This is a genomic window from Variovorax sp. SRS16, assembly GCF_901827165.1.
GTDB lineage: Bacteria > Pseudomonadota > Gammaproteobacteria > Burkholderiales > Burkholderiaceae_C > Variovorax.
The window spans coordinates 2,461,805-2,574,891 of sequence record NZ_LR594666.1; the positions used below are offsets into that span (position 1 = coordinate 2,461,805).

Below are 113,087 nucleotides of genomic sequence, written 5' to 3' on the forward strand. Positions count from 1 at the left end.
GGCAAGGCCGAGGACTTCCAATTCATCATCGGCGAAGGCCAGATGCTCAAGGAATTCGAGGACGCGGTGCGCGGTCTCAAGGCCGGCGACAGTCGCACCTTCCCGCTCTCGTTCCCGGCCGACTACCACGGCAAGGACGTGGCCGGCAAGCAGGCCGACTTCATGGTCACCGTGAAGAAGATCGAGTCCACCCACCTGCCCGAAGTCAACGAGCAGCTCGCCAAGTCGCTCGGCATCGCCGAAGCCACGGTCGAGGGCTTGCGCGCCGACATCAAGCGCAACCTGGAGCGCGAAGTCAAGTTCCGCTTGCTGGCCCGCAACAAGAACGCGGTGATGGACACGCTGATCGCCAACGCCGAACTCGACCTGCCGAAGTCGAGCGTGCAGGCCGAGGTCGACCGCATGGTCGAGGGCGCGCGCGCCGAACTCAAGCAGCGCGGCATCAAGGATGCCGACAAGGCGCCGATCCCCGACGACGTGTTCCGCCCGCAGGCCGAGCGCCGCGTGCGCCTGGGCCTGGTGGTGGCCGAGCTGGTGCGCGCCAACAACCTGCAGGCCAAGCCGGAGCAGATCAAGGCCCACATCGACGAACTCGCGGCCAGCTATGAGAAGCCGGCCGACGTGGTGCGCTGGTATTTCAGCGACAACCGCCGACTGGCCGAGGTCGAGGCGGTCGTGATCGAGAACAACGTGACGGATTTCGTGCTCGGCAGGGCCAAGGTCAATGCCAAGTCGGTGTCCTTCGACGAGTTGATGGCGCAACAGGGCTGAGCACGCCGGCCCGCCTGCGATCCATGGGGCTTGTGCTTTGCAGCACGAGCCCCATGTCGTCTGGGTACAGTACCAACCCCTCTGGAGAGCAAACATGAGCGCACAGGAAATTCAGGGCCTCGGCATGGTTCCGATGGTCATCGAGCAATCGGGTCGCGGCGAGCGGTCCTATGACATCTATTCGCGCCTGCTCAAGGAGCGTGTGATCTTCCTGGTCGGCGAAGTCAACGACCAGACCGCCAACCTCGTGGTCGCGCAGCTGCTGTTTCTGGAAAGCGAGAACCCCGACAAGGACATCTCGTTCTACATCAACTCCCCCGGCGGCAGCGTGAGCGCCGGCATGGCGATCTACGACACCATGCAGTTCATCAAGCCCGACGTGTCGACGCTGTGCATCGGCTTCGCGGCCAGCATGGGCGCCTTCCTGCTGGCGGCCGGCGAGAAGGGCAAGCGTTTTTCGCTGCCCAATTCGAAGGTCATGATCCACCAGGTGCTCGGCGGCGCCCGCGGGCAGGCCACCGACATCGAGATCCACGCACGCGACATCCTCAAGACGCGCGAGCAGATGAACCGCATCCTGGCCGAGCGCACCGGCCAGTCGCTGGAGAAGATCGCGCGCGACACCGAGCGCGATTACTTCCTGACCGCGGACGAATCCAAGGAATACGGCCTGATCGACCAAGTGATCGCCAAGCGCAGTTGAGTTCCAAGGCGCTGCGGCGTCCCGGCAACAGCGGCGTTTTCCACACGGAGAACGCCGTTTTTGTTTCGCTATCATTGCTACACCCCTGTTACGAGGCATTTGCCCATGGCCGAGAAAAAAGGCTCCTCCAGCGAAAAAACGCTTTACTGCTCGTTCTGCGGGAAGAGTCAGCACGAGGTCAAGAAGCTCATCGCGGGACCTTCGGTCTTCATCTGTGATGAATGCATCGACCTGTGCAACGAGATCATCCGCGACGAGCTTCCCGCCGGTGAAGAGACGCGGGAGGCGCGCAGCGACCTGCCCACGCCGCTCGAGATCAAGTCCAACCTCGACAGCTATGTGATCGGCCAGGAGCCCGCCAAGCGCATGCTGGCGGTCGCGGTCTACAACCATTACAAACGTCTGCGCCACAAGGAAAAGGCCAAGAGCGACGATGTCGAACTCAGCAAGAGCAACATCCTGCTGATCGGACCGACCGGCTCTGGCAAGACGCTGCTCGCCCAGACCTTGGCGCGCATGCTCGACGTGCCCTTCGTGATGGCGGACGCCACCACGCTGACCGAGGCCGGCTACGTCGGCGAGGACGTCGAGAACATCATCCAGAAGCTGCTGCAGAGCTGCAACTACGAAGTCGAGCGCGCGCAGCGCGGCATCGTCTACATCGACGAGATCGACAAGATCTCGCGCAAGTCCGATAACCCGTCGATCACGCGTGACGTGTCGGGCGAGGGCGTGCAGCAGGCCTTGCTCAAGCTGATCGAAGGCACCATGGCCAGCGTGCCGCCGCAGGGCGGGCGCAAGCACCCCAACCAGGACTTCCTGCAGATCGACACCACCAACATCCTGTTCATCTGCGGCGGTGCCTTTGCCGGCCTCGAGAAGGTGATCGAGAACCGCACCGAAGCCTCTGGCATCGGCTTCGGCGCTTCGGTCAAGAGCAAGAAGCAGCGCAGCGTCACCGAAGTGTTCAAGGAAGTCGAGCCGGAAGACCTGATCAAGTTCGGCCTGATCCCCGAACTCGTCGGCCGGATGCCGGTCGTGGCTTCGCTGGCTGAGCTGAGCGAGGACGCGCTGGTGCAGATCCTGACCGAGCCGAAGAACGCAGTGGTCAAGCAGTTCACCAAGCTGCTGCTCATGGAAGGCGTCGACCTCGAGATCCGTCCCGCGGCGCTCAAGGCGATCGCGCGCAAGGCGCTGGCCCGCAAGACGGGCGCACGCGGACTGCGCTCGATCCTCGAGCAATCGCTGATCGACACCATGTTCGAACTGCCGAATGCCACCAACGTCGACAAGGTCGTGGTCGAAGAATCCACAATCGACGAAAACAAGCCGCCGCTGCTCGTGTACCGCGAGGCGGCCAAGAAGGCCTGAGTGAACTTCGGGCCGGCCGCTTCCCTCCGGGCGTCCGGCGTCTTCGGCGAATACCGTGCCCGCGGGCTTGAAAAGCGCGCGCGGCCGACCATCTTTCCATGATCAAGTAAAGGATTTCCATGTCCGGTCATACCCCCCTGCCTGCCGACGAACTCGATCTGCCGCTGCTTCCGCTGCGCGATGTGGTCGTGTTCCCCCACATGGTCATTCCGCTGTTCGTGGGCCGCCCAAAGAGCATCAAGGCGCTCGAACTCGCGATGGAAGCGGAGCGCCGCATCATGCTGGTGGCACAAAAGGCCGCTGCCAAGGATGAGCCCTCGGTCGAGGACATGTTCGAGGTCGGCTGCATCTCCACGATCCTGCAGATGCTGAAGCTGCCCGACGGCACCGTGAAGGTGCTGGTCGAAGGCCAGCAGCGCGCGCGCGTCAACCGCATCGACGACGGCGAGACCCATTTCTCGGCCAACGTGACGCCGGTCGAGATCGTCGACGCCGCAGCCCAGAAGGGCACCGAGATCGAAGCCCTGCGCCGTGCCGTGATGCAGCAGTTCGACCAGTACGTCAAGCTCAACAAGAAGATCCCGCCCGAGATCCTGACCTCGATCTCCAGCATCGACGATCCGGGCCGGCTCGCGGACACCATCGCGGCGCACCTGCCGCTCAAGCTCGACAACAAGCAGGCGGTGCTCGACCTGGACGACATCAAGGCACGCCTGGAGAACCTGTTCGGCCAGCTCGAACGCGAGGTCGACATCCTCAACGTCGACAAGAAGATCCGCGGCCGCGTGAAGCGCCAGATGGAGAAGAACCAGCGCGACTTCTACCTCAACGAGCAGGTCAAGGCGATCCAGAAGGAACTCGGCGAAGGCGAGGAGGGCGCGGACATCGAGGAGATCGAGAAAAAGATCAAGCTCGCCAAGATGCCCAAGGAAGCGCTCAAGAAGGCCGAGGGCGAACTCAAGAAGCTCAAGCTGATGTCGCCGATGTCGGCCGAGGCCACGGTGGTGCGCAACTACCTCGACGTGCTCATCGGCCTGCCGTGGAGCAAGAAGACCAAGATCAAGCACGACCTCGCGAATGCCGAGGCAGTGCTCAACGAGGACCACTATGGCCTCGAGAAGGTCAAGGACCGGATCCTCGAATACCTCGCGGTTCAGCAACGCGTCGACAAGGTGAAGGCGCCGATCCTGTGCCTGGTCGGGCCTCCGGGTGTCGGCAAGACCTCGCTCGGGCAGTCGATCGCCAAGGCGACCGGCCGCAAGTACACGCGCATGGCGCTGGGCGGCATGCGTGACGAGGCCGAGATCCGCGGCCACCGCCGCACCTACATCGGCGCGCTGCCGGGCAAGGTGCTGCAGAGCCTCAACAAGGTCGGCACGCGCAATCCGCTGTTCCTGCTCGACGAGATCGACAAGCTGGGCACCGATTTCCGCGGCGACCCGTCTAGCGCGCTGCTCGAAGTGCTCGATCCGGAACAGAACCACACCTTCGGCGACCATTACGTCGAGGTCGACTTCGACCTCAGCGACGTGATGTTCGTCGCCACCTCGAACTCGATGAACATCCCGCCGGCGCTGCTCGACCGGATGGAAGTCATCCGTCTCGCGGGCTACACCGAGGACGAGAAGACCCACATCGCGCTGAAGTACCTGCTGCCCAAGCAGATGAAGAACAACGGCGTGAAGGAAGAAGAGCTGCTCATCACCGAAGCGGCGGTGCGCGACATCGTGCGCTACTACACGCGCGAAGCCGGCGTGCGCTCGCTCGAGCGCGAGCTGTCCAAGATCTGCCGCAAGGTGGTCAAGGGCCTGCTGCTCAAGAAGATGGAACCCAAGGTGACCGTCGATGGTGCCAACCTCAACGACTTCCTCGGCGTGCGCAAGTACAGCTTCGGCCTGGCCGAAAAGCAGAACCAGGTGGGCCAGGTGGTCGGCCTCGCATGGACCGAAGTCGGTGGCGACCTGCTGACCATCGAAGCCGTGACGATGCCCGGCAAGGGCGTGATCAGCCGCACCGGTTCGCTCGGCGACGTGATGAAGGAATCGGTCGAGGCCGCACGCACGGTGGTGCGCAGCCGCGCACGGCGCCTGGGCATCAAGGACGAGGTGTTCGAGAAGCGCGACATCCACATTCACGTGCCCGACGGCGCGACGCCCAAGGACGGCCCGAGCGCGGGCGCCGCGATGACGACGGCCTTCGTGTCGGCGCTCACCGGCATCCCGGTGCGCAGCGACGTGGCGATGACCGGCGAGATCACCTTGCGCGGCGAAGTCACGGCGATCGGCGGCCTGAAGGAGAAGCTGCTGGCTGCATTGCGCGGCGGCATCAAGACCGTGCTGATCCCCGAAGAGAATGCCAAGGACCTGCAGGACATTCCCGAGAACGTGAAGAACGGCCTCGAGATCGTCCCCGTGAAGTGGATCGACAAGGTGCTCGAGATCGCGCTCGAGAAAATGCCCACGCCGCTGTCCGACGAAGAGGTGGCCGCATCCGCGGCTGCGGTCGCGGAGCTGGCCAAGCAGCGCGCGCCGCAACCCGCCGAAGGACCGGTCAAACATTGAGCATCGAGAGTTGCGGGAGCCCGAAAAACTGCTATATAATTCGAGGCTCGAAACGCGGGAATAGCTCAGTTGGTAGAGCGCAACCTTGCCAAGGTTGAGGTCGAGAGTTCGAGACTCTTTTCCCGCTCCAGTTTTGAAAAAGGGAAGCTCAGGCTTCCCTTTTTTTCGCGAGTTCAAAGCAGCGTGGCGCGATAGCAAAGCGGTTATGCAACGGATTGCAAATCCGTCTAGCCCGGTTCGACTCCGGGTCGCGCCTCCACCCTACATGACCCTCATCGAACAGCTCCGCCAACCTTCGTTGTCGGAGCTGCTTTTGTTTGGGGTATCGTCGATATCCGACCCGACGCCCGGATGGTGAAATTGGTAGACACATCGGACTTAAAATCCGCCGCTTCCTGCATAAGGGGCGTACCGGTTCGACCCCGGTTCCGGGCACCACCACATCACAAGGGAGCAAGACATGCCTCGCTACAACGCTCCGTTTGAAATTCACGTGCATGGCGACGTGCCGCTGCGTTCCGACGTGAGCTTCGACCAGATCCAGGAGGCGCTCGGGCCGCTCTGGAAATATGCCGGCGCCAAGTCGCTGGCCGACGGCGCGACCAGCGTCTACGAAGAAGAGCCCGGCATCCGCTTCGAGCAGAAGGAGCACATGCTCCAGATCTGCTGGACGGTTGCCGGCGACGACGATTTCCGTCAGGCGCTCGACGAGATGTGCATGGCACTCAACGAACTCTCGGAGCAGGGTGCGGCCCTCGAGGTCACCTTCTACGACACCGACTTCGACGAGGAAGAGGGCGACCCCGACGAAGAATCGCGCGACGATTTCCTGATGCTGTTCGTCGGCCCCAATCCGGCCGCGATCATGCAGGTGCAGCGCGACCTCCTGGTCGAGGATGTCGTCAGCCTCATGGAGCGCCATTTCGACGGCGCCGAGCTCGGTGGCGTGGTCGCCGAGATCGACAAGCTGTTCGGAGACCGCTTCGACGCGCTGGTGAATTCGCTCGAGATCGGCAAGCGCCCGCGCGGCGGCACCGGCGGTGCGGGCAGCGGCGGCCATGGCGGCGGTCGTCGTCCCCGGCATCTTCACTAAGCCTCCCGGCTTTTCACTTCGCTTCGCTGCGTGTAATTCGCCACCTCCCGAGGAGGGGACCCCGCTTGCGGCCTGGCATAGCCAGTTCCGCGGCGCGTGGCTGGAATGTCGCGGGGTCGACTTCGTGCTCCGCTATGCTCGCGGCGGTTCTTGTCTGGAGACGTCGCGTGGCCCTGTTCCCCCAATCCGCTTTGCAGCCGGGCGTGCGCAAGCGCGAGGTCTTCGGCTGGGCCATGTACGACTTCGCCAACTCGGGCTACACCACGGTGGTCATCACGGCGGTGTTCGCTGCCTATTTCGTCGGCGGCATTGCGAAGGGTGCGCCCTGGGGGCCTTTCGCGTGGACGGTGGCGCTCAGCATTTCGTACGCGATCGTGATGTTCACGATGCCGGCCATCGGGGCCTGGGCCGATCTGCATGCGGCCAAGAAGCGCGTGCTGGCGATGGCGACGACGGGTTGCGTCGCGGGTACCGCGGCGCTCGCACTCACGTCCGATATCGGCGGCATGTCTGCGGTCGCACTGGCGATGGCGCTGGTCATCGTCTCCAACACCTTCTACTCCTACGGCGAATCGCTGACGGGCGCCTTCCTGCCCGAACTCGCGACGGCCGAAGGCATGGGCAAGGTCAGCGGCTGGGGATGGGCGTTCGGCTATCTCGGCGGCATGCTGGCGCTCGGCCTCTGCCTGGCTTACGTGCTCTGGGCGCAGGCCCGCGGTCTGCCGGCTGCGCATTTCGTGCCGGTCACTATGCTGATCACCGCGGCGATCTACGGTGTCGCGGCTTGTGCCACCTTTGCGCTGCTGCCCGAGCGCGCGGTGCCGCAGGCTGCTGCCGGGCGGCAAGGCGCGTGGCAGCAGCTCGGTGCCACTTTTCGCGAAGCGCGCGCCTACCGCGACTTCATGTGGCTGCTGGCCTGCACGGTCTGCTACCAGGGCGGCGTGGCGGTGGCAATCACGCTGGCCGCGATCTATGCCGAGCAGGTGATCGGCTTCGTCGCCAGCGAGACCATGACGCTGATCTTCGTTCTCAACATCGCGGCAGCGCTGGGCGCCTTCGGCTTCGGCTACCTGCAGGACCGGCTCGGCCACAAGCCCTCGCTGGCGGGCACGCTGGTGGCCTGGATCGTCGTGTGCGTGATTGCTGCATCGGTCAGCACCAAGGGCGGCTTCTGGTGGGCTGCGACGATCGCCGGGCTGGCCATGGGCTCGAGCCAGTCGGCGGGTCGAGCGATGACGGGCGTTCTGGCGCCGCCGCGGCAGCTCGCCGAGTTCTTCGGGCTCTGGACCTTCGCCACCCGGCTGGCCAGCATCGTCGGGCCGCTGAGCTACGGCGCGATCACTTGGGCGACGGGCGGCAACCAGCGCATCGCGATCCTCGCGACCAGCGTGCTGTTTGTCGGCGGTCTCGCATTGCTGCTGCCGATCAACCTGCAGCGAGGCCGCGCCGCGGCATTGCGCCGCGAGAATGCCTGAGCCGAAGGGCGCGCCGCCGACCGCTCAATCCGCGGCGACGTTCCCGGAAGCGCGGTAGCTCTTGCCGTTGTAGCGCAGCATCGTCGACTTGAATTTCGCCGGCCTGTCCTGCGTCACGCATTCCTCGCCCTGCAGGATGGAGCGGCTCTCCGAGCGCGTCTCGCGCACGTTCAGGTCGGCCAGGCCGTTGCTCGTGCTGCGCGCGAGCGCAAGGCTGCTGTGGACGGTCTCGAAATTGCCTTCGCAGCTGGTGTCCCATGCGCCCAGCTCCATGACGGTCTCGAACTTGTCCAGGACCTTGACGAGCCGCTGCCCCTGCGGCAGATACAGCGTGAGCGTCTCGTTCGAATAGGGATGGTCGCGCGACGAGCCCTGGTGGAGGATGCGCAGCCCGAAAGCCCGCGCATCCGGCGCCAGCACGTAGCGCGCGGTGTCGACCTTGATCGCGCTGATGCGCACGGCGTCTTCGGTCAGTGCCGCTTCCTCGAAGAGCCGGCTGACGATCTTCGCCCGGTCGGTGTTGCCATTGTCGGCCTGCTGAACGACCAGCACGTCGAGATCGAATTCGTTCGCGTCGGGGCGCGATGACGGCCGCGGCAAGGGCAGCACCACGATGAACCGGCCCGGCAAGCCGCGCCAGGGCTCGCACACGGCGCGTTCGTGGTCGAGCTGTCGCTGGGGGTGGAGCTTGGCATGCATGCGCTCTGCAAGGCCGGTGTCGCAGGCTGCATGGCCGGCGATGCAGAAGGTGGCGAGAAGACCGGCGACGAAAAGGCGGCGGCGCATGCGATGGATCACGCGGAAGTCGGAACGAGGGCGGATGCCCGCGTGGCGCAGCGGAACGGCCGGTCGAGCCAGCGCGCGCCGGCGGCGTCGAGCGATTCCGGCGCGCCGCTGCAGACCAGCGTCACGCTGCCGTCCGATCCTTCATCGTTCAGGCGATGGCCCGCGGCGAGCAGCCGCCGCGTCTGCTGCGCGACCGGCGCGCCGGTGTCGATGAAGCGCACCGTGTCGCCGGTGCAGCGACGCAGCGCGTCGGCAATGAAAGGGTAGTGCGTGCAGCCCAGCACCAGCGTGTCGATCTGCCCCGGCTCGGTGCCGAAGCGGCCTGCCGCGCCGAGATACCGTTCGCACAGCGCCGCGATCTGCGCTGCGTCGGAACGCTCGATCGCACCCGCGAGGCCATCGCAGGGCACGATGCTGAAGTGCGCCTGGCCGGCCAGCGATGCGTGCAGCGCCTCGAACTTGCGGCTCTCCAGCGTCACGCGCGTCGCGATGACGGCGATGCGCCCGGTCCGGCTGATCGCCACTGCCGGCTTGAGCGCGGGTTCGACTCCGATCAGCGGCAAACTCGGGTGATCGGCGCGCAGCCGATGGATCGCGGCGGCCGTCGCCGTGTTGCAGGCGACCACCAGCGCCTTGATGCGATGCGCTTCGAGCAGGTAGCGCGTGACCTCGAGGCTGCGCTGCGTGACGTAGGCATCGCTGCGCTCACCGTAGGGCGCATGATCCGTGTCGGCGAAGTACACGAAGTGCTCGCACGGCAGTTCGCTCCGCAGCGCGTTGAGCACGCTCAGGCCGCCCACGCCACTGTCGAACACGCCGATCGGCCGATCGGCGTTCGTCGGACCGCCGATCGGCACGATGCTCAAGCCGGTTCCAGCGTGATGGTCTTGAATTCGCCGCTCGCGATGCGCTTTTGCCACTCGGCCGGCCCGGTGATGTGCGCGCTGGTGCCGCCGGCATCGACCGCGACCGTGACCGGCATGTCGACCACGTCGAACTCGTAGATCGCCTCCATGCCAAGGTCCGCGAAGCCGACCACGCGGGCCGTCTTGATCGCCTTGCTCACGAGGTAGGCCGCGCCGCCGACCGCCATCAGGTAGGCGCTCTTGTGCGTCTTGATCGCTTCGATCGCCACCGGGCCGCGCTCGGCCTTGCCGATCATCGCGATCAGGCCGGTCTGCGCGAGCATCATCTCGGTGAAGCCGTCCATGCGCGTGGCGGTGGTCGGGCCGGCCGGGCCCACGGCCTCGTCCCTGACCGGGTCGACCGGGCCGACGTAGTAGATCACGCGGTGGGTGAAGTCCACCGGCAGCTTCTCGCCCTTGGCGAGCATGTCGGCGATGCGCTTGTGCGCGGCGTCGCGGCCGGTGAGCATCTTGCCGTTGAGCAGCAGCGTGTCGCCCGGCTTCCAGCTTGCGACCTCGGCCGGGGTGAGCTTGTCGAGGTCGACGCGCTTGCTCTTGTCGTAGTCGGGCGCCCAGTCGATCTTGGGCCAGAGGTCGAGCGACGGCGCCTCGAGGTACACCGGCCCCGAGCCGTCGAGCACGAAGTGCGCATGCCGGGTGGCGGCGCAGTTCGGGATCATCGCCACCGGCTTGCTGGCGGCATGCGTCGGGTACATCTTGATCTTGACGTCGAGCACGGTCGAGAGTCCGCCCAGCCCCTGCGCGCCGATGCCGAGCGCGTTGACCTTCTCGTAGAGCTCGATGCGCAGGGCCTCGACCTTCGTCAGCTCGCCGCCCGATGCCTTCTTAGCCTGCAGCTCGTGCATGTCCAGGTCGTCCATCAGGCTTTCCTTGGCGAGCAGCGCGGCCTTCTCGGCCGTGCCGCCGATGCCGATGCCCAGCATGCCCGGCGGGCACCAGCCGGCGCCCATGGTGGGCACGGTCTTGAGCACCCAGTCGACCACGCTGTCGCCCGGGTTCAGCATCACCAGCTTGCTCTTGTTCTCGCTGCCGCCGCCCTTGGCTGCGACCGTCACCTCGACGGTGTTGCCGGGCACGATCTCGGTGAAGATCACGGCCGGCGTATTGTCCTTGGTGTTCTTGCGGTCGAACTGCGGATCGGCCACGACCGACGCGCGCAGCGTGTTGTCCGGATGGTTGTAGCCGCGGCGCACGCCTTCGTTGATGGCGTCGTCCAGGCTGCCGGTGAAGCCGGCCCAGCGCACGTCCATGCCGACCTTCAGGAACACGTTGACGATGCCGGTGTCCTGGCAGATCGGGCGGTGCCCGGTCGCGCTCATCTTGCTGTTGGTGAGGATCTGCGCCATCGCGTCCTTGGCCGCGGGACTCTGCTCGCGTTCATAGGCTTTGGCCAGGTGAGCGATGTAGTCGGTCGGGTGGTAGTAGCTGATGTACTGCAGCGCAGCTGCGACCGACTCGATCAGGTCGGCCTGTTGAATGGTGGTCATGGGCGTGGAGCGGTTGTTTTGCCGCTCCAATTATCGTCTGCGCCCGGCTTCGGGCGCCGCCGTCAGTAGGAGCCGGGCGGCGGCGGCAACGCGCTGCGGCCGCGCAACGGGGCCAGCACGGTCTTGGCCATCTGGCGCGAAACGCCGATCAACTGACCCAGCGGCGCCTTCAGCGCATCGATCGGGCGCGACATCCCGGGATAGGTGGGCGCCATGCCCAGACGCCTGCGCAACAGACGGTTCACCTGGTGCACGCGCGCGGTGCGGCGCGTCGCATCCGTGTAGAAATTGACGCCGAAGGACACCGAGACGCCGTCGCCCGGCCGCACCCAGTCGCGCTCCGAGCGCGTGGTGTGCGGGGAGGTACTCGGAAAATACACGCCATCGCCCGGCCCGACGTCGAACTCGTGGCTGCGCGCTCGCAGCTCTTCCTTGAACTTCACCTTCGAGGCGTTGTGGGCCACGATGTAGTCCTCGACGACGTCGGCCGCCACGGTGTCTCGGTCGGTGTGGGGCCACACGTTCATGGTCTTGCGCCCGTGCAGCTGCAGCCAGAAATTGTTCTCGCGATCGATGTGGAAGGGGGTCACCGAGGGCGGTGCCGAAATGAAGATGAACCCGGTCTCCAGGAAGGTGCTGCCCTGATCGCGCCGGATCATGGGGCGGACCGTGTCGAGGATCTCGGTGAGCAGTGCCTGGTAGCGCGGAATCGATTCGACGTTGTAGAGCGCGACCCAGGAGCCCGCTTCCTGGATGCGGCGAAACACCTCGTCGATGCCGAGCCCGTCGGGATGCGTGGGGTCATGGTGGAAGTCCGATGCCTGGGTGATGCCTGGCTTGACGAAGCGGCATTGGCGCAACGGCACGAGATCATGGGCGAGCCGCTCGAGCTCGTCGAGCTGCAGCAGCGGATGTTCGTGGAAGTTGTGGTGAAGGCGACCGATCGCCAGGGTGGTGAACGCCTCGGCATCGTCGGCCCAGACACGGTAGGTGGGGCGCGCCTGTGCCATCGCCACCGTGGCGTTTTCGTCCAATTTCATCGCTCGCTCCGGTCGCCGGGTCTTCTGCCCAGCCTTGTCTGCGATGATAAATAAGATGACCCATAAAGAGAGTACTAAATGTCACGTTTTTGATCTATGTCGAAAGGCACAGGATCAGGGAAAACGCTGAGTCGCGAGAGGTGTTTTCCGCTGCGGCGATACTGGCCCACCACCTGGTGCGAGCGTCGCATCCCTTTTGTTTGTTGCCAGCGGAGCATTTCCATGACCCCATCCCAGAACAGCCGCGTCGAGCGCGATACCTTCGGCCCGATCGAGGTGCCGGCCGACAAACTGTGGGGCGCGCAGACGCAACGCTCGCTGCAAAACTTCGACATCTCGGGCGAACAGCAACCGCGCGAGATCATCCGGGCGCTGGCACAGGTCAAGCGGGCATCGGCCGTGGTGAATCACGCACTCGGGCTTCAGGACGACAAGAAGACGAAGGCCATCGTCGCGGCCGCCGACGAGGTCATCGCCGGCCAGCATTCCGGCGAGTTCCCGCTGGTGGTCTGGCAGACCGGCTCGGGCACGCAGACCAACATGAACGTCAACGAGGTGCTGGCCAACCGCGCGAGCGAGCTGCTGGGCGGCGAGCGCGGCGAAGCGCGGCGGGTGCATCCCAACGACGACGTGAACCGCAGCCAGTCGTCGAACGACGTCTTCCCGACCGCGATGCACGTGGCCGCGGTCGATGCGATCACCCACCGGCTGCTGCCGGCGATCGCGAAGTTGCGCGCCACGCTCGAGAAGAAATCGAAAGACTTCGCGGACATCGTCAAGATCGGCCGCACGCACCTGCAGGATGCAACGCCCCTCACGCTCGGCCAGGAATTCTCGGGCTATGCGGCGCAGCTGACGCATGGCGAGGCGCACGTGCGCGCCGCGCTGCCGCACCTGTGCGAGCTCGCGCTCGGCGGCACGGCGGTGGGCACCGGCCTCAACGCGCCCAAGGGCTATGCCGAGCAGGTCGCGGCCGAGCTGGCCCGGCTCACCGGCCTGCCTTTCGTCACCGCGCCCAACAAGTTCGAGGCCATGGCTTCGGTCGATGCGCTGGTGCATGCGCATGGCGCGCTCAAGACACTGGCCGCCAGCATGAACAAGATCGCCAACGACGTGCGCTGGCTGGCCAGCGGCCCACGCAGCGGCATCGGCGAGCTCAGCATCCCGGAGAACGAGCCGGGTTCCTCGATCATGCCGGGCAAGGTCAATCCGACCCAGAGCGAGGCCGTCACGATGCTGGCGGCGCAGGTGTTCGGCAACGACGTCGCGATCAACATCGGCGGCGCTTCCGGCAACTTCGAGCTCAATGTGTTCCGCCCGATGGTGGCGCACAACTTCCTGCAGAGCGTGCGCCTGCTGGCCGACGGCATGACGAGCTTCAACGACCACTGCGCGGTCGGCATCGAGCCGAACCGCGAGCGCATCGCAGAGCTGGTGCAGCGCTCGCTGATGCTGGTGACCGCGCTCAACACGCACATCGGCTACGACAAGGCGGCCTTCATTGCCAAGAAGGCGCACAAGGAAGGCACCAGCCTGCGCGAGGCCGCGATCGCCTCGGGGCACCTCACGGCGGAACAGTTCGACGCCTGGGTGGTGCCGGAGGCGATGACCGGACGCTGAGCCCGCGGTGCATCTTCAGTGGGCGTCGGGCGGCCTCGCCATCAGCCGGTCCGTGACCGCAATGGCCATGGCCGACAGCAGGAAGGCGATGTGGATCGCGGTCTGCGCGATCAGCACGCGATCGGTGTAGTTGTCTGCGTTGATGAAGGTCTTCAGCAGGTGGATCGAGCTGATGCCGATGATGGCCGTCGCCAGCTTGACCTTGAGCACCGAGGCGTTCACGTGGCTCAGCCATTCGGGCTGGTCGCGGTGGCCTTCGAGGTCCATGCGGCTCACGAAGGTCTCGTAGCCGCCGACGATCACCATGATCAGCAGGTTGGAGATCATCACCACGTCGATCAGCGCCAGCACCACCAGCATGATCACCGTCTCGTTGAGCGTGGTGATCGGTGCCGTGGTCTTGTAGCCGATGCTGGTGATCAGCGCTTCGAGCGCCCCCTTGCTGCCGAACGCTGCCTGTACCAGGTGGGCCAGCTCGACCAGGAAGTGCACCACGTACACGGCCTGCGCGACGATCAGGCCGAGGTACAGCGGCAGCTGCAGCCAGCGGCTGGCGAAGATCAGGTTCGGCAGCGGCCGCAGCGGCTGGGTCCTGCCGCTGATCACGGCGAATGGATCGGGATTCGACATTGGGAAGTGGGTTGGGCAGGCGAGGGGAAGCGCGCGATTCTAGGATGCCCGCGCCGCCGTCCACAGCACAGCCCTGCCGTTAACATGTTCGCGTCAGTGACGCGTAAGTGCGCCCGCCGACATTAGCGCCCGTCATACCGTTGGCATAGGAGACAGAGAGAATGAGCAGCGCATCCAAGAACATCGAATCCATCCTGGTGGAGACCCGTGTGTTTCCGCCGGACGCGCGCGCCATGAAGGGCGCGCGCATCGCCGGCATGGCCGCCTACGAGGCCCTGTGCAAGGAAGCTGCCGACGACTTCGAAGGCTTCTGGGCGCGGCTGGCGCGCGACAACGTCGTGTGGACCCGGCCCTTCACCAAGACCCTGGACGAATCCAGGGCCCCGTTCTACCAATGGTTCGACGACGGCGAACTCAACGCCTCGGCCAACTGCCTGGACAAGCACATCGGCACCCCGGTGGAGAACCGCACCGCCATCATCTTCGAAGCCGACGACGGCGCCGTCACCCGCTTCACCTACAAGGAACTGCTCGCGCGCGTCTCGCAGTTCGCCAACGCACTCAAGGCCCAGGGCATCAAAAAGGGCGACCGCGTCGTCATCTACATGCCCATGACCGTCGAAGGCGTCATCGCCATGCAGGCCTGCGCGCGCATCGGCGCCACCCACAGCGTCGTCTTCGGCGGCTTCTCCGCCAAGGCCCTGCAAGAGCGCATCATCGACGCTGGCGCCGTGGCCGTCATCACCGCCAACTACCAGTTGCGCGGCGGCAAGGAACTGCCCCTCAAGGCGGTGGTCGACGACGGCATCGCGCTGGGCGGCTGCGAGTCGATCAAGTCGGTGCTCGTCTACCAGCGCACTCAGACGCCGTGCCACATGGTCGCCGGCCGCGACAAGACCTTCGACCAGGCGCTGCAGGGCCAGAGCACCGAATGCGCCCCCGTGCCCGTCGGTGCCGAGCACCCCCTCTTCATCCTCTACACCTCCGGCTCCACCGGCAAGCCCAAGGGCGTGCAGCATTCCACCGGCGGCTACCTCCTGTGGGCCAAGCTCACCATGGACTGGACCTTCGACATCCGTGCCGAGGACGTGTTCTGGTGCACCGCCGACATCGGCTGGGTCACCGGCCACACCTACGTTGCCTACGGCCCGCTGGCCGCCGGCGCCACGCAGCTCATGTTCGAAGGCATCCCCACCTTCCCGCATGCCGGGCGCTTCTGGCAGATGATCGAGAAACACAAAGTCTCCGTCTTCTACACCGCGCCCACGGCCATCCGCTCGCTCATCAAGGCGGCCGAAACCGACGAGAAAGTCCACCCCAAGAACTGGGACCTGTCCAGCCTGCGCATCCTCGGCTCCGTGGGCGAGCCCATCAACCCCGAAGCCTGGATGTGGTACCACCGGAACGTCGGGCGCGAGCAATGCCCCATCGTCGACACCTTCTGGCAGACCGAGACCGGCGGCCACGTCATCACGCCGCTGCCCGGCGCCACGCCGCTGGTGCCCGGCTCCTGCACGCTGCCGCTGCCCGGCATCATGGCCGCGATCGTCGACGAGACCGGCCGCGACATCCCCAACGGCGCCGGCGGCATGCTGGTCATCAAGCGGCCCTGGCCGGCGATGATCCGCACCATCTGGAACGACCCGGAGCGCTTCAGGAAGAGCTACTTCCCCGAAGAGATGGGCGGCACCATTTACCTGGCGGGCGACGGCGCGGTGCGCAGCGCCGAGCGCGGCTACTTCCGCATCACGGGGCGCATCGACGACGTGCTGAACGTCTCGGGCCATCGTCTGGGCACGATGGAGATCGAATCGGCGCTGGTGTCCAAGACCGATCTGGTGGCCGAGGCCGCGGTGGTGGGGCGCCCGGACGACGTGACGGGCGAGGCGGTGTGTGCGTTCGTGGTGTTGAAGCGCGGACGGCCAGATGGCGAGGAGGCCCGGCAGATCGCGGCCGACCTGCGCGCCTGGGTGGCCAAGGAGATCGGCCCGATCGCCAAGCCCCGCGACATCCGCTTCGGCGAGAACCTGCCCAAGACGCGCAGCGGCAAGATCATGCGCCGGCTGCTGCGCAGCATCGCCAAGGGCGAGGCCATCACGCAGGACACTTCGACGCTGGAGAATCCGGCCATCCTCGAACAACTGGGCCAAGCATATTGAGCACACCCCCAGGCTTGCTCACTTCGTGTAGCCGCCAACCCCCTTGCAGGGGGCAACACCTGCGGCCCGGCTGAGCCGGATCCGCGGTGTTTCTGGAATGGGCTCCTTCGTCTGACAGGCTGGGTGGCGCGGATGGGTTACAAAGGCCCATCGATGCTCGAGGAGAGACCATGGGATTGAGAACCGGTGTGCTGGCAGTCGTCGTGCTGCTGATCGCGGCGCTGGCCGCGTTGAACTGGAGCGTGCTCGCGGCGCCCACGGTGATGTCCTTGGGCTTCATGCAGGTGACCGCGCCGCTGGGTCTGATCATGCTCGGGCTGACGGTGCTGCTGGCGATCTTTTTCGCGGCCTACGTCGTCTACCTGCACAGCACGGTGTTCTTCGAGTCGCGCCGCCACACGAAGGAATTGCAGGCCCAGCGCGATCTGGCCGATCGGGCCGAAGCCTCGCGCTTCACCGAACTGCGCAACTTTCTCGAGAGTCAGGAGAACGCCCACATGGCGCGCAATGCCGAACGCCATGCCGCCCTGCTGGCGCGCGTGGAACAGCTCGAGAGCGCGATCCGCCTGCGTGCCGACCAGACCGACAACACGGTCGCTGCCCACCTCGGGCAGCTGGAAGACCGCTTCGAGCGCAGGCCGGCGAGCTCCGCGGCCGTGATGCCGCCGGCGGTCTGAGCGCCGCTATTTGGTCGACAGCACCCAGGCCGCGAGCTTCTTCGCCTCGGCTTCGTTGACCTGGTTGTTGGCCGGCATCGGCACCGGCCCCCAGACGCCGGAGCCGCCCTTCATGATCTTGGCGGCGAGCAGGTCGACGGCGCCCTTGTTGTCCTTGTATTTCGCCGCCACGTCCTTGAAGGAAGGCCCGAGCACCTTGCGATCGACCGCATGACAGCTCATGCAGTTCTTCGAACTGGCGAGGGCGAGGTCGGCGAACGCCGGGACGGCGATGCCGAGGCCCAGCGCGGCGAGGATGAGCGCTTTTTTCATGGGGTTGCGTGGCGTGGGTGCGTTAAAGTCGATCCAACGCGATTGTAGGCAGCGCTGTGCGCGGCCGCCTCGACGCGTCCCTGAAGAAAAAGGAGGGATCCGCGATGTGGTTTCTGCTGCTGGGCGTGCTGGGGATGGTGCTCAAATATTTCGAGGTCGGCTTTGTCGGCAGGCTCAGCTGGTGGGTCGTGCTGATTCCCTTCGGGCTCGCGATGGTGTGGTGGGCCTACGCGGACATGTCGGGCTACACCAAACGCAAGGTCATCGAAAAGGAAAACGCGCGCAAGCAGGAGCGCATCGATCGCCAGCGCAGCGCGCTCGGCATGCTGAACGGCCGCTCCAACCGCCGCCGTGGCGGCCGCTGAGCGGCTCTCGGCAGCGGCTCAGTACTTGTCGAGCACTGCGCCCGAGCTCGCGCTCGATGCGTTGAACGCGAACTTGGCCTGCACGCCGCGCGTGTAGCGCGGGGCCGGTGCCTTCCAGGCCGCGCGGCGCTTCGCGATCTCGGCTTCCGGCACGTTGAGTTCCAGTTTGAGTTCGTGCGCGTCGATGGTGATGGAATCGCCCTCGTGCACGAAAGCGATGGTGCCGCCGGCCGCCGCTTCGGGCGCCACGTGGCCGACCACCATGCCCCAGGTGCCGCCCGAGAAGCGGCCGTCGGTGATCAGGCCCACGCTTTCGCCGAGGCCGGCGCCGATCAGCGCGCCGGTGGGCGCCAGCATCTCGGGCATGCCGGGGCCACCCTTGGGGCCGAGGTAGCGCAGCACCATCACGTCGCCGGCCACGATCTTGCCGTCGAGGATCGCCTTGAGCGCCGATTGCTCGTCGTCGAACACGCGCGCCGGGCCGGTGATGACCGGGTTCTTGAGTCCGGTGATCTTGGCGACCGCGCCTTCGGGCGAGAGGTTGCCCTTGAGGATTGCCAGATGGCCTTCGGCGTACATCGGCTTGCCGATCGGACGGATCACGTCCTGGTCGGCGCGCGGCGCGTCGGGCACGTCCTTCAGCACTTCGGCGATGGTCTGGCCGGTGATGGTGATGCAGTCGCCGTGCAGCAGGCCGGCATTCAGCAGCACCTTCATGACCTGCGGAATGCCGCCGGCCTGGTGCAGGTCGACCGCGAGGTACTTGCCGCTGGGCTTCAGGTCGCACAGCACCGGCACCTTCTTGCGCATGCGCTCGAAATCGTCGATCGACCATTCCACCTCCGCCGCATGTGCGATGGCCAGGAAATGCAGCACCGCGTTGGTCGAGCCGCCGGTGGCCATGATCACGGCCACGGCGTTCTCGATCGCCTTCTTCGTCACGATGTCGCGCGGCTTGAGGTCCTTCTTGATCGCCTCGATCAGCACCTTGGCCGACTCCTTGGCCGAGTTGGCCTTCTCGTCGTGCGGATTGGCCATGGTCGACGAATAGGGCAGCGAGATGCCGAGCGCCTCGAAGGCCGAGCTCATGGTGTTGGCCGTGTACATGCCGCCGCAGGAGCCGGTGCCCGGGATCGCGCGCATCTCGATCTCGCGCAGCTCCTCGTCGCTCATCTTGCCGGCGGCGTTCTGGCCGACCGCCTCGAACACGCTGACGATGTTCAGGTCCTGGCCCTTGTACCTGCCCGGCAGGATGGTGCCGCCGTAGACGTAGATGGCCGGCACGTTGGCGCGCAGCATGCCCATCAGGCCGCCGGGCATGTTCTTGTCGCAGCCGCCGACCACCAGCACGCCGTCCATCCACTGGCCGCCGACGCAGGTCTCGATGCAGTCGGAGATCACCTCGCGGCTGACCAGCGAGTACTTCATGCCCTCGGTGCCCATCGCCATGCCGTCCGAGATGGTGGGCGTGCCGAACACCTGCGCGTTGCCGCCGGCTTCCTCGATCCCGGCGATCGCCGCGTCGGCCAGCTTCTGCAGGCCCGAGTTGCAGGGCGTGATGGTGCTGTGGCCGTTGGCCACGCCGACCATCGGCTTCTTGAAGTCGCCTTCCTGGTAGCCCATCGCGTAGAACATCGAGCGGTTGGGCGCGCGGCTCTTGCCTTCGACGATGTTGGCGCTGCGGCGGTTGATCTGGATCGGTGAAGTGGCCATGGTGTCTCTTGTCGGGGGGAATCGGGGGAAGCCAAGTATCCGACGATTGACTGATTGCTTCCAATCCGATTTGGACGGCCGATTGATATGCTGTGCATATGAAGGAAAACCCCATCGACCTGCGTGCCTGGCGCCAGTTCGTCGCCGTGGCCGAGGAACTGCACTTCGGCCGCGCCGCCGCCCGCCTGCACCTGACCCAGCCACCCGTGACGCAGGCCATCGCGCAGATGGAAAGAACGCTGGGCGTGATGCTGTTCGACCGCACGCGCCGCCGCGTCGCGCTGACGCCGGCCGGCGAGGCGCTGTTGCCCGAAGTGCGCGAACTGCTCGCCCGCGCGCAGGCGCTGCCGGCCCGGGCGCGGGCCGCCGCGGCGGGCGAGGTCGGCCGCGTGCGCCTGGCCTTCGTCTCGACCATCGGCTTCGAGCGCCTGCCGGCGTGGGTGCGCGAGTTCCGCCTGCATTGCCCGCAGGTCGCGCTCGAACTGGTCGAGGCCACCGGCGACGTGCAGCTCGAAGCCTTCTCGCGCGGCGAGATCGATGCCGGCCTGATGCTGCATTCGCCCGGCTTCGCACCGCCCGGCCTCGAGCGCCTCGCCGTGGCGCAGGAGCGGTTGGTGCTGGCGCTGCCGGCAAGGCATCCGCTGGCGCGGATCGAGAGGGTGCCGCTGGCCGCCGCGCTGGGCGAGCCGCTGGTGATCTTCCCGCGGCGCATCGTGCCCTCGCTGCACGATGCGATCTTCGGCCTCTACCACGCGGCCGGCCGTGCGCCCGTGATCGCGCAGGAGGCGATCCAGATGCAGACCATCGTCAACCTGGTCTGGGGCGGCCTCGGCATTGCCTGGGTGCCGGAAAGCGTCATGCAATTCCGCCGCGCCGGCGTGGTCTATCGTGCGGCCGGCGAATTCGCGCCGGCCGGGCGCCGCCGCATCGCCGCGCCGCTGCCGGGCTGCGAGACCAGCCTGGTCTGGCCGAGCCGTGCGGACAACGCGGCGCTTGCGCGCTTCGTCCGATTCGTCGAGGACCAAGGGCTCTCGCATCCGTTGGCACAATAGCTCTCTATGCTCATGTATCCCCAGATCAATCCGGTTGCCTTGCAACTGGGTCCGATCGCCGTCCACTGGTATGGCCTGACCTATCTGGTCGGCTTCGCACTCTTCTACTTCCTCGGCACGCGCCGGCTGCGGCACGAGCCGTTCCGCTCTCTGGCCGGGCCGCAGGCCTGGAGCCGCAAGGACGTGGAGGACATTCTCTTTCTCGGCGTGATGGGCACGATCATCGGCGGCCGGCTCGGCTACTGCCTGTTCTACAAGCCGGGCTTCTACCTCACGCATCCGCTGGAGATCTTCTTCGTCTGGCAGGGCGGCATGAGCTTCCACGGCGGGCTGCTCGGCGTGATCGGATCGATGGTGTATTTCGCCCACTCGCGTTCGCGGCGCTTCTGGCAGGTGATGGACTTCGTCGCGCCCTGCGTGCCGACCGGCCTGGCGGCGGGCCGGGTCGGCAACTTCATCAACGGCGAACTCTGGGGTCGCTTCTGCAGCCCGGACCTGCCCTGGGGCATGGTGTTCCCGCAGAGCGGATCGATGCAGCCGCGCCATCCGTCGCAGATCTACCAGTTCCTGCTCGAAGGGCTGTTGCTGTTCACCATCCTTTGGCTCTATGCGCGCAAGGATCGGCGCGAGCGCCGCGTGTCGGCGGTGTTCCTGATCGGCTACGGGCTGATGCGCTTCATCGCCGAGTATTTCCGCGAGCCGGACGACTTCCTCGGCCTGCTCGCGCTCAACATGAGCATGGGCCAGTGGCTCTGCGTGCCGATGATCGTGTTCGGTGTCTGGCTCTATGCCAGCGCGCGGCCGGCGCGTGCCGCTATGCCGGCGCGCGGCTGATCGTCATGGCCGCCGGCGACTGGATCACGCGCGGTGTCTCGCGCCTCAAGACGGTCGGCGACGCGGCCGTCAAGTCGACGGCCGTGGCCGGCATCAAGAAGGCGGGTGACGCCAAGACCGCACTCTTCGGGGATGCGCGTCCGCTCGCCGAGCGGCTCGAGGCCACATTGCGCCGCCCCGGCGAGGCGATGGCGCCGCGCACGTTGCGGCGCGCGCTGGCCGAACTGCAGGCGGTGCTCGATCCGAGCGTGAGCGATGTCGAGGCCGGACGGCGCGCGCACGCGGTCGTGCAGTGGTATGCCGGGCGCGATCCGGGCGAGCGGCACGATGTGTGGCTCTTGATGAGCGAGCGCTTCGCGCCCGATGCGCGCAAGCTCAGCAGCGCGCGCGACAAGCACGAAGCCGCGGCCGGCACGCCCGACGAAGGCCAGGCCGAGGTGCACCTGCGCCGCGCGCTGGCCGCGCCGCGTGCGCGCCTCTTGCAGCGCTTCGCGATCGATCCCGACGGCATGCGCTTCCTGGTCGACCTGCGCGCCGAACTGCTGCCGCATCTCAAGAACGACCGCCGCCTGCTGCCGCTCGATGCCGAGCTCGAACACCTGTTCTCGACCTGGTTCGACGTCGCCTTCCTCGATCTGCGCCGCATCAGCTGGGACTCGCCGGCCTCGCTGATCGAAAAGCTCATCCAGTACGAGGCGGTGCACGACATCAAGAGCTGGGCCGACGTCAAGAACCGGCTCGACAGCGACCGCCGCTGCTACGGCTTCTTCCATCCGCGCCTGCTCGACACGCCGCTGATCTTCGTCGAGGTGGCGCTGGTCAATCGCATCAGCGAGGGCATCGAGCCGCTGCTCGATGAAGCGGCGGCCTTGGTGCAGCCCGACAAGGCCAGCACCGCGATCTTCTATTCGATCAGCAACACACAGACCGGCCTGCGTGGCGTGAGCTTCGGCGATTCGCTGATCAAGCGCGTGGTCGAGACCTTGCAGGGCGAGCTGCCGCGTCTGAAAGTTTTCGCGACGCTGTCGCCGATCCCGGGTTTCCGCGGCTGGCTGGCCAAGCATGCGGGCATGATGCTCGCGAAGCTCGACGAGAAGCGCGCCGCCGAACTGGGCCGCGTCCTCGGCTCGCTGCCGCCGACGGCGGAGCGCTTCCTGTCGGCGGCCGAAGAGGCCAGGACGCTCGATGCCAAGTCGCCGGTGCGGCAGCTGCTGCTGCAGTCGGCGGCCGAATACCTCGGCCGTGCCACTGCCGACGGCAAGCCGGTCGATCCGGTGGCGCGCTTCCATCTCGGCAACGGCGCGCGCGTCGAGAAGCTCGACTGGGCCGGCGACCTGTCGACCAAGGGGCTGAAGCAATCCTACGGCCTGATGGTCAACTATCTCTACGATCTGAAGCGGCTCGACAAGCACCGCGCGCTGCTGGCGCAGGGCAAGGTGGCGGTGTCGGGCGACATCGACGATCTCTTTTTCTAGGCTTTCGCTTCCAGGACACTCCATGAACGCAAAGACCCACGCCAACCTCTTTGCCGCGCTGCGCGCGGGCTTTCCGGCCGACCTGGACCGCATCGCGGTCGAAACCGACACCGGCCTTTGCTATTCGTGGCGCGACCTCGACCGCGCCAGCGCGATGATCGCCAATCTGCTGAAGGCGCTGGATCTCGAGGAGGGCGCGCGCATCGCGGTGCAGGTCGAGAAATCGGTCGAGGCCATGATCCTGTACCTCGCGACGCTGCGCGCGGGCTACGTGTTCCTGCCGCTCAACACCGCCTATCGCAGCGCCGAGATGAGCTACTTCATCGGTAACGCAGAGCCCGCGGTGGTGGTCTGCAGCAGCGCCAACGCGCCCTGGCTCGCGCCGATCGCGACCGCGGCCGGCACGCCGCACGTCTTCACGCTCGACGGCGACCGCACCGGCACGCTGCTCGAAGTCGCTTCGCGCTGCAGCGATCGCCACGAAATCGCGCACAAGAACGACGACGACCTCGCCGCCATCATCTACACCAGCGGCACCACCGGCCGCAGCAAGGGCGCGATGCTCACGCACCGCAACCTGCTGTCGAACGCCGAAGTGCTGAAGGACTACTGGGGCTGGCGCAGCGAGGCCGAGGGCGGTGACGTGCTGATCCACGCGTTGCCGATCTTCCATGTGCACGGCCTGTTCGTCGCGATCCACGGCGCGCTGCTCAACGGCAGCCGGATGATCTGGCTCGACAGGTTCGATCCGAAGCGCGTGGTGGACCGGCTGCCCGAGGCGTCCGTCTTCATGGGCGTGCCCACGCTCTACGGCCGCATGCTGGCCGAGCCCGGGCTCACGCGCAAGGCCTGCGCGAACATGCGGCTCTTCATCTCGGGCTCTGCGCCGCTGCTGATCGAGACCTTCAACGAATGGCGCGAGCGCACCGGCCACACGATCCTCGAGCGCTACGGCATGAGCGAGACCGCGATGCTCACCTCGAACCCCTACAACCCGGTGCAGGGCGAGCGCCGCGGCGGCACGGTCGGCTTTCCGCTGCCGGGCGTGCAGCTGCGCGTGCGCAGCGATGCGGGCGAGGACTGTACGACGGACGAGATCGGCCACATCGAGGTCGACGGACCGAACGTGTTCGCCGGTTACTGGCGCATGCCCGAGAAGACGAAGGAAGAATTCACCGCGGACGGCTACTTCCGGACCGGTGACGTCGGCAAGATCGATGGCCTCGGCTACGTCACCATCGTCGGGCGCAGCAAGGACCTGATCATCAGCGGCGGCTACAACGTCTACCCGGCCGAGATCGAGGGCTACATCAACGAGATGGCCGGCGTGGCCGAAAGCGCGATCGTCGGCGTGCCGCATGCGGACTTCGGCGAGGTCGGCGTGGCCATCGTGATCGCGAAGGCGGGCGCCACGCTGGACGCCGAGGCGATCCTGGTCGAGCTCAAGGCGAAGCTGGCCAACTTCAAGATTCCCAAGCGCTGCTTCGTCGTCGCCGAGCTGCCGCGCAATGCCATGGGCAAGGTGCAGAAGGCGCTGCTGCGCGAGCAGCACCAGGCGCTGTTCGCCAACCCGTAGCCCGCAAGCGTTCAGGCCGCGAGCTGCCGCGCGACCATGTAGGCACCCAGCAGGATCAGCCCGACGAAGAAGCATCGGCGAAAGGTCGCGAGCGACAGGCGCGAGCGGATCCATTGGCCGGCCGCCATCCCGGTGAGCGCCGGCACCAGCATGGCCAGCGATTCGCCGATCAGCGAGCCCGAATAGCTGCCGTGTCCTGCGAGGGCGATGCCCAGCGCCACCGTCGAGGTGGTGAAGGACAGGCCCATGGCCTGGATCAGCTCGTCGCGCGTCATGTTCAGCGCCTGCAGGTAGGCGACGGCCGGCACCACGAAGACGCCGGTGAACGCGGTCACCACGCCCGTCAACGCGCCCGCCGCCGGGCCGAGCCATCGTTCGCGGCCGGCCGACACATGGAGCGGCCGCGCCGCCAGACCCCAGGCCGCGTAGCCGATCAGCGCGATGCCCAGCGCGACCATGGCCCAGGCACCGGCCGGCGCGCCGAACAGCAGCGCACCGCCCAGCGTGCCCGCGAAGATGCCGGCCTGCATGGCGCCGACACGGCGCCACACCGGGCCGAGCGCCGGCCACGGCCGCAACTGCCAGACGTTGGTCACGAGCGAAGGCACGATCAGCAGCGCCGCCGCTTCGGCCGGCGGCATCCACAGCGCGAGCAGCGCCATCGACAGCGTCGGCAGTCCGAGGCCGACGACGCCCTTGACGATGCCCGCCGCCAGGAAGACGGCCGCCACCGCCAGCCAGGCGATGGCGGCCGCGGAGATCGGATGGATGAAGGGCAGCGCGTCCATGCCACGCAGTCTGCCGGCGACGCGGCCGCTCGAAAATGCGGAAATCGCAGACCCGTCCTCAGTGGCAGGCTGAGGCTGTCGTGATACCTTGGGCGCATGCGATTCGACCTCATCGATCTGCGCCTGTTCCTGAACATCGTCGATGCCGGCACCATCACCGCCGGCGCGCAGCGCACGCACATGACGCTGGCTTCGGCCAGCCAGCGCGTGCTGGGCATGGAGGACGTGCTGGCGACGCCGCTCCTGGTGCGCGAGAAACAGGGCGTGCGCGCCACCGACGCGGGCAGAACGCTGGCGCATCATGCGCGGCTCGTGCTCGCGCAGATGGAGCAGATGCGCGCCGAGCTCGGCGCGTACGGCGCCGGGCTGAAGGGGCAGGTCCGTCTTCTGTGCAACACCTCCGCGATGACCGAGCATCTGCCCGAGGTCTTGAGCGGCTTCCTGGCGGCACATCCGCACGTCTCGGTCGACCTCGAAGAGCAGGCGAGCCAGAACATCGCCGATGCCGTGCGCGCCGGCCTGTGCGACATCGGCATCGTTTCGGATGCGGTCGATGCGGGCGGGCTGCAGCGCTTCGTGTTCCGCAGCGACCACCTCATGCTCGTCGTCGCGCGCGGGCACGATCTTGCGCGGCGGCGGCGCATCGCCTTTGCCGAGATCGTCGAGCACGAGTTCGTCGGTCTGGCGCCGGGCAGTCCGCTGCAGGAGCACCTCGCGCAGCATGCGAAGCGGCTCGGCAAGCGCCTGGTCTATCGCGTGCGGGTGCGCGGCTTCGAGGCCGTGTGCCGGATGGTCGAGCAGCGCATCGGCATCGGCATCGTTCCGCAGGCCGCGGCCGTGCGCTGTGCGAAGTCGATGCGCCTGGTCTGCGTGCCGCTCACCGATGCATGGGCCCAGCGCAAGCTGATGGCCTGCGTGCGCCAGCACGACGAGTTGCCGCTGAACGCGCAGCGCATGCTGCAGCATCTGCTGGCCGGCGTAGCACCAATGAACTGAGCGCCAAGACAGATAAAAGTCGTTTCATTGGTCCAAGACGAAAAACCCAAGGCCATCGCCGTCCGGACCTCCAAAAGCAACGGCCCCGCGAGGAGGCCGTTGTCGTCGAAAAAAGGTGTCTGCGAGTGAGGCCGGACTCGCATCCTGAACCAGGGTTCAGGTGGGCGAGGGCAGCAAGGCTTCGGGTTCATCTGACGCGAGATGATCACACCCGCCAAGCGATATACCAAGCCCTGCTCCGGAGAGCATTGGTACAAGGAAATATTAAGCCCGACAGTCACCGCAGACGGTGCCGATTTTACGCCTGCAAAGGCGTGTGCATGTCGTCCTTCAGAGTAAAAGACCGTCGCCTGCGAGGGCATGGTCCAGGCGCTGGATCAGTTGCGAGGCCTGGGTTTCGCTGGCGGCGTCATCGACCGCACCGGCTTCGCTCGCGGGCGCCGGCGCAGCAGCGGGTACGGGTGCAGATGCGGACGCCGCGAGCGCGGCCTCGCGCTGGCCCAGGTCGAAGGCGAGATTGAGCGAGGCCAGCACCGCGATGCGGTCGCGCGCCTTCACCTTGCCGGCATCGCGGATCTTGCACATCGCGGCATCCACGCGTTCGACTGCGTCGCGCAGCTGCTGCTCGCCGCCTTCGGGACAGCCGAGCAGGTAGCTCTGACCCATGATCTGGACTTCGATTTGTTTCATCAGGAGGAGGTCGAATCTTGTGAGGGATCTGCCGGCAACTGCTCGAGCAGGGCGTCGAGCCGCGTGCGCGCCGCAGCAAGCCGTGACCTGAGCGCATCGCGTTCGCGCGTGAGCGCGTCCACCTGCTCCTGCAGCAACGCATTGGTGCGCTGCACTTCTTCGTGGCGTACGAGCAAACGTTCGACGCGCTCGGCGATCTGGTCCATACGACTCGGTGCGGGCATGGAAGCATTGTATGTACCCCAGGCTTCGCGCATTTCGTGTCGCTTCGCCAACCCCCTTGCAGGGGCGCCGCCTGCGACCCGGTGAAGGTGGTTCCGCGGCGGCTCACGAACGGGCGAGCTTAAAATGCCTTTGTTGGTGCTCGCGCCGCGGTTCACGCGGCGCAGTTCAACGGGAAGCAGGAGTCGAAGCCCCACACCGGGCCGAGCCAGCCTGCGCTGCCCCCGCAACGGTCAAGCAGCCGGCATCCCGATCAAGGATGCCACCCTCGTCAATCAGCCACTGGGTGCCCTGAAACAGGCACCTGGGAAGGCGGCGAGGGCGGTGCTGTCAGCCCGGATACCGGCCAACGAGGCGGCTGCCGCATGCGCGAGCTTGCAGGCAGCCATGACGTCCAAGCACTGGCGGGGAAGCCGGTGGCGGGCTTTGATCTTTTGTCGTTCCCATGAAAACCTGTGTTTCCTCCTCGCGCCTCTCGCGCGCATCCGCGCCTGCGCGCCTTCGGCTCGCCTGCCTTCCGCTCGCGCTCGTCTCGACCTTCGGCGGCAACGCCTTTTCGCAGGCGGTGCCATCGCTCGGCGAAACCGTCGTCACCGCGAACCGCGTCGCGCAGCCCGTGTCCGACCTCGTCAGCGACGTCTCGATCGTCGACCGCGAGACCATCGAGCGCAGCGGCGCGGTCGGCGTGGCCGACGTGCTGGCGCGCCTGCCCGGTGTCGAGATCACGCGCAACGGCGGCCCCGGCAACACCAGCAGCGTGTTCCTGCGCGGCGCCGAGACGCGCTTCACCGCGGTCTACATCGATGGCGCGCGGGTCGACTCGCAATCCACCGGCGGCGCCACCTGGGAAAGCATTCCGCTCGCGCAGATCGACCGCATCGAGGTGCTGCGCGGCCCGGCCGCCGCGGTCTACGGCTCGGATGCGATCGGCGGCGTGATCCAGCTCTTCACGAAGAAGGGCGAGGCCGGCGTGGCGCCTTACGCGGGTGTCGGCTTCGGCAGCTACGGCCTGCGCCACCTCGAGGCCGGTGTCAGCGGCGCGAGCGGCGCCTTCGACTACTCGCTCGGCGTCGCGCACGACGAGAACACCGGCTTCAACGTGCAGCCGGTCAGCAAGCGGGACATCTCGAAGGTCGGCATCACCGACCCCGACAAGGACGGCTACAACAGCACCTCGGGCAACCTGAGGCTCGGCTTCCAGATCAATCCCTCGCAGCGCATCGAGACCTCGCTGCTCTACAACGACATGGCCGCGCGCTACGACAATTCCGGCGTCAAGAAGCCGATCCTGTTCTTCCCGGACGACATCGGCTACAACCGGCTGCGCACCGCCAGCGTGGCCTGGCTCGCGAAGTGGAGCGACGTCTACAGCACGCGCGTGCAGGTGACCGATTCCGACAGCCTCTACAAGACCGAGCCTTCGTTCTACCAGACCGAGACGCATCTGCGCAGCTACCTGTTCCAGAACGAATTCCGCTTCGGCCCGCACCTGTTCACCGCGGCGCTGGAACGCCGCGAGGACGCGCTCGACAACGCCGCCACCTCGGCCAGCAGCCCCGAGCTGTCGCGCGACCGGGCTCAGAACGCACTCTCGCTCGGCTACAGCTACGTGCAGGGTCCGCATTCGCTGCAGCTGCATGTGCGCCACGACGAGGACAGCGAGTTCGGCGGCAAGACCACCGGCAGCGCGGCCTACGGCTTCGCGATCACGCCGCAATGGCGCGCCACCGTGTCGGCCGGCAGCGCCTTCCGCGTGCCGACGCTGTTCCAGCGCTTCAGCCAGTACGGCTCGGCGAGTCTCAAGCCCGAAGAGAGCCGCAACGTCGAGGCCGGCCTGCAGTACACGCAGGGCGCGACGCACGCGGGCTTCGTGATCTACCGCAACCGCGTGACCAACCTGATCAACTTCGACGGCGGCGCCACGGCCTGCGGTTCGGGCTTCGGCTGCTATGCCAACACCGGGCGCGCCGAGTACGAAGGCATCACGCTCACGGCCGACCATCGCATCGGCGACGTCACGCTGCGCGGCTCGCTCGATTTCCAGGATCCGCACGACCGCAGCAACGACCACCTGCTGGCCCGCCGCGCGCGCCGTCATGCGAGCTTCGGCGCCGACTGGCGCGTCGGCGGCTGGCTGCTGGGCGCCGAGGTGCAGGCCTCGAGCAAGCGCTTCGACGATTCGGCCAACACCATCACGCTCGGCGGCTACACGCTGCTGAACCTGGTGGCGAGCACGCAGCTCACGCCCGACCTGAGCCTGGTGGCGCGCATCGACAACGTCGGCAACAAGGACTACATGCTGGCCAACACCTACGCCATGGCGGGACGTTCGGCCTACGTCGGCCTCAAGTGGACGCCGCACTGAACGCGCACGCCGGCGACCCGGCGGCCCCTGCCGCCTGCGCCGCGCTGCTCGTGGCCGCGCCGGCCTCCGGGCAGGGCAAGACCACGGTGGCCGCGGCGCTCGCGCGGCTGCATGCGCGCCAGGGCCGCCGCGTGCGGGCCTTCAAGTGCGGGCCCGATTTTCTCGATCCGCACTGGCTCGCGCTGGCGAGCGGCGCGCCCGTGCATTCGCTCGACCTCTGGATGACCGGCGAGGCCGATTGCCGCGCGCGCCTGCATGCGGCGGCGAGCGCGGCCGAGCTGGTGATCGTCGAAGGCGTGATGGGCCTGTTCGACGGGTCGCCCAGCGCGGCCGATCTGGCCGAGCGCTTCGGTCTGCCGGTGATGGCCGTGATCGATGCGCAGGCCATGGCCGGCACCTTCGGCGCGCTGGCCTACGGGCTGCAGAACTTCCGGCCCGGCCTGCCATGGGCCGGCGTGCTGGCCAACCGCGTGGCCGGCGAACGCCATGCCGGCATGCTGAAGGATGCGCTGCGCGAGCCGGACCAGTGGCTCGGCGCCTTGCCGCGCGGCACGGACTTCGCGCTGCCCGAACGCCATCTCGGCCTGGTCGCGACCGGCGAGCTCGGCGATGCGATGGCCCGGCTCGATGCCGCCGCCGATGCGCTGGCCGCGACGCCGCTGGGCCGGCTGCCGGTCGAAGGGCTGCCGCGCGTTCGCTTCGATGCGGTCGCGCCGGCGCAGCCCGCGCCGAGCGCGCCGCTGCTGGCCGGCCGCACCCTCGCGATCGCGCGCGACGCGGCCTTCTCATTCATCTATCCGGCCAATCTCGATGTGCTGAGCGCGCTCGGTGCGCAGCTCTCGTTCTTTTCGCCGCTGGCCGGCGAGGTGCTGCCGCCCTGCGATGCGGTCTGGCTGCCGGGCGGCTATCCTGAGCTGCATGCGGGTGCGCTCGCCGTCCACGTTGCCTTGCGCGAGTCGCTGGCGCGCCATGTCGCGCAGGGCAAGCCGGTCTGGGCCGAATGCGGCGGCATGATGGCGTTGTTCGACACGCTGACCACGGCCGACGGACAGGCGCATCGCATGTGGGGCCTGTTGCCGGGCCATGTGCGGATGCACAAGCGGCTCGCGGGTCTCGGGCCGCAGCAACTGACACTCGGAGACGCAACTTTGCGCGGGCATACCTTCCATTACTCGAGTTGCGAGACACCGCTGGCGCCCTCGGCCCATACGGTGCGGCCCGGTGGCGGCCGCACGGCGAGCGCAGGCGAAGCGCTCTATGTGCAGGGGCCGGTGCGCGCGAGTTATTTCCACGCGTGGTTCGCTTCCAGTTTCGCGGCCACCGCGCGGCTCTTCCTGCCGGCGCCGATCGGGTTCGATCATGGCTGAGCGCGAATTCATCCTGGGCGGCCAGAAGAGCGGCAAGTCGCGGCGCGCCGAACAGCGCGCGGCCGACTGGCTCGCCGCGTCGCCGGGCCGCCATGCGGTGCTGATCGCGACCGCCATGCCGCACGACGACGAGATGCGCGAGCGCATCGCGCGCCATCGGGCCGATCGCGCCCAGCGCGTGCCCGGGCTCGTCACGGTCGAGGAACCTGTCGCGCTGGCGCAGGCGATCGATGCACACAGCGCGCCCGAAACGCTGGTGGGGGTCGACTGCCTCACCCTGTGGCTCACCAACCTGCTGATGCCGCTCGATGCCGCGCTGAGCCCCGCGCCGCCGCAGATCGTGACCGCCCAAGCCTTGCTGTTGAAGGCGCTGGCCGATGCGCGCGGTCCCATCGTGCTGGTCGGCAACGAGATCGGCCTCGGCGTGATCCCGCTCGGCCGCGAGGTGCGTGCCTTCGTCGATGCGCTGGGCCGTCTCAACCAGGAGGTCGCTGCCGCCTGCGACCGCGTCACGCTGATGGCGGCCGGCTTGCCGCTCGCCTTGAAGGAACCCCGATGAACCGTCTTCTGCGCCTGGCATCCGCCGTGCTGCTGTGCGCGCTGGCCTTCGCGGCACAAGCGGTGGCCGTGACCGACGAGCGCGGCGTCAGCGTCGATCTGCCGCGGCCGCCGCAGCGCATCGTGTCGCTGCTGCCTTCGCTGACCGAATCGGTCTGCACGCTCGGCGCCTGCGCCCGGCTGGTCGGCGTCGACCGTTACTCCAACTGGCCCGATCCGGTGCGTGCGCTGCCGCAGGTCGGCGGCGGGCTCGATCCGAATGTCGAGGCGATCGTCGCGCTCCAACCCGATCTGGTGCTGCTGGCCAAGTCCTCGCGCGTGACGCAGCGGCTCGAGGCCCTCGGCCTCAAGGTGCTGGTGCTCGAACCGAAGAACCATGCCGACGTGCGGCGCGTGCTCGATGCGCTGGGCCGTGCGCTCGGCGTCGACGATGCGCAGCAGGTGTGGCGCACCATCGATGCCAGCGTCTCGGCCGCGGCGCAATCGCTGCCCGCGGAAGTGATGAAGCGCACGCGCGTGTACTTCGAAGTCAACAGCGCGCCCTATGCGGCCGGCGAAGTTTCGTTCATCGGCGAGACGCTCGCGCGGCTCGGCGCGAGGAACATCGTGCCGGCTTCGCTCGGGCCTTTCCCCAAGCTCAATCCCGAGTACGTGGTGCGCGCCAATCCCGACCTGATCATGGTCGGCGCGCGCAGTGCGCAAGGTCTGGAACAGCGGCCGGGCTGGGGTGCGATCCGCGCCGTGCGCGAAGGCCGCATCTGCCGCTTCACCGCCGCCGAATCCGACGTGCTGGTGCGGCCCGGCCCGCGCATGGGCGAGGCCGCGCGGCTGATGGCGCAATGCCTGCTCGACAAGACGCGCGGAGAGCGCGGATGAAGAGCCAGCACCGCCGCGCGCTCGCGCTCGGCCTGGCGCTGCTGCTGCTGAGCGCCGCGCTGCTCGTGCTCGGCGCCGGCATCGGCAGCACCGGCTTCGAGCGCGTGCTGGCGGTGCGCGACGATCCGGTGGCGATGCAGATCGTGTGGGACATCCGCTTGCCGCGCACGCTGGGCGCCTGGCTGGCCGGCGCATTGCTCGGGCTGGCGGGCGCGGTGGCGCAGGGGCTGTTTCGCAATCCGCTGGCCGATCCCTATCTGCTCGGCAGCGCATCGGGCGCCTCGCTCGGCGTGGCGCTGGCCTTGTGGATGTTCGGCGTGTCGCCGACCAGCACGCAATGGGTGGTGCGCCTGGGCCTGACCGGCGCGGCCTTCTTCGGCGCGGTGCTGGCCGTGCTGCTCACGCTGCTGCTGGCGCGCGGCGTGCAGCAGACGCTGCGGCTGTTGCTCGCGGGCGTGATCGTCGGCGTGGTGCTCGGTGCGGTCAAGGACCTGGTCACCATCGCATCGGCCGACATCCTGCAGGCCATCCAGGGCTTCATGCTGGGCAGCACCGGCCTGGTGGGATGGGGCGCGTGTGCGGTGATGGGCGGGCTGGGCGCGCTCTGCCTGCTGTGCGGCTGGGCGCTGGCGCCGGTGCTCGACGGGCTGGCGCTCGGCGAGGCGACTGCCAGCAGCCTGGGCCTGCCGCTGGGCGCGATGCGCGCGGCGCTGGTCGCGGTGCTGGCGCTGGCCACGGGCACGGCCGTGGCGCAGACCGGGCTCATCGCCTTCGTCGGGCTTGCAGCGCCGCACCTGGTGCGCTCGGCCGTCAAGACCACGCATGCGCGGCTGGTGGTGCTGTCGGCCGCGATGGGCGGCCTGCTGCTGATGGCGGCCGATCTGCTGGCGCGCTGGCTGATCGCGCCGCAGGAACTGCCGGTCGGCGTGCTGACCGCGGTGCTGGGCGGCAGCTACCTGCTGTGGCTGATGCACCGGCGCAGCGCGCGCGGAGGCTTCTGATGGCCACGCCCGTCGCGCAGCAGATCGCGCTCGAGGCCCGGCAGGTCCGCGCCACGCTGGGCGTCACCGAGGTGCTGCACGGCATCGATCTGTCGCTGGCGTCCGGCCGCTGGACCAGCATCGTCGGGCCGAACGGCGCCGGCAAGTCGACACTGCTGAAGGTGCTCGCGGGCCTGCTCGCGCACACGGGCGGCGTGCATCTGTTCGGCGAGCCGCTGGCTGCGCTGTCCGGACGCGCGCGCGCGCAGCGGCTGTCCTGGCTCGGGCAGGGCGGCGCGGGCGAGGGCAGCGCCGACGACCTGATGGTCTACGACGTCGCGATGCTCGGCCGCCTGCCGCACCAGCGCTGGCTCGCGGCACCGAGCGCGCTCGATCGCGCCGCCGTCGAACGCGCGCTGCGCAGCACGCAGGCCTGGGAATGGCGCGGCCGGCCGCTCGGCCAGCTGTCGGGCGGCGAGCGGCAGCGCGTGCTGCTGGCGCGCGCGCTGGCGGTCGAAGCCGGGCTGCTGCTGATGGACGAGCCGCTGGCCAACCTCGATCCGCCGCATCAGGCCGACTGGATGCAGACCGCGCGCGCACTGACCGCCGAAGGACGCACGGTCGTCAGCGTGCTGCACGAACTCAACGCCGCGCTCGCCGCCGATGCGATGGTGGTGATGGCCGAGGGGCGCGTGCTGCACCACGGCGCCTGCGACGACCCCGCGACGCACGAAGCGCTCGAAGCGGTCTTCGGCGGGCGCGTGACGGTTCACCGCGTGGCCGGCCATTGGATGGCGATACCGCATTGACGAAAGAAAGAAGGACACCCATGCAGATCGAAACTCCGCCCAGCGAAAAACCCTACGAGAAGCCCGAAGGCGAGCGCCGCGGCATCGTGATCGTCAACACCGGCGACGGCAAGGGCAAGAGCACCGCCGCTTTCGGCCTCGCGCTGCGCGCGCACGGCCGCGGCAAGGCGGTGAAGATCTACCAGTTCATGAAGGTGCCGAGCGCGCGTTTCGGCGAGCACCGCATGTTCGAGCAGATCGGCGTCCCCATCGAAGGCCTGGGCGACGGCTTCAGCTGGAAGAGCCAGGACCTGGAACGCTCGGCGCAGCTCGCGCGCGATGGCTGGGAGAAGGCGAGGGCGGCGATCCTCTCGGGTGAGCATTTCATGGTGGTGCTCGACGAGGTCACCTACCCGCTGATCTACGGCTGGCTGCCGCTGCAAGGCGTGCTCGACACGCTGCGCGCACGGCCGAAGGAAGTGCACGTCGTGCTGACCGGCCGACGCTGCCCGCCCGAGATCATCGAACTGGCGGATACGGTGACCGAGATGCAGATGGTCAAGCACGCGTTCAAGGCTGGCATCCCCGCCCAGCGCGGAATTGAAGACTGAGATGTTCGCGCCGGCGGTCTGGCTCCCTCCCCCTTTGGGGGAGGGCTGGGGTGGGGGCACGACAGTGCTGATCGGTGTCGCGGCCTTGTTGCTCGCCATGGCCATCGACCACTGGCTCGGCGAACCTCCCGCTCGTTGGCATCCCGTCGTCTGGATCGGCCGCTACCTCGGATGGATCGGGCGACGCATCGCGCCGCGTGCAGAGATGGCGTCACGCGCGCGCGATCTTCCACGCCTCGTCGCCGGCGCGGCTGCCTGGTGGGGCGGTGCCGCGATGGTCTTCTGCGCCGCGTGGATCGTCGCTGCCATCGCCGAACGCCTCCCACCCTGGGCCGCTGCCGTGCTCATCGGCCTTGCGCTGAAGCCCTTGCTCGCCTGGCGCATGCTGCGCGACGAAGTGCTCGCGGTCGAGGCCGCCCTCGGCCGCTCGCTCGAAGAGGGTCGCGCGCAGCTTGCGCGGCTGGTGAGCCGCGATGCGAAGAGCCTGAGCGAGTGCGAAGTGCGCGAAAGCGCGATCGAATCGCTGGCCGAGAACCTCAACGATTCGCTGGTCGCGCCGCTGTTCTGGTTCGTGCTCGGCGGGCTGCCCGGCGCCGCGATCTACCGCTTCGCCAACACGGCCGATGCGATGTGGGGCTATCGCGGCGAGCGCGCTGGCCGTGTCTGGGAATGGGCCGGCAAGTGGGCCGCGCGCGCGGACGACCTGCTCTCGTGGCTGCCCGCGCGTCTCACCGCGTTGGTGCTCTTGCTTTGCTCCCTCGCCCTCCGGGGGAGGGCCGGGTTGGGTGCGATCCGCCGCGAAGCCGATCAAACCCCGTCCCCCAACAGCGGCTGGCCCATGGCCGCAATGGCACTGCTGCTCGATGTGCGCCTCGCCAAGCCCGGCGTCTACACGCTCCATGCGGCCGGACGGGCAGCGACATCGGCCGACATCTCGCGCGCCGTGGACCTGGCCTCGCGCACAGTGATCGCATGCGCCGTCTGCGCCGTGATTGCCATCGCGGGCCTGTCGGCGATCGGATGGCCATGAGCGAATTCGATGAGGCCGGCCTTGTCCACGGCGGCCCCGACGCCCGAGGCGCGGCGCCGCACGATTTCTCCACCAACGGCAATGCCTGCGGGCCGTGCCCCGATGCGCTGGATGCGCTGCAAGCCGCCGACGCCGCCCGCTACCCGGACCCGCACTACACCGCGCTGCGCGCCCGGCTCGCCGCGTTCCACGGTGTCGAGGACGAACGCATCCTGATCGCGGCCAGCGCGAGCGAATTCATCGCACGCATCAGCGCGGCCGTCGCGCAGCAGGGCGGACGCCGAGCGTGGCTGCCGTCCTACAGCTATGGCGACTGCCTGCGCGCCGCCCGGGCCTGGGGCCTGTCGGCGCAGTGCGCGCCGTCACCGTCGGCCGATGCGGACCTGGTCTGGTGCTGCGATCCGTCGAGTCCGCTCGGCCAGGCCCAGGACGGCCTGCAGGGCGTGATCGACGCACTGCCTGCGCAGGCCGTCTGCGTCCTCGATCTGGCCTACGAACCCTTGCGCCTGGAAGGACGCCTGGGGCTCGGCGCGGCGCAGAAGGCGCGCGTCTGGCAGCTCTGGACGCCGAACAAGGCGCTGGGCCTGACGGGCGTGCGCGCGGCCTACGCGATCGCGCCGGCCGGCGAAGAGGGAATGCGTGCGCGCCTCGATCGGCTGGCGCCTTCCTGGCCCCTCGGTGCGCATGGCGTGGCGCTGCTCGCGGCCTGGACCGAAGAGGACACTCAGGCCTGGTTGCGGCACAGTCTGGCGCAGCTTCGTCACTGGAAAGCCGAGCAGCAGGCGATGTGCACGGCGCTCGGCTGGACCTGCCTGCCCAGCGTCGCCAATTTCTTCTGCGCGCGCCCGGACACGTCCCATGCCGCGCGGGCCGCGGCGCTGCGCGATGCCGGCGTCCAGTTGCGCGACACCGCATCCTTCGGCCTGCCGGACCATGTGCGCCTCGGTGTGTTGCCGCCCGCGAGCCAGCGAGCGCTGCGGCACGCATGGACGGCCGAGCGTCGCGGCTCAGCGCCCGGCACGCCGTGAAGCCGGCGGCGCCGCCCGGAGCCGTTCCAGGAACAGGCGCAGGTAGGCGCTCTCGTGCGCCGTGCGATAGGCCAGGTGCAGCGTGGACACCGCCTCCTTGTCGAGCAGGCGCCGATAGACCACGCCCGCCAGCTGGATGCATTGGGTGTCGCTGGGCACCAGTGCGATGCCGCCCCCCGCGGCCACGAGACCGATGATGGTGGACGCATCGCGCGCCTCCTGCACCATCCGCGGCCGAAAGCCGGCCTTGGCGCACAGCTCCTGCACTTTCCAGTAGAGGCCGATGCCCGCGTTGCGCGGATACATGATGAGCGGCTGGTCGCGCAGGCCATCGTCGAAGCCGTGCCCGGTCGCGTGATCTGGGGCAGCGACTGGCCGCATATTCCCGAAGGCGGGCGCGACACCGGCGAACTGCTTGAGCTCCTGGCCGATTGGGTGCCCGATGCCGCGGCGCGAGAAAAAATCCTGCGCGACAACCCGGCGCGGCTGTTCGGCTTCTAGGCTGGCCGCATCCACTTCTCTCGGACGCCTCCATGCATTGCATTCAGGAACTCGACACCGCCGGCGCGCGCGCGGTGGAGACCTTCGTCCATGGCGCGACGCGCTATCTGGTGGTGCCGCAGCTGGCCCGCGATGTCGCGGGCCAGCCGGCGCGGATGACGCTGGGCGACAGCGATGTCGATGCCCTGATCTATCGCTGGCAGGACGGCCGCTTCGTCGAGCATGCGCGCATCGCGGTGCCCGGCGGCGAGGACGCGGCGGCCATCGCACTGGCGGACCGTGTGAAGCCCCGTGCAGCGGACGCCTGAGCGCCCGACAGGTCCGGCCGGTGCTCAGCTGCGCTGCAGCCTCGGATGCTTGGCGAACAACTCTGCCGCCCAATCCACGAAGGCCCGCACCTTGGCGCTCAGGTGGCGGTTGGGCGGATAGACCACGTGCACCGGCAGGGGCGGCCGGATCCAGTCGTGCAGGATCTCGACCAGCTCGCCGCTGGCGATGTAGGGCTCGGCCATGTAGGTGATGACCTGCGAGATGCCGAAGCCGCCGAGCACCGCCGTCATATGCGCATTGCTGTCGTTGACCGACACCCGGTACGGTCCCGCGAGCTCGATGTGCTCGTCGCCCTTGACGAACTCGTGGGGAAAGATGCGCCGCGTGCTGCCCGAGAAGAAGCTCACCACCAAGTGCCGCTTCTCGATGTCGGCCGGATGCTGCGGCGTGCCGTAGCGCTTGAGGTAGGCCGGCGAGGCCACCGTCATCCAGGGCAGGGTGCCGATGCGGCGCGCGACCAGCGATTGATCGGTCAGATCGCCGCCGCGGATCACGCAGTCGACGTTGTCCGTGATCAGGTCCACCGTGCGGTCGCTGACGCCAAGGTCGACCTGGATGTCGGGGTAGCGGTCGCAGAAGGTCGACAGCGCCGGCAGGATCACCAGCCGCGCCATCGCCGAGCCGACATCCAGCCGCAGGCGCCCGGTCGGGTTGGCCTGCGCATTGGTCATGCTGGCCTCGATCTCGTCGAAGTCGTTCAGCAGGCGCGCGGTGCGCTCGAAATACGCCGCGCCGTCCGGCGTGACCGTCACGCGCCGGGTGGTGCGGTTGAGCAGCTTCACGCGCAGGCGCGACTCCAGCGCCTGGATCTGCTTGGTCACGGTGCCCTTGGGCAGCCCGAGCGAGTCGGCGGCGCGCGTGAAAGTGCCCGCCTCGACGACGCGGACAAAGATCCGCATGCCCTGGATCTGGTCCATTCGATATTTCTCCATGGGGCCGGCGAGCGCCGGCGGAGCGGGATTCTCACATGTTGCCCCGAAGCGATTGTTGATTGATTGGAAACAGAGTGGGGTTCGATGGCCCGTTGCGGTGGTCAATGCGCGGCTTATATTCAAGCCATCGTTCACCCACTGAGGTTGTCCATGTCATCCCGTCCGACTCCGCACCCTGCCGCCGCCCCCGTGGCGGCACCGGGCGCCGAAACCGACATCCGCATCGAGCTGCCCGACCGCGAGCCGGTCGCGGCGCGCCTGTACGGCCAGCGGGCGCGGGGTGCGACGGTGCCGCTGGTGCTGCATTTCCACGGCGGCACCTTCGTCTGCGGCGATCTGGACAACGGCCGCAACGTGGCACGCCTGCTGGCGGGGGCCGGCGCGGTGGTGGTGTCGCTCGACTATCCCCTGGCGCCCAAGGCGCCGTTCCCCGAGCCGATCGAGGTCGGCTATGCGGCGCTCGAATGGCTCTACAAGCAGCGTGTGAAGATGGCCGGCAAGGGCGCCCGCATGTTCCTGGCCGGCGAGGAAGCCGGCGGCAACCTGGCCGCCGCGGTGGCGCTGATGGCGCGCGACCGGGCACATCCGCCGCTGGCCGGCCAGATCCTGCTGTCGCCGATGCTGGACCCCTGCGCGGGCACGGCCTCGCTGCGCAAGGCGAGCGGCGATACGCCGAATTGCCGATGGGCTTCGGGCTGGCAGGAGTACCTGGCCTGCCCGATGAACACCACGCATCCCTATGCGGTGCCCGGCGCCTCGCTGCGGCTGGCCCAGCTGGCGCCGACGCTGGTGCTGGTCGGGCAGGACGACGCGATGCGCGACGAAGGCATGAACTTCGCGCGCCGGCTGAGCGAGGCCGGCATTCCGGTGACCCGGCATGTGCTGCCGGGTGCCGACAACTGGCCCGATGCGCTGTACGAGCCTGGAAGCTCGGGCTGCGCGGCCTGCGAGGCGACGGTGCAGCAGCACTTCCGCGAGTTCTTCAGCGCGGCACCGCCACCGCACTAGGCGGGCCGCGGCGCCAGGGCCCTGAAGGCCCCTGTCGCACGAACCGCCCCTGACGGGCGAGGTCATGGTTTCTCTGTCGATGCGGTGGCACAACCACCGTTTGGGGAGAGTGCTTTTCCCGAGCGACGGCGGCCTTCCCGATGCCGGGACGCCGCGCCCACCGATCGATCCGTTTTCAGGCTTCCCCGCGCCATCCGCGCAGGGCGGCCCTTTGCATCCCCAGAGTCACCCAAAAGGACGTTTCATCATGACGAAGCAACAGCTCTCCTCCCTGGCCCGCCGCGGCGTCTGGCCCACCGTGACCGGCCTGACCGCGGCGATCGCGATCGCCTGCGCGGTGCTCGGCCTGCACAGCTTCAATGCCGAGGCGAACGACGCCAAGGCGGTCGCGGCGCCGCGCGCGACGCCGGTGTCGGTGGCCACCGTCACCGCCTCCGACGTCAATACCTGGGACGAGTTCTCGGGCCGGCTCGAAGCGGTCGAACGGGTCGACGTGCGCTCGCGTGTGGCCGGTGCGGTGCAGGCGGTGCACTTTCGCGAAGGCTCGCTGGTCAAGCAGGGCGAGCTGCTGATCACCATCGACCCCGCGCCCTATGCGGCCGAGGTCGAGCGGGCCGAGGCGCAGGTCGCCTCGGCGCAGGCGCGCCTGTCCTTCAGCCGCAGCGAGCAGGAACGCGCGCGCCGGCTGTGGGACGAGCAGGCCATCGCGCAGCGTGAACTCGACGAGCGCGTCAATGCCGGGCGCGAAGCCGAAGCCAACCTGCATGCTGCGCAGGCCTCGCTGCAGAGCGCGCGCCTGAACCTCGGCTACACGCAGGTGCGTGCGCCGGTGTCCGGCCGCATCGGCAAGCTCGAAGTGACCGTGGGCAACCTCGTCGCCGCCGGCCCCGGCGCGCCGGTGCTCACGACGCTGGTGTCGGTAAGCCCGATCTATGCGAGCTTCGATGTCGACGAGCAAGTGGTCGTGCGGGCGCTGAAAGACCTGCCCGGCGGTGCCAGCGCGCGCAGCAGCATCGGCGGCATCCCGGTCCAGATGGGCACCGCCGGCCTCGACGGCACGCCCTACGAAGGCCGCCTGCAACTGATCGACAACCAGGTCGACGCCCGAAGCGGCACGGTGCGCGTGCGCGCCGCCTTCGACAACAAGGACGGCGCGCTGATCCCCGGCCAGTTCGCGCGCATCCGCATGGGGCAGGCGCGCAGCGACAGCGCGCTGCTGGTCAGCGAACGCGCGATCGGCACCGACCAGAACAAGAAGTACGTGATGGTCGTCGGTGACGACAACAAGGCCGAGTACCGCGAGGTCACGCTCGGCGCGCCGGTGAACGGTCTGCGCGTGGTGAGCAAGGGCCTGAAGGCCGGCGAGCGCATCGTCGTCAACGGCCTGCAGCACATCCGTCCCGGCGCGCTGGTCGCGCCGCAGAACGTGACCATGGACGCCCGCGCCGAGCCGCCGCAGGCGCAGGCCGTGGTCGCCGCGAAATCCTGATCCGGGCTCCCGGAGGAATCCCAAAATGAATCTGTCCAAGTTCTTCATCGACCGGCCGATCTTCGCCGGCGTGCTCTCGCTGCTGATGCTGATCGCCGGCCTGATCGCGCTGCGCAGCCTGCCGATCTCCGAATACCCCGAGGTGTCGCCGCCTTCGGTGGTGGTGCGCGCGCAGTATCCCGGCGCGAACCCGAAGGTGATCGCCGAGACGGTGGCGACGCCGATCGAGGAGCAGATCAACGGCGTCGAAGGCATGCTCTACATGGGCAGCCAGGCGACCACCGACGGCGTGATGACGCTGACCGTGACCTTCCAGCTCGGCACCGATCCCGACAAGGCGCAGCAGCTGGTGCAGAACCGCGTCTCGCAGGCCGAGCCGCGGCTGCCCGAGGAAGTGCGTCGCCTGGGCATCACGACCGTCAAGAGCGCGCCCGACCTGACGATGGTGGTGCACCTCGTGTCGCCGAACAACCGCTACGACATGAACTACCTGCGCAACTACGCGGTGCTCAACGTCAAGGACCCGCTGTCGCGCATCCAGGGCGTCGGCCAGGTGCAGATCTTCGGCGGCGGCGAGTACTCGATGCGCGTCTGGCTCGACCCGCAGAAGGTCGCGCAGCGCGGCCTGTCGGCCGACGACGTGGTGGCCGCGATCCGTGGCCAGAACGTGCAGGCCGCGGCCGGCGTGGTCGGCCAGTCGCCGGGCGCGCAGGGCGCGGACATGCAGCTGTCGATCAACGCCCAGGGCCGGCTCCAGAACGAGGACGAGTTCGGCGACATCATCGTCAAGACCGGCAGCGACGGTGCCGTCACGCGGCTGCGCGACATCGCGCGCCTGGAGCTCGGCGCGGCCGACTATTCGCTGCGCTCGCTGCTCAACAACGACCCGGCGGTCGGCATGGGCGTGTTCCAGGCGCCGGGCTCGAACGCGCTCGACATCTCGGCCAACGTGCGCAAGACCATGGACGAGCTGCAGAAGAACATGCCCGAGGGCGTGGAATACCGCATCGCCTACGACCCGACGCAGTTCGTGCGCGCCTCGATCGAATCGGTGATCCACACGCTGCTCGAAGCCATCATGCTGGTGGTGCTGGTGGTGATCCTGTTCCTGCAGACCTGGCGCGCCTCGATCATTCCGCTCCTGGCGGTGCCCATCTCGGTGATCGGCACCTTCGCCGTGCTGCACGTGCTGGGCTTCTCGATCAATGCGCTGAGCCTGTTCGGACTGGTGCTGGCGATCGGCATCGTGGTCGACGATGCCATCGTGGTGGTGGAGAACGTGGAGCGCAACATCGAGGCCGGGCTGACGCCGCGCGAGGCCACCTACCGCGCGATGCGCGAGGTGTCGGGGCCGATCATCGCGATCGCGCTGGTGCTGGTCGCGGTGTTCGTGCCGCTGGCCTTCATCAGCGGGCTCACCGGCCAGTTCTACCGGCAGTTCGCGGTGACCATCGCGATCTCGACCGTGATCTCGGCGATCAATTCGCTCACGCTGTCGCCGGCGCTCGCCGCCTTGCTGCTGCGCGGCCATGACGCGCCCAAGGATGCGCTGACGCGCGGCATGGACCGCGTCTTCGGCTGGCTGTTCCGCGGCTTCAACCGGCTGTTCCGGCGCGGTGCCCAGGCGTACAGCGGCGGCGTCAAGGGCGTGATCTCGCGCAAGACGCTGATGCTGGTGGTCTACCTGGCACTCATCGGCGTCACCTTCGGCCTCTTCAAGGCCGTGCCGAGCGGCTTCGTGCCGGCGCAGGACAAGCAGTACCTGATCGGCTTCGCGCAGCTGCCGGACGGCGCCACGCTGGACCGCACCGACGAGGTGATCCAGCGCATGGGCGACATCATGAAGAAGAACCCGAACGTGCAGGATGCGATCGCGTTCCCGGGCCTGTCGATCAACGGCTTCACCAACAGCTCCAACTCGGGCATCGTGTTCGCCACGCTCAAGCCCTTTGCCGAGCGCCAGCGCGCCGACCAGAGCGGCGGCGCGATCGCGGGCCAGCTCAACCAGCAGTTCGCGGGCATCCAGGACGCCTTCATCGTGATGTTCCCGCCGCCGCCGGTGGCGGGACTCGGCACCACGGGCGGCTTCAAGCTGCAGCTGGAAGACCGCGCCTCGGTCGGCTACGAGCAGATGGACGCGGCGGTCAAGGCCTTCATGGCCAAGGCCCAGCAGGCGCCCGAGCTGGCCGGCATGTTCACCAGCTGGCAGGTCAACGTGCCGCAGCTCTATGCCGACATCGACCGCACGCGCGCACGCCAGCTCGGCGTGCCGGTGACGGACATCTTCGACACCATGCAGATCTACCTCGGCAGCCTCTACGTCAACGACTTCAACAAGTTCGGCCGTACCTACAGCGTGCGCGTGCAGGCCGACGCGCCGTTCCGCGCGCGTGCGGAGGACGTCGGCCTCCTGAAGGTGCGCTCGACCAGCGGCGAGATGGTGCCGCTGTCGGCCCTGATGAAGGTCAACTCGAGCTTCGGCCCGGAACGCGCGATGCGCTACAACGGCTACCTCGCGGCCGACATCAACGGCGGCCCGGCACCCGGCTATTCGTCGGGCCAGGCACAGGACGCGGTGATGCGCATTGCCGCGCAGACCCTGCCCAAGGGCGTGAGCTACGAATGGACCGAGCTGACCTACCAGGAGATCCTGGCCGGCAATTCCGCGGTGCTGGTGTTCCCGCTCGCGATCCTGCTGGTGTTCCTGGTGCTGGCGGCGCAGTACGAGAGCCTGACCTTGCCGATCGCGATCATCCTGATCGTGCCCATGGGCCTCCTGGCCGCGATGACCGGCGTCTGGCTCTCGGGCGGCGACAACAACGTGTTCACGCAGATCGGGCTGATCGTGCTGGTGGGGCTGAGCGCGAAGAACGCGATCCTGATCGTCGAGTTCGCGCGCGAGCTGGAGTTCGCCGGCCGAACGCCGATCCAGGCCGCGATCGAGGCCAGCCGCCTGCGGCTGCGCCCGATCCTGATGACCTCGCTGGCTTTCGTGATGGGCGTGCTGCCGCTGGTGCTGTCCACCGGTGCGGGCTCCGAGATGCGCAAGGCCATGGGCGTCGCGGTGTTCGCCGGCATGCTCGGCGTGACGGCTTTCGGCCTGTTCCTGACGCCCGTGTTCTACGTGCTGCTGCGCCGGCTGACCGGCAACAGGCCGCTCAAGCTGCACGGCGAGGTGCCGCATATCGATGCCTTCGTGTCGGGCGACCAGCCGGCCGCTGCACCGTCGGCTGCGGCCGGTGGCGGCGGGCTGCGGCCGATGCCCGCATCACCCCGCAAGGCGCATGACTGATGACACGGACCGCGGCCTCGGGGCCGCTCGAAAAGGACAACGCACCATGACACGCGATCTTCAAACTCTGAGCCGGCGCTGGAACGCCGCACTGGTCCCGCTGCTGGCGGCGCTCGTGCTGGCCGGCTGCGCGACCGCGCCGGCCGAACTGCCGCCCGTCAACGCGCCGGCGCAATTCAAGGAGCAGGGCGCAGCCGTCGCGCCGAAGGAAGGCACGTGGACACGCGCCCAGCCAGCCGAAGCGCAGCCGCGCGGCGAATGGTGGCGCGCCTTCAATGACCCGGTGCTCGATGCGCTGGTCGAACGCGCCGACGCCAACAACACCACGCTGCAGGGCGCGGCCGCGCGCCTGGCCGAGGCACGTGCGCTGGCACGCAGCACCGATGCCGACCGTGCGCCGCAGATCGGCGTCGGCGCAGGCGCGAACCGGGCGGCAGGGTTGGACCGGGTCCAGAGTCCCAATGCCCAGACCTTGCTCACGGCCGGCGCCAACATCTCCTACGAAGTCGATCTGTTCGGCCGCCTGTCGCAGGCCAGCGATGCGGCGCGGCTCGATGCCGATGCGCGCGCCGGCCTGCTGCAGAGCACGAAGCTGCTGGTCGAGGCCGAGACCGCGCAGACCTATCTGTCGCTGCGCGCACTCGATGCCGAGCGCGCGCTGGTGCGCGAATCCGTCGATGCCTACCGCGACACGCTGCGCCTCACGCAGCGCCGCTACCAGGCGGGCGACCTGGCCGAACTCGACGTCGCGCGCGTCGAGACCGAAGTGGCCGCCACCGAATCCGATGCGCTGACGCTCGACCGTCAGCGCGCGGAAACCGAACACGCGCTCGCCGTGCTGGTGGGCGATGCGGCATCGAACTTCGGTCTCCGGACCGACGCATGGTCGGCCGCCTTGCCGGTGATTCCGGCCGGCATTCCCGGCACCGTGCTGGCGCGGCGGCCCGATATTTCGGCGGCGCAGAAATCGGTGCTGGCGGCGCAGGCGCGCGTGGGCGTTGCGCAGGCCGCGTGGTTCCCGGACATCTCGCTCACGGGCGGCGCGGGCTATGCATCGTCGACTGCCGGCGATCTGTTCAAGTGGTCGGCGCGCTCCTGGGGCATTGGCGCGCTGCTGTCGCTGCCGCTCTTCGACGGCGGCCGCCGCGAGGCCGGCGTGCAGAGCGCATCGGCGCAACTCGACGGCGCGCTGGCGAGCTACCGCACGCAGGTGCTGACGGCCGTCAAGGAGGTCGAGGACCAGCTGTCGGCACTGCGCATCCTGGACGCGCAGTCGGAGGTGCAGGCCAAGGCAGTCGCCTCGGCAACCCGCGCGACCGCGCTGTCCGATTCGCGCTACCGCAATGGCTATGTCAGCCAGCTCGACCTGCTCGACGCCCGGCGCAGCGAACTGCGCAACCGGCGGCAGGCGGTGCAGGTGCGTTCGGCGCAGTACCAGGCGACCGTGGGGCTGATTCGGGCGCTGGGGGGTGGATGGGAGACGGCGGTGGCCGAAGCTGCGCCGGCCGGCGTGAGCCCCAAGGTCGCGGTGCGCTGAGCGGCGGGCGCGCGCCATTCGAGGATCAGTCCTCCCCCTCGGATGAGCGCGCAGCTTGCGCATCGACCAGCCTGCGCAGCGCCGCGACGCCGAGCACCAGTGCGCTCGAATAGCTCGACTGAGGCGCCGAGGCGCAATGGAGCGGCCGGTAGTGGATGGCATCCGGCGAGTCACTGTCCGCTGCTTCGATCAGGACCCAGAAGAATTGATTCGTGGCGCGCTCTTCCACCGTGAGCGCGATATCGCGTAAGGGCATGGACCGTGGCTCTCTCACCTCGTTGATTCAGGGCGAGTACGGCCAAGGCGCGTCGATGGATTCGCCCGTAACGGCTTGCCTTGCCGAAGCGTGATGGATGTCACGGCCGGCCGGCGTCCGCCGGGTGGTAAAGGACAATGCGCCGATGAATCCAAACAAGGGACCTGGCCAGGCCCGCTGCGTGATGGTGCTCGGCACCACCAGCGGCGCCGGCAAGAGCTGGCTGGCCACCGCGCTGTGTCGCTGGTATGCGCGGCAGGGCCGCAAGGTGGCGCCGTTCAAGGCGCAGAACATGAGCAACAACGCGCGGGTCGTGGCCGGCGGCGAGATCGGCAGCGCGCAGTATTTCCAGGCGCTCGCGGCCCGCGCCGAGCCCGACGTGCGCATGAACCCGCTGCTGCTCAAGCCCGAGCGCGACACGCACAGTCAGGTGGTCCTGATGGGGCAGGTGGATGATGCGCTCTCGGCGCTGCCGTGGCGCGGCCGCAGCGAGCGTGTCTGGCCACGGATCGCGCAGGCGCTGGACGCATTGCGCGCCGACCACGAGGTCGTGGTGATCGAGGGCGCCGGTTCGCCGGCCGAGATCAACCTGATGGCCAGCGACATCGTCAACCTGCGCGTCGCGCGGCATGCCGATGCGCGCTGCCTGCTCGTGACCGACATCGACCGCGGCGGCGCCTTCGCGCACCTCTACGGCACCTGGGCGCTGATGCCCGAGGACGACCGTGCGCGGCTCGCCGGCTTCGTGCTCAACAAGTTCCGCGGCGATGCGGCGCTGCTCGCGCCCGCGCCGCAGCAATTGCAGGAACTCACCGGCGTTCCGACCGTCGCGACGCTGCCGATGTGGTGGCAGCACGGCCTGCCCGAAGAGGACGGCGTGTTCGACGACCGCAGCGTGTCGGCGGGCGAGGTCACCCGCACCATCGCCGTGATCGCCTATCCGCGCATCAGCAATCTCGACGAATTCCAGCCGCTGAAGAACATCGCCGGCGTGCGCCTGCGCTGGGCGCGCAGCCCGGCCGATGTGGCGGGCGCGGACTGGATCATCCTGCCCGGCTCCAAGCACACCAGCAGCGATCTCGCATGGCTTCGTTCACAGGGCCTCGACCGCGCGGTCGCCGCCCATGCGGCGCGCGGCGGCGCGGTGCTGGGCGTCTGCGGCGGCTTGCAGATGCTGGGCGAGGCGCTGATCGATCCACATGGCGTGGACGGCAATGGTCCCGGCCTCGGGCTGCTGCCGCTGGTCACGGTCTTCGCGCCGGACAAGACGGTGCGGCATCGCGAAGCCGCGTTCGGCGCGTTGACCGGGCCGTGGGCCGCGCTGTCCGGCCTGGCCGTGCGCGGCTACGAGATCCATCATGGCCGCACGGCCGAGCATGCCGCGATGGCGGCTGCCGGCGAGCGCGCCATCGCCGTGATGCCGGACGAGCTGGCTTGGCAGAATGGCGCGGGCAATGTGCTCGGCCTCTATCTGCATGGGCTGTTCGAGGATGCGGGCGTGTTGCGGGCGCTGTTCGGCGTTGCCGCGCGCTCGCTCGACACCGTGTTCGACGGCCTGGCCGACCATATCGATTCCCACTTTGACGCGGGCGTGCTGCGCTCCCTGATCCAATGACACTCGAACTTCCTCCCATCGACGACCTGAACGATGCCGCGCTCGCCGCGCGGCTGCAGCATCTGCTGGACAACAAGACCAAGCCGGTCGGCGCACTCGGCCGGCTGGAGACGCTGGGCTTGTGGCTGGGGTCGATCCTCGGCAGCGAGTCGCCCGCGCTGGTCGCGCCGCAGATGCTGGTCTGCGCCGGCGACCACGGCCTTGCGGCGCGTGGTGTGTCGGCCTATCCGAGCGACGTGACCTGGCAGATGGTCGAGAACTTCCTGGCCGGCGGCGCGGCCGTGAGCGTGCTGGCGCGCCAGCATGGGCTGGCGCTGACCGTGGTGGACTGCGGGGTGCGGCACGACTTCGCCGCGCGCGAAGGATTGCTGATCCGCAAGATCGCGCCGGGCACCGCCGACGCATCGCTCGGCCCCGCCATGACCGAGGCGCAATGCGAAGAGGCCATCGCCAACGGCATGGCGATCGTTCGCGCGCTGCCCGGCAATGCCGTGCTGCTGGGCGAGATGGGCATCGGCAATTCGTCCGCGGCCTCGATGCTGCTGTCGCGGCTCACCGGCCAGGACATCGATGGCTGCACCGGTGCCGGCACCGGCCTCGACGCGGCCGGACGCGCGCACAAGCGCAAGGTGCTGCGCGGCGTGCTGGAACTGCATGCCGATGCGAACGCGCCGCTCGCCGCGCTCGCGGCCTTCGGCGGTTTCGAGATCGCGACGCTGGTCGGCGTGGTGCTGCGGGCGGCCGAGGAGCGGCGCGTGATCGTGGTGGACGGCTTCATTGCCAGCGCGGCCGTGCTCGTGGCCCATGCGCTGCGCCCGCAGATCCTGCAGCGCTGCGTGGCGGCGCATGAATCGGCCGAGCCGGGCCATCGGCTGCTGCTGAGCTATCTGGGGCTGACGCCTCTGCTGCAACTCGACCTGCGGCTTGGCGAAGGCTCGGGCGCGGCGCTCGCGTGGCCGCTGCTCGAATCGGCCTGCCGCATCCTGCGCGAGATGGCGAGCTTCGAATCGGCCGGCGTCTCCAAGCAGGACACGCCGTGAATGGCGTGCGCCACTTCCTGCTGGCGCTGCAGTTCTTCACCCGCGTGCCGGTGACCGGGCCGCTGGCCGGCTGGGTCGGCTTCAGCCCGGCGATGCTGCGCGCGAGCGCGGCGCATTTTCCGGGTATCGGCTGGCTGGTCGGCGCGGTGGGCGCGGGTGTTTTCGTCGGCGCGCAGGCCGGGCTGCCGGGCCTCGGCGGTGCAGTGGCTGCGGCCGTGCTGTCGACTGCGGCCACCGTGTGGATGACGGGCGCCTTCCACGAAGACGGACTGGCCGACGTGGCCGATGGACTCGGCGGCTCGGCCGACCGCGCACGGGCGCTCGAGATCATGAAGGACTCGCGCATCGGCGCCTTCGGCGCCATCGCGCTGTTGCTTGCGCTGGGCCTGAAGGTCGCATTGCTGGCCGTGCTCGCGGGGCAGGGCCCGGCGTGCGTGGCCGCCGCGCTCGTCGGCGCGCATGTGCTCTCGCGCCTCGCGCCGTTGTTCCTGATCCGGTGGCTGCCCTATGTCGGCGATCAGGGCGCAGCGAGCAAGGCCAAACCGCTGGCCGATGCGATCGGCGGCGGCGCCTTGCTGGTGGGCATCGCCTGGTCGGTGCCGGCGGCCGCGCTCCTGCTGCGGGTGATGGGCGCGCTGCATGGAGGGATGGCCTTGCTGCTGGGCGCGCTCGCCACGGTGTGCGTGGCGCGGCTGCTGCAGCGCCGGCTGCAGGGCTTCACCGGCGACGGCCTGGGCGCGACGCAGCAGGTCTGCGAACTCGCGCTCTACCTTGCGCTCGCGTGGCGCGCATGAAGCTGCGCCTGGTGCGCCATGCACAGACCTCGGCAGCGGCCGGCCTGTGCTACGGCCGGACCGACGTGCCGGTGCCGTCCGAGGCGACGCAGGCGGTGGCCGAGCGCATCGCGCCGGACTTGCCGGCCGGCATCGCCGTGGTGTGCTCGCCCTTGCAGCGCTGCGCCGGCCTCGCGCAGGCGCTCTCGGCACTGCGGCCCGATCTGCATCCGCGCGCCGACCCGCGGCTGGCCGAGATGGATTTCGGGACCTGGGAGAAGTCGCGGTGGTCCGCGATCGACCGTGCCGAGTTCGATGCCTGGATGCGCGACTTCGCCGACCTGCGTGCCGGCGGCAGCGGCGAGAGCACGCGCCAGTTCATGCAGCGCGTCGGCGAGGCCTTCGATGCATGGCGCGCAACCGGTCGCGATGCGGTGTGGGTCACGCATGCGGGCGTGATCCGCGCCGCGTGGCTGCTGCATGAAGGCGTGCGTTGCGTGGCCCGTGCGGACCAGTGGCCGTCGCAGCCGATCGCCTTCGGCGAGTGCGTGACGATCGAGGCCTGAAGCGCAAGCGCGCTCAGGCCTTGGGCGCCGGCGTCTTCGGCTTGTAGTCGCACCAGGGCGCCACCGCGCAGTCCCAGCAGCGCGGCTTGCGCGCGATGCAGACGTAGCGGCCATGCAGGATCAGCCAGTGGTGCGCATGAAGACGGTATTCGGGCGGCACGCGCTTCTCGAGCTTGAGCTCGACCTCGAGCGGTGTCTTTCCGGGCGCCAGGCCGGTGCGGTTGGCGACGCGGAAGATGTGGGTATCGACCGCCATGGTCGGCTCGCCGAACGCGACGTTGAGCACCACGTTGGCGGTCTTGCGTCCCACGCCGGGCAGGGCTTCGAGCTCTGCGCGTGTCCTTGGCACTTCGCCCCCGTGTTGTTCGACGAGCATGCGGCAGGCCTCGATCAGGTGCCTGGCCTTGCTGCGGTAGAGGCCGATGGTCTTGATGTAGCCCTCGAGCCCTTCGACGCCGAGGTCGAGGATGGCCTGCGGCGTGTTCGCGACCGGATAGAGCTTGCGCGTCGCCTTGTTCACGCCGACATCGGTGGCCTGCGCCGACAGCAGCACGGCGGCCAGCAGCTCGAAGGGGGTCGTGTATTCGAGCTCGGTTTCCGGCGTCGGGTTGGCGGCCTGCAGGGTGGCGAAGAAGAGGCTGATCTCAGATTTTTTCATCGTGACGCGCAGTCTATGGCTTGTGCGGGCGGACTTGCGACAATGGCGCCCTGCAACTCCCGAACAGAAGGTTCTCCATGCAATTCGCATCCCGCCTCGACAACGTCGAAACCTCCGCCATCCGCGAACTTTTCAAGCTGCTCGGCACGCCCGGCATCATCAGCTTCGCGGGCGGCTTTCCCGACAGCGCGATGTTCGATGTCGAAGGGTTGAAGGAGGCGAGCGCGAAAGCCCTGTCCGAGGAACCCGGCGGCGCCTTGCAGTACGGCGCGACCGAGGGCTACGAGCCGCTGCGCACGCAGCTGTCCGCCTTCATGAAGAGCAAGGGCGTCGATGTCGCGCCCTCCGGCCTGATCGTCACCACCGGCAGCCAGCAGGCGCTCGATCTGCTGGGCAAGACGCTGATCTCGCCCGGCGACAAGGTGATCGTCGAAGGGCCGACCTTCCTGGCGACCATCCAGTGCTTCCGCCTCTACGGCGCCCACCTGATCAGCGCGCCGATCGACGCCGACGGCGTGCGCACCGACGAGCTCGAAAAGCTCATCGCCGAACACAAGCCCAAGTTCGTCTACCTGATCCCGACCTTCGGCAATCCGAGCGGCGCGATGCTGAGCCTGGAGCGGCGCAGGAAGGTGCTCGAGATGGCGGTCAAGCACCAGACGCTGATCGTCGAGGACGACCCGTACGGCGATCTCTATTTCGGCAAGGCGCCGCCGCCCTCGATCATGTCGCTGACCCAGGACGTGCCGGGCAGCCGCGAGTTGGTCGCGCATTGCGGCTCGATGAGCAAGGTGCTGAGCCCGGGCCTGCGCATCGGCTGGATGATCGCGCCGGCGGAACTGCTCGCCAAGGCGACCATGTGCAAGCAGTTCAGCGATGCGCACACCAGCACCTTCGCGCAGGCGACGGCCGCGCAGTACCTCAAAAGCGGCCGCATGCCCGACACGCTCGCCAACGTGCGCAAGGTCTACGGCCAGCGCGCGCTGGCCATGGGCGCGGCGCTGAAGCGCGAGCTGGGCGACGCCATCCGCTTCGAGCAGCCGGGCGGCGGCCTGTTCTTCTGGGCGCGCCTCACCGGTGCCAACGGCAAGATCGCCGATGCCAACGTGTTCGCCAAGCGCGCGATCGAGAAGCTCGTGGCTTTCGTGCCGGGCGCACCCTTCTTCGCCGAGAAGCCCGATGTGGCGACGCTGCGGCTGAGCTTCGCGACGGCCAACGTCGAGAAGATCGAGGAAGGCATCGCACGCCTCGGTGCGGCGCTGTAGGCTTCCCCATGAGAAAAACTTTTCAGCTGCGACCCGAAGGCAAGAACCCCGACCGGGTCCTGGATGCCGTCAAGCACGAGATCCGCAAGTACCTCAAGCGCGAGCGCGCGCACGCCTTGCCCGAGGGCGCGGACTTCTGGGATTTCGATTGCCGCTTCGGCCTTTCGGCCGAGACCGCCGAGGCCGTCCATCTTTCCGCGCTCATCGGGCGGGTGGATGGCGTCGCGAAAGAGGGCGGTGCGCAGGCCTATGTCGAGATCCTGGCCCGGCCCGGCCAGCGAACGGCGCGGCCGGTCGAGCCCGCGGCCGAGTAGGTCGTCAGCGCAGCGCCTGGTCGAAGTCCTCGATCAGTTCGTCCGCCGCTTCCAGGCCCACCGAGACGCGCACCAGTCCGTCGGCGATGCCCATCTCGGCGCGCACGGCGGGGCCGGCCTCCCAGAAGATCGTCGGCGCGACCGGAATGATCAGCGTGCGGTTGTCGCCCAGGCCGGTCGCCTTGATCGGCAACTGCAGGCGGTTCAGCACTGCCGGCATGCGCGCGCTGTCGCGCAGCTCGAAGCCGAGGAGCCACGACCCGGCCTTGAAAAGGCGCTTGGCCATCGCATGCTGCGGATGGCTTTCCAGCATCGGATAGTGCACGGCCGCGATGGCCTCGTGCGCCTGCAGGTGGCGCGCCAGCGAGAGCGCGGTGGCGCTGGTCTGCGCGACGCGCAGTGCGAGCGTCTCGGCGCCGAGGCTGATGCGGTGCGCCTGCTCGGGCGAGAGCGATGCGCCCATGTCGCGCAGCCCCTTCTTGCGGATCTGCATCAGCCCCCACTGGCGCGCGTCCGACTTGCGGTAGCTCGGTGAGATGTTGGGATAGTCCTGCCAGTTGAATTCGCCCGTGTCGGTGACCGCGCCGCCGAGCGCGGCGCCATGGCCGGCGATGGTCTTGGTCAGCGAGTTCACGACCAGCCCGGCGCCGACGCGCTTCGGCCTGAAGAGCGCGGGCGAGGTGATGGTGTTGTCGACCACGTAGAGCAGGCCGCGCTCGCGGCACAGCGCGCCGATGGCGTCGAGGTCGGGGATCTGCGTGCCGGGGTTGGCGATGGTCTCGACGAACACCATGCGCGTGTTCGGGCGCAGCGCGGCGCGCACGTTCTCCACCGAACAGGCATCGACCTTGCTGACCGCGACGCCCAGATCCTGCAGCGTGCCGAACAGGCTGTTGGTATTGCCGAAGACGAAGGCGCTGGAGACCATGTGGTCGCCCGCGCGCAGCAGCGTGAGAAAGACCGCGGACAGCGCGGCCATGCCGGTCGAGAAACACAGCGTGCCCAGGCCCTGTTCGAGCTGCGTGATCTTCGCTTCCAGCGCCGCCGTCGTCGGCGTGCCCTGGCGGGCGTAGTTGAAGCTGTTCTTCAGGGTGCCCTGGAACACGCCGATCAGGTCCTCGACCCGATCGAAGCCGTACTGGACCGAGGTGTGGATCGGCTTGTGGATGGCGCCGTGCTCGACGCCGAAGCGGCGATCGCCATGCACCGTGGCCGACGCGGCGGGCGCGGCCTCGTCCCGTGCGTTGTCCTTGCTGTCCTTGCTCATGGCTTCTCCGTGAAGATGTCCAGCAGGCGGTCGAGGCCGCCTTCGTTGATCGCGACCATCGCCTGTTCGCGCACCCTGGGCTTGGCGTGGTAGGCCACCGAGAGCCCCGCCTCGGCCATCATCGGCAAATCGTTGGCGCCATCGCCGACCGCAATGACCTCGGCCGGCGAGATGCCCAGCAACGACGCGACTTCCAGCAGGGTGCGGCGTTTTTCCGCGCCGTCGCAGATATCGCCCCAGCTCTGCGGCGCGACGCGGCCGGTGAGCAGGCCATCGGCTTCGTCGAGCAGGTTGGAGCGTGCGAAGTCGATGCCCAGGCGTTCCTTCACGCGGTTCGCGAAGAAGGTGAAGCCGCCCGACACCAGCAGCACCTTGAGGCCGGTCGCCTTGCAGGCCGCGACCAGTTCGGCCGCGCCGGGGTTGAGCCGCAGCCGCTCGTCGTAGACCCGTTGCAAGGCATCGACCGGCACGCCCTGCAGCAGCGCGACGCGGCGGCGCAGGCTTTCCTTGAAGTCCTTGATCTCGCCGCGCATCGTGGCCTCGGTGATGGCGGCGACCTCGGCCTTCTTGCCGGCCGCGTCGGCGATCTCGTCGATGCATTCGATGTTGATCAGCGTCGAGTCCATGTCGAAGCAGATCAGCTTGAAATCGGCCAGCGTGAGCGGTGGCGTGAAATGCCGGACGATCAGGCCGGGCGGTATGTCGTGGGCGGTCATGCGGCGGTCGCCTCCTGTACGTTGGGCTGGCCGAGGCTGCGCAGCACGTCGCGCACCATCTGCGCGCGGTCCTTCGGTTCCTTGAGCTCGCGCTCGATGCGCAGCTTCTCGTTGCCGGCCAGCTTGATGTGCTTGTTCTTCTGGATCAGGCTGATGATGTGCATCGAATCGATCGGCGGATCCTTTCGGAAGGTGATGTGGATCACGCCCGGCGCTGCATCGACCTTGAGCACGCCGTAGGGCCGCGCGAGCACGCGCAGCCGGTGCATGTCGATCAGCGTCTGCGCCTGCGGCGGCAGCTTGCCGAAGCGGTCGACGATTTCCTCCAGCAGGGTGTCGATCTGGTCGGGCGTCTTCGCGGTGGCGAGCTTCTTGTAGAAGGACAGGCGCAGGTGCACGTCGCCGCAGTAGTCGTCGGGCAAGAGGGCGGGCGCATGCAGGTTGATCTCGGTCGTCACGTTGAGCGGCGACAGCAGGTCGGGCTCGCGGCCTTCCTTGAGCGAGCGCACGGCCTCGGCCAGCATCTCGTTGTAGAGCTGGAAGCCGATCTCCATCATGTTGCCGCTCTGGTTCTCGCCCAGCACCTCGCCGGCGCCGCGGATCTCGAGGTCGTGCATCGCGAGGTAGAAGCCCGAGCCCAGTTCCTCCATCGCCTGGATGGCATCCAGCCGCTGCGCCGCCTGCTTGGTCAGGCCGTCGATGTCGGGCACCATCAGGTAGGCATAGGCCTGGTGATGACTGCGGCCGACGCGACCGCGCAGCTGGTGCAGCTGGGCCAGGCCGAACTTGTCGGCGCGGCTCATGACGATGGTGTTGGCGGTCGGCACGTCGATGCCGGTCTCGATGATGGTCGAGCACAGCAGCAGGTTGTAGCGCTGGGCGACGAAGTCGCGCATCACGCGCTCCAGCTCGCGCTCGGGCATCTGGCCGTGGGCGACGGCGATGCGCGCCTCGGGCAGGATCTCCTCGAGCTTCTGCCGCCGGTTCTGGATCGTCTCGACCTCGTTGTGCAGGAAGTAGACCTGGCCGCCGCGCTTGAGCTCGCGCAGCACGGCCTCGCGGATCACGCCGGTGCCTTCCGTGCGAACGAAGGTCTTGATGGCGAGCCGCCGCTGCGGCGCGGTGGCGATCACGCTCAGGTCGCGCAGGCCTTCGAGCGCCATGCCCAGCGTGCGCGGGATCGGCGTGGCGGTGAGCGTGAGCACGTCGACCTCGGCGCGCATCGCCTTCATCGCCTCCTTGTGGCGCACGCCGAAGCGATGCTCCTCGTCGATGATGAGCAGGCCCAGGTTCTTGAACTTGACCGACTGCGACAGCAGCTTGTGCGTGCCCACCACGATGTCGATGGTGCCGTCGGCCAGGCCCTTGGCGGCGGTGGTGATTTCCTTGGCCGAGCGGAATCGGCTCATCTCGGCGACCTTGACCGGCCACTTGGCGAAGCGGTCGACCAGTGTCTGGTGGTGCTGCTCGGCCAGCAGCGTGGTCGGCGCCAGGAATGCGACCTGCTTGCCGCCCGTCACCGCGACGAAGGCGGCGCGCAGCGCGACCTCGGTCTTGCCGAAGCCGACGTCGCCGCAGACCAGCCGGTCCATCGGCTGCGGCGAGATCATGTCGTGGATGACGGCATGGATCGCGGCCTTCTGGTCGGCGGTCTCGTCGAAGCCGAAATCGTTGGCGAAGACCTCGTAGTCGGCGGCCGAGAAGCGGAAGGCATGGCCTTCGCGCGCCGCGCGCCGTGCGTAGATGTTCAGCAGCTCGGCCGCGGAGTCGCGCACCTGCTCGGCCGCGCGGCGCTTGGCTTTTTCCCACTGGCCGGAGCCGAGCTTGTGCAGCGGCGCCTCGTCGGCGCTGACGCCGGTGTAGCGGCTGATCAGGTGCAGCTGCGACACCGGCACGTAGAGCGTGGCCTTGTCGGCGTATTCGAGGTGCAGCATTTCCTGCAGCAACGGCTTGCCGTCGGCATCGACACCCTGGCCGAGGTCCATGTTGACCAGGCCGCGGTAGCGCCCGATGCCGTGCGCGGAATGCACGACCGGATCGCCGATCGCGAGTTCGCTCAAGTCCTTGATCAGCGCCTCGACGTCGCTGACCTGCTCCTGCTTCTTGTTGCGGCGCCGGGTCGCCGGCGCGGTCGCGAAGAGCTCGGTCTCGGTGACGAAATCGATGCCCTGTTCGCGCCACGCGAAGCCGGCGACCAGCGCGGCGGTTGCGATGCCGGTCTTCTCGTCGGGCGAGGCCTCGAACTCGGCCAGCGAATCGAAGGCCGGCGGATGGATGCCGCTGGCACGCAGGAAATCGAGCAGGCTTTCGCGCCGGCCGTCGCTTTCGGCGATCAGCAGTACGCGGTGCGGCGTGGCGGCGATGTGGGCCTTGAGCTTGACCAGCGGATCGTCGGCGCCGCGCACGACGGCAAAGGCGGGGAGCGGCTCGAACTCGGCGTAGGGCGTGGCCGAGTCGTCCGGCCCCGAGCGGATCGCCAACTGCGCGTGCGGCTTGGCGCGCTGATAGAACTGCTCGGCGTTGAGGAACAGCGCCTCCGGCGGCAATGCCGGCCGCTCGGGGTCGCCGCGCACCAGCCGGTAGCGCTCGTGGGTGTCCTGCCAGAAATGCTGGAACGCGGGCTCGAGCTCGCCGTGCAGCACCACGGTGGTGTTGGCGCCGAGGTAATCGAAGACGCTCGCGGTCTCCTCGAAGAAGAGCGGCAGGTAGTACTCGATGCCGGCGGTCGCGACGCCGTTGCCCATGTCCTTGTAGATACGGCTGCGCGTCGGGTCGCCTTCGAGGAGTTCGCGCCAGCGGCTGCGAAAACGCGCGCGCGCATCGTCGTCCATCGGGAATTCGCGGCCGGGCAGGAGGCGCACTTCGGGCACCGGGTAAAGGCTGCGCTGGGTGTCGGGGTCGAAGGTACGGATCGAGTCGATCTCGTCGTCGAACAGGTCGACGCGGAATGGCACCTGCGAGCCCATCGGGAACAGGTCGATGAGGCCGCCACGCACGGCGTACTCGCCGGGGCTCACGACCTGCGTCACGTGGCTGTAGCCGGCCAGCGTGAGCTGCGCCTTGAGCTTCGATTCCTGCAGCTTCTGCCGGGTCTTGAAGTGGAAGGTGTAGCCAGCCAGGAAGGCCGGCGGTGCCAGCCGATAGAGGGCGGTGGTGGCCGGCACGAACACCACATCGACCTCTTTCTGGCTGATGCGCCAAAGGGTGGCAAGGCGTTCGCTGATCAGGTCCTGGTGCGGCGAGAAGCTGTCGTAGGGCAGCGTCTCCCAGTCGGGGAACAGGGCGCAGCGAAGCTCGGGCGCGAAGAACGCGATCTCGTCGATCAGCCGTTGCGCGTCGTTGGCGTCGGCGGTGAACACGGCGGTCGCGCGGCCCGCTTTCTTTTCGCGCTCGGCCAGTTGCGCGAGCAGCAGGGTGTCGGCCGACAACGGGGGCCGCGGGAGCGTAAAGCGCTTGCCGGCTGAGAGAGGGGGGAGGTCCATGAAGTGCCTGGGAAATGCAGAACACCCCGCGCCGTGCGGCGAGGGGTGTGACCAGCGATTCTAGAATGGCTGCCCCATCGCCGCTGGCCCGTGCCAAAGCTCCATGTCCCTCTCGCGCCTTTATGTGTTGATCCCCTGTGCCGGCGCGGGCAGCCGCGCGGGCGGCACGCTCGCCAAGCAATACCAGCGGCTCGCGGGGCAGCCCATGGTGGCGCACACGATCGAGGCCTTTCGCGCATTGACGGGTGTCTTCGCGGGCATCGCGCTGGTGGTGTCGCCCGACGACAAGGAGGTGGGCACCGCACTGCCGAATTTCCCGGCCGAGGGCGAACACCTGCTGCGGGTGGGCGGCACCACACGGGCCATCACCGTGCGGCAAGGTCTGCGCGCCCTGCGCGATGTCGGCGCCGGTCCGCACGACTGGGTATTGGTCCACGATGCCGCGCGCTGCCTCGTGACGCCGACGCAGATCGAAGCGCTGATCGCCGCCTGCGAGCACGACGCCGTCGGCGGCCTGCTGGCCCATCGCCTGGCCGACACGCTCAAGTCCGCGACGCCCGAAGGCCGGGTTGCCGGCACGCTGATGCGGGCCGACAAATGGCTCGCACAGACGCCGCAGATGTTCCGTATCGGCATGCTGCTCGATGCGCTGGAGCGCGCCGGCGATGCGGTCACGGACGAGGCGGGCGCGATCGAGGCGGTCGGGCTCGCGCCGCTGCTGGTGCCGGGCAGCGCGCAGAACCTGAAGCTGACCTATGCGGAGGACTTCGCGCTGGCGGAGGCGGTGCTGCACAGCCGGAGCGCGATGCCATGACGGCCTTCCAGATGCGTGTCGGTGAAGGCTGGGACATCCACCAGCTGGTGGCGGGCCGCAAGCTGATCCTGGGCGGCGTCGAGGTGCCGCACCCCACGGGCCTGCTCGGACATTCGGATGCCGACGTGCTGCTGCATGCGATCACCGATGCGCTGCTTGGCGCGGCCGGCCTCGGCGACATCGGCCGGCATTTCCCCGACACCGATGCACAATTCCGCGGCGCTGATTCCGCCGTGCTGCTGGCCGAAGCCGCGCGCCGCGTGCGCGCCGCGGGCTGGCAGATCGGCAACATCGACAGCACCGTGATCGCGCAGGCACCCAAGCTCGCGCCGCACATTCCGGCGATGTGCGCGCGCATCGCGGCGGTGCTCGGGCTGGCGGTCGACGAAGTCAACGTCAAGGCCAAGACGGCCGAAAAACTGGGTGCGGTGGGCGAAGGAAAAGCGATGGAGGCGCGCGCCATCGCAATGATTTTTCGCTAACCCCCAGGCTGCGCGCACTTCGTGTCGCTTCGCCACCCTTGCTGGGGGCAACACCAGCGGACCAGCGAAGCCGGATCCGCGGTGTTCCCCGAATGAAAGGGGCCTCTATTTGGTCGTGACGGGCTTGCTGGCGGGAGGCTCGGCTTTTGCCGATGCCGCACGCGGCATGCGGATGTGCGCCGCCAGGCCGCGGCCCGGCGTGCTGGTGAGCGCGAAGGTGCCGCCCATGCGTTCGATGTTCTTGGTCACGATCGACAGGCCGAGGCCAGCGCCGGCCGCCGAGGTGCGGGCCACGTCGCCGCGGAAGAAGGGCTTGGTCAATTGCGACAGCAGCGCGGGCGCGACGCCGGCGCCGTGGTCGCGCACCTTAATCAGCACGGCGTCGTTGTGCGCCTGCGCCTGGATCGTGATGTCGGCGACGCCGGTGGCGGCTGACTTGCCGTAGCGCCGCGCGTTCTCGATCAGGTTGGAGATCACGCGCTGAAGCTCGACCTCGTCGGCCATCACCCGCAGGTCGGCCGGCATGTCGACGGTGATCTTGATGTCCTCGTGGTCCTGGACCGCGTAGGCGCAGGCATCGATCACGTCGCGCAGCAGCACCGGCTTGAACTCGACGTGGTCGGGCCGCGCGTAGTCGAGGAACTTGTCGATGATGGCGTCGAGCTGCGCGATGTCGGCCGCCATGTGGTCGCGCGCATCCTCGTCGGCCACGCTCATTTCGGTTTCGAGCCGCAGCCGCGCGAGCGGTGTGCGCAGGTCGTGCGAGATGCCGGCCAGCATCACGGCGCGGTCCTGCTCGATCTTGGCGAGCTGATCGGCCATGCGGTTGAAGCCGACGTTCACCGCGCGGATCTCGTTGGTGCGCGCCCGTTCGTCGAGCCGGTGCGCCTCGTACTCGCCCTCGCGCACCTGCAGCGTGGCCTGCGAGAGCTGCTTGAGGGGCCGGTTGATCAGCCGCGTGATCAAGGCCGCACCGGCCAGCGACAGCACCATCGTCGTCGCCAGCCAGACCAGCCAGGTGCGCTGGTCGAGCCGGCTGAAGCGCGTGGGGTCGAGCAGCAGCCAGTAGGCATCGCTCTCGATCGTGAAGCCGATCCAGAGCCCGGGCTCGTCGTTGACGCGGCTGGCGATGGTGGTGCCTTCGCCGAGGCGGTCGATCAGCTCTTCGGTGACGCGCTGGTCGAGGGTGCCGCTGGTGTAGGGCAGGAAGCGGTCGACCGGCTCGCGCGGCAGGATGCGCACGCCTTCCTGGTCGGCCAGGGTCTTGATCAGCGACACGCGCGTGATGGCGTCGGAATACACCAGCGCGGCGCGCGTGAGGTTCACCAGCGAGGCGATCTGGTGCGCGGTCTGGATGGCGCGCGGCTCGTACTCGAGCGCGCGGAAGGTCTGCAGCCAGGCGACCGTGCAGCCGATCAGCAGCAGCACCAGCAGGAAGAATGTGCGCCAGAAAAGACTCAGGCCGAGCTGCAGTCGTGCGCGGCGCCTCGGCGGGCCGAGGTTCTCCAGCGGACTTGGCAGCGTGACCTGCGGGCCGTCGTCCGCCAAGGGGCTGGGCGAGGTTGTCCTGGGGCCGAGGGCGGCCACGTCGGTCAGCTTCTCAGGTCGTGCCGTCCGGCACGAACACGTAGCCGACGCCCCACACCGTCTGGATGTAGCGCGGCGCGGCGGCGTCGGATTCGACCAGCTTGCGCAGGCGCGAGATCTGCACGTCCAGGCTGCGGTCGAAGGGTTCGAACTCGCGGCCGCGCGCCAGCTGGGCGAGCTTCTCGCGCGACAGCGGCTGCCGCGGATGGCGCACCAGCGCCTTGAGCATCGCGAACTCGCCGGTGGTCAGCGAGAGTTCCTCGCCGTCCTTCCTGAGGGTGCGCGAACCGAGGTCGAAGCTGAAGGGGCCGAAGTTCACGGTTTCGTTGTCGGTCGACGGCGCGCCCGGCGCCTCGAGCGGCGGCCGGCGGCGCAGCACGGCATGCACGCGTGCCAGCAGTTCGCGCGGATTGAAGGGCTTGCCGAGGTAGTCGTCGGCGCCGACTTCGAGGCCGACGATGCGGTCCACGTCCTCGCCCTTGGCGGTGAGCATGATGATCGGCGTGCGGTCGTTGGCGGCACGCAGGCGGCGGCAGACGGACAGGCCGTCCTCGCCGGGCATCATGAGGTCGAGCACGATCAGGTCGACGGTGTCGCGCAGCAGGATGCGGTTCAGGGCCTTGCCGTCTTCCGCCACGATGACCTCGAATCCTTCCTGGGTCAGGTAGCGGCGCAGCAGGTCGCGGATGCGCGCGTCGTCGTCGACGATCACGATCTTGTCTGTGCGGGCGGGAGCTTGATTCATTTCTACAACGCTGAATTTGTAACAGCACCAATTCTGAGGGTGTTGAGGTGCCATTGAGCGCCTTTTACCTACTCCTTGACACTAAGTTACAAAACTTGCGGGCGCTAGCCGTCCAGACGTTTGCGCGTAGCTCGGAGATGGCACAGTGACTCCACATGCCTGATCGATCCTCCATGAAGCCGACTCTTCTCACCTTGCCCTTTGTGCTCGCGAGCCTGTGCCTTTCGGCCTGGGCCGACTCGGTGGAGGTACTGCCTGCGAACGGACCCCGCCGCAGCGAGCTGCGGGACGCGGTGGATGCGCACCGGGCCGCCAATCGCGATGAGGTGCGGCGCGAGGAGGCGGCGGCCGGCCGCCATCTGACGCCTGCCGAACTGGCCGAACTGCGCGAGCAGGTGCGCCGCCAATGGATGCCGCGCTCGCAGGTGGTTCAATCGGCGGAATCGCAGCCGGCCGAGCGCATGGTGCCCAATCCTATGATGGGCGGCGGCACGTTGCCGGGCCAGCGTCCTTGAGCGTCGCGCCCTGCGGGGCGAGCCGCGCTTTCTCTCATTCACTTCGGGATTTCCTGCCTTGAACCATTTCAGACGGATTGCGGCTTGCGCCGTATTGATGTGCGCGGGTGCCGCGTGGGCGCAGGGCGCGCCATGGACACCACCGCAGAACGTGTTGCAGCTCTCGGCCAGCGGGACGGTCGAGGCGCAGCAGGATCTGCTGAGCATCACGCTCGCCACCACGCGCGACGCGGCCGACGCGGCAACGGTGCAGACACAGCTCAAGACGGCGCTCGATGCCGCGCTGGCGGAGGCGCGCAAGAACGTGCAGCCGGGCGAGCTCGACGTTCGCACGGGCAACTTCAGCCTGTCGCCGCGCTACACGCGCGAGGGCAAGATCAACGGCTGGCAGGGCTCCGCCGAACTGGTGCTCGAGGGCAAGGACTTCCCGCGCATCACGCAGACCGCAGGCCGGATCTCCACGCTGTCGATCGGCAACATCGGCTTCGGCCTGAGCCGCGAACAGCGAGCCAAGGTCGAGACCGAGGCGCAGACCCTGGCGATCGACAACTTCAAGCACAAGGCGGACGAACTGGCCAAGGGCTTCGGCTTCGGCGGCTATACCCTGCGCGAAGTGGCGGTCAATGCGAACCAGGGCGGCCCCATGCAGCCGCGGATGATGGCGATGTCGGCCTCGGCCAAGATGGCATCGGACGCGCCGGTGCCGGTCGAGCCCGGCAAGACCAGCGTGGTCGTCAACGTCTCCGGATCGGTGCAGTTGAAATAGCGGCGGCTGCCGCTTCCGAACCCCGCGGCAAGTACGGGTTTGGGGCCGAGCGCATGGGGTGTCTCCGAATGAATTAGGATGCACCGAGACATTCATTTTCTTCGCGATTTTTCCCGTCCCATGACCGAGCCTGCATCCCCTCCCATCGCCTATGGGTCTTGCGGGCCGGCCCGATGGAGGGCGCCGTGAAACGCGAGCAATCCCTGCAAGTGACTGGCGCACCGGATCCCATGGTGGTCGACTACCCGCTGTCCGCGGCGACCGCCGAGCGCAACCCGGTGATGGAGAACATGCTGGCGCGCGCCCGCGCCTTTGCGGAGCCGCTGATCGCGGACGAGACGCTCGACACCGGAGAGAACACGCTCTCGCATGCCGATGCGGTGGCGACGATCGTCGCGCGCATGGGCGGCTCCGAGGCCATGCAGGCCGCGAGCTACCTCGTCTACTCGTGCCAGCACCTGAACCGGCCGCAGGAAGTGATCGCCAAGGTGTTCGGCAACAACTTCGCCGCGCTCGCGGTCGAGACCACCAAGCTCGTGCACGTGCAGAAGCAGGCGCGCTCGGCCACTGCGAGCGCGCATCTGGCCGACGGCGCCGGCTCGCAGACCGAGAACGTGCGCAAGATGCTGCTGGCCTTCTCGCGCGATCTGCGCGTGGTGATGCTGCGGCTGGCGTCGCGCCTGCAGACCCTGCGCCATGCGGCGGCCAGCAAGAAGCCGGTGCCCGAGGGTGTCGCGCGCGAATCGCTGCAGGTGTTCGCGCCGCTGGCGAACCGGCTGGGCATCTGGCAGGTCAAGTGGGAGATCGAAGACCTCTCGTTCCGCTTCCTGGAACCCGAGACCTACAAGCTCATCGCACGGCTGCTCGACGAGAAGCGCATCGAGCGAGAGGGCTATGTCGAGCAGTTGCGCGCGCGGCTCGAGCGCGCGCTGGCGGGCGAGGGCATCAAGGCCACGGTGCAGGGCCGGCCGAAGAACATCTACAGCATCGTCAAGAAGATGCGCGGCAAGTCGCTCGACTTCGGGCAGGTGTTCGACATCATGGCGCTGCGTGTCGTGGTCGCCGACGTCAAGGACTGCTACGGCGCGCTGGCCTGGGTGCATTCGCATTTCCAGCCCATCGACGAGGAGTTCGACGACTACATCGCGCGGCCCAAGCCCAACGGCTACCAGTCGCTGCACACGGTGGTGCGCGAGGTGGTCGACGGGCACGCGGGCAAGCCGATCGAGATCCAGATCCGCACCGAGGAAATGCACGACCATGCCGAGCATGGCGTGGCGGCGCACTGGGCCTACAAGGAAGCCGGCCACAAGGGCTATGCGGGCGTCTGGGCGAGCGGCGAGTACGACGCCAAGATCGCGGTGCTGCGCCAACTGCTGGCGTGGGAGCGCGACCTGTCGGGCGGTTCGCAGGGACAGGGCCTGTTCGACGACCGCATCTACGTGCTGACGCCCGATGCGGCCATCGTCGAATTGCCGCAGGGCGCCACCGCGGTCGACTTCGCCTACACGGTCCACACCAGCCTGGGCCATCGCTGCCGCGGCGCGCGCGTCGACGGCGCGATGGTGCCGCTCAACACGCCGCTGCAGAACGGGCAGACGGTCGAGATCATCGCCGCCAAGGAAGGCGGTCCCTCGCGCGACTGGCTCAATGCGGAGCTGGGCTATCTCGCGAGCCATCGCGCCCGCGCGAAGGTCCGGGCCTGGTTCAACGCGCAGATCACGCACGAGACCGTGGCGCGCGGCCGCGAAGCGGTCGAGAAGGTCCTGCAGCGCGAAGGCAAGACGGCGCTGAAGCTCGACGATCTCGCATCGCAGCTCGGCTTCAAGGCCGCGGACGATCTGTTCGAAGTGGTAGGCAAGGACGAGTTCTCGCTGCGCAACATCGAGATGCTGCTGCGGCCGCCCGAGCCCGCGCCCGGGCCCGACGACGGCGTGATCATCAAGAAGGCGCGCGCCGGCGGCAACGCGGGCAAGGGCGGCGTGCTGGTGGTCGGTGTCTCGTCGCTGATGACGCAACTCGCCAAGTGCTGCAAGCCCGCGCCGCCCGATGCGATCCGCGGCTTCGTGACGCGCGGCCACGGCGTCAGCATCCATCGCGCGGACTGCAGCAACTTTCGCATGATGGCCACGCGCGACCGCGAGCGCGTGATCGACGTGGAGTGGGGCGCGCAGAAGCCGGATGCGGGCTCGGTCTATGCGGTCGACGTCGCCGTCGAGGCGGCCGACCGGCAAGGCCTGCTGCGCGACATCTCCGACGTGTTCGCGCGCGAGAAGATGAACGTGATCGGCGTGCAGACGCAGTCCGTCAAGGGCACGGCGTGGATGACCTTCACCATCGAGATCGCCGACGCCGCGCGGCTTGTGCAGGTGCTGCACGTGGTCGCTTCGGTGGCCGGCGTGCGTTCTGCGCGGCGACGCTGAAAAAGCGCTCTCGCGGCCTGCTACAATTCGACCTCTCGGACACATCCTTAGGCGCGTAGCTCAGCTGGTTAGAGCACCACCTTGACATGGTGGGGGTCGTTGGTTCGAGTCCAATCGCGCCTACCAATTTTCTCCCCTGAAGACTCAGCATCTTCACCCCCTCGGGGAGATTCGCTTCTTCTTCTGCCTCGACTCGGCTGCCTATCCGTGCGGCGTGCGTGGGCCCGCAATTTCAGCCAACATCCTGATGTACTGCTCGACGAGCGGCCCTGGTGCGAATTCCAGAGCCCGCTCTTTGGCGCGCGCCGATTGCACAGCCTGCAGTGCGGGATCGTCGAGGAGCTGGAGCATGCGCCGGGCCAGCGCCTCGTCGTCACCGTTGGCGAACACCAGGCCCGCGTCTCCCATGCATTCGGCGAGTCCGCCTCGTTCGGACACGATCAGATTGCGGCCGGCGGCCATCATTTCGACGACCACGCCACCCATCGGTTCGCACCAGACGGAAGGGACGACGGCGATGCGGCCCTTGGACACCCAGTCGACGAGCGCCGCGCCATGCTGGTTGCCGGCAAACACGATCGAGGAAGCGACGTCGAGCCGCTCGGCCAGGGCTTCGAGCTCGGCTCGGCGTTCGCCATCGCCAATGATCACCAGCCGCGGTGGCGCATTCAGGCGCTGCGACACCACGGTCGCAAACGCCTTGACGAGCGTGTCGACTCCTTTCTCGGAAACCAGCCGGCCCAGATAGAGAAAGTCGAACTCGGGTGCCTGCGTGGCGCCCGATGCCGCCTCGAAGCGTTCGGTCGGAAATGGGTTGTAGATGCGGACCTGCCGCGGAAGCGGGTTCGCCTGCTGCATCCAGTCGGTGATGGCGACATGTTTCGTCACCAGCCACGTGGCGACAAATCGGCGCAGACCGAGCTTGAGTGCATCGCGCACGACATGCTTCCAGCCGCGCAGGGCCGCGTGGTGGCGTACCGAAGCGAGCGGCGTGAGCGGTGCGCGAGCGCCGTCGTACCACCCGGCGCCGTCGATGCACGCGGCCTGATAAGCGGTGTGCACCCAGACAAAGGGCTTGCGATACAGCAGCACCCAGGGGGTGAGCGAGAGCGTGGCTCCATTGAACAGAACCACGTCGGCCCAGCGAACGAGTTCCCGCGAGCGCTTGCCGTCCGGGTTGTCGATCACTTCGAAGGGGAAAGCCCGGCCGGGTTCTCGTGGCGTCCTCGTCAGCACCTTGCATTCGATGCCGCTGCGCGCGAAGCCTTGGGCCAGTTCTATCGAAACGGTTTCTACCCCGCCGGTCGAGGGATGAAAGACATGGGAATAGAGGAGGATCTTCATGATGGTGCATCGCCCGATGGGATTGGGCGAGCGCTCTTGGGCCGCGAGGATGCCAGCTTGCAGGGCAGTCGGCCGGCCGGGAAGTATGCCAAGTGTAGAAGTCCTATGGCCTTCGTCGACTGGCGATTTCGCCGCCAGTTGTGGTAACTTGCTCATCACCGTTCCACAGCATGAATCACACGCCCCGATGACCACGCCCGCGGCCGAGACCGACCCGGCACTCGAAGAGCTCCGCCTCGCCACACTGGTGCGGCAGGCGCCGCTCGAGTTCGCCCGCGTGGTCTACGGACTCAACGACCGCGCCAATGGCCGCGCCGGCACGATGGCGGCCGAGGACGTCGCCCGCACCGTGCGCCAGGGCGCGCCGGTCACGCGCGAGCGCGCCGAACAGCGCGCCCGTGGCTACCTGCCGGTGGCGGGTCAGGAGCATTGCCCGCGCTGCTGGGTCTTCAACGGCATCAAGAGCCCGTTGCACTACCGCGAGACCACCGAGGAGCGTCCGGAGTCGGCATCCTGCAAGGTGTGCGGCGCCGAATACGCCACCTCGCTGGACTGACGTCCGAAGCGCCGCCGGTCAGGGTAAACCTTGGCGCGGTGCAGCAAAGCGGCTTTCTAGAATCGATCGATTGCGCGCCATGGCGTCACACTGAAGGAGTCCGTAGTGCAGAGCAAGAAGTCCGGTGCCAAGCCGGTCCAGCGGGTGATCAAGAAATATCCCAACCGAAGGCTCTACGACACGGAAACTTCCAGCTACATCACGCTCGCCGAGGTCAAGCAGCTGGTGATGAACAAATCGGCGTTCGTGGTGCGCGACGCCAAGAGCGGCGACGACCTTACGCGCAGCATCCTGCTGCAGATCATCCTCGAGGAAGAAGCCGGCGGCGCGCCGATGTTCACCGAGCAGGTGCTGGCCAGCATCATCCGTTTCTATGGCCAGACGATGCAGGGCTACATGGGCGTCTACCTGGAGAAGAACATCCAGGCCATGGCCGAGGTGCAGGCGCAGCTGGCCGAAAAGGCCGAAGGCCTGACGCCCGAGATGTGGTCGAAATTCATGACCATGCAGTCGCCGATGCTGCAGGGCATGATGGGCAATTACGTGGAGCAATCGAAGACCGTGTTCCTGCAGATGCAAGAGCAGATGCAGAAGAACACCGAGCAGGTTCTGGGCGCCTTTGGCATCAAGCGGCCCTAGACCGGGCGCCACGGCCGATAGCTGGGACAATAGGGGGATATGAGCGAAGTTGCCTCCCCTGAACGAATTGCCGCGCCGGCCGTGCCCAAAGTCGGCTTTGTGAGCCTGGGCTGTCCCAAGGCCTTGACCGATTCCGAACTGATCCTGACCCGGCTGAGCGCCGAGGGCTATCAGACCTCCAAGACCTTCGAAGGCGCCGACCTGGTGATCGTCAACACCTGCGGTTTCATCGACGACGCCGTCAAGGAAAGCCTGGACACCATCGGCGAGGCGCTGGCCGAGAACGGCCGCGTGATCGTGACGGGTTGCCTCGGCGCCAAGACCGGCGAGCAGGGCGGCAATCTGGTGCGGCAGATGCATCCGAGCGTGCTGGCGGTCACCGGGCCGCATGCGACGCAGGAAGTGATGGACGCAGTCCACGCCAACCTGCCCAAGCCGCACGATCCCTTCGTCGACCTCGTGCCGGGGGCTTTCGGCATCGCGGGTCTGAAGCTCACGCCGCGGCACTATGCGTACCTGAAGATCAGCGAGGGCTGCAACCATCGGTGCACCTTCTGCATCATTCCGTCGATGCGCGGCGATCTGGTGTCGCGGCCGATCGGCGACGTGCTCGCGGAAGCCAAGGCGCTGTTCGAGGGCGGCGTGCGCGAATTGCTGGTGATCAGCCAGGACACCTCGGCCTACGGGGTCGACGTCAAGTACCGCACCGGCTTCTGGGACGGCAAGCCGGTGAAGACGCGCATGCTCGAACTGGTGCGCACGCTCGGCGAGATCGCGCAGCCTTACGGCGCGTGGGTGCGGCTGCACTACGTGTATCCGTATCCGAGTGTCGACGAGATCATCCCGCTGATGGCAAGCGGGCAGGTCTTGCCCTACCTCGACGTGCCGCTGCAGCACAGCCATCCCGATGTGCTGCGGCGCATGAAGCGGCCGGCGAGCGGCGAGAAGAACCTGGAGCGCATCGCGCGCTGGCGCGAGGTGTGCCCGGAGCTCGTGATCCGCAGCACCTTCATCGCCGGCTTCCCCGGCGAGACGCAAGAAGAGTTCGAGCACCTGCTCGACTTCATCCGCGAAGCGCAGATCGATCGCGCCGGCTGCTTTGCCTACAGCCCGGTCGAAGGTGCCGTGGCCAACGACATTCCGGGCATGCTGCCGGCGGCCGAGCGCGAGGCGCGGCGCGCACGCTTCATGGAAGTGGCCGAAGCGGTGTCGATCGCCAAGTTGCAAAGGCGCGTCGGAGCCACGATGCAGGTGCTGGTGGATTCGGCGCCTGGCCTGGGCCGCAAGGGCGGCGTCGGCCGCTCGTATGCCGATGCGCCCGAGATCGATGGCATCGTGCGGCTGCTGCCGCCGGAGAAGATCAGCAAGACGCTGAAGGTCGGTGAATTCACGCGCGCCCGCATCGTCGGCGCCGAAGGCCACGACCTGATCGCGCTGCCTGTTTGATCGATGCCGCGAGCAGACAACAAAAAAGCCACCGGAGACCGGTGGCTTGAATGGAGAAACCCGACAAGGGTCTATATAAACTTGGTGCCCAGAAGAGGACTCGAACCTCCACGATGTTACTCGCTAGTACCTGAAACTAGTGCGTCTACCAATTCCGCCATCTGGGCCCACATGCTGCTTGGAACAAGTCCCCGCAGCGCGTTTTGAATTTCAGGAAAGAGAGAGATCATATCAAAAATAACGGCCATCCCAGCGGCTTGCTGGATGAAGTGGAAGGCACGGTGCAAGGACATCGCGACGGGCACGGTTTCGTGCAGCGCGACGACGGCGAAGCCGACATCTATCTGCCCCCCAATGAGATGCGTGCGGTGCTGCACAAGGACCGCGTCAAGGCGCGCGTCGTGCGCCAGGACCGGCGCGGACGGCCCGAGGGCCGCGTGGTCGAGATCATCGAGCGCCCCGAGCAGCCGATCATCGGCCGCCTGCTGCACGAAGGCGGCATCTGGCTCGTCGCACCCGAGGACAAGCGCTACGGACAGGACGTCCTGATCCCCAAGGGTGCGACCGGCACGGCGAAGGTCGGGCAGGTCGTCGTGGTGCAGCTGACCGAACCACCGGCGCTGTTCGGTCAGCCGGTCGGCCGCGTGCGCGAAGTACTCGGCGAAATCGACGACCCCGGCATGGAGATCGAGATCGCGGTGCGCAAGTACGGCGTGCCGCACGAGTTTTCCGAAGCCTGTCTGGCCGAGGCCAAGGCGCTGCCCGACAAGGTGCGGCCGGCCGACAAGAAGGGCCGCATCGACCTGACCGACGTGCCGCTGGTCACCATCGACGGCGAGGACGCGCGCGACTTCGACGACGCGGTGTACTGCGAGCCCGCCAAGGTCGGCCGCGGCAAGGGCTGGCGTCTCCTGGTCGCGATCGCCGACGTCAGCGCCTATGTGCAGACCGGATCGGGCATCGACATCGATGCCTACGACCGCGCGACCAGCGTCTACTTCCCGCGCCGCGTGATACCGATGCTGCCCGAGAAGCTGTCCAACGGCCTGTGCTCGCTCAACCCCGAGGTCGAGCGCCTGTGCATGGTCTGCGACATGCTGGTGGCGGCCGACGGCGAGATCTACGCCTACCAGTTCTACCCGGCCGTGATGTGGAGCCATGCGCGCTTCACCTACACCGAAGTCGCGGCCATCCTCGGCAACACGCGCGGCCCAGAAGCCGCGAAGCGCAAGGACCGCGTCAAGGACCTGCTGAACCTCGCCGACGTCTATCGCGCATTGCTCAAGCAGCGCAGCAAGCGCGGTGCGGTCGACTTCGAGACCACCGAGACGCAGATCATCTGCGACGACGCCGGCCGCATCGAGAAGATCGTCCCGCGCACGCGCAACGAGGCCCACCGGCTGATCGAGGAAGCGATGCTGGCGGCCAACGTCTGCAGCGCCGATTTCATCGCCGAGGGCAAGCACCCGGGCCTCTACCGCGTGCACGAAGGCCCGACGCCCGAGAAGAAGGAAATCCTTCGCGGCTACCTCAAGGCGATGGGTGTCGGCCTGTCGATCACCGACGACCCGAAGCCGGGCGAGTTCCAGGCCATCGCCGAAGCGACCAAGGAGCGGCCGGACGCGCAGCAGATCCACACCATGCTGCTGCGCTCGATGCAGCAGGCGATCTACACGCCCATCAACAGCGGCCACTTCGGTCTGGCCTACGAGGCCTACACGCACTTCACGAGCCCGATCCGCCGCTATCCCGACCTGCTGGTGCATCGCGTGATCAAGGCCATCCTCGGCAAGACCCGGTACCAACTGCCGATGCTGCCGACGCCCGGCGAGGCGCATGCCAAGCTGGCCAAGCGACTCGCATCCCGCGTCAAGGCGCCGAGCACCAAGCCGCAGAAGGCGACGATCGCGCCGACCAAGGAAGTGCTGGCCTGGGAGGCCGCAGGCCTGCATTGCAGCGCCAACGAGCGGCGCGCCGACGAGGCCAGCCGCGATGTGGAAGCCTGGCTCAAGTGCAAGTACATGCGCGAGCATCTCGGCGAGGAATACGGCGGCACGGTCACTGCCGCGACCACCTTCGGCATCTTCGTCACGCTCGATGCGATGTACGTCGAAGGACTGGTGCACATCACCGAGCTCGGCGGCGAGTATTTCAAGTTCGACGAGCAGCGCCAGGAGCTGCGCGGCGAGCGCACCGGCATCCGCTATGCCATCGGCACGCGCGTGCGCGTGCAGGTCAGCCGCGTCGACCTCGACGGCCGCAAGATCGACTTCCGCCTGGTGCGCGAGGGCGAGGAGCTGAGCGCGCGCGCCATGAAGGACAAGGGCGCTGCGACCGGCGGCGTTCCGGCCAAGGCCTCGGCCAAGCGCAGCGCGCGCAGCAAGGCCGCGCCGGTCGCCGAACGCAGCGAACGCGGCGAGCGATCTGCCGCCGCCGTCGCGCCGCAATCGGCGATGCAGGCATTCCGATCGGCCGTGAAGAAGGCCGCCAACAAGATGAAGGGGCGCAAGCCGCGCCGTTGAAGGAGAAGCGAATGAGCAGCAACGAGAAGCAGAGCCGCATCGCGGTCGTCACGGGCGCCGGCAGCGGCATCGGCCGCGCGGCCGCACTGGCCTTGCTGGCCGATGGCTGGCGCGTGGTGCTGGCGGGTCGCCGGCTCGAGCCGCTGGCGCAGGTGGCGGCCGAGTCGGGCGCGGCCGACCGCGCGCTGCCGGTCTCTGCCGACGTCGCCGATCCCGCATCGGTACAGGCGCTGTTCGCCGCCGCGGTCGAGCGCTTCGGCCGCGTCGATCTGCTGTTCAACAATGCCGGCGTCGGCAACCCGCCCGGCCCGTTCGAGGAATGGACGCCCGAGCAATGGCGCGGCGTGGTCGACATCAACCTGAGCGGGATGTTCTATTGCATCCAGCAGGCCTTCCGCACGATGAAGGCGCAGACGCCGCGTGGCGGCCGCATCATCAACAACGGTTCGATCTCGGCGACCACGCCGCGGCCCAATTCGATCGCCTACACCGCGACCAAGCATGCAGTGAAGGGCTTGACCAAGACGGCCTCGCTCGATGGCCGCAAGTACGACATCGCAGTCGGCCAGGTCGATGTCGGCAACGCGATGACCGAGCTCGCCGCACGCATGAGCAAGGGCGTGCCGCAGGCCAGCGGCGAGATCGCGATCGAGCCGATGATCGACGTTGCCATCGTCGGCCAGTCGGTGCTCTACATGGCCAATCTGCCGCTGGAAGCCAACGTGCTGTTCCACACGATCATGGCGACCAAGATGCCCTTCGTCGGGCGCGGATAGGCCGGCCTCAGCTGCGCGCCTGCGGCAGGCCGCGCGCCAGTGCGCCGGCCGTGAGCGGGACTTCGGCCGGCCACCGGTCGGCCAGGTCGCCGTGGCGCCAGACGGCCCCGCAGGCCGCTGCCATCGCGGGGCGGCCGGCGGCCAGTGCGGCCCCGACCATGCCGGCCAGCACATCGCCGGTGCCCGCGGTCGCCAGCCGCGCATTGCCGCTGGCATTGATCATCGGTGTTTCCCCCGCGCTCGCGATCACGGTGCCCGAGCCCTTCAGCACGACCACGGCGCCGAAGCGTTCGGCCAGTCGGCGCGCGGCATGCAGCCGATCGCCTTGAATGTCTGCCGCGCTGGTGTTCAGCAGGCGTGCCGCTTCCAGCGGATGCGGCGTGAGCACCGTGGCGGTGCGGCGCCGGGCACGCGCCTCGAGCAGCCCTTGCAAGGCGCCGTCGGCCGCGACCGCATTGAGCGCATCCGCATCCAGCACCAGCGCGCGGGCGGTCTGCAGAACCTGCGGCAACAGCTCGCGCACGGCCGAGCCGCCGCCGCAGCCGCAGACGACCGTCATGGCCGCGAGGTCGAGCGTGTCGGGACGACGGAACATCAGTTCCGGCTGCAGCGGATCGAGCGCCATCATGGCGGTGTCGAGCGCAGCGACGAAGACGCGCCCGGCGCCGGCACTCGCCGCGGCGGAGGCGGCGAGCAGGACCGCGCCCGCCATGCCCGGCGCGCCGCCGATCACGGCCACGTCGCCATAGCTGCCCTTGTGCGATGCATGCGATCGCGGCGGTGTCGCCGGCGTGCCGGCCAATCGCGCCGAGGGCGGCTCGGCGCCGGTGCCGACGCCGAGGTCATCGAACCAGACGTCGCCCGCGGCATCGCGCCCCTGCGCGGTGAAGAGGCCGGGCTTGAGCGTCAGCAGGCTCAGGCAGACGCGCGGTCCGCCGTGCGCGGGCAATTCGAGCGACAGCGTGCCGGTGTCCGTGTTCAGGCCCGAGGGCGTGTCCACGCCGAGGACCGGCGCCGGGCCGCCATACATGCGCTGCATCCAGTCGGCCATCGCGCCGGTGGGCGGGCGCAGATTCCCGATCCCGAGCAAGGCATCGATCGCGAGGTCGAAGTACTGCGGCGGCGCATCGGCCAGCGTCACGCCGGCCGCGCGCGCGCGCTGCAGCGAGGCCAGCGCATCGGCCGGCAGGCGGCCTTCGTCGCCGATCCGGGTGAGCACCGTCATGAAGCCGCGGCGCTGAAGCCGGGCGGCGGCCTCGAACCCATCCCCGCCGTTGTTGCCCGGGCCGCAGGCAATCCAGACCGTGCGTGCATGCGGCGCGACCGCCATCGCGAGACGCGCGACCGCGAGGCCGGCGCGCTGCATCAGCGCATGCGGCGGCAGCTTCGCCGCAGCAGCCTGCTCGATCCGTCGCGAAGCGGCGATGTCGAACAGATCGGCGGCAGTGGCGGAGGTGATGCAATGCATGAGCGTCGGCGCGGCGGCCGCATCAGTATTGCAGCAAACGCTCGATGCCGAGTCCTTCGAGATCGACGCCCGCATCGCGGCCACCGACCAGGTCGGCCAGCACGCGCGCGCTGCCGCACGACAGCGCCCAGCCGCTCGAGCCGTGGCCCAGGTTCAGCCACACGCCGGGCACGCCGCTCGCGCCGATGATCGGCGGTCCGTCGGGCAGCATCGGGCGCGCGCCTTTCCACTGCTGCACGCCGGCCTGCAGCGTGGCCGCACCGGGGAACCAGTCGTGCAGGACCTTGTAGAGCGTTTGCAGCGAGGCCGGGTTCATCGTGTCGAGCGAGCCGCCGAGCTCGGCGCTGCCGGCCACCCGCACACGCATGCCGAGACGGGAGATCGCGACCTTGTAGCGCTCGTCCATCACCGCGCTGTGCGGTGCGTTGAGCGGCTCGCGGATGTTGGCGCTGATCGAATGGCCGTAGACCGGCGCCAGCGGAATGCGCAGGCCCAGCGGCGCCAGCAGCTGCGACGACGCGACGCCGGCGCACATCACCACCGCGTCGAAGCGATGGCCTTCGGAGCCGCTCGCGAGCGAGACTTCGGTGGGTGCCGAGCGCTTCAGCGGCGCCAGATCGCAGTTGAAGTGGAACTGCGCGCCCAGCGCCTCGGCCTCCCACTTGAGCAGCAAGGCGAACTGGCGGCAGTTGCCGACCTCGTCGTCCGGCAGATGGATCGCGCCTGCGAGCGCGGTGTCGGTGCTGAGCGCGGGTTCGATCCGGCGCGCCTCGTCGGCATCGATCTCGCGGAAATTGCTGCCCGCCGTGCGCAGCACCTCGAGCCCGGCCTGCATCAGCTTCCTCTCGCGCTTCGAACGCAGCAGCACGAGATAGCCATCGCTGCGCTCGTAGCTGAGCTCCTGTGCCTCGGTGATCTCGTGCAGGCGCGTGCGGCTGTAGAAGGCCAGGCGCTGCATGCGCGCGCGGTTGGCCAGGTAGGTTTCGAGCTTGCAGGCCCGTTGCCAGCGCGACATCCAGCCGATATCGCGCGCCGACAGCGGCCAGCGCAGCTTGATCGCGCCATGGGTGGACAAGAGCGATCGCAGCACCTTGACGCGCATGCCCGGCGCCGCCCACGGCGTCACGTAACCCGGCGCAACCACGCCGGCGTTGGCGAAGCTGGATTCCTCGGCCGCAGCACCGCGACGCTCGAAGACGACGACCTCGTGGCCGTCGCAGGCCAGCTCCCAGGCGGTGGTGACGCCGATGATGCCGGCGCCCACGATCGCGATTTTCATTCGGTTCTTTGCGGTGAGAGATGCATCGGCGCCACGCCGACCTTGTCCCGATTATTGTTGTTGTTGTGGCGCGAGCGCGCTTTCGACCTGCAGCGCGATCGCCAGCACCGCATCGTCGCGCAGGGCCGCATGCCAGAGCATGAGCCCCACGGGCAGTTCGTCCGGTGCCTGGCAGGGCAGGGAGATGGCGCAGCCGTCGAGCATGTTGACGACCGACGGGTTGCGCAGCAGCAGCGCGTTGACGCGAAAGAACTCGTCATCGCGCGGCACACCGGGCGCGACGGCGGCGATGGGCGGCGCGGTGATCGGCACGGTCGGCGACAGCATCGCATCGAACGGCGCCATGGCGCGCTCCATGCGGGCGATCCAGCCGCGGCGTGCATGGACGAGGTCGATGTACTCGTGCGCCTTCATGGTGGCACCCTTGAGGATGCGCTGCGCCACGCGCGGGTCGTAGCCGGCGCCGCTGCGCTCCAGCAGCAGCCGGTGCCAGGCATAGGATTCGGCGGCGGAAAAGCCGCCGGTGGCATTGATCGACGCCAGGTCGGCCAGTTCGGGCAGGGCGATTTCCTCGATCCGCGCACCGGCGTCGCGCAAGGTGCGCAAGGTGCGTTCGAAGGCGCGTGTCACGGTGGCATCGAGCCCGTCCTGGAACAACTCCTTGACCACCGCCAGCCGATAGGCGGCCAGCGGTGCCGCGCCGGCCGTCACGCGGCGTGCCGCGAGGATCTCGTGCGCCGTGATCGCGTCGCGCACGGAACGCGTCATGGCGCAGGCGGTATCGAGCGTGGTCGACAGCGGCAGGGCGCCGTCGGTCGGCACCAGCCGCGCGGTGCTCTTGAAACCGACGATGCCGTTCAGCGCCGCGGGGATGCGGATCGAGCCGCCGGTGTCGGAGCCCAGCCCGATGAAGGCGGCACCGGCCGCCACCGAGACCGCCGCGCCGGACGACGAGCCGCCCGGGATGCGCGCGATGGCGGCATCGGCCGCGTTGGCCGGCGTCCCGTGGTGCGGGTTGACGCCCACGCCCGAGAAGGCGAACTCGCTCATGTTGGAGCGGCCGATCGGAACACCGCCCGCTGCCCGCAGTCGTGCGACGGCCGGGGCATCCGCCTTGGCGGCCGGCACATGGGACAGCACGACGGAGCCGGCCGGCGTCGGCTGACCGGCGATGTCGAAGAGGTCCTTGACCGAGAACGCGAGGCCGGCGAGGCGCTGCTGCGGTGCGGCGGCCGCTGCCGCCGCGCGTGCCTCGTCGAACATCGTGCGCACGAAGACGTGCCGGCAGGCCGGCGATTCGGCCGCCTCGATCGCCCGCTCCATCTCGGCGCCCGCATGGGTGGAACCCGCCAGCAGGGCAAGGCGGGTGGCGTGCAGGTCAGGGAGCATGGTCGGGTGTCTGTACGGGGGGAAGAAGAGCGGGCGCGTGCTATACTCGTTGGGTTTCGCTCAGGGTATTTACCTAGTGCGAAACACATCCGCAAACCAGCCCTTTCAAGGTGTTGTGCGCCTTCTTCGCAAGAGCACAAAACGGGCTGGATTTTAGACCCAACCTTTGGAGTTACTTCTATGTCGACCACCATGCGCGAAATGCTGGAAGCCGGTGTCCATTTCGGTCACCAAACCCGCTTCTGGAACCCCAAGATGGCCCCGTTCATCTTCGGCCATCGCAACAAGATTCACATCATCAACCTGGAAAAATCGCTGCCGATGTTCCAGGACGCGATGAAGTACGCCAAGCAGCTCACCGCCAACCGCGGCACCATCCTGATGGTCGGCACCAAGCGCCAGGCCCGCGAGATCGTGGCAGCCGAAGCGCGCCGCGCCGGCGTGCCCTTCGTCGACACCCGCTGGCTCGGCGGCATGCTGACCAACTTCAAGACCGTCAAGACCTCGATCAAGCGCCTGAAGGACATGAAGGCCCAGCAGGAAGCCGGCCTCGACGCCCTGAGCAAGAAAGAGCAGCTCACCTTCACTCGCGAGATCGAGAAGCTCGAGAAGGACATCGGCGGCATCCAGGACATGACCGCGCTGCCCGACGCCATCTTCGTGATCGACGTGGGCTTCCACAAGATCGCCGTGGCCGAAGCCAAGAAGCTCGGCATTCCGCTGATCGGCGTGGTCGACTCCAACCACTCGCCCGAAGGCATCGACTACGTGATCCCGGGCAACGACGACTCCTCCAAGGCCGTCACGCTGTATGCCCGCGGCATCGCCGACGCGATCATCGAAGGCCGCTCCAGCGCCACCAGCGACGTGGTCAAGGCCGTGGCCGAAGGCAGTGGCGACGAGTTCGTCGAAGTGGAAGAGGGCGCTTCCGCCTGATCTGTGCCCTGGCCAGCCTGAAGAAGGGGCTTCGTTGCCCCTTTTTTTTAATCTGAATTTCGCGGTACCCCGAGGGTGCCGCAACGAAAAACCGAACGGAGAACACACATGGCAACAATCACCGCAAGCATGGTCGGCGAACTGCGCGCAAAGACCGACGCACCGATGATGGAATGCAAGAAGGCCCTGACCGAAGCCGACGGCAACATGGACAAGGCCGAAGAGCTGCTGCGCATCAAGCTGGGCAACAAGGCCGGCAAGGCCTCGGGCCGCATCACGGCCGAAGGCGTGGTCACTGCCTTCGTCGACGGCGATGCCGGCGCGATGGTCGAGATCAACTGCGAAACCGACTTCGTCACCAAGAACGACAGCTTCCTCGCGATGGCCAATGCCGCCGCGATGCTGATCGCCAAGAACAATCCGGCCGACCTGGCTGCGCTCGGTGCGCTGCCCTACGCGCAGGACGGCTTCGGCCCCACGCTCGAGGACGTGCGCAAGGGCCTGATCGGCAAGATCGGCGAGAACATGAGCTTCCGCCGCTTCAAGCGCTTCGCCGGCAATGGCAAGCTGGCCTCGTACCTGCACGGCACGCGCATCGGCGTGATGGTGGAGTTCGAAGGCGACGACACCTCGGCCAAGGACGTTGCGATGCACATTGCCGCCATGAAGCCGGTCGCGATCTCCAGCGCCGACGTGCCGGCCGACCTGATCGAGAAGGAACGTGCGGTCGCTGCCGGCAAGGCCGAGGAAGACCGCAAGGTCGCCGAAGCCGCCGGCAAGCAGCCGCAGCCGGCCGAGATCGTGGCCAAGCGCATCGAGGGCGGCGTGCAGAAGTACCTCAAGGAGGTCTCGCTGCACAACCAGGCTTTCGTGAAGAACGACAAGCAGACCGTCGAGCAGATGCTCAAGGCCGCCAACACCACCATCAAGGGCTTCACGCTCTATGTGGTCGGCGAAGGCATCGAAAAGAAGGTCGACGACTTCGCGGCCGAAGTGGCGGCGCAGGTCGCGGCCGCCAAGGCTGCGTCCTAAGTCACGCCCGAGGCCGGCGGCGTCCGTCGCCGCCGGCCGCCTTCCCGCAGCCACGTTTTACACTCGCCCCGCCAACCTCAAAGGAAACCATCCATGTCCGACGACCGCCCGGCCCACAAGCGAATCTTGTTGAAGCTGTCGGGCGAGGCATTGATGGGTGACGATGCCTTCGGCATCAACCGCGCCACCATCGTCCGCATGGTGGGCGAGGTGGCCGAGGTCGTGAACATGGGCGTCGAGGTGGCCGTCGTGATCGGCGGCGGCAACATCTTCCGCGGCGTTGCCGGCGGCTCGGTCGGCATGGACCGCGCCACCGCCGACTACATGGGCATGCTGGCCACCGTCATGAACGCGCTGGCACTGGCCGACGCGATGAACAAGCAGGGCCTGATCGCCCGCGTCATGTCGGCGATCGCGATCGAGCAGGTCGTGGAGCCCTATGTGCGTCCGAAGGCGCTGCAGTACCTCGAGGAGGGCAAGGTGGTGATCTTCGCCGCCGGCACCGGCAATCCCTTCTTCACGACGGACACGGCGGCGGCGCTGCGCGGCGCGGAGATCGGCGCCGAGCTGGTCCTCAAGGCCACCAAGGTCGATGGCGTCTACAGCGCCGACCCCAAGAAGGACCCGAGCGCCACGCGCTACGCGTCGCTCACCTTCGACCAAGCCATCGCACAGAATCTCGGCATCATGGACGCCACGGCCTTCGCGCTGTGCCGCGATCAGAACCTGCCGATCAAGGTGTTCTCGATCTTCAAGAATGGCGCGCTCCGGCGCGTCGTCATGGGCGAGGACGAAGGTACCCTGGTCCACGCCTGAGGAGAAAGAAGAAATGACCATTGCAGAGATCCGCAGCGCGACCGACGCCAAGATGAACCAGTCGCTCGCCGCCTTCCAGAACAACCTCACCAAGATCCGCACCGGCCGCGCCAATCCGGCATTGCTGGATTCGATCCACGTCGACTACTACGGCTCCTCAGTGCCGCTGTCGCAGGTGGCGAACGTATCGCTGCTCGACTCGCGCACCATCAGCGTCCAGCCGTGGGAAAAGGGCATGGGCGCGAAGATCGAAAAGGCGATCCGCGAGAGCGACCTCGGTCTGAATCCGGCGTCGATGGGTGACCTGATCCGCGTGCCGCTGCCGCCGATGAGCGAGGAGCGCCGCCGCGAGATGACCAAGCTGGTGCGCAACGAAGGCGAGTCCGCGAAGATCGCGACCCGCAACCTGCGCCGCGATGCCAACGACGCGATCAAGAAACTGGTCAAGGACAAGCTGGCATCGGAAGACGACCAGAAGCGCGCCGAGGCCGAGATCCAGAAAGTGACCGACCGCCACATCGGCGAGATCGATCGGCTGATAGCGGCCAAAGAGGCGGAGATCATGGCCGTCTGACATGACGACCGCTGCCGCCATCCCTCATCACATTGCCATCGTCATGGATGGCAACGGGCGTTGGGCCACGCGCCGCTTTCTGCCGCGCATCGCGGGGCACAAGCAGGGGGTCGAGTCGCTGCGCCGCTGCGTCAAGGCCTGCACGGACCGCGGCGTCCGGGTCCTCACGGTGTTCGCCTTCTCGTCCGAGAACTGGAATCGGCCGATCGAAGAGGTCTCGGGCCTGATGGACCTGATGGTCGTCGCGCTCGGCCGTGAAGTTCCGAAGCTGATCAAGGACGGCGTGCGCCTGCATTTCATCGGCGAGCGCGGCGGCCTGTCCGAGAGGATCGCAGCCGGCCTGGTCCAGGCGGAGGCGGCGACAGCGCACAATACCCGCCTCGTGCTCAACGTTTGCTTCAACTATGGTGGCCGCTGGGACATCGCGCGCGCAGCGGCGCAACTCGTTGCGCGTGGCGAAGCGCTCACCGAGGCCAACCTCGATGCGGCGATGGCGCTCGCACATGTTCCGGATCCCGATCTCTTCATCCGCACCGGCGGCGAGCAGCGGCTGTCCAACTTCCTCCTCTGGCAGAGCGCCTACGCCGAGCTGTTCTTCAGCGATCGGCTGTGGCCCGAGTTCGATGAAGCCGCGCTCGACGAGGCGATCGCAGCGTTCCAGCGCCGCGAGCGCCGGTACGGCAAGACGTCCGCGCAGATCGCGGGCAACGCGCAGCGCGATCAGCAGACCGCCTGAGCGCATGCTCAAACAACGCATCATCACTGCGGTCGTTCTGCTGGCGATCCTGCTGCCGGCGCTTTTCTATCCGTCCTACGTCCCCTTTGCCTGCGTGATGCTGGTCCTGGTCGCCGCCGGCGGCTGGGAATGGGGCCGGCTCAACGGCTACGGTTCGAACCTGTCCGTGTTGCTGGGGGTGGAGATGATCGCGCTCTGCGCCTTGTCGTGGTGGCTGGGCATGCTCGACGTATCGCTGCTGCCGGTCTGGATCGTTACCAGTGCCGCCTGGGTGCTGGGCGGCGCGTGGCTGCTGCGTGGCGCGGTGCCGGGCTGGCCGCGAGTGCCCAGGGCCTTGCGCCTGGTCGGCGGACTGCTGGCGCTGTGGGTTGCCTGGCTGGCGGCGGTGCAGGCGCGCAGGGTCGGCATCAATTTCCTGTTGTCGGTCCTGGTGCTCGTGTGGGTGGCCGACGTGTTCGCCTATTTCGCGGGCCGCGCCTTCGGTCTGCGGTTCACGCGCAACAAGTTGGCCCCCGCGATCAGTCCCGGCAAGAGCTGGGAAGGGGTCTGGGGCGGCATGGCCGGCGTGATCGTGCTGGCCCTGGCGTGGGTCTGGGCCGATGCGGCCGCGCAGGCCTCGGTCGCCAGTCTCTACACGCGGCTGGCGCAGCGCGGCTGGTGGCTGCTCTTGATCGGCGTGGTGTTCCTGGCAGCGATGAGCGTGGTGGGCGATCTGGTCGAGTCGCTGATCAAGCGAAGTGCCGGCGCGAAGGACAGCAGCAACCTGCTGCCGGGGCATGGCGGCGTGCTCGACCGCGTCGACGCGCTGCTGCCGGCGCTGCCCATTGCGATGATGTTGGCTTTCCTGTGAACATGCAAAGACAACGCATCACGGTCCTCGGCTCGACGGGTTCGGTCGGCGTCAGCACGCTCGACGTGATCGCACGGCATCCGGAGCGCTTCGAGGTCTTCGCGCTGTCGGCGGCGACGAAGGTCGACGAGCTGCTGGCCCAGTGCGCGCGCTTCTCGCCGAAGTACGCGGCGATGGCCAGTCCGCAGCACGCCCGCCTGCTGGCCGAGAAGCTGGCGCAGAACGGCCTGCCGACGCGCGTGCTCGGCGGCGAGGACGCCATCGAGACGATCGCATCGCACGATGAGACCGATGCCGTGATGGCAGCCATCGTCGGCGCCGCCGGGCTCGCGCCGTGTCTCGCGGCCGCCCGTGCCGGCAAGCGCCTGCTGCTGGCCAACAAGGAAGCGCTGGTGGTCGGCGGCGAGCTCTTCATGGCCACGGTGCGAGAGGGCGCGGCGACGCTGCTGCCCATCGACAGCGAGCATTCGGCGATCTTCCAGTCGCTGCCCGAGGATCCATCCACCTGGGCACGGCGCGTCGACAAGATCATCCTCACCGCGTCCGGCGGCCCCTTCCTCACGCGCTCGCCGGATACGCTCGGCACCGTGACCCCGGAGCAAGCCTGTGCGCATCCCAACTGGGTGATGGGCCGCAAGATCTCGGTGGACTCCGCCACCATGATGAACAAGGCGCTCGAGGTGATCGAGGCGCGCCATCTGTTCGGCGTCGCGCCCGAGCAGATCGAGGTGGTGATCCATCCGCAGAGCGTCGTGCATTCGATGGTTCAGTTCACCGATGCGTCGGTGATCGCGCAGCTCGGCACGCCCGACATGCGCGTGCCGATCGCCGTCGGCCTGGCCTGGCCCGAGCGCATCGAGAGCGGCGCGGCGCCGCTCGATTTCCGGCAACTGGCGGCGCTCACCTTCGCCACGCCCGATGCGGCGGTTTTCCCCGGTCTGCAGCTTGCCTGGCATGCGCTGCGCGCCGCACCCGGAACGACCGCGGTGCTGAACGCCGCCAACGAGGTCGCGGTCGATGCATTCCTCCATCGGCGGCTGCGCTTCGATCGCATCCATGCCGTCAACACGGAAACTTTGGAGGCGGTCCTGCCCTCCAAGCCCGCATCGCTCGCGGACCTGCTGGCGCTGGACGCCAGCGCGCGGGCCGCGGCCCATGCAGCAGCGCTGCGCTATGCGGCCTGACGCCTCCAACTTCCGGAGATCCTGATGCTCACAGTCATCGCCTTCATCGTGGCACTCGGCGTGCTGATCGCCGTGCACGAGTACGGCCACTACCGCGTGGCCGTGGCCTGCGGCGTCAAGGTGCTGCGCTTTTCGATCGGCTTCGGCAAGACCCTGTATCGCTGGCAACCCCGGCGCCAGCATGCGGGGCAAAGCACCGAGTTCGTGATCGGCGCCTTTCCGTTCGGCGGCTACGTGAAGATGCTCGACGAGCGCGAAGGCCCGGTCGCGCCCGAGGAGCGCCATCTCGCCTTCAACACGCAGCCCTTGCGCTCGCGCGCCGCGATCGTGGCCGCTGGCCCGATCGCCAACCTGCTGCTCGCAGTGCTGCTTTACACACTGGTCAACTGGATCGGTGTGCAGGAACCCGTTGCCGCGCTCGCGCGGCCGGTCGCGGCCTCGCTGGCCGAGCAGGCGGGTCTGCATGGCGGCGAGCGCATCACACGCGCCGGTTTCGACGGCGACCTGGAACCGGTGCAGTCCTTCGAGGACCTGCGCTGGCGCATGACGCGCGGCGCGCTCGACGGCCGCGACCTGACGCTCGAGATCGCCGGCGACGGCGGCCGGCCGGCGCGCCAGCTGGTGTTGCCCTTGAGCCGCATCGAAGCCAAGGATGCCGATGCGCAGATGTTCCGCAAGATCGGCATCATCGCGCCGCTGAGCCGTCCCGAGATCGGCGAAGTGATGCCCGGCGGCGCGGCGGCGCGCGCGGGCCTTCGCAGCGGCGACCTCGTGCAGTCGGTCGGCGCCACGGACATCGTCGATGGACAGCAGCTGCGCGAGGTGATCCGCAGTTCCGTCGAAGGCGGCCAAGCGCACAGGCAGACGTGGCAGGTCGAGCGCGCGGGCCGCATCATCCCCATCGAGGTCGCGCCCGATGTGCGCGTGGAAGGAACGGCCAAGGTCGGCCGCATCGGTGCCTATGTCGGCGCATTGCCCGAGACCGTCACCGTGCGGCAGGGCCCGATCGACGGCGTCTGGCGCGGCACGGTCCGCACCTGGGAGGTCTCGGCCCTCACCGTGCGGATGATGGGCAGGATGGTCGTCGGCGAAGCCTCGCTCAGGAACCTGAGCGGGCCACTGACCATCGCCGACTACGCCGGCAAGTCCGCGAGCATGGGCTTCACGCAATACCTGTTGTTCCTGGCACTCATCAGCGTGAGCCTCGGGGTGCTGAATCTCATGCCGCTGCCGGTCCTCGATGGAGGTCACCTGATGTATTATCTTTGGGAGGGCCTGACCGGCAAAAGCGTCTCCGACGCATGGATGGAACGGCTTCAGCGCGGCGGGGTGGCGCTGCTGCTTGTCATGATGTCGATTGCACTCTTCAACGACGTGACGCGGCTCTTTGGTTAACTTTCCGCCGGCCCTTTGCGCGCTGGCTCAATTCACAGATGAACACATCATTCAGTCGCTTTCGCCTGCGTAGCGTCGCCGCGGTGATCGCCGGTGCACTGGCTGCCACGGCAGCCTGGGCCGTCGAGCCCTTCACGATTCGCGACATCCGGGTCGAAGGCCTGCAGCGCGTGGAGCCCGGCACGATCTTCGCCTCGCTGCCCGTGCGCGTCGGCGACACCTACAACGACGAGCGCGGCTCGGCGGCGATCCGTGCGCTGTTCGACCTGGGGCTCTTCAAGGATGTGCGCATCGACGTCAGCGGCAACGTGCTGGTGGTGATCGTCGAAGAGCGGCCGACCATCGCCGATGTCGACTTCGTCGGCACGAAGGAATTCGACAAGGCCGCGCTGCAAAAGGCGCTGCGCGAGGTCGGGCTGACCGATGGCCGCCCCTACGACAAGGCGCTGACCGACCGCGCGGAGCAGGAGCTCAAGCGCCAGTACGTCAGCCACAGCCTTTACAACGCCCAGGTCGTCACCACGGTCACGCCGATCGAGCGCAACCGCGTCAACCTCACCTTCACCGTGACCGAGGGCGAGGCTGCGCGCATCCGCGAAGTGCACGTCGTCGGCAACAAGGCCTTCAGCGAATCCACGCTGCTCGACCTGTTCGACCAGGACGCCGGCGGCTGGCTGAGCTGGTACACCAAGTCCAACCAGTACTCGCGCGCCAAGCTCAACGCCGACCTCGAGACGCTGCGCTCCTACTATCTCACCCGCGGCTACCTTGAGTTCCGCATCGACTCGACGCAGGTCGCCCTCTCGCCCGACCGCAAGGACCTGTCGGTCACCGTGAACATCACCGAAGGCGAGAAGTTCGTCGTGGCCGGCGTCAAGCTCGCCGGCAACTACCTCGGGCGCGACGACGAGTTCAAGTCGCTGGTGACCATCAAGCCCGGCGAGCCCTACAACGGCGAGGACGTGACGGCGACCACCAAGGCCTTCACCGACTACTTCGGCACCTTCGGCTATGCGTTCGCACGCGTCCAGGCCGAGCCCGAGATCGACCGCGTCAACAACCGCGTCTCGCTGACCCTGCAGGGTGAACCTGCACGCCGTGTCTACGTGCGACGCGTGATCGTGAGCGGCAACAACCGCACGCGCGACGAAGTGATCCGGCGCGAATTCCGCCAGTACGAGGCGTCCTGGTACGACGGCGACAAGATCAAGCTGTCGCGCGACCGCGTCGACCGGCTGGGCTTCTTCACCGAGGTCAACGTCGACACGCAGGAAGTCCCGGGCTCGCCCGACCAGGTCGATCTGACCATCAGCGTGACCGAGAAGCCGACCGGCACCTTGCAACTGGGCGCCGGCTTCTCCAGTGCCGACAAGGTGTCGCTCACCTTCGGCATCTCGCAGGAGAACGTGTTCGGCTCGGGCAACTTCCTGGGCGTGCAGGTCAATACCAGCCACTATGCCCGCACGCTCTCGGTGACGGCCACCGACCCGTACTTCACCAAGGACGGCATCTCGCGCAGCTTCAGCCTCTACCACACGACCACACGACCCTACTACAGTGCCGACGGCGACTATCAGCTGGTCAACGACGGCGCGAGCATCCGTTTCGGCGTGCCGTTCAGCGAAGTCGATACCGTCTTCTTCGGCGCCGGCATCGAGCGCTACCACTTCAACCCCGGCACCAACTTCACGTTCCTCGTGCCCAACGCCTACCAGACCTATTTCGGCTGCACGGCGAATGCGTTCGACATCATCACGTCCTGCTCGAAGGACAACATCTGGGGCATTCCCCTGACCGTCGGCTGGTCGCGCGACGATCGCGACAGCGCGCTCGTGCCGACGAAGGGACGCCTGCAGCGCGCCAACCTCGAGGTCGGTGTGGGGGGTGACATGCGGTACTTCAAGTCCAGCTACCAGTATCAGCAATTCTTCCCGATCAACAAGCAATACACCGCCTCGATCAACGGCGAGGTGGGCTACGGCAAGGCGATCGGCAACAAGGCGTTCCCGATCTTCAAGAACTTCTATGCGGGCGGCCTCGGTTCGATCCGCGGCTTCGAGCAGAACTCGCTCGGCCCCAAGGACGTTCCGCTGCTGGGCCAGACGGACGGCGCCGCACTCGGCGGCACCAAGAAGGCCATCTTCAACGCCGAACTCAGCACGCCGTTCCCCGGCGCGGGCAACGACCGCACGCTGCGCCTCTACGGCTTCTTCGACGCCGGCAACGTGTTCGGCGACCGTCAGCCGTACGTCACCGATGCCCAATGGAAAGCCCAGCAGAAGATCCGCGCCTCCATCGGCCTGGGTGTCAGCTGGATCTCGCCGCTCGGGCCCCTGCGGCTGGCCTACGCGATCCCGATCCGCTACCAGAAGGAGGACGACTCCGACCTGCTGCACCCGATCGCGAAGGATAGAATTCAACGCGTGCAATTCCAGATCGGAACCTCTTTCTAATGAACCTCTTGCTTCGCGCCGCCGGTGCACTGCTGATTCCCGCCTGCGCGCTCATTGCGGCGCCTGTTCACGCGCAGTCGCAGCCGCAGGAAACCTTTCGCATCGGCTTCGTGAATCCCGATCGTGTGCTGCGCGAGGCCCAGCCGGCCAAGGCGGCGCAGGCCAAGCTCGAGGCCGAATTCCTGAAGCGCGAAAAGGATCTCACCGCGCAAGGCGACGCGCTCAAGGCGGCCTCCGAGAAGTTCGACCGCGAGGCGCCCACGCTGTCCGATAGCCAGCGTGCTGCACGCCAGCGCACCCTGATCGACCAGGACCGCGACTTCCAGCGCCGCCGCCGCGAGTTTCAGGAAGATCTGAATGCGCGCAAGAACGAAGAGCTGCAGCAGGTCTATGAGCGCGCGAACCGGGTGGTGAAGCAGGTGGCCGAGGCCGAGAAGTACGACGCGATCCTGCAGGAAGCGATCTACATCAATCCCAAGCACGACATCACCGACAAGGTGATCAAGGCGCTGAACGCTTCTTCCGCCACGCCTCCTTCATCCCCTGCCAGCGGCAAGTAACGCCGCGAACCGGCGTGGCACTGCGGCTCGGCGCGATCATCGAAGCCCTCGGGGGCGAACTGCAGGGCGACCCTGCGCTGTCCATCGAGCGGCTCGCGCCGCTCCAGACGGCTGAGGCCGATGCCCTCAGTTTCCTGAGTCATCCCAGGTACCGCAGGGAGCTCGCGGCCTCGCGAGCCGGGTGCGTGATCGTCTCGCCTGCGATGCGGGAGGCCGCGGCCGCGCGCGGCGCGTTCATCGCGACGGCCGATCCGTACCTGTATTTCGCCCGCCTCACGCAGCTCTGGAAGAAGACCCATGCGGTGGCCGAGACACAGCGCATCCATCCCAGCGCAGTGATCGATTCCCAGGCGCACGTCGCTTCCGACGCCCGCATCGGCGCGCTGTGCGTCGTCGAGCGGGGCGCGCGCATCGGTGCCGGGACCGTGCTGAAGTCCAGGGTGACGGTCAGCGAGGACTGCGTCATCGGCGCGCGCTGCCTCCTGCATCCGGGCGTGGTGATCGGTGCCGACGGTTTCGGGCTGGCGCCGCACGAAGGCGCGTGGGTCAAGATCGAGCAGCTCGGCGCGGTGCGCATCGGTGACGATGTGGAGATCGGCGCCAACACCTGCATCGATCGCGGCGCGCTCGAGGACACGGTGATCGAGGATGGCGTCAAGCTCGACAACCTGATCCAGATCGGCCACAACGTGCGCGTCGGCAAGCACACGGCGATGGCCGGCTGCGTCGGCGTGGCGGGCAGCGCCGTCATCGGTGCCCATTGCACCATCGGCGGCGGCGCCATCGTGCTCGGGCACCTGGCCCTGGCGGACGGCGTGCACATCTCGGCGGCGACCGTGGTCACGCGATCGATCCACAAGCCGGGCCAGTACACAGGCATGTTTCCCATCGACGACAATGCGGCCTGGGAGAAAAACGCCGCCACGCTCAAGCAATTGCATGGGTTGAGGGAGCGTTTGAAGGCACTCGAAAAAGCGACGAAACAGGATCCGCAACCATGAAGCTCGACATCCATCAAATTCTCAAACTGCTGCCGCACCGCTACCCGTTCCTGCTGGTGGACCGCGTGCTCGAGATGGAAAAGGGCAAGCGGATCACGGCGCTCAAGAACGTGACGATGAACGAGCCCTTCTTCAACGGCCATTTCCCGCACCGCCCGGTAATGCCTGGCGTGTTGATGCTCGAAGCGATGGCGCAGGCCGCAGCGCTGCTGTCCTTTCATTCGCTCGACATCGTTCCGGACGACAACACGGTGTATTACTTCGCCGCCATCGACGGTGCGCGCTTCAAGCGGCCGGTGGAGCCGGGCGACCAGCTCACGCTCGAGGTCGAGATCGAGCGCATGAAGGCCGGCATTTCCAAGTTCAAGGGGCGTGCGATGGTCGGCAGCGAGCTGGCGTGCGAAGCCACCCTGATGTGCGCCATGCGCCAGATCAGCTGATGCTCCGGCCGGCATGACCCAGGTTCATTCGACGGCTATCGTCGATCCGAAGGCGCAGCTCGACACCTCGGTCACAGTAGGCCCCTACACCGTGATCGGCCCCGACGTGAGGATCGGTGCGGGCACCACCGTCGGCGCGCACTGCGTGATCGAAGGCCGCACCACCATCGGGCGCGACAGCCGTATCTTTCAGTTCTCGTCGCTCGGCGCCGTGCCGCAGGACAAGAAGTACGCGGGCGAGCCGACCCAGCTCGAGATCGGCGACCGCAACACCATCCGCGAGTTCTGCACCTTCAACATCGGCGTGCCCGGGGCCGGCGGCGTCACGCGCGTAGGCCATGACAACTGGATCATGGCGTACACCCACATCGCACACGACTGCCAGGTCGGCAATCACACCACGCTCGCCAACAACACGACACTCGCCGGCCACGTGCATCTGGGCGACTGGGTGACGATCGGCGGCTTGACGGGCATCCACCAGTTCGTGTCGATCGGCGCGCACGCGATGGTCGGCTTCGCCAGCGCGGTCTCGCAGGACGTGCCGCCCTTCATGCTGGTCGACGGCAATCCGCTCGCCGTGCGCGGCTTCAATGTGGTCGGTCTGCGGCGTCGTGATTTCTCCGCGGCACGGATCGCGGCAGTGAAGCAGATGCATCGGCTGCTCTATCGCCAGGGCAAGACGCTCGAGGAAGCCCGCGCCGCGATCGACGCCCTCGCAACCGAAGTGCCGGAGTCGGCCGGCGATGTCGCGCTGATGAGCGGCTTTCTGATCCACGCCACGCGCGGCATTGCGCGTTGAACGAGCGATGACCGCTGCGGCACGCCAGTTCGCGCTGGTCGCGGGCGAGCCTTCGGGCGACCTGCTGGCCGGCCTGCTGCTCGACGGGCTGCGGGCGCGTTGGCCCGACATGCAGGCGGCCGGGATCGGCGGCCCGCAGATGCTTGCGCGCGGCTTCGAAAGCTGGTGGCCGCAGGACAAGCTCGCCGTGCGCGGCTACGTCGAGGTGCTGCGCCACTATGCGGAGATCGCCGGCATCCGGCGTCAATTGCGGGCGCGCCTCCTGCGCGAGTGGCCGCAGCTCTTCATCGGCGTCGATGCGCCGGATTTCAACCTGGACCTCGAAGCCGCGCTGCGCAGCCGTGGCATGAAGACGGTCCATTTCGTCTGCCCGTCGATCTGGGCCTGGCGGCCGGAGCGCGCCGAGAAGCTGCGCGCGGCGGCCAGCCATGTGCTGTGTATCTTTCCCTTCGAGCCCGCATTGCTCGCGGCGCAGGGCATCGCGGCCAGCTATGTCGGCCATCCGCTGGCCGACGTGGTTCCAATGACGCCGGACCAGGCCGGTGCCCGTGCGGCGCTCGGTCTCGGTGCGCACGAGCAGGTCGTCGCGCTGCTGCCCGGCAGCCGGCGCTCCGAAGTGCGCTATCTCACCGCGCGCTTCTTCGCGGCCGCAGCGCTGATGCACAAGGCGCAGCCCGCGCTCAGGTTCATCGCGCCCATCCTGCCCGGCCTGCGGGCCGAGGTCGAGCAGCTGCTGCAGGCCAGCGGCATGACGGGCCGCGTCACGCTGCTCGACGGCCAGTCGCATGCCGCGCTGGCCGCCTGCGACGTCACCCTGATCGCCAGCGGCACCGCGACGCTGGAGGCGGCGCTGTTCAAGCGGCCGATGGTGATCGCCTACAACATGAACCGGCTGTCGTGGCGGCTGATGCACCGCCAGCAGTTGCAGCCATGGGTCGGCCTGCCGAACATCCTGTGCGGCGACTTCGTGGTGCCGGAACTGCTGCAGGAGGCGGCTACGCCCGAGGCGCTGTGCGAGGCCACGTTGGCCTGGCTGGCTTCGCCGGACAAGGTTCACGCCTTGCAACAACGTTTTTGCGCGCTGCATGCCGAATTGCAGCGCGATACGCCGACACTGTGCGCCGATGCGATCCAGAAAGTTCTTGAAGGCTGAGCAGGCCCAACTGATGTGGGATGCCCCCGGGCTCCTGGCCGGCGTGGACGAGGCCGGCCGCGGCCCGCTGGCGGGCCCGGTCGTGGCCGCGGCCGTGATCCTCGACGACCAGCGGCCGATCCGCGGCCTGGCCGATTCCAAGACCCTGACCGCGCTGCAGCGCGAGCGTCTCAATGAGCAGATCCTGGCCCGCGCGCTGTGCTGTTCGGTTGCACAGGCCAGCGTCGAGGAGATCGACACCCACAACATCCTCCAGGCCACGATGCTGGCGATGCGGCGCGCCGTCGAGGGCCTGCGGCTGAAGCCGGCCAAGGTGCTGGTCGACGGCAATCGCTTGCCGACGCTGGATGTGCTGGCCGAAGCCATCGTGCAAGGCGACGCGCGGGTCCAGGCGATCTCGGCTGCGTCGATCCTGGCCAAGGTATATCGCGACAAGTTGTGTGCAGAGCTGCACGCCGAATTTCCCCATTACGGCTTTGCCGCGCACAAGGGCTATGGCACGCCCGAGCATCTCGAAGCGCTGCTGCGTCATGGCGCCTGCGTGCATCACCGTCGATCGTTCAGTCCCGTTGCCGCGGCCCTCGCCAGGACGGCGGCCCAGGCCGGCATGTCGGTGGCGGCGAGCATCGAGGTGCGGGTCGAAACCCGCGTCGACGTCCGGACCGCACCATGAGCGCCGCCCGGCCGCCCGAAGGCGCTCGCACCGCAGCCCGCAGCCCGCAGGGCGGAGGTCGTCTTGTGAGCCTCGGCGCGGTTGACCACGTCAGTTCCCGCGACAACTCGCTGCTGAAGGAATTGCGCAAGCTGGCGCAGGACCCGGGCGGCTATCGCAAGGCCGGCCGCATCTGGCTCGAGGGCGACCATCTGTGCCGGGCCGCGCGCGAACGCGGGCTGCGGCCGGCGGTCGCGGTGTTCGCCGAGTCCGTCTGGGCGTCCGCACGGGTGGAGTGGGCGGATGTCGCCGACAGGACGGTCGTGATCGCCGACGCATTGCTCGCCGGCGTGAGTGGCTTGGGCTCGCCCGCGCCGATGGGCTTCGTCCTCGACGTCCCGGCACGGCCTTCGATCGCACCCGACGCGCCCACCGTGGTGCTCGACCGGCTGCAGGATGCCGGCAATGTCGGCTCCCTCCTGCGCAGCGCGGCGGCCTTCGGCTTCACCCAGATCGTCGCGCTCAAGGGCACCGCGGCACTGTGGGCGCCCAAGGTGCTGCGCGCCGGCATGGGTGCGCATTTCGGCCTGCGGCTGATCGAAGGCGTCGAGATCGATGCGCTCGATGCGCTGGCCGTGCCCTGCATCGCCACCAGCTCGCACCGCGGTGAATGGCTTCACGAGGCCCGGTTGCCGTTTCCATGCGCCTGGCTGATGGGCCATGAAGGGCAGGGCGTCGGCGCCGCGCTCGAGGCCCGTGCCGCCCGCCACGTGCGCATCGCCCAGCCGGGCGGCGAGGAGTCGCTCAACGTCGCCGCGGCCGCGGCAATTTGCCTGCATGCGAGCGCCACCGCGGCGGGTTCTTGAGGCGCCGCCGGCTATAATCAAGGGCTTTCCCGCTCACACCCCGCCCACAGCGCACGCAAGCCAACTCCTCGACGAAAGTCGCGCCGCCCGAGTCATCTCTTGGGTTCGCTTTGGGCGTCATCCATCCGGAGATCCCAGTGCTTTTGTCTCTCAAGGGAAATTTCCCGCCCGCCATCCTGGCGCTTGCAGACGGCACGGTCTTTCTCGGCAACTCGATCGGTGCCACCGGCGCCACGACCGGCGAAGTGGTGTTCAACACCGCCATGACCGGTTACCAGGAAATCCTGACCGACCCGAGCTATTGCCAGCAGATCGTCACGCTCACGTATCCGCACATCGGCAACTATGGCGTCAACGAGGAAGACATCGAATCCGGCAGGATCCAGGCCGCGGGCCTGGTCATCAAGGACCTGCCGCTGCTCGCATCGAACTTCCGCTCCGGCGCCACGCTGAACGAGTACCTGGTGCGCGGCAACACCGTCGCCATCGCCAACATCGACACGCGCCGGCTCACGCGGCATCTGCGCACGCAGGGCGCGCAGAACGGCAGCATCCGCGGACTGGCGCAGGGCGAAGCCGTGACGCAGGCGCTGATCGACCAGACCATCGCCGCCGCCAAGGCCGCGCCCAGCATGTCCGGACTCGACCTCGCCAAGGTGGTGTCGGTCGCGGAAACCTATGAGTGGACGCAGACCGAATGGAAGCTCGGCGCGGGCTACGGCGTGCAGATCACGCCCAAGTTCCACGTCGTCGCCTACGACTACGGCGTCAAGAAGAACATCCTGCGCATGATTGCCCAGCGCGGCGCGCGCATCACGGTCGTGCCGGCGCAAACGCCCGCGGCCGACGTGCTCAAGCTGCGGCCCGACGGCATCTTCCTGGCCAACGGCCCGGGCGACCCGGAACCCTGCGACTACGCGATCGAGTCCACCCGCGAACTGATCGACACCGGCATCCCGGTCTTCGGCATCTGCCTCGGCCACCAGATCATGGCGCTGGCCTCCGGCGCGAAGACTTTCAAGATGAAGTTCGGCCACCACGGGGCGAACCATCCGGTGAAGGACCTGGACAACGGCCGCGTGAGCATCACCAGCCAGAACCACGGCTTCGCGGTCGACGAGAAGACCTTGCCGGCCAACCTGCGGCCCACCCACATCAGCCTGTTCGACAACACCTTGCAGGGCCTGGCGCGCACCGACCGGCCGGCCTTCTGTTTCCAGGGCCATCCCGAGGCCTCGCCGGGTCCGCACGACATCGGCTATCTCTTCGACCGCTTCACGGCACTCATGCAAAGTCACAAGGAAGGCCAGAAGAATGCCTAAGCGCAGCGACCTCCAGAGCATCCTCATCATCGGCGCCGGCCCGATCATCATCGGCCAGGCCTGCGAGTTCGACTACTCCGGCGTGCAGGCCTGCAAGGCCTTGCGCGAAGAGGGCTACAAGGTCATCCTGATCAACAGCAATCCGGCCACGATCATGACCGACCCGGCCACCGCCGATGTCATCTACATCGAGCCGATCACCTGGCAGACGGTCGAGAAGATCATCGCCAAGGAACGCCCCGACGCCATCCTGCCGACCATGGGCGGACAGACCGCGCTCAACTGCGCGCTCGACCTCTGGCGCAACGGTGTGCTCGACAAGTACGAGGTCGAGCTGATCGGCGCCACGCCCGAAGCCATCGACAAGGCCGAGGACCGCCTGAAGTTCAAGGACGCGATGACCAAGATCGGCCTGGGCTCGGCGCGCTCGGGCATCGCGCATTCGCTGGAGGATGCCTGGGCGGTGCAGAAGACGGTCGGCTTCCCGGTCGTGATCCGGCCCAGCTTCACGCTCGGCGGCACCGGCGGCGGCATCGCCTACAACCCCGAAGAGTTCGAGACCATCTGCAAGCGCGGCCTGGAAGCCTCGCCCACCAACGAGCTGTTGATCGAGGAATCGCTGCTCGGCTGGAAAGAGTTCGAGATGGAGGTGGTGCGCGACAAGGCCGACAACTGCATCATCGTCTGCTCGATCGAGAACCTCGACCCGATGGGCGTGCACACGGGCGACTCGATCACCGTGGCGCCTGCGCAGACGCTGTCGGACAAGGAATACCAGATCCTGCGCAACGCCTCGCTGGCGGTGCTGCGCGAGATCGGCGTCGACACCGGCGGCTCGAACGTGCAGTTCTCGATCAATCCGAAGGACGGCCGGATGGTCGTGATCGAGATGAATCCGCGCGTGTCGCGTTCGTCCGCGCTGGCTTCCAAGGCCACGGGCTTTCCGATCGCCAAGGTGGCGGCCAAGCTGGCCGTGGGCTACACGCTCGACGAGCTGCGCAACGAGATCACCGGCGGCGCGACGCCGGCGAGCTTCGAGCCCAGCATCGACTACGTGGTCACCAAGATCCCGCGCTTCGCGTTCGAGAAATTCCCGCAGGCCGATTCGCGCCTGACGACGCAGATGAAGTCGGTCGGCGAAGTGATGGCGATGGGCCGCACTTTCCAGGAGTCCTTCCAGAAGGCCTTGCGCGGACTCGAGGTCGGCGTCGACGGCCTCAACGAGAAGACGCAGGATCGCGAAGTGCTCGAGAAGGAACTGGGCGAACCCGGCCCGGACCGCATCTGGTACGTCGGCGATGCCTTCGCGATGGGCTTGAGCGTGGACGAGGTGTTCGCGCTGACCAAGATCGACCCGTGGTTCCTGGTGCAGATCGAGGAGATCGTGAAGATCGAGCTGGAGCTTGAGACGAAGTCGCTTGATGACATCGATCGCGACACCTTGCTCGCGCTCAAGAAAAAGGGCTTCTCCGACCGCCGGCTCGCGCGCCAGTTGAAGACCACCGACGCCGCGGTCCGCGACAAGCGCCGTGCGCTCGGTGTGCGTCCGGTCTACAAGCGCGTGGACACCTGCGCGGCCGAGTTCGCGACCAACACCGCCTACATGTACTCGACCTACGAAGACGAGTGCGAGGCCGCGCCCACGGACAAGAAGAAGATCATGGTGCTCGGCGGCGGACCCAACCGCATCGGCCAGGGCATCGAGTTCGACTATTGCTGCGTGCATGCGGCACTCGCGATGCGCGAGGACGGCTACGAGACCATCATGGTCAACTGCAATCCCGAGACCGTCTCGACCGACTACGACACCAGCGACCGGCTGTACTTCGAGCCGCTCACGCTCGAGGACGTGCTGGAGATCGTCGACAAGGAAAAGCCGACCGGCGTGATCGTGCAGTACGGCGGCCAGACGCCGCTCAAGCTGGCGCTCGACCTCGAGGCCAATGGCGTGCCGATCATCGGCACCAGCCCCGACATGATCGACGCGGCCGAAGACCGCGAGCGCTTCCAGCAATTGCTGCATGAACTCGGACTGCGCCAGCCGCCCAACGCCACCGCGCGCACCGAGCCCGAGGCGCTCGAAAAGGCGGCCGCGCTGGGCTATCCGCTGGTGGTGCGTCCGAGCTACGTGCTCGGCGGCCGCGCGATGGAAATCGTGCACGAGCAGCGCGACCTCGAGCGCTACATGCGTGAGGCGGTCAAGGTCAGCAACGACTCGCCGGTGCTGCTGGACCGCTTCCTCAACGACGCGGTCGAATGCGACGTCGACTGCCTGCGCGATGCCGATGGCGCCACCCTGATCGGTGGCGTGATGGAGCACATCGAGCAGGCCGGCGTGCACTCGGGCGACTCGGCCTGTTCGCTGCCGCCCTACAGCCTCAAGGCCGAGACGATCGCCGAGCTGAAGCGCCAGAGCGCGGCGATGGCCAAGGCGCTCAACGTCGTCGGCCTGATGAACGTGCAGTTCGCGATCCAGGAAAAGGACGGGCAGGACGTCATCTACGTGCTCGAAGTGAACCCGCGCGCATCGCGCACCGTGCCTTTCGTGAGCAAGGCCACCGGCATCCAGCTTGCCAAGGTCGCGGCGCGCTGCATGGCGGGCCAGTCGCTGGCCTCGCAAGGCATCACGCGCGAGGTCACGCCGCCGTACTTCAGCGTCAAGGAGGCGGTGTTCCCCTTCGTCAAGTTCCCCGGTGTCGACACCATCCTCGGGCCGGAAATGAAATCGACCGGCGAGGTGATGGGCGTGGGCAAGACTTTCGGCGAGGCCTTCGTGAAGTCGCAGCTCGGCGCCGGCACGCACCTGCCGAAGTCGGGCAAGGTCTTCGTCTCGGTCAAGAACAACGACAAGCCGCGTGCGGTGGAGGTGGCGCGCGGGCTGGCCGCGCTGGGTTTCGAGCTCATCGCGACCAAGGGCACGGCGGCGGCGATCAACGCGGCGGGCATCGCCTGCGCGGTGGTCAACAAGGTCACCGAGGGCCGGCCGCACATCGTCGACATGATCAAGAACAAGGAGATCGCGCTGGTCATCAACACGGTGGAAGAGCGCCGCAACGCGATCACCGATTCGCGCCAGATCCGTACCTCGGCGCTGCTGGCCCGCGTGACCACCTTCACCACCATCTTCGGTGCCGAAGCGGCTGTCGAAGGCATGCGGCACATGGACGAACTGGGCGTGATCTCCATCCAGGAGATGCACGAACAGCTCGCCCAGCTCGTGCTGGCGTAGGCATTCGCCGATGGCAACCCAGCTCGTCGAACTCGACCTGGCCGACTGGGGTGCCGCGGCGCCGAACGAGGCCTGGATCGCCGCGCTCGAAGCCGGCAAGGTACTCTATTTCCCGCGCCTGGGCTTCGAGCTGCTGCCTGCCGAGCGTGCGCTGCTGGCGCCTTCGGTGCTGTCGCCCGAGGTCCGCAACATCAGCCTCGATGCGAACGGGCGGCTCAAGGGCGTGGCCGGTGACGAGGCGATGCAGCGCGCGGTCGCGGCGATGGTCGGGCGCTTCCGGGCGCAGGCGCAGCAGCTGATCCACGGACTGCTGCCGCACTACACGCCGGCGCTGCGCCTGGCGCCGACCAGCTACCGGCCCGCACAGGTCGAGACGCGCGTGCAGTCGTGGCGCGCCGACGATCGCCGCCTGCACGTCGACTCGTTCCCGTCGCGGCCCAACTACGGCGAGCGCATCCTGCGCGTGTTCACCAACGTCAACCCCGAAGGCGCGCCGCGCGTGTGGCGCGTCGGCGAGCCCTTCGAGACAGTGGCGCGGCGCTTCCTGCCGCGCGCCAAGCCTTACTCGCGCATCCAGGCCCGGCTGCTGCGCGCGCTGCGCGTGACCAAGTCGCTGCGCAGCGAGTACGACCATCTGATGCTCCAGCTGCACGATGGCATGAAGTCGGACCTCGACTACCAGAAGAGCGCCGAGCAGGAGACCGTGCCCTTTCCCGCGGGCTCGGTGTGGGTGTGTTTCTCGGACCAGACCTCGCACGCCGTGATGTCCGGGCAGTACATGCTCGAGCAGACGCTGCACCTGCCCGCCGCAAGGCAATACAATCCGGATTCGAGCCCGCTCGCCATCCTGAGCCGGCTGACCGGACGCTCGCTCGTCTGATCTTCTCTCCCTTCGACCGCCGAACGGCATCGTTCGGCGGTTTCGCTTTATGGAGCAAACAACGTGGCAACCATTCCCATCACCAAGCGCGGCGCAGAGAAGCTGCGCGAAGAACTTCACCGGCTCAAGACCGTCGATCGGCCGTGGGTGATCAACTCGATCGCTGAAGCCCGGGCCCAGGGCGACCTCAGCGAGAACGCCGAGTACGAGGTCGCCAAGGACCGTCAGGGCTTCATCGAAGGCCGCATCCAGGACATCGAGGGCAAGCTGTCGGCCGCTCAGATCATCGATCCGTCCGGGCTCGATGCGGGCGGCAAGGTCGTTTTCGGTTCCACGGTCGAGCTCGAGGAAGAGAAGACCGGCGAAGCGGTCAAATACCAGATCGTGGGCGAGGACGAGGCCGACCTGAAGCTCGGGCTCATCAACGTGTCCAGCCCGATCGCGCGCGCGCTGATCGGCAAGGAGGAGGGCGACACCGCCGAGGTGCAGGCGCCCGGCGGCGTGAAGCACTACGAGATCGTCAAGGTCAGCTACCTCTGACGGAGAGCGCATGAAGGCTCGGATCGCGCTGATGCTGGCCGCCTTCTGGTGGGGCAGCCTGACGACGATTGGCTTTCTGGTGGTGCCGATGCTGTTCGCGCGCCTTGGCAACCCGGCCGTCGCGGGTAATTTCGCTGGCGAGCTGTTCGCCGCGCAGACCTGGATCGCACTCGGCTGCGGGCTGGTGCTGCTGGTCCACGCCCGGGCCGGCGCCGGCGCGTCCATCGATGGCCCTGCGCGCACCACGATTTCCCTGACCGTGATCGCGCTGCTGCTGGCCCTGCTGCAGCAGTATGCGGTGGCACCTCACATCCTCGCGCGCGAGAACCTCAGGCTCTGGCATGGCCTCGGCAGCGGCATGTACCTGGGCCAATGGGTCTGCGCGGGCATTCTCTTGTGGCGGATGGGCCGCCGGACCGCCTGATCAGGCCTTCCAGAACTGCGTGATCCAGCGCGCCGGGCGGATGAACCGGAAGCGCCGGTTGCGCCGGCCCGCCAGCGCGTCCGGCGGATTGCATTCCCCGTGAAAGACCACGATGCGCGCATCCGGCGGCACGAAGGGTTCGCGCCAGTAGTTGGTGGGCCAGGTCGGGATGCCGTGGTACTTGAAGCTCGGACACCACGCTTCGGGCCAGTAGGCGAGCTGGCCCTTGCGGTACATGAAGTCCGACAGGTAGGTCTGCTCGTTGCGGTACTGCGCCTGCACCGCGTCCATGTTCGCGCGGAAATGCGCCAGCACGTCGGGATGCGCGCCCAGCTCGAAGCGATAGACCGAGGAGTTCCCCGTGATGCGGCGGCGGCGCCAGGGCCGTTCGTAGTCGTGGATGATCAGGAATTCGCCGGGCTGCTCGAAGAAGGCGTCGAGGCTGCCGACCACGACCACGTCGAGGTCGACGAAGAGCGCCGTGCCGCGCAGGCCGTGCAGGTCGTGCTCGAAGGTGGTGAGCTTCTTCCATGCGCGGTCCACCTGTCCCGGCGCGAGTTCCAGGTCGAGCGGCGGAATCGGAAAACAGCGGACCTCGCTGCGGATGCCTTCGCTGTCGTCGGTCAGGCAGACGAAGCTGAATTCGCCGCTCAGATGGCGCCGCACCATCGCATAGAGGCGATTGACGTAGTCGGGGCCGTACTTGGTGCCCCACTTCATGCACAGCACGTGCCGGGTCACCGGCGCAACACCAGGCTTCGTCTCCACTGCCGTCACTGTCAGTCGGCCTGTCGGCGCTTCTTGACCGACAGCGGCCTCTTGGCTTTGGCGCGCTTGACGGTGCCGCCCGGCGTGAGCCGCTGGTTGCCGAGCACGCGCAGGGTCTTGATCTCGGGGCGCTGGCCGCCGCGCTTGCTGTATTTGAGCACCTTGACGTCGCGCGGGCCGGGCATGCGGTCCTCGTCGACGGCGCGTTCCTTGTCGGGCACCGGCCGCCAGAGGACCAGCAGCTTGCCGATGTGCTGGATCGGCGCGGCGTCCAGTTCGTCGGCGAGCCTCTGCAGCATGGCTTCGCGTGCCGTCCGGTCGTCGGAAAAGACGCGCACCTTGATCAGGCCGTGGGCCTTGAGGGCGGCGTCGGTCTCCTTCTTGACGGCCGGCGTCAGTCCGTCGCCGCCGATCATGACGATCGGATCCAGATGGTGCGCTTCGGAGCGGTGCACCTTGCGCTGCGCGGGGGTCAGTTGAATGGCGGGCATCCCCGTATTATCGAGTGTCAATGAACCCCAAACCGAAAAGCAAGAAGGTCAACAAGGCATGGCTGCATGACCACATCAACGACCCGTATGTGAAACTGGCCACGCGGGAGGGTTATCGGGCGCGCGCCGCCTACAAGCTCAAGGAGATCGATGAGACGCTGGGCCTGATCAAGCCCGGGCAGCTGGTGATCGATCTGGGCTCGACGCCGGGCGCCTGGAGCCAGTACGTGCGGCGCAGGCTGTCGCCGACGGGTGCGGCGGTCGGCGAACTCGCGGGCACGATCATCGCGCTGGACATGCTGCCGATGGAGCCGATCGAGGGCGTGCTTTTTCTTCAGGGCGATTTCCGCGAGGCCGAGGTGCTGGAGCGGCTCGAGCGCGCCATGGGTGGCCGGCTCGCCGATGTGGTGGTTTCCGACATGGCGCCCAACCTCTCGGGCATCGAATCGGCCGACGCGGCACGCATCGCGCACCTGGTGGAGCTTGCGATCGACTTTGCGCAGCGCCACATGAAGCCTGAAGGCGCACTGGTCGCCAAGCTGTTCCATGGCAGCGGCTACAGCGAGCTGACGAAGCTTTTCAAGGACAACTTCCGCGTCGTCAAGCCGATGAAACCCAAGGCCTCGCGCGACAAATCGTCCGAGACCTTCATGGTGGGCATGGGAATCAAAAGGGCGGATACGAATTGATACGCCGGCGCGATTTCGCCAATTCGGCCTAAAACCGCTCGGCCCCTATGGCCGCTCACGGAAAATTGCCACGTTTCGCAGGTTGAAAAGCCTAAAATGGGTGCCAATTGCGTGCCCTCAGCGCGTTTTCTTTTTCGATGCAACGCGCCTTCGACTGGAGCTTCGTTTGAACAATCAGTGGTTTTCCAAGGTTGCCGTCTGGCTCGTCATTGCGATGGTGTTGTTCACTGTGTTCAAGCAGTTCGACACCCGCGGGACGGCCGGTGCAGGCAATATCGGCTACTCCGACTTCCTCGAGGAAGTCCGCGGCAACCGCATCAAGAGCGCCACGATCCAGGAAGGTCAGAGCGGCAGCGAGATCGTCGCCATCACCACCGACGACCGCAAGATCCGCACGACCGCCACCTACCTCGATCGCGGCCTGATCGGCGACCTGATCGCCAACAACGTCAAGTTCGACGTCAAGCCGCGCGAAGAAGGTTCGCTGCTCATGACGCTGCTGGTGAGCTGGGGGCCGATGCTGCTGTTGATCGGCGTCTGGGTCTATTTCATGCGACAGATGCAGGGGGGCGGCAAGGGAGGCGCCTTCAGTTTCGGCAAGAGCAAGGCACGCATGCTCGACGAGAACAACAACCAGGTCACTTTCGCCGACGTCGCGGGCTGCGACGAGGCCAAGGAAGAAGTCAAGGAGGTCGTCGACTTCCTGAAGGACCCGGCCAAGTTCCAGAAGCTCGGTGGCCGCATCCCGCGCGGCCTGCTGCTGGTCGGGCCGCCCGGTACCGGCAAGACCCTGCTGGCCAAGGGCATTGCCGGTGAAGCCAAAGTCCCGTTCTTCTCGATCTCGGGCTCGGACTTCGTCGAGATGTTCGTCGGCGTCGGCGCGGCACGCGTGCGCGACATGTTCGAGAACGCCAAGAAGAACGCGCCCTGCATCATCTTCATCGACGAAATCGATGCCGTCGGCCGCCAGCGCGGTGCCGGCCTCGGCGGCGGCAACGACGAGCGCGAGCAGACCCTCAACCAGATGCTGGTCGAGATGGACGGCTTCGAGACCAACCTCGGCGTGATCGTGGTCGCCGCGACCAACCGGCCCGACATCCTCGACGCCGCGCTGCTGCGCCCGGGCCGCTTCGACCGCCAGGTCTACGTGACGCTCCCCGACATCCGCGGCCGCGAGCAGATCCTCAACGTGCACATGCGCAAGGTGCCGCTCGGCCAGGACGTCAACCCGAGCATCATCGCGCGCGGCACGCCCGGCATGTCGGGCGCCGACCTGGCCAACCTGTGCAACGAGGCCGCACTGATGGCCGCCCGCCGCAATGCGCGCGTGGTCGAGATGCAGGACTTCGAGAAGGCCAAGGATAAGATCTTCATGGGCCCCGAGCGCAAGAGCATGGTCATGCCCGAGGAAGAGCGCCGCAACACGGCCTACCACGAGTCCGGCCATGCGCTGATCGGCAAGCTCCTGCCCAAGTGCGACCCGGTCCACAAGGTCACGATCATCCCGCGCGGCCGCGCACTGGGCGTGACGATGAGCCTGCCCGCGCAGGACCGCTACAGCTACGACCGCGAATACATGCTCAACCAGATCAGCATGTTGTTCGGCGGCCGCATCGCCGAGGAAGTGTTCATGCACCAGATGACCACCGGTGCCAGCAACGACTTCGAGCGCGCCACGCAGATCGCGCGCGACATGGTGATGCGCTATGGCATGACCGAATCGCTGGGCCCGATGGTCTACGCCGAGAACGAGGGCGAAGTGTTCCTCGGCCGCTCGGTCACCAAGACCACCAACATGAGCGAATCGACCATGCAGAAGGTCGATGCCGAGGTGCGCCGCATCATCGACGAGCAGTACGCCCTGGCGCGCCGCCTGATCGAGGAGAACAGCGACAAGATGCACGCGATGGCGAAGGCGCTGCTCGAATGGGAAACCATCGATTCCGAGCAACTTGACGACATCATGGCCGGCCGCGCGCCGCGCCCGCCCAAGGACTGGGCACCGCGCATCCCGCCGTCGGGCAGTGGCGGTGGCAGCGGCGGCACGCCGGCGGTGAACCCGGATCCTGCACCCACCGCAGCCTGACCGAGCATGTTGCGCTGGCGATCGACGGGGCCTCGGGCCCCGTTTTTTCATGGGGCCGCTTCGGCATGACGGCGGTCTGGCGCACCACGCGCTTCGCGATCGACCTCGCGCAGCCGCGCGTGATGGGCATCGTCAACGTCACGCCGGATTCCTTCTCCGATGGCGGCGCGCATGCCTCGACCGAGGCGGCCGTGCGGCATTGCGTGCGGCTGGTGGAGGAGGGCGCCGACATTCTCGACATCGGCGGCGAGTCGACCCGACCGGGCAGTCCGGCCGTTCCGCTGGAACAGGAGCTGGCGCGCGTGCTGCCGGTGTTGCGCGAGGCGCTCAAACTCGGGGTCCCGGTCTCGGTCGATACCTCTAAGCCCGAAGTGATACGCGCCGTGCTCGAGCTCGGCGCCGACATCGTCAACGACATCTGGGCTTTGCGCAGGCAGGGCGCGCGCGAAGCGGTGGCACAGCACCCGTCGTGCGGTATCTGCCTGATGCACATGCACCGCGACCCCCAGACCATGCAGGCGGCGCCGATGGAGGGCGACGCAGTGCCCGCGGTACGCTCGTTCCTGGCGCAGCACGCGCAGGCGCTGGTGGCGCTCGGCGTCGACGCGGCGCGCATCGTGGTCGATCCCGGCATCGGTTTCGGCAAGACCACCGCACAGAATTTCGCGCTGCTCGCACGCCAGCATGAGCTGGTCGCCGCCGGCTGGCCGGTGCTCGCCGGCTGGTCGCGCAAGTCCTCGCTCGGCGCCGTGGCCGGCATCGAGGCCGCGGCCGGGCGCATGGTGCCGAGCGTGGCAGCGGCCGTGCTGGCCGTCGAGCACGGCGCGTCGGTCGTGCGCGTGCATGATGTGCGCGAGACCGTCGCGGCGCTGGCCGTGTGGCAAGCGATGAAACAGCAAGGACAAGAAGAGGGGCAAGACCCATGACAAGACAATACTTCGGCACCGATGGCATTCGCGGCACGGTCGGCAAGCCGCCGATCACGCCCGACTTCGTGCTGCGACTCGCGCATGCCGTGGGCCGCGTGCTCCGAAAGACCGAGACGCGCCCGACGGTGCTGATCGGCAAGGACACGCGGATCTCGGGCTACATGCTCGAATCGGCGCTCGAATCGGGTTTCAATTCCGCGGGCGTCGATGTCGTGCTGCTCGGCCCCTTGCCGACGCCGGGCGTGGCCTACCTCACGCGCGCGCAGCGTGCCAGCCTGGGCGTGGTGATCAGTGCCAGCCACAACGCCTACCCCGACAACGGCATCAAGTTCTTCAGCGCGCAGGGCACCAAGCTCAGCGATGAATGGGAGCTGGCGGTCGAAGCGGCGCTCGAGGAGCCGCCGGTCTGGGCCGATTCGGCACAGATCGGCAAGGCGCGCCGGCTCAACGATGCATCGGGCCGCTACATCGAGTTCTGCAAGAGCACCTTCGCCTACGACCTCACGCTGCGCGGGCTGAAGCTGGTGGTCGACGGCGCGCACGGCGCGGCCTACCAGGTCGCGCCGCAGGTGTTCCACGAGCTCGGCGCGGATGTGGTCAGCATCGGTTGCGCGCCCGACGGGCTGAACATCAACAAGGGCTTCGGGGCCACGCATCCTCAGGCGCTGATCGAGGCGGTGCGCGCGCAAAGCGCCAGCTACGGCATCGCGCTCGACGGCGACGCGGACCGGCTGCAGCTGGTGGATGCGAGCGGGCGGCTCTTCAACGGCGACGAGCTGCTCTACCTGATGGTGATGGAGCGCATCGTGCGCGGCGAGAAGCCCTCCGGCGTGGTCGGCACGCTGATGACCAACAAGGCCGTCGAGATGGCGCTGCGCGTGCAGGGCGTCGAATTCGTGCGTGCCCGCGTGGGCGACCGCTATGTGCTGGAGGAACTCGAGAAGCGCCGCTGGCTGCTCGGCGGCGAGGGCTCGGGCCATCTGCTCGCGCTGGACCGCCACACGACTGGTGACGGCATCGTGAGCGCGCTGCAGGTGCTGCAGGCCTGCGTGCGCAGCGGCAAGCGGGTGGACGAGCTGCTGGCCGGCATGACGCTGTTTCCGCAGACCCTCGTCAACGTCCGCCTGGCCGAAGGCCAGGACTGGAAGGGCAATGCCGCGCTCGCCGACGAGATCCTCCGCACTGAAGCGGAGCTGGGCGAAGCGGGCCGTGTCCTGATCCGCGCGAGCGGCACCGAGCCGCTGGTGCGTGTGATGGTCGAGGCGCGCGACGCGGCGCAGGCCGAGGCTTGCGCACGCCGCCTCGCCGCCACCCTGGGCTGACGCGCAATGCGCGCCTGAAGAAGGAATCCGCGTGATCGAACTCGTGATGGCCGACTATCGAAATCCCGCGCATGCCGAAGCGGTGGTCACGCTGCTCGACGCCTATGCGTGCGACCCGGCCGGCGGCGGGACGCCGCTGGCACCTGAGGTGCGTGCCGCACTGCCCGGCGCGCTGGCGGCCCGGCCGCAGGCCTTCAGCGTGCTGGCCTATGACGGCGGGCAGCCCGTCGGTCTCGTGAATTGCATCGAGGGCTTCTCGACCTTCGCGTGCAAACCGCTGGTCAACGTGCACGATGTCGTCGTGCTGGCGAGCCATCGCGGCCGGCGTGTGGCCCAGCGTATGCTGGGCCGGGTGGAAGCCGAGGCGCGCTCACGCGGAGCTTGCAAGCTCACGCTCGAAGTGCTGTCGGGCAACGCGAGCGCACTGCGCGCCTACGAACGCGAAGGCTTCGCCGGCTTCCAGCTCGATCCGGCCTTCGGCTCGGCGATGTTCCTGCAGAAGAAGCTTTGATCAGAACCGGGTGACGGGCATCTCGTTGTCGGTCTTGCCGGTACCGTACTTGCCCAGTTCCCACTTCGCGATCGCGTTACGGTGCACTTCGTCCGGACCGTCGGCGAAGCGCAGCGTGCGCGCGCCGGCATAGGCATAGGCGAGCGGGAAGTCGTCGCACATGCCGCCGCCGCCATGCACCTGCATGGCCCAGTCGATCACCTGGCAGGCCATGCTCGGCGCGACCACCTTGATCATTGCGATCTCGGTCTTGGCGACCTTGTTGCCGGCCACGTCCATCAACCAGGCCGCCTTGAGCGTGAGCAAGCGCGCCATGTCGATCTTGCAGCGCGCTTCGGCGATGCGTTCCTGCGTCACGGTCTGCGACGCGACGGTCTTGCCGAAGGCCACGCGCGAGGACGCGCGCCGGCACATCAGCTCGAGCGCGCGCTCGGCCAGGCCGATGAGGCGCATGCAGTGGTGGATGCGGCCCGGGCCGAGGCGGCCTTGCGCGATCTCGAAGCCGCGGCCCTCGCCCAGCAGGATGTTGCCCACCGGCACGCGCACGTTCTCGAAATACATCTCGACGTGGCCGTGCGGTGCATCGTCGTAGCCCATCACGTTGAGCGGCCGCACGATGCGGATGCCCTTGGCATCGGCCGGCACGATCACCATGCTCTGCTGCGAATGCCGCGGCGCGTCGGGGTCGCTCTTGCCCATGGTGATGAAGACGCCGCAGCGCGGATCGGCAGCGCCCGAGATCCACCACTTGTGGCCGTTGATCACGTACTCGTCGCCCTGCCGCTCGATGCGGGTGGCGATGTTGGTGGCGTCGCTGGAGGCCACGTCGGGCTCGGTCATCGCGAAGGCCGAGCGGATCTGGCCTTCGAGCAGCGGCTTGAGCCAGCGCGCCTTGATTTCCTCGGAGCCGTAGCGCGCGATGGTTTCCATGTTGCCGGTGTCGGGCGCCGAGCAGTTGAAGACTTCGCTGGCCCATGGCACGCGGCCCATGATCTCGGCCAGCGGTGCGTATTCCTGGTTGGTCAGGCCGGCGCCTTCGTAGCCGGAGGCGGCGGCACTGTCGACCGGCAGGAACAGGTTCCAGAGGTCCTGGGCCTTGGCCTTGTCCTTGAGCTTCTCGACGGTCTTCAGCGCGGTCCAGCGCTTGCCCGCCGCGGTGTTGGCCGCCAGCTCGGCGCTGTACTCGGCTTCGGCCGGGTAGATGTGGTTGTCCATGAAGGCGGCGACGCGCTTCTGGAGGTCCTTGGTCTTGGCCGAATAATCGAAATCCATGCTGTCTCCTGTGAATGGGGTAAGGCCTCAGGCCCGCTGTGCGAATTGCCAGGCCATCTCGGCCATCGGACGTGCGCCGCGGCCGGAGGCCACCGCCTGCTCGCTCGATGCGGTGCCGGCTTCGACCCGCTTGGCAATGCCTTGCAGGATCGCGGCCATGCGAAAGAGGTTGTAGGCCTGGTAGAAATTCCAGTCCGGCGCGAGCGCCTCGGGCGTGGTGATGCCGGTGCGCTCGCAGTACTTGCGGATGTAGTCGCTTTCGGTCGGAATGCCCAGGCTCTCGAGGTCGAGCCCGCCGATGCCGCGGAACGATCCCGGCGCGATGTGCCACGACATGCAGTGGTAGCTGAAGTCGGCCAGCGGATGGCCCAGCGTCGAGAGCTCCCAGTCGAGCACGGCGATGGCGCGCGGCTCGGTGGGGTGGAACATCAGGTTGTCCAGGCGAAAGTCGCCGTGCACGATCGAGCTCATCTGCGCGTCGCGCGCGCTGGCCGGCATGTGGGCCGGCAGCCATTCCATCAGCCGGTCCATCTCGGGGATCGGCTGCGTGACCGAGGCGAGGTACTGCTTGCTCCAGCGCCCGATCTGGCGCTCGAAGTAGTTGCCCGGCCGGCCGTAGTCGGCCAGGCCGCGCGCGGCGAAGTCCACCGTGTGCAGCGCGGCAATGACACGGTTCATCTCGTCGTAGATGGCGCTGCGCTCCGCATTGCTCATGCCCGGCAGCGACTGGTCCCAGAGGACGCGGCCGGCCATGAACTCCATCACGTAGAAGGCGCGGCCGATCACCGATTCGTCCTCGCACAGGCCATACATCCGCGGCACCGGCACGTCGGTGCCGGCAAGACCGCGCATGACCTTGAACTCGCGCTCCACCGCATGGGCCGAGGGCAGCAGCTTGGCGACCGGCCCTGGCTTGGCGCGCATCACGTAGCTTTGCGACGGCGTGACGAGCTTGTAGGTCGGGTTGGACTGGCCGCCCTTGAACATCTCGACCGCCAGCGGTCCCTTGAAGCCGTCGAGGTTCTTTTCGAGCCAGGCCGTCAGTGCATCGACGTCGAAGAGATGTTGCTTGGAGACGGCACGGGTGCCGACGAAGTTGTCGAAGTCCTGGGTCATGTCTCTGAGGTCGCTATTGGTCGTCGGCTTCGGAGATGCGCATCAGCGCGGCGCGGTCCAGCACGACCAGGCCGGCCGGTTCGATGCGGATCGCATCCTCGCGCTCCATGGCCTTGAGTTCCTGGTTCACGCGCTGGCGCGATGCGCCGAGCAGCTGCGCCAATTCCTCCTGCGCGAGTTGCAGGCCGATGCGCATCTGGCTGCCGTCCGCGAGGTTCGGCACGCCGTAGCTGCGAACCAGATGGATCAGTTGCTTGGCGAGTCGGGCGCGCAAGGGCAGGGTGTTGAGGTCCTCGACCAGCCCGAACAGGGTGCGGATGCGGCGCGCCTGCAGGCGCATCAGCGCTTCGTAGAGCTCGACGTGATTCGACAGGATCTTGCGGAAATCGGCGCGCGCCACGCACAGGATGGTGGAGTCGCCATGCGCATACGCATCGTGGGTGCGCCGGTCGCCGTCGAACATCGCCACATCGCCGAACCAGATGCCCGGCTCCACATAGGTCAGCGTGACCTGCTTGCCCGACACCGCCGTCGAACTCACGCGCACCGCGCCCTTGGCGCACGCGATCCACTGCTCGGGCGGATCGCCGCGCGCGGCGATCAGCTCGCCGTCCTTGAAGCGTTTGACGAAAGCACATCGGAGGATGTCGTGGCGAAGGGATGGGGAAAGGGAAGAGAACCAGCGACCGCTGTTGATCGCCTCGCGTTCTTCGATGGTAAGAATGGGATCGTCCATGGGCTGTCCTGTCGGTGACTGGTGGGCGAAGGGTTGTCGCGCGAGAGACGCGCGGCGTCATTCGTAGCGCGGCGTCTGCTTGGCGAGAAAGGCGGCGATCCCGATGCCGGCGTTGGCGTGGTGCAGGTTGCGAACGAAATGATCCCGCTCCTGGCCCAGCTGCGAGACCAGCGTCGCGCCGCGCGCGTCGCTGAGCAGCTCCTTGATGCTGGCCAGCGCATTGGGCGCGCGCGCATTGAGCCGGCCTGCCAGCGCGAGGGCCGTCGCCAACGCCTGGCCGCTTTCCGTGAGTTCGTTGACGAGGCCGAGCGCATGCAGGCGCGGTGCCTGGATGCGCTCGCCCTGCATCAGCCATTCGCTGGCCAATTGGCGCGGCAGGGACTGCGCGAGATGCCAGCTCAGGCCGCCGTCCGGCGACAGCGCGACGTTGCTGTACGAGGCCGCGAACACCGCATCGCGCGCCGCGACGACGAAATCGCAGGCCAGCGCAAGAGAGAAGCCGGCGCCGGCCGCTGCACCCTCCACCGCCGCGATGACGGGCTTGGGAAAGGTGCGGATCGAATCGATCCAGGTGTGCAATGCCTCGATGCTCTCGGCCTGCACCGAGGGCTCGCGTTCGCGGTTGGCAGTCAGCCGCTGCAGCGAGCCTCCGGCGCAGAACCATGCGCCTTCGCCCACGATGACCACGCTCCGGACCTCGTCGCTGTTCTCGGCGCCGTTGAGCGCCTCGATGCCCGCCGCGTACATCTCGGGGCCCAGGGCATTGCGCTGCGCGGGATTGGAGAGCGTGAGCACCATGGTGCTTCCTTCGCTCGTGCTTTTCAGTTCTGCGGTCATCCGTTTCTCTCTACTCTTCTTCGTGGGCGAGGCTCAGGCCAAGCGCGCCGCGTCGGCGCAGCCACGGGCTCGGGCGATAGCGCGGATCGCCGTACACGGTCTGCAGGTTGAACAGGACTTCGAGCACGTTGGTCGGGCCATACAGATCGCCCATCGCCAACGGACCCTGCGGATAGCCGAGGCCCAGCCGGACTGCGACGTCGAGGTCGGCCGGCGAGCAGACCTGCTGCTGGCACATGTCGGCCGCGATGTTGACGATGGTGCCGATCACGCGCTGCGTGACGAAGCCGCCGCTGTCGCGGATCACGCTCACCGCCTTGCCGTCGCGCGCGAACAGCGCGTGGGCCGCGTTGCGCATGTCGCGGCGCGTGGCCGGATTGGTCGCCAGCACGCGGCGCTTGGTCGCCGCATCGTCCACCATCAGGTCGATGCCCAGCGTGCGGGTCGCATCGAGTCGCTCGACGGCGGCCACGGTCGTCACGTCGAAGCCCAGCGGGGCGACCAGGATCAGTGCGGCGGAAGAGGGTGTTGCGCCGCTTTCGAGCTGCGCGCCGAGCTCATGCACCAGTCGCAGCAACTCGGGCCGCCGGGCCGCGCGCGGCGACACCCACACCGCAGGCGTCGTGTCGACCACCGGCACGGGCGGTTCGGGCGTCTGTTGCATCACGCCATCGACATAGCGGTAGAAGCCTTCACCCGTCTTGCGCCCGAGGGCGCCGGCCGTCAGGCGCTGGGCGGTGATGACGCTGGGCCGGTAGCGCGGCTCCTCGTAGTACTGGCGGTAGATCGATTCCATCACCGGATGCGAGACATCGAGCGCCGTGAGGTCGAGCAGTTCGAACGGGCCGAGGCGGAATCCGGCCTGGTCCTTGAGGATGCGATCGATGGTGGCGAAATCCGCGACACCTTCGCCGACGATGCGCAGGGCCTCGGTGCCGTAGCCGCGTCCCGCGTGGTTGACGATGAAGCCGGGCGTGTCCTTCGCCTGGACCGCGGTGTGGCCCATCTGCGCAGCGTAGCCGGCGAGTTGCCGGCAGACCTCCGGGTCGGTCTTGAAGCCGGCCACGACTTCGACCACCTTCATCAGCGGGACCGGGTTGAAGAAGTGGAACCCGGCCATGCGCCCGGGATGCGCCAGCGCCGCCGCGATCGCGGTGACCGACAGCGACGAGGTGTTGGTCACCAGCGTGGCCGTGGGCGCCACCACGCTTTCGAGCTCGAGGAACAGCTTGCGTTTGACCTCCAGATCCTCGATGACGGCCTCGATCACCAGATCGCAGCCGGCGAGGGCCTGCAGCGATTCGACGGCGTGCACCCGCGCGGACAAGGCCTCGCGCTGTGCCGCATCGAGCTTGCCCTTGTCGGCCATTTTTTGCCATTGCGCGAGGAGAGCGTCGCGTCCACGCGACGCTGCACCTGCAAAGCTGTCGAGCAGGAAAACCTGGCTTCCGGCCTGTGCTGCAATCTGGGCAATACCGCGCCCCATGGCGCCAGCGCCGATAACACCTATGTTGGAAAAGTTCACAGTCATTTGATAATTGTCCCTCGGTGAATGAATAGACCTGACCCTCGTGTCAGAATGTGTCAACTTTTGATTGCCTTTCGCACCCCCGCTTATTTTGCAATTCCCACGCCTTGCGACGGTCCTGGTCCTCCTGGGATTCGCCATTGAATCATCCGCCTTGACGATCGGTCGGCCCCAGGGGTCTACCTGGATCGGCAAGCCGCTTGACATGGCGATCCCGCTTTCGCTCGATGCCGCCGACTCGGGGGATTCCCTGTGTCTGGGTGCCGATGTCGTGCAGGGCGATACGCCCATGGCCGATGGACGTGTGACTGTAGCGCTTGAACCAGGCTCAGGTCCGAGCAACCCGCGCATGCGCATCCGTTCCCGAGCGCCGGTTGAAGAGCCCGTGGTCACGGTGACGGTGCGTGCGGGCTGCGACATGAAGTCCACCCGTGTCTTCGTGCTGCTCGCCGACGTGCCAGCGGATGTCGCCTTGCCGGGTGTTTCTTCGTCGGGTCCGCAGGCATCGTCCGATAGGTCGCAGGAGGCCGCGCGTGGGTCATCGTTCGGCGAGGAGAACGGGACGTCGTCGAACCTGCCTCGGGGACGGCGCAGCAGCTCGTCCGCGGCCGTTGCGCGAGCGCGTGATCCCAACGCGCTGCCGCCGCGCCGCCGTCCTGCACCGGTGCCGCATCGGGTCGTGGTCGCGCAAGCACCGGCCGCGCCACGTGCCGCTGCGCCGACGCCGCAATCGGCCGCCGAGCCGAAGCACGAGGTGGTGACTGGCGCACCCCGTCTTCAGCTGGAGCCGATGGAGCCCGTTCCCGCCGTGGAGGCGGGCCTCAAGACTTCTTCGCAACTTGCGGCGGGGCCGGCCGCCGAAGATCCGGCCCGGCGCGCCGAGGCAGCGAGCCAATGGCGTGCCATGACGGGCAGCGGATCCGAAACCGCCGAGCGCGACGCGCAACGCATGCAGACGCTGGAGGCCACCCTGGCGACCTTGCGTCAACAGACTGCCCAGAACCAGCGTACCCTGCTCGCAGTGCAAAGCGAACTTGCCGAGGCGCGCGAGAGCCGCTATCGCAATCCGCTCGTCTATGCGCTGATCTTTCTCTTGCTGCTCGCTCTGCTGGCCATCTTTATGTTGTGGCGCCTGGCACGACGGGCTGCGGCACCTGCCTGGTGGGGCGAAGCGTCACTGCGCAAAGAGGAGCCGCCGACTCGGTCGAATCCGCGCAGCGTTTCGTTCGACGACGAACTCGATTCGGATGCCGACCAGGATCCGGCGTCTGCACGTCGCAGCGCCAATTCCACCACCTTCGGTGCCGCGCCTTTCGCTGCGCTGGAGCCCGACGAGGACAGCGGCTTCGACGAACCGATACCGCATCCGGCGCGTACGCCCGATGGCGCGCCGGTGCGGCCTGTCAACACCGAAGAGCTGTTCGACGTGCAGCAGCAGTCGGACTTCTTTCTCTCGCTGGGCCAGCATGACCAGGCGATCGCGGTGCTGCGCGAGCACATCGCCGCCAATCCCGGCACGAGCGCCTTGGCATACCTCGACCTCCTGCGGATCTTCCACTCGCTGGGACGCCAGGAAGACTATGCGCGGCTGGCCGAGGAATTCGAACGTGCGTTCAATGCCGACGTGCCCGTGTTCGAGAAGTTCACCGACACGGGCAGAGGGCTCGAGCACTACCGCAGTGCCCTGGCGCGCATCGAGTCGCAGTGGCCGGCGCCAGGCACCCTGGCCCTTATCGAGGAACTGGTGTTCCGCAAGCCCGGTTCGCACGAAGAAGACGCCTTCGACCTTGCCGCCTACCAGGAGCTGCTGCTGCTGTATTCGGTGGCCAAGGAAGTGATCGATCCGGACAGTGCGCCGCCCGCACCGGTCACGCCGCATTCGTTCCTCGATACCTATGCGCACGACCAGCAACCGACGGCCTCGGCGCCTGTCGAGCCCGAGAGTCCGCCCGAGCCCGTGACGGATGGGCCGACGCTGCCGGCATCGATCTATGGCGCGATCGACCACGGCCTGCAGCACGATACGGTCCTGGTTCCGGATGCGCCGGTGGCGGCGCCGGGCCCGGTTCATGGCGCGTCGCACAGTGCAGCTGTCGGCGAGATGGATCTTGCGGAATTCGACAGGACGGCTTACGAGACCATTGCGGCGCCGATGGAAACGCCCAAGCCGGTACCGCCGATCGACCCGAATGTGATCGACTTCGAACTGTTCGATCCGACCACCGAAGCGGAAATCGCAC

103 protein-coding genes, 5 tRNA genes and 1 riboswitch (2 of these 109 running past the window's edge) are annotated in these 113,087 nt (G+C 67.7%); of the genes, 77 read left to right on the forward strand and 31 right to left on the reverse strand.

What is annotated here, in order from left to right; all coding sequences use genetic code 11:
- The 9 genes from tig to E5P2_RS11955 all read left to right on the forward strand — a co-directional run.
- Window positions 1-771, forward strand: the 3' portion of a protein-coding gene (tig, locus tag E5P2_RS11915) for a trigger factor (RefSeq protein ID WP_162567300.1). 543 nt of this gene lie to the left of the window's left edge; the window shows 771 of its 1,314 coding nt (coding positions 544-1,314); its start codon lies beyond the left edge, outside the window; the stop codon is at window positions 769-771.
- A 94-nt stretch (window positions 772-865) separates the two neighbouring features.
- Entirely contained in the window at window positions 866-1,474 is a 609-nt protein-coding gene (clpP, locus tag E5P2_RS11920; protein WP_162567302.1) for an ATP-dependent Clp endopeptidase proteolytic subunit ClpP, read from the forward strand.
- Window positions 1,475-1,579: 105 nt separating this feature from the next.
- A complete protein-coding gene (clpX, locus tag E5P2_RS11925) occupies window positions 1,580-2,845 on the forward strand; it encodes an ATP-dependent Clp protease ATP-binding subunit ClpX (RefSeq protein ID WP_162567303.1) in 1,266 nt (421 codons plus the stop codon).
- A gap of 119 nt (window positions 2,846-2,964) precedes the next feature.
- On the forward strand, window positions 2,965-5,406 hold the full coding sequence (gene lon, locus E5P2_RS11930; protein ID WP_162567306.1) for an endopeptidase La: 2,442 nt from the start codon (window positions 2,965-2,967) through the stop codon (window positions 5,404-5,406).
- A 54-nt stretch (window positions 5,407-5,460) separates the two neighbouring features.
- Window positions 5,461-5,536 (forward strand) — tRNA-Gly (locus E5P2_RS11935).
- Window positions 5,537-5,591: 55 nt separating this feature from the next.
- A tRNA-Cys gene (locus tag E5P2_RS11940) sits at window positions 5,592-5,665 on the forward strand.
- An 86-nt stretch (window positions 5,666-5,751) separates the two neighbouring features.
- Window positions 5,752-5,844, forward strand: a tRNA-Leu gene (locus E5P2_RS11945).
- Between the two features lie 22 nt (window positions 5,845-5,866).
- Window positions 5,867-6,499, forward strand: a complete 633-nt coding sequence (locus tag E5P2_RS11950) for a DUF6806 family protein (protein ID WP_162567308.1) — start codon at window positions 5,867-5,869, stop codon at window positions 6,497-6,499.
- Window positions 6,500-6,666: 167 nt separating this feature from the next.
- Window positions 6,667-7,974 carry an MFS transporter gene (locus E5P2_RS11955; protein WP_162567310.1) on the forward strand — a complete coding sequence of 436 codons (1,308 nt, stop codon included), beginning with the start codon at window positions 6,667-6,669 and terminating at the stop codon, window positions 7,972-7,974.
- A gap of 24 nt (window positions 7,975-7,998) precedes the next feature.
- Here E5P2_RS11955 and E5P2_RS11960 read toward each other — a convergent pair whose 3' ends face one another.
- From E5P2_RS11960 to E5P2_RS11975, 4 genes are all read right to left on the reverse strand, one after another.
- Window positions 7,999-8,760, reverse strand: a complete 762-nt coding sequence (locus tag E5P2_RS11960; protein ID WP_162567312.1) for a hypothetical protein — start codon at window positions 8,758-8,760, stop codon at window positions 7,999-8,001.
- Window positions 8,761-8,768: 8 nt separating this feature from the next.
- Window positions 8,769-9,626 carry a glutamate racemase gene (murI, locus tag E5P2_RS11965; RefSeq protein WP_232080673.1) on the reverse strand — a complete coding sequence of 286 codons (858 nt, stop codon included), beginning with the start codon at window positions 9,624-9,626 and terminating at the stop codon, window positions 8,769-8,771.
- The gene (locus E5P2_RS11970; RefSeq protein ID WP_162567314.1) at window positions 9,623-11,173 is read right to left on the reverse strand and encodes a fumarate hydratase; all 1,551 of its coding nucleotides are present in this window, start codon (window positions 11,171-11,173) and stop codon (window positions 9,623-9,625) included. Before E5P2_RS11970 ends, murI begins: the two co-directional genes overlap by 4 nt.
- 62 nt (window positions 11,174-11,235) lie before the next feature.
- Window positions 11,236-12,213, reverse strand: coding sequence for a cupin-like domain-containing protein (locus tag E5P2_RS11975; RefSeq protein ID WP_162567316.1), 978 nt, complete (start codon window positions 12,211-12,213; stop codon window positions 11,236-11,238).
- A gap of 222 nt (window positions 12,214-12,435) precedes the next feature.
- Between E5P2_RS11975 and fumC the strand changes: the two genes are divergently transcribed.
- Window positions 12,436-13,833: a class II fumarate hydratase gene (gene fumC, locus E5P2_RS11980; protein ID WP_162567318.1), complete on the forward strand. Its 1,398-nt coding sequence runs from the start codon at window positions 12,436-12,438 to the stop codon at window positions 13,831-13,833.
- 15 nt (window positions 13,834-13,848) lie between these two features.
- Here the strand turns inward: fumC and E5P2_RS11985 are convergent, their stop codons facing one another.
- Entirely contained in the window at window positions 13,849-14,463 is a 615-nt protein-coding gene (locus E5P2_RS11985; protein ID WP_162567320.1) for a YqhA family protein, read from the reverse strand.
- Window positions 14,464-14,624: 161 nt separating this feature from the next.
- Between E5P2_RS11985 and acs the strand changes: the two genes are divergently transcribed.
- Together acs and E5P2_RS11995 are read left to right on the forward strand one after the other, a co-directional pair.
- Entirely contained in the window at window positions 14,625-16,622 is a 1,998-nt protein-coding gene (acs, locus tag E5P2_RS11990; protein WP_162567322.1) for an acetate--CoA ligase, read from the forward strand.
- A gap of 170 nt (window positions 16,623-16,792) precedes the next feature.
- Window positions 16,793-17,299: a LapA family protein gene (locus tag E5P2_RS11995; RefSeq protein ID WP_162567324.1), complete on the forward strand. Its 507-nt coding sequence runs from the start codon at window positions 16,793-16,795 to the stop codon at window positions 17,297-17,299.
- Window positions 17,300-17,305: 6 nt separating this feature from the next.
- On the opposite strand, the gene E5P2_RS12000 is transcribed toward E5P2_RS11995, so the two are convergent.
- A complete protein-coding gene (locus E5P2_RS12000) occupies window positions 17,306-17,611 on the reverse strand; it encodes a c-type cytochrome (RefSeq protein WP_162567326.1) in 306 nt (101 codons plus the stop codon).
- A 104-nt stretch (window positions 17,612-17,715) separates the two neighbouring features.
- Here E5P2_RS12000 and E5P2_RS12005 point away from each other — a divergent pair, with 104 nt between their 5' ends.
- The gene (locus tag E5P2_RS12005) at window positions 17,716-17,976 is read left to right on the forward strand and encodes a TIGR04438 family Trp-rich protein (protein ID WP_162567328.1); all 261 of its coding nucleotides are present in this window, start codon (window positions 17,716-17,718) and stop codon (window positions 17,974-17,976) included.
- Window positions 17,977-17,994: 18 nt separating this feature from the next.
- Here the strand turns inward: E5P2_RS12005 and ilvD are convergent, their stop codons facing one another.
- Window positions 17,995-19,689: a dihydroxy-acid dehydratase gene (ilvD, locus tag E5P2_RS12010; protein ID WP_162567330.1), complete on the reverse strand. Its 1,695-nt coding sequence runs from the start codon at window positions 19,687-19,689 to the stop codon at window positions 17,995-17,997.
- A gap of 98 nt (window positions 19,690-19,787) precedes the next feature.
- Between ilvD and E5P2_RS12015 the strand changes: the two genes are divergently transcribed.
- Genes E5P2_RS12015 through E5P2_RS12030 form a run of 4 tightly spaced genes read left to right on the forward strand, consistent with a single transcriptional unit; the run spans window position 19,788 to window position 24,626 of the window.
- On the forward strand, window positions 19,788-20,741 hold the full coding sequence (locus tag E5P2_RS12015; RefSeq protein WP_162567332.1) for a LysR family transcriptional regulator: 954 nt from the start codon (window positions 19,788-19,790) through the stop codon (window positions 20,739-20,741).
- A 6-nt stretch (window positions 20,742-20,747) separates the two neighbouring features.
- Window positions 20,748-21,575 (forward strand): prolipoprotein diacylglyceryl transferase, encoded by an 828-nt coding sequence (gene lgt, locus E5P2_RS12020; protein ID WP_162567334.1) that lies wholly within the window; start codon window positions 20,748-20,750, stop codon window positions 21,573-21,575.
- Window positions 21,576-21,580: 5 nt separating this feature from the next.
- Entirely contained in the window at window positions 21,581-23,050 is a 1,470-nt protein-coding gene (locus E5P2_RS12025) for a malonyl-CoA decarboxylase domain-containing protein (RefSeq protein WP_162567336.1), read from the forward strand.
- A 22-nt stretch (window positions 23,051-23,072) separates the two neighbouring features.
- Window positions 23,073-24,626 carry a malonate--CoA ligase gene (locus E5P2_RS12030; RefSeq protein WP_162567337.1) on the forward strand — a complete coding sequence of 518 codons (1,554 nt, stop codon included), beginning with the start codon at window positions 23,073-23,075 and terminating at the stop codon, window positions 24,624-24,626.
- A gap of 11 nt (window positions 24,627-24,637) precedes the next feature.
- Here E5P2_RS12030 and E5P2_RS12035 read toward each other — a convergent pair whose 3' ends face one another.
- Entirely contained in the window at window positions 24,638-25,414 is a 777-nt protein-coding gene (locus tag E5P2_RS12035; protein ID WP_162567340.1) for a sulfite exporter TauE/SafE family protein, read from the reverse strand.
- Window positions 25,415-25,510: 96 nt separating this feature from the next.
- On the opposite strand from E5P2_RS12035, the gene E5P2_RS12040 reads away from it, so the two are divergent.
- The gene (locus E5P2_RS12040) at window positions 25,511-26,410 is read left to right on the forward strand and encodes a LysR substrate-binding domain-containing protein (protein ID WP_162567342.1); all 900 of its coding nucleotides are present in this window, start codon (window positions 25,511-25,513) and stop codon (window positions 26,408-26,410) included.
- A 330-nt stretch (window positions 26,411-26,740) separates the two neighbouring features.
- Here the strand turns inward: E5P2_RS12040 and E5P2_RS12045 are convergent, their stop codons facing one another.
- Window positions 26,741-27,100, reverse strand: coding sequence for a cell division protein ZapA (locus E5P2_RS12045; RefSeq protein WP_162567344.1), 360 nt, complete (start codon window positions 27,098-27,100; stop codon window positions 26,741-26,743).
- Window positions 27,100-27,324, reverse strand: coding sequence for a DUF904 domain-containing protein (locus E5P2_RS12050; protein ID WP_162570457.1), 225 nt, complete (start codon window positions 27,322-27,324; stop codon window positions 27,100-27,102). Before E5P2_RS12050 ends, E5P2_RS12045 begins: the two co-directional genes overlap by 1 nt.
- Before the next feature lie 117 nt (window positions 27,325-27,441).
- A riboswitch (cobalamin riboswitch) is annotated at window positions 27,442-27,687 on the forward strand.
- Between the two features lie 80 nt (window positions 27,688-27,767).
- On the opposite strand from E5P2_RS12050, the gene E5P2_RS12055 reads away from it, so the two are divergent.
- The 9 genes from E5P2_RS12055 to E5P2_RS12095 are packed head-to-tail and all read left to right on the forward strand — an operon-like array spanning window position 27,768 to window position 36,925.
- On the forward strand, window positions 27,768-29,687 hold the full coding sequence (locus tag E5P2_RS12055) for a TonB-dependent receptor domain-containing protein (RefSeq protein ID WP_162567346.1): 1,920 nt from the start codon (window positions 27,768-27,770) through the stop codon (window positions 29,685-29,687).
- Window positions 29,672-31,054 (forward strand): cobyrinate a,c-diamide synthase, encoded by a 1,383-nt coding sequence (locus E5P2_RS12060; RefSeq protein WP_162567348.1) that lies wholly within the window; start codon window positions 29,672-29,674, stop codon window positions 31,052-31,054. The genes E5P2_RS12055 and E5P2_RS12060 overlap by 16 nt, the downstream gene beginning before the upstream one ends.
- The gene (locus tag E5P2_RS12065) at window positions 31,047-31,613 is read left to right on the forward strand and encodes a bifunctional adenosylcobinamide kinase/adenosylcobinamide-phosphate guanylyltransferase (RefSeq protein ID WP_162567350.1); all 567 of its coding nucleotides are present in this window, start codon (window positions 31,047-31,049) and stop codon (window positions 31,611-31,613) included. Before E5P2_RS12060 ends, E5P2_RS12065 begins: the two co-directional genes overlap by 8 nt.
- Entirely contained in the window at window positions 31,610-32,488 is an 879-nt protein-coding gene (locus E5P2_RS12070; protein ID WP_162567352.1) for an ABC transporter substrate-binding protein, read from the forward strand. Before E5P2_RS12065 ends, E5P2_RS12070 begins: the two co-directional genes overlap by 4 nt.
- Window positions 32,485-33,489, forward strand: coding sequence for a FecCD family ABC transporter permease (locus E5P2_RS12075; protein ID WP_162567354.1), 1,005 nt, complete (start codon window positions 32,485-32,487; stop codon window positions 33,487-33,489). The genes E5P2_RS12070 and E5P2_RS12075 overlap by 4 nt, the downstream gene beginning before the upstream one ends.
- Entirely contained in the window at window positions 33,489-34,277 is a 789-nt protein-coding gene (locus E5P2_RS12080) for an ABC transporter ATP-binding protein (protein WP_162567356.1), read from the forward strand. Before E5P2_RS12075 ends, E5P2_RS12080 begins: the two co-directional genes overlap by 1 nt.
- Window positions 34,278-34,297: 20 nt before the next feature.
- Complete coding sequence (gene cobO, locus E5P2_RS12085) at window positions 34,298-34,867, forward strand: cob(I)yrinic acid a,c-diamide adenosyltransferase (protein ID WP_162567359.1); 570 nt, start codon at window positions 34,298-34,300, stop codon at window positions 34,865-34,867.
- A 1-nt stretch (window position 34,868) separates the two neighbouring features.
- Entirely contained in the window at window positions 34,869-35,897 is a 1,029-nt protein-coding gene (gene cbiB / locus E5P2_RS12090) for an adenosylcobinamide-phosphate synthase CbiB (protein WP_162567361.1), read from the forward strand.
- Window positions 35,894-36,925 (forward strand): aminotransferase class I/II-fold pyridoxal phosphate-dependent enzyme, encoded by a 1,032-nt coding sequence (locus E5P2_RS12095; protein WP_174262661.1) that lies wholly within the window; start codon window positions 35,894-35,896, stop codon window positions 36,923-36,925. The genes cbiB and E5P2_RS12095 overlap by 4 nt, the downstream gene beginning before the upstream one ends.
- Here E5P2_RS12095 and E5P2_RS37720 read toward each other — a convergent pair.
- Window positions 36,905-37,306 carry a LysR family substrate-binding domain-containing protein gene (locus E5P2_RS37720; protein WP_232077446.1) on the reverse strand — a complete coding sequence of 134 codons (402 nt, stop codon included), beginning with the start codon at window positions 37,304-37,306 and terminating at the stop codon, window positions 36,905-36,907. The two genes, E5P2_RS12095 and E5P2_RS37720, sit on opposite strands and share 21 nt — an antisense overlap.
- Between E5P2_RS37720 and E5P2_RS37725 the strand changes: the two genes are divergently transcribed.
- Both E5P2_RS37725 and E5P2_RS12105 read left to right on the forward strand, forming a co-directional pair.
- Window positions 37,280-37,426: an amidohydrolase family protein gene (locus E5P2_RS37725; RefSeq protein ID WP_232080674.1), complete on the forward strand. Its 147-nt coding sequence runs from the start codon at window positions 37,280-37,282 to the stop codon at window positions 37,424-37,426. The genes E5P2_RS37720 and E5P2_RS37725 overlap by 27 nt on opposite strands.
- A 32-nt stretch (window positions 37,427-37,458) precedes the next feature.
- Window positions 37,459-37,734 (forward strand): hypothetical protein, encoded by a 276-nt coding sequence (locus E5P2_RS12105; RefSeq protein ID WP_162567367.1) that lies wholly within the window; start codon window positions 37,459-37,461, stop codon window positions 37,732-37,734.
- A gap of 24 nt (window positions 37,735-37,758) precedes the next feature.
- Here the strand turns inward: E5P2_RS12105 and E5P2_RS12110 are convergent, their stop codons facing one another.
- The gene (locus tag E5P2_RS12110; RefSeq protein WP_162567369.1) at window positions 37,759-38,673 is read right to left on the reverse strand and encodes a LysR family transcriptional regulator; all 915 of its coding nucleotides are present in this window, start codon (window positions 38,671-38,673) and stop codon (window positions 37,759-37,761) included.
- Between the two features lie 165 nt (window positions 38,674-38,838).
- Here E5P2_RS12110 and E5P2_RS12115 point away from each other — a divergent pair, with 165 nt between their 5' ends.
- From E5P2_RS12115 to E5P2_RS12130, 4 genes are all read left to right on the forward strand, one after another.
- Entirely contained in the window at window positions 38,839-39,696 is an 858-nt protein-coding gene (locus tag E5P2_RS12115; RefSeq protein ID WP_162567371.1) for an alpha/beta hydrolase, read from the forward strand.
- A 247-nt stretch (window positions 39,697-39,943) separates the two neighbouring features.
- Window positions 39,944-41,185 carry an efflux RND transporter periplasmic adaptor subunit gene (locus E5P2_RS12120; protein WP_162567373.1) on the forward strand — a complete coding sequence of 414 codons (1,242 nt, stop codon included), beginning with the start codon at window positions 39,944-39,946 and terminating at the stop codon, window positions 41,183-41,185.
- Window positions 41,186-41,210: 25 nt separating this feature from the next.
- Window positions 41,211-44,477 carry an efflux RND transporter permease subunit gene (locus tag E5P2_RS12125; RefSeq protein ID WP_162567375.1) on the forward strand — a complete coding sequence of 1,089 codons (3,267 nt, stop codon included), beginning with the start codon at window positions 41,211-41,213 and terminating at the stop codon, window positions 44,475-44,477.
- A gap of 46 nt (window positions 44,478-44,523) precedes the next feature.
- Window positions 44,524-46,014, forward strand: a complete 1,491-nt coding sequence (locus E5P2_RS12130; RefSeq protein WP_162567377.1) for an efflux transporter outer membrane subunit — start codon at window positions 44,524-44,526, stop codon at window positions 46,012-46,014.
- Window positions 46,015-46,039: 25 nt separating this feature from the next.
- On the opposite strand, the gene E5P2_RS12135 is transcribed toward E5P2_RS12130, so the two are convergent.
- Window positions 46,040-46,270, reverse strand: a complete 231-nt coding sequence (locus E5P2_RS12135) for a hypothetical protein (protein WP_162567379.1) — start codon at window positions 46,268-46,270, stop codon at window positions 46,040-46,042.
- 145 nt (window positions 46,271-46,415) lie between these two features.
- On the opposite strand from E5P2_RS12135, the gene E5P2_RS12140 reads away from it, so the two are divergent.
- The 4 genes from E5P2_RS12140 to E5P2_RS12155 are packed head-to-tail and all read left to right on the forward strand — an operon-like array spanning window position 46,416 to window position 50,264.
- The gene (locus tag E5P2_RS12140; protein WP_162567380.1) at window positions 46,416-47,885 is read left to right on the forward strand and encodes a cobyric acid synthase; all 1,470 of its coding nucleotides are present in this window, start codon (window positions 46,416-46,418) and stop codon (window positions 47,883-47,885) included.
- Window positions 47,882-48,925 (forward strand): nicotinate-nucleotide--dimethylbenzimidazole phosphoribosyltransferase, encoded by a 1,044-nt coding sequence (gene cobT, locus E5P2_RS12145; RefSeq protein ID WP_162567382.1) that lies wholly within the window; start codon window positions 47,882-47,884, stop codon window positions 48,923-48,925. Before E5P2_RS12140 ends, cobT begins: the two co-directional genes overlap by 4 nt.
- Window positions 48,922-49,719: an adenosylcobinamide-GDP ribazoletransferase gene (locus E5P2_RS12150; RefSeq protein ID WP_162567384.1), complete on the forward strand. Its 798-nt coding sequence runs from the start codon at window positions 48,922-48,924 to the stop codon at window positions 49,717-49,719. Before cobT ends, E5P2_RS12150 begins: the two co-directional genes overlap by 4 nt.
- Complete coding sequence (locus E5P2_RS12155; RefSeq protein WP_162567386.1) at window positions 49,716-50,264, forward strand: histidine phosphatase family protein; 549 nt, start codon at window positions 49,716-49,718, stop codon at window positions 50,262-50,264. The genes E5P2_RS12150 and E5P2_RS12155 overlap by 4 nt, the downstream gene beginning before the upstream one ends.
- Before the next feature lie 13 nt (window positions 50,265-50,277).
- Here E5P2_RS12155 and nth read toward each other — a convergent pair whose 3' ends face one another.
- Entirely contained in the window at window positions 50,278-50,922 is a 645-nt protein-coding gene (gene nth, locus E5P2_RS12160) for an endonuclease III (RefSeq protein ID WP_162567388.1), read from the reverse strand.
- Between the two features lie 77 nt (window positions 50,923-50,999).
- Between nth and E5P2_RS12165 the strand changes: the two genes are divergently transcribed.
- On the forward strand, window positions 51,000-52,187 hold the full coding sequence (locus E5P2_RS12165; RefSeq protein ID WP_162567390.1) for an aminotransferase-like domain-containing protein: 1,188 nt from the start codon (window positions 51,000-51,002) through the stop codon (window positions 52,185-52,187).
- Between the two features lie 8 nt (window positions 52,188-52,195).
- A complete protein-coding gene (locus E5P2_RS12170; protein ID WP_162567392.1) occupies window positions 52,196-52,501 on the forward strand; it encodes a DUF6172 family protein in 306 nt (101 codons plus the stop codon).
- A gap of 4 nt (window positions 52,502-52,505) precedes the next feature.
- Here the strand turns inward: E5P2_RS12170 and E5P2_RS12175 are convergent, their stop codons facing one another.
- From E5P2_RS12175 to mfd, 3 genes are read right to left on the reverse strand one after another with little or no spacing between them, the layout of a single operon-like run.
- Window positions 52,506-53,768, reverse strand: a complete 1,263-nt coding sequence (locus E5P2_RS12175; protein WP_162567394.1) for a cystathionine gamma-synthase family protein — start codon at window positions 53,766-53,768, stop codon at window positions 52,506-52,508.
- Window positions 53,765-54,484, reverse strand: a complete 720-nt coding sequence (gene serB, locus E5P2_RS12180; RefSeq protein ID WP_162567396.1) for a phosphoserine phosphatase SerB — start codon at window positions 54,482-54,484, stop codon at window positions 53,765-53,767. Before serB ends, E5P2_RS12175 begins: the two co-directional genes overlap by 4 nt.
- Window positions 54,481-57,966 (reverse strand): transcription-repair coupling factor, encoded by a 3,486-nt coding sequence (gene mfd, locus E5P2_RS12185; protein ID WP_162567398.1) that lies wholly within the window; start codon window positions 57,964-57,966, stop codon window positions 54,481-54,483. The genes serB and mfd overlap by 4 nt, the downstream gene beginning before the upstream one ends.
- Window positions 57,967-58,069: 103 nt before the next feature.
- On the opposite strand from mfd, the gene ispD reads away from it, so the two are divergent.
- Both ispD and ispF read left to right on the forward strand, forming a co-directional pair.
- Window positions 58,070-58,780, forward strand: a complete 711-nt coding sequence (gene ispD / locus E5P2_RS12190; protein WP_162567400.1) for a 2-C-methyl-D-erythritol 4-phosphate cytidylyltransferase — start codon at window positions 58,070-58,072, stop codon at window positions 58,778-58,780.
- Window positions 58,777-59,262, forward strand: coding sequence for a 2-C-methyl-D-erythritol 2,4-cyclodiphosphate synthase (gene ispF / locus E5P2_RS12195; protein WP_162567402.1), 486 nt, complete (start codon window positions 58,777-58,779; stop codon window positions 59,260-59,262). The genes ispD and ispF overlap by 4 nt, the downstream gene beginning before the upstream one ends.
- A 105-nt stretch (window positions 59,263-59,367) precedes the next feature.
- Here the strand turns inward: ispF and E5P2_RS12200 are convergent, their stop codons facing one another.
- Together E5P2_RS12200 and ompR are read right to left on the reverse strand one after the other, a co-directional pair.
- Entirely contained in the window at window positions 59,368-60,783 is a 1,416-nt protein-coding gene (locus E5P2_RS12200; protein WP_162570458.1) for a sensor histidine kinase, read from the reverse strand.
- Window positions 60,784-60,862: 79 nt separating this feature from the next.
- Complete coding sequence (gene ompR / locus E5P2_RS12205) at window positions 60,863-61,594, reverse strand: osmolarity response regulator transcription factor OmpR (protein WP_106558408.1); 732 nt, start codon at window positions 61,592-61,594, stop codon at window positions 60,863-60,865.
- A 173-nt stretch (window positions 61,595-61,767) separates the two neighbouring features.
- Between ompR and E5P2_RS12210 the strand changes: the two genes are divergently transcribed.
- The 4 genes from E5P2_RS12210 (at window position 61,768) to E5P2_RS12225 (ending at window position 65,424) form a co-directional block, all read left to right on the forward strand.
- Window positions 61,768-62,109, forward strand: a complete 342-nt coding sequence (locus E5P2_RS12210; RefSeq protein WP_162567404.1) for a hypothetical protein — start codon at window positions 61,768-61,770, stop codon at window positions 62,107-62,109.
- Between the two features lie 97 nt (window positions 62,110-62,206).
- Window positions 62,207-62,875, forward strand: coding sequence for an SIMPL domain-containing protein (locus tag E5P2_RS12215; RefSeq protein WP_162570459.1), 669 nt, complete (start codon window positions 62,207-62,209; stop codon window positions 62,873-62,875).
- A gap of 230 nt (window positions 62,876-63,105) precedes the next feature.
- Window positions 63,106-65,298 (forward strand): RelA/SpoT family protein, encoded by a 2,193-nt coding sequence (locus E5P2_RS12220; RefSeq protein ID WP_443083551.1) that lies wholly within the window; start codon window positions 63,106-63,108, stop codon window positions 65,296-65,298.
- Between the two features lie 49 nt (window positions 65,299-65,347).
- Window positions 65,348-65,424: transfer RNA gene (locus tag E5P2_RS12225), tRNA-Val, on the forward strand.
- 75 nt (window positions 65,425-65,499) lie between these two features.
- On the opposite strand, the gene E5P2_RS12230 is transcribed toward E5P2_RS12225, so the two are convergent.
- Window positions 65,500-66,642 carry a glycosyltransferase family 4 protein gene (locus E5P2_RS12230; protein ID WP_162567408.1) on the reverse strand — a complete coding sequence of 381 codons (1,143 nt, stop codon included), beginning with the start codon at window positions 66,640-66,642 and terminating at the stop codon, window positions 65,500-65,502.
- A 187-nt stretch (window positions 66,643-66,829) separates the two neighbouring features.
- On the opposite strand from E5P2_RS12230, the gene E5P2_RS12235 reads away from it, so the two are divergent.
- From E5P2_RS12235 to rimO, 3 genes are all read left to right on the forward strand, one after another.
- Entirely contained in the window at window positions 66,830-67,198 is a 369-nt protein-coding gene (locus tag E5P2_RS12235) for a hypothetical protein (RefSeq protein ID WP_162567410.1), read from the forward strand.
- A gap of 105 nt (window positions 67,199-67,303) precedes the next feature.
- Entirely contained in the window at window positions 67,304-67,837 is a 534-nt protein-coding gene (phaR, locus tag E5P2_RS12240) for a polyhydroxyalkanoate synthesis repressor PhaR (RefSeq protein ID WP_174262662.1), read from the forward strand.
- A 39-nt stretch (window positions 67,838-67,876) separates the two neighbouring features.
- Window positions 67,877-69,283 (forward strand): 30S ribosomal protein S12 methylthiotransferase RimO, encoded by a 1,407-nt coding sequence (gene rimO, locus E5P2_RS12245; RefSeq protein ID WP_162567412.1) that lies wholly within the window; start codon window positions 67,877-67,879, stop codon window positions 69,281-69,283.
- A gap of 82 nt (window positions 69,284-69,365) precedes the next feature.
- Here rimO and E5P2_RS12250 read toward each other — a convergent pair.
- Window positions 69,366-69,450 (reverse strand) — tRNA-Leu (locus E5P2_RS12250).
- 90 nt (window positions 69,451-69,540) lie between these two features.
- Between E5P2_RS12250 and rnr the strand changes: the two genes are divergently transcribed.
- Together rnr and E5P2_RS12260 are read left to right on the forward strand one after the other, a co-directional pair.
- A complete protein-coding gene (gene rnr / locus E5P2_RS12255) occupies window positions 69,541-71,805 on the forward strand; it encodes a ribonuclease R (RefSeq protein ID WP_174262663.1) in 2,265 nt (754 codons plus the stop codon).
- 11 nt (window positions 71,806-71,816) lie between these two features.
- Window positions 71,817-72,581 (forward strand): SDR family oxidoreductase, encoded by a 765-nt coding sequence (locus E5P2_RS12260; protein WP_162567414.1) that lies wholly within the window; start codon window positions 71,817-71,819, stop codon window positions 72,579-72,581.
- A 7-nt stretch (window positions 72,582-72,588) separates the two neighbouring features.
- Here E5P2_RS12260 and E5P2_RS12265 read toward each other — a convergent pair whose 3' ends face one another.
- From E5P2_RS12265 to E5P2_RS12275, 3 genes are read right to left on the reverse strand one after another with little or no spacing between them, the layout of a single operon-like run.
- Complete coding sequence (locus E5P2_RS12265) at window positions 72,589-74,049, reverse strand: NAD(P)H-hydrate dehydratase (protein WP_162567416.1); 1,461 nt, start codon at window positions 74,047-74,049, stop codon at window positions 72,589-72,591.
- A 22-nt stretch (window positions 74,050-74,071) separates the two neighbouring features.
- Window positions 74,072-75,328, reverse strand: a complete 1,257-nt coding sequence (locus tag E5P2_RS12270) for a D-amino acid dehydrogenase (RefSeq protein WP_162567418.1) — start codon at window positions 75,326-75,328, stop codon at window positions 74,072-74,074.
- Window positions 75,329-75,379: 51 nt separating this feature from the next.
- Entirely contained in the window at window positions 75,380-76,717 is a 1,338-nt protein-coding gene (locus E5P2_RS12275) for an amidase (protein WP_162567420.1), read from the reverse strand.
- Window positions 76,718-76,897: 180 nt separating this feature from the next.
- Between E5P2_RS12275 and rpsB the strand changes: the two genes are divergently transcribed.
- From rpsB to E5P2_RS12380, 21 genes are all read left to right on the forward strand, one after another.
- Window positions 76,898-77,653 carry a 30S ribosomal protein S2 gene (gene rpsB, locus E5P2_RS12280; RefSeq protein ID WP_162567422.1) on the forward strand — a complete coding sequence of 252 codons (756 nt, stop codon included), beginning with the start codon at window positions 76,898-76,900 and terminating at the stop codon, window positions 77,651-77,653.
- Between the two features lie 108 nt (window positions 77,654-77,761).
- Window positions 77,762-78,685, forward strand: coding sequence for a translation elongation factor Ts (gene tsf / locus E5P2_RS12285; protein WP_162567424.1), 924 nt, complete (start codon window positions 77,762-77,764; stop codon window positions 78,683-78,685).
- 93 nt (window positions 78,686-78,778) lie between these two features.
- A complete protein-coding gene (pyrH, locus tag E5P2_RS12290) occupies window positions 78,779-79,501 on the forward strand; it encodes a UMP kinase (RefSeq protein ID WP_162567426.1) in 723 nt (240 codons plus the stop codon).
- Between the two features lie 13 nt (window positions 79,502-79,514).
- Entirely contained in the window at window positions 79,515-80,075 is a 561-nt protein-coding gene (gene frr / locus E5P2_RS12295) for a ribosome recycling factor (protein ID WP_162567428.1), read from the forward strand.
- A 1-nt stretch (window position 80,076) separates the two neighbouring features.
- Window positions 80,077-80,811 (forward strand): polyprenyl diphosphate synthase, encoded by a 735-nt coding sequence (uppS, locus tag E5P2_RS12300; RefSeq protein WP_162567430.1) that lies wholly within the window; start codon window positions 80,077-80,079, stop codon window positions 80,809-80,811.
- Between the two features lie 4 nt (window positions 80,812-80,815).
- Window positions 80,816-81,661, forward strand: coding sequence for a phosphatidate cytidylyltransferase (locus E5P2_RS12305; RefSeq protein WP_162567432.1), 846 nt, complete (start codon window positions 80,816-80,818; stop codon window positions 81,659-81,661).
- Window positions 81,662-81,663: 2 nt separating this feature from the next.
- Entirely contained in the window at window positions 81,664-82,845 is a 1,182-nt protein-coding gene (gene ispC / locus E5P2_RS12310) for a 1-deoxy-D-xylulose-5-phosphate reductoisomerase (RefSeq protein ID WP_162567435.1), read from the forward strand.
- 21 nt (window positions 82,846-82,866) lie between these two features.
- Window positions 82,867-84,240, forward strand: a complete 1,374-nt coding sequence (rseP, locus tag E5P2_RS12315) for an RIP metalloprotease RseP (RefSeq protein WP_162570462.1) — start codon at window positions 82,867-82,869, stop codon at window positions 84,238-84,240.
- A gap of 38 nt (window positions 84,241-84,278) precedes the next feature.
- A complete protein-coding gene (gene bamA, locus E5P2_RS12320; protein WP_162567436.1) occupies window positions 84,279-86,693 on the forward strand; it encodes an outer membrane protein assembly factor BamA in 2,415 nt (804 codons plus the stop codon).
- Window positions 86,693-87,253, forward strand: a complete 561-nt coding sequence (locus E5P2_RS12325) for an OmpH family outer membrane protein (RefSeq protein ID WP_162567438.1) — start codon at window positions 86,693-86,695, stop codon at window positions 87,251-87,253. The genes bamA and E5P2_RS12325 overlap by 1 nt, the downstream gene beginning before the upstream one ends.
- Before the next feature lie 14 nt (window positions 87,254-87,267).
- Complete coding sequence (lpxD, locus tag E5P2_RS12330) at window positions 87,268-88,254, forward strand: UDP-3-O-(3-hydroxymyristoyl)glucosamine N-acyltransferase (RefSeq protein WP_162567440.1); 987 nt, start codon at window positions 87,268-87,270, stop codon at window positions 88,252-88,254.
- Entirely contained in the window at window positions 88,251-88,694 is a 444-nt protein-coding gene (fabZ, locus tag E5P2_RS12335) for a 3-hydroxyacyl-ACP dehydratase FabZ (protein WP_162567442.1), read from the forward strand. Before lpxD ends, fabZ begins: the two co-directional genes overlap by 4 nt.
- 13 nt (window positions 88,695-88,707) lie before the next feature.
- Complete coding sequence (lpxA, locus tag E5P2_RS12340; protein WP_162567444.1) at window positions 88,708-89,496, forward strand: acyl-ACP--UDP-N-acetylglucosamine O-acyltransferase; 789 nt, start codon at window positions 88,708-88,710, stop codon at window positions 89,494-89,496.
- Window positions 89,497-89,503: 7 nt separating this feature from the next.
- Window positions 89,504-90,649, forward strand: coding sequence for a lipid-A-disaccharide synthase (gene lpxB / locus E5P2_RS12345; RefSeq protein ID WP_174262664.1), 1,146 nt, complete (start codon window positions 89,504-89,506; stop codon window positions 90,647-90,649).
- Complete coding sequence (gene rnhB / locus E5P2_RS12350; RefSeq protein WP_162567446.1) at window positions 90,621-91,322, forward strand: ribonuclease HII; 702 nt, start codon at window positions 90,621-90,623, stop codon at window positions 91,320-91,322. Before lpxB ends, rnhB begins: the two co-directional genes overlap by 29 nt.
- On the forward strand, window positions 91,319-92,167 hold the full coding sequence (locus E5P2_RS12355) for a TrmH family RNA methyltransferase (RefSeq protein ID WP_162567449.1): 849 nt from the start codon (window positions 91,319-91,321) through the stop codon (window positions 92,165-92,167). The genes rnhB and E5P2_RS12355 overlap by 4 nt, the downstream gene beginning before the upstream one ends.
- A 137-nt stretch (window positions 92,168-92,304) precedes the next feature.
- Window positions 92,305-93,489 (forward strand): glutamine-hydrolyzing carbamoyl-phosphate synthase small subunit, encoded by a 1,185-nt coding sequence (gene carA, locus E5P2_RS12360; RefSeq protein ID WP_162567451.1) that lies wholly within the window; start codon window positions 92,305-92,307, stop codon window positions 93,487-93,489.
- Window positions 93,482-96,718, forward strand: a complete 3,237-nt coding sequence (gene carB, locus E5P2_RS12365) for a carbamoyl-phosphate synthase large subunit (protein ID WP_162567453.1) — start codon at window positions 93,482-93,484, stop codon at window positions 96,716-96,718. Before carA ends, carB begins: the two co-directional genes overlap by 8 nt.
- A gap of 10 nt (window positions 96,719-96,728) precedes the next feature.
- Window positions 96,729-97,598, forward strand: a complete 870-nt coding sequence (locus E5P2_RS12370; protein ID WP_162567455.1) for a Kdo hydroxylase family protein — start codon at window positions 96,729-96,731, stop codon at window positions 97,596-97,598.
- 63 nt (window positions 97,599-97,661) lie between these two features.
- On the forward strand, window positions 97,662-98,138 hold the full coding sequence (gene greA / locus E5P2_RS12375; protein ID WP_162567457.1) for a transcription elongation factor GreA: 477 nt from the start codon (window positions 97,662-97,664) through the stop codon (window positions 98,136-98,138).
- A 10-nt stretch (window positions 98,139-98,148) separates the two neighbouring features.
- Window positions 98,149-98,562, forward strand: coding sequence for a DUF4149 domain-containing protein (locus E5P2_RS12380; protein ID WP_162567459.1), 414 nt, complete (start codon window positions 98,149-98,151; stop codon window positions 98,560-98,562).
- Here E5P2_RS12380 and E5P2_RS12385 read toward each other — a convergent pair whose 3' ends face one another.
- Together E5P2_RS12385 and E5P2_RS12390 are read right to left on the reverse strand one after the other, a co-directional pair.
- Entirely contained in the window at window positions 98,563-99,282 is a 720-nt protein-coding gene (locus E5P2_RS12385; RefSeq protein WP_162570464.1) for a glycosyltransferase, read from the reverse strand.
- 59 nt (window positions 99,283-99,341) lie between these two features.
- A complete protein-coding gene (locus E5P2_RS12390) occupies window positions 99,342-99,821 on the reverse strand; it encodes a YhbY family RNA-binding protein (RefSeq protein ID WP_162567461.1) in 480 nt (159 codons plus the stop codon).
- A 20-nt stretch (window positions 99,822-99,841) separates the two neighbouring features.
- Here E5P2_RS12390 and E5P2_RS12395 point away from each other — a divergent pair, with 20 nt between their 5' ends.
- The 5 genes from E5P2_RS12395 (at window position 99,842) to E5P2_RS12415 (ending at window position 105,358) form a co-directional block, all read left to right on the forward strand.
- The gene (locus tag E5P2_RS12395) at window positions 99,842-100,510 is read left to right on the forward strand and encodes an RlmE family RNA methyltransferase (protein ID WP_162567463.1); all 669 of its coding nucleotides are present in this window, start codon (window positions 99,842-99,844) and stop codon (window positions 100,508-100,510) included.
- Between the two features lie 166 nt (window positions 100,511-100,676).
- Complete coding sequence (ftsH, locus tag E5P2_RS12400; RefSeq protein ID WP_162567465.1) at window positions 100,677-102,596, forward strand: ATP-dependent zinc metalloprotease FtsH; 1,920 nt, start codon at window positions 100,677-100,679, stop codon at window positions 102,594-102,596.
- Between the two features lie 65 nt (window positions 102,597-102,661).
- Complete coding sequence (folP, locus tag E5P2_RS12405; RefSeq protein ID WP_162567467.1) at window positions 102,662-103,522, forward strand: dihydropteroate synthase; 861 nt, start codon at window positions 102,662-102,664, stop codon at window positions 103,520-103,522.
- Window positions 103,519-104,847 carry a phosphoglucosamine mutase gene (gene glmM, locus E5P2_RS12410; protein WP_162567468.1) on the forward strand — a complete coding sequence of 443 codons (1,329 nt, stop codon included), beginning with the start codon at window positions 103,519-103,521 and terminating at the stop codon, window positions 104,845-104,847. Before folP ends, glmM begins: the two co-directional genes overlap by 4 nt.
- Before the next feature lie 46 nt (window positions 104,848-104,893).
- Complete coding sequence (locus E5P2_RS12415; RefSeq protein WP_162570465.1) at window positions 104,894-105,358, forward strand: GNAT family N-acetyltransferase; 465 nt, start codon at window positions 104,894-104,896, stop codon at window positions 105,356-105,358.
- On the opposite strand, the gene E5P2_RS12420 is transcribed toward E5P2_RS12415, so the two are convergent.
- The 5 genes from E5P2_RS12420 to E5P2_RS12440 are packed head-to-tail and all read right to left on the reverse strand — an operon-like array spanning window position 105,359 to window position 110,850.
- The gene (locus tag E5P2_RS12420) at window positions 105,359-106,630 is read right to left on the reverse strand and encodes an acyl-CoA dehydrogenase family protein (protein WP_162567469.1); all 1,272 of its coding nucleotides are present in this window, start codon (window positions 106,628-106,630) and stop codon (window positions 105,359-105,361) included.
- A 27-nt stretch (window positions 106,631-106,657) separates the two neighbouring features.
- Window positions 106,658-107,746 (reverse strand): phosphotransferase, encoded by a 1,089-nt coding sequence (locus E5P2_RS12425; protein ID WP_162567470.1) that lies wholly within the window; start codon window positions 107,744-107,746, stop codon window positions 106,658-106,660.
- A 13-nt stretch (window positions 107,747-107,759) separates the two neighbouring features.
- Complete coding sequence (locus E5P2_RS12430) at window positions 107,760-108,482, reverse strand: Crp/Fnr family transcriptional regulator (RefSeq protein WP_162567471.1); 723 nt, start codon at window positions 108,480-108,482, stop codon at window positions 107,760-107,762.
- Between the two features lie 57 nt (window positions 108,483-108,539).
- Window positions 108,540-109,319, reverse strand: coding sequence for an oxepin-CoA hydrolase, alternative type (locus E5P2_RS12435; RefSeq protein WP_162567472.1), 780 nt, complete (start codon window positions 109,317-109,319; stop codon window positions 108,540-108,542).
- 10 nt (window positions 109,320-109,329) lie between these two features.
- Window positions 109,330-110,850, reverse strand: a complete 1,521-nt coding sequence (locus E5P2_RS12440; RefSeq protein WP_162567473.1) for a 3-hydroxyacyl-CoA dehydrogenase — start codon at window positions 110,848-110,850, stop codon at window positions 109,330-109,332.
- A 346-nt stretch (window positions 110,851-111,196) separates the two neighbouring features.
- Here E5P2_RS12440 and E5P2_RS12445 point away from each other — a divergent pair, with 346 nt between their 5' ends.
- Window positions 111,197-113,087, forward strand: partial view of a tetratricopeptide repeat protein gene (locus E5P2_RS12445; protein ID WP_162567474.1) — the 5' portion only. Its footprint extends 20 nt past the window's final position; 1,891 of the gene's 1,911 nt are visible here — the first part of the coding sequence; its start codon is at window positions 111,197-111,199; its stop codon lies off the right edge, out of view.

Bases quoted from the DNA above. Each gene is read 5' to 3' on its own strand.
- clpP (WP_162567302.1), top strand. From the start codon at position 866: ATGAGCGCACAGGAAATTCAGGGCCTCGGCATGGTTCCGATGGTCATC.
- clpX (WP_162567303.1), top strand. From the start codon at position 1,580: ATGGCCGAGAAAAAAGGCTCCTCCAGCGAAAAAACGCTTTACTGCTCG.
- lon (WP_162567306.1), top strand. From the start codon at position 2,965: ATGTCCGGTCATACCCCCCTGCCTGCCGACGAACTCGATCTGCCGCTG.
- E5P2_RS11950 (WP_162567308.1), top strand. From the start codon at position 5,867: ATGCCTCGCTACAACGCTCCGTTTGAAATTCACGTGCATGGCGACGTG.
- E5P2_RS11960 (WP_162567312.1), bottom strand. From the start codon at position 8,760: ATGCGCCGCCGCCTTTTCGTCGCCGGTCTTCTCGCCACCTTCTGCATC.
- E5P2_RS11970 (WP_162567314.1), bottom strand. From the start codon at position 11,173: ATGACCACCATTCAACAGGCCGACCTGATCGAGTCGGTCGCAGCTGCG.
- E5P2_RS11975 (WP_162567316.1), bottom strand. From the start codon at position 12,213: ATGAAATTGGACGAAAACGCCACGGTGGCGATGGCACAGGCGCGCCCC.
- fumC (WP_162567318.1), top strand. From the start codon at position 12,436: ATGACCCCATCCCAGAACAGCCGCGTCGAGCGCGATACCTTCGGCCCG.
- E5P2_RS11985 (WP_162567320.1), bottom strand. From the start codon at position 14,463: ATGTCGAATCCCGATCCATTCGCCGTGATCAGCGGCAGGACCCAGCCG.
- acs (WP_162567322.1), top strand. From the start codon at position 14,625: ATGAGCAGCGCATCCAAGAACATCGAATCCATCCTGGTGGAGACCCGT.
- E5P2_RS11995 (WP_162567324.1), top strand. From the start codon at position 16,793: ATGGGATTGAGAACCGGTGTGCTGGCAGTCGTCGTGCTGCTGATCGCG.
- E5P2_RS12000 (WP_162567326.1), bottom strand. From the start codon at position 17,611: ATGAAAAAAGCGCTCATCCTCGCCGCGCTGGGCCTCGGCATCGCCGTC.
- E5P2_RS12005 (WP_162567328.1), top strand. From the start codon at position 17,716: ATGTGGTTTCTGCTGCTGGGCGTGCTGGGGATGGTGCTCAAATATTTC.
- ilvD (WP_162567330.1), bottom strand. From the start codon at position 19,689: ATGGCCACTTCACCGATCCAGATCAACCGCCGCAGCGCCAACATCGTC.
- E5P2_RS12015 (WP_162567332.1), top strand. From the start codon at position 19,788: ATGAAGGAAAACCCCATCGACCTGCGTGCCTGGCGCCAGTTCGTCGCC.
- lgt (WP_162567334.1), top strand. From the start codon at position 20,748: ATGCTCATGTATCCCCAGATCAATCCGGTTGCCTTGCAACTGGGTCCG.
- E5P2_RS12025 (WP_162567336.1), top strand. From the start codon at position 21,581: ATGGCCGCCGGCGACTGGATCACGCGCGGTGTCTCGCGCCTCAAGACG.
- E5P2_RS12030 (WP_162567337.1), top strand. From the start codon at position 23,073: ATGAACGCAAAGACCCACGCCAACCTCTTTGCCGCGCTGCGCGCGGGC.
- E5P2_RS12035 (WP_162567340.1), bottom strand. From the start codon at position 25,414: ATGGACGCGCTGCCCTTCATCCATCCGATCTCCGCGGCCGCCATCGCC.
- E5P2_RS12040 (WP_162567342.1), top strand. From the start codon at position 25,511: ATGCGATTCGACCTCATCGATCTGCGCCTGTTCCTGAACATCGTCGAT.
- E5P2_RS12045 (WP_162567344.1), bottom strand. From the start codon at position 27,100: ATGAAACAAATCGAAGTCCAGATCATGGGTCAGAGCTACCTGCTCGGC.
- E5P2_RS12050 (WP_162570457.1), bottom strand. From the start codon at position 27,324: ATGCCCGCACCGAGTCGTATGGACCAGATCGCCGAGCGCGTCGAACGT.
- E5P2_RS12055 (WP_162567346.1), top strand. From the start codon at position 27,768: ATGAAAACCTGTGTTTCCTCCTCGCGCCTCTCGCGCGCATCCGCGCCT.
- E5P2_RS12065 (WP_162567350.1), top strand. From the start codon at position 31,047: ATGGCTGAGCGCGAATTCATCCTGGGCGGCCAGAAGAGCGGCAAGTCG.
- E5P2_RS12070 (WP_162567352.1), top strand. From the start codon at position 31,610: ATGAACCGTCTTCTGCGCCTGGCATCCGCCGTGCTGCTGTGCGCGCTG.
- E5P2_RS12075 (WP_162567354.1), top strand. From the start codon at position 32,485: ATGAAGAGCCAGCACCGCCGCGCGCTCGCGCTCGGCCTGGCGCTGCTG.
- E5P2_RS12080 (WP_162567356.1), top strand. From the start codon at position 33,489: ATGGCCACGCCCGTCGCGCAGCAGATCGCGCTCGAGGCCCGGCAGGTC.
- cobO (WP_162567359.1), top strand. From the start codon at position 34,298: ATGCAGATCGAAACTCCGCCCAGCGAAAAACCCTACGAGAAGCCCGAA.
- cbiB (WP_162567361.1), top strand. From the start codon at position 34,869: ATGTTCGCGCCGGCGGTCTGGCTCCCTCCCCCTTTGGGGGAGGGCTGG.
- E5P2_RS12095 (WP_174262661.1), top strand. From the start codon at position 35,894: ATGAGCGAATTCGATGAGGCCGGCCTTGTCCACGGCGGCCCCGACGCC.
- E5P2_RS37720 (WP_232077446.1), bottom strand. From the start codon at position 37,306: ATGCGGCCAGTCGCTGCCCCAGATCACGCGACCGGGCACGGCTTCGAC.
- E5P2_RS12105 (WP_162567367.1), top strand. From the start codon at position 37,459: ATGCATTGCATTCAGGAACTCGACACCGCCGGCGCGCGCGCGGTGGAG.
- E5P2_RS12110 (WP_162567369.1), bottom strand. From the start codon at position 38,673: ATGGACCAGATCCAGGGCATGCGGATCTTTGTCCGCGTCGTCGAGGCG.
- E5P2_RS12115 (WP_162567371.1), top strand. From the start codon at position 38,839: ATGTCATCCCGTCCGACTCCGCACCCTGCCGCCGCCCCCGTGGCGGCA.
- E5P2_RS12120 (WP_162567373.1), top strand. From the start codon at position 39,944: ATGACGAAGCAACAGCTCTCCTCCCTGGCCCGCCGCGGCGTCTGGCCC.
- E5P2_RS12125 (WP_162567375.1), top strand. From the start codon at position 41,211: ATGAATCTGTCCAAGTTCTTCATCGACCGGCCGATCTTCGCCGGCGTG.
- E5P2_RS12130 (WP_162567377.1), top strand. From the start codon at position 44,524: ATGACACGCGATCTTCAAACTCTGAGCCGGCGCTGGAACGCCGCACTG.
- E5P2_RS12135 (WP_162567379.1), bottom strand. From the start codon at position 46,270: ATGCCCTTACGCGATATCGCGCTCACGGTGGAAGAGCGCGCCACGAAT.
- E5P2_RS12140 (WP_162567380.1), top strand. From the start codon at position 46,416: ATGAATCCAAACAAGGGACCTGGCCAGGCCCGCTGCGTGATGGTGCTC.
- cobT (WP_162567382.1), top strand. From the start codon at position 47,882: ATGACACTCGAACTTCCTCCCATCGACGACCTGAACGATGCCGCGCTC.
- E5P2_RS12155 (WP_162567386.1), top strand. From the start codon at position 49,716: ATGAAGCTGCGCCTGGTGCGCCATGCACAGACCTCGGCAGCGGCCGGC.
- nth (WP_162567388.1), bottom strand. From the start codon at position 50,922: ATGAAAAAATCTGAGATCAGCCTCTTCTTCGCCACCCTGCAGGCCGCC.
- E5P2_RS12165 (WP_162567390.1), top strand. From the start codon at position 51,000: ATGCAATTCGCATCCCGCCTCGACAACGTCGAAACCTCCGCCATCCGC.
- E5P2_RS12170 (WP_162567392.1), top strand. From the start codon at position 52,196: ATGAGAAAAACTTTTCAGCTGCGACCCGAAGGCAAGAACCCCGACCGG.
- E5P2_RS12175 (WP_162567394.1), bottom strand. From the start codon at position 53,768: ATGAGCAAGGACAGCAAGGACAACGCACGGGACGAGGCCGCGCCCGCC.
- serB (WP_162567396.1), bottom strand. From the start codon at position 54,484: ATGACCGCCCACGACATACCGCCCGGCCTGATCGTCCGGCATTTCACG.
- mfd (WP_162567398.1), bottom strand. From the start codon at position 57,966: ATGGACCTCCCCCCTCTCTCAGCCGGCAAGCGCTTTACGCTCCCGCGG.
- ispD (WP_162567400.1), top strand. From the start codon at position 58,070: ATGTCCCTCTCGCGCCTTTATGTGTTGATCCCCTGTGCCGGCGCGGGC.
- ispF (WP_162567402.1), top strand. From the start codon at position 58,777: ATGACGGCCTTCCAGATGCGTGTCGGTGAAGGCTGGGACATCCACCAG.
- ompR (WP_106558408.1), bottom strand. From the start codon at position 61,594: ATGAATCAAGCTCCCGCCCGCACAGACAAGATCGTGATCGTCGACGAC.
- E5P2_RS12210 (WP_162567404.1), top strand. From the start codon at position 61,768: ATGAAGCCGACTCTTCTCACCTTGCCCTTTGTGCTCGCGAGCCTGTGC.
- E5P2_RS12215 (WP_162570459.1), top strand. From the start codon at position 62,207: ATGTGCGCGGGTGCCGCGTGGGCGCAGGGCGCGCCATGGACACCACCG.
- E5P2_RS12220 (WP_443083551.1), top strand. From the start codon at position 63,106: ATGGTGGTCGACTACCCGCTGTCCGCGGCGACCGCCGAGCGCAACCCG.
- E5P2_RS12230 (WP_162567408.1), bottom strand. From the start codon at position 66,642: ATGAAGATCCTCCTCTATTCCCATGTCTTTCATCCCTCGACCGGCGGG.
- E5P2_RS12235 (WP_162567410.1), top strand. From the start codon at position 66,830: ATGACCACGCCCGCGGCCGAGACCGACCCGGCACTCGAAGAGCTCCGC.
- rimO (WP_162567412.1), top strand. From the start codon at position 67,877: ATGAGCGAAGTTGCCTCCCCTGAACGAATTGCCGCGCCGGCCGTGCCC.
- E5P2_RS12260 (WP_162567414.1), top strand. From the start codon at position 71,817: ATGAGCAGCAACGAGAAGCAGAGCCGCATCGCGGTCGTCACGGGCGCC.
- E5P2_RS12265 (WP_162567416.1), bottom strand. From the start codon at position 74,049: ATGCATTGCATCACCTCCGCCACTGCCGCCGATCTGTTCGACATCGCC.
- E5P2_RS12270 (WP_162567418.1), bottom strand. From the start codon at position 75,328: ATGAAAATCGCGATCGTGGGCGCCGGCATCATCGGCGTCACCACCGCC.
- E5P2_RS12275 (WP_162567420.1), bottom strand. From the start codon at position 76,717: ATGCTCCCTGACCTGCACGCCACCCGCCTTGCCCTGCTGGCGGGTTCC.
- rpsB (WP_162567422.1), top strand. From the start codon at position 76,898: ATGTCGACCACCATGCGCGAAATGCTGGAAGCCGGTGTCCATTTCGGT.
- tsf (WP_162567424.1), top strand. From the start codon at position 77,762: ATGGCAACAATCACCGCAAGCATGGTCGGCGAACTGCGCGCAAAGACC.
- pyrH (WP_162567426.1), top strand. From the start codon at position 78,779: ATGTCCGACGACCGCCCGGCCCACAAGCGAATCTTGTTGAAGCTGTCG.
- frr (WP_162567428.1), top strand. From the start codon at position 79,515: ATGACCATTGCAGAGATCCGCAGCGCGACCGACGCCAAGATGAACCAG.
- uppS (WP_162567430.1), top strand. From the start codon at position 80,077: ATGACGACCGCTGCCGCCATCCCTCATCACATTGCCATCGTCATGGAT.
- E5P2_RS12305 (WP_162567432.1), top strand. From the start codon at position 80,816: ATGCTCAAACAACGCATCATCACTGCGGTCGTTCTGCTGGCGATCCTG.
- ispC (WP_162567435.1), top strand. From the start codon at position 81,664: ATGCAAAGACAACGCATCACGGTCCTCGGCTCGACGGGTTCGGTCGGC.
- bamA (WP_162567436.1), top strand. From the start codon at position 84,279: ATGAACACATCATTCAGTCGCTTTCGCCTGCGTAGCGTCGCCGCGGTG.
- E5P2_RS12325 (WP_162567438.1), top strand. From the start codon at position 86,693: ATGAACCTCTTGCTTCGCGCCGCCGGTGCACTGCTGATTCCCGCCTGC.
- fabZ (WP_162567442.1), top strand. From the start codon at position 88,251: ATGAAGCTCGACATCCATCAAATTCTCAAACTGCTGCCGCACCGCTAC.
- lpxA (WP_162567444.1), top strand. From the start codon at position 88,708: ATGACCCAGGTTCATTCGACGGCTATCGTCGATCCGAAGGCGCAGCTC.
- lpxB (WP_174262664.1), top strand. From the start codon at position 89,504: ATGACCGCTGCGGCACGCCAGTTCGCGCTGGTCGCGGGCGAGCCTTCG.
- rnhB (WP_162567446.1), top strand. From the start codon at position 90,621: ATGCGATCCAGAAAGTTCTTGAAGGCTGAGCAGGCCCAACTGATGTGG.
- E5P2_RS12355 (WP_162567449.1), top strand. From the start codon at position 91,319: ATGAGCGCCGCCCGGCCGCCCGAAGGCGCTCGCACCGCAGCCCGCAGC.
- carB (WP_162567453.1), top strand. From the start codon at position 93,482: ATGCCTAAGCGCAGCGACCTCCAGAGCATCCTCATCATCGGCGCCGGC.
- E5P2_RS12370 (WP_162567455.1), top strand. From the start codon at position 96,729: ATGGCAACCCAGCTCGTCGAACTCGACCTGGCCGACTGGGGTGCCGCG.
- E5P2_RS12380 (WP_162567459.1), top strand. From the start codon at position 98,149: ATGAAGGCTCGGATCGCGCTGATGCTGGCCGCCTTCTGGTGGGGCAGC.
- E5P2_RS12385 (WP_162570464.1), bottom strand. From the start codon at position 99,282: ATGAAGTGGGGCACCAAGTACGGCCCCGACTACGTCAATCGCCTCTAT.
- E5P2_RS12390 (WP_162567461.1), bottom strand. From the start codon at position 99,821: ATGCCCGCCATTCAACTGACCCCCGCGCAGCGCAAGGTGCACCGCTCC.
- E5P2_RS12395 (WP_162567463.1), top strand. From the start codon at position 99,842: ATGAACCCCAAACCGAAAAGCAAGAAGGTCAACAAGGCATGGCTGCAT.
- folP (WP_162567467.1), top strand. From the start codon at position 102,662: ATGACGGCGGTCTGGCGCACCACGCGCTTCGCGATCGACCTCGCGCAG.
- glmM (WP_162567468.1), top strand. From the start codon at position 103,519: ATGACAAGACAATACTTCGGCACCGATGGCATTCGCGGCACGGTCGGC.
- E5P2_RS12415 (WP_162570465.1), top strand. From the start codon at position 104,894: ATGGCCGACTATCGAAATCCCGCGCATGCCGAAGCGGTGGTCACGCTG.
- E5P2_RS12420 (WP_162567469.1), bottom strand. From the start codon at position 106,630: ATGGATTTCGATTATTCGGCCAAGACCAAGGACCTCCAGAAGCGCGTC.
- E5P2_RS12425 (WP_162567470.1), bottom strand. From the start codon at position 107,746: ATGACCCAGGACTTCGACAACTTCGTCGGCACCCGTGCCGTCTCCAAG.
- E5P2_RS12430 (WP_162567471.1), bottom strand. From the start codon at position 108,482: ATGGACGATCCCATTCTTACCATCGAAGAACGCGAGGCGATCAACAGC.
- E5P2_RS12435 (WP_162567472.1), bottom strand. From the start codon at position 109,319: ATGACCGCAGAACTGAAAAGCACGAGCGAAGGAAGCACCATGGTGCTC.
- E5P2_RS12440 (WP_162567473.1), bottom strand. From the start codon at position 110,850: ATGACTGTGAACTTTTCCAACATAGGTGTTATCGGCGCTGGCGCCATG.